The organism is Winogradskyella pacifica, assembly GCF_003386275.1.
GTDB classification, from domain to species: Bacteria; Bacteroidota; Bacteroidia; order Flavobacteriales; family Flavobacteriaceae; genus Winogradskyella; species Winogradskyella pacifica.
In genome coordinates, this window is the sequence record NZ_QREI01000006.1 from 189,358 (window position 1) to 274,207 (window position 84,850).

An 84,850-nucleotide genomic window follows, 5' to 3' on the forward strand; every position below is an offset into this window, starting at 1 on the left:
GATCTTTTAAGCCTTGCTGAATGGCATCATACTTTTCAGTTCCCCATAATTTTTTATTACCTGGATTGGTAACCTGAACTAAGGCATCAAAGAAAACGCCATCAATATTTTCATTATCCAAATTGTCTTTGGCAATATCAGACCACCAATCTCTAAGTTCTGGATTAGATAAATCATAGCGCTTTAATTTACCATCTTTTAAATCTAATTCGCCTGTTTTTGTTTTTAGCCACCATTCTGATTTTGTTTGATAGTCTTCATGCGCTTTATACATCCTGTAATCTAAAAAAGCATTCCAATAGAATACCACTTTCATATCTGGATTTAAATCTTTTAGCACTTTTGCATCAGCAGCAATAGACTCTTCTGAATGTTTATATTTCGGAAAACCATGCGCCTTTTCTAATACCGTAAAGTTAGAATGCTCCGCTATAAATTTAGCTTCAGACTTAGTTAACAAATCCCCTTTTTTTCCAAAATGAAACGCAACAGGAACCTTATCCCAGCTAAATTCTGGATAGTGCTTATCGTTTTGTGAAAAGGCCACTTGAGACATTACCAAACCAATTAAAAACAGACTTTTATGTAAAAACGCTAACTTCATTATGCTTACAATTTTATTTTATTGGTAAAATCTTAATCGATTTCAAACTCGATGTTTGAACATCACCTTCAACTAATGACGTCTTAATAATATGATTACCTGCCGTTTTAAACTCTAAAATTCCCATTCTGCGATACGCATATTTATCAGTTGCTGCTTGTTGATTTTGAACTTTAATACCTTCATCTGTTGTGGTTTTCCAAACTAAGCGCCCTTCACCTTTATATTCTAAATCTAAATAATAATAACCCGGTTCTTGAACGTTTACTTCCCAGCAAACCGTACCATCTTCTTCCCAATTGCTCACTTGGTTGGCATGTTTCCATTCACCAAATTTCTCCATCCAGCGTACGTTTTTTTGTTCTGCACCTTCAACCTCACCAAATTCAGTTAATAATCTTGTAGGTACATTTGGATAGATACCTAAGTGTGATTCTACTACAGCTTCTGCATCTTCAAGTTCTACTTCAATTACAGAAATCAATTCTTCAGGTGCTTTATATGGCACATCGATTACTAACCAATCGTTGTCTTTAGAGTATTTAAGTGAACTCTTTTTGTCACCATCTAAAACTGATATTTGTTTCACTTTAGATTTTAATCCAGGTAAGTATAATTTACCATTAGTTGGCCATTCACTTACAGATAAATAAAGCGATTTACCATTAGTAGTAACATCTCCCCAAGGCAATGCATAACCCCAAGGTGAACTACCTGCAGCGTAAACAACTTGTGGGTATTTTTGAATCCAACGACCAGACTCTTGTAAAAATTCTATACCAATACTAGGAATAGCTCCGTTACTATCTGGACCTACATTAAATAAATACGTACCGCCTCTAGCTACAGTTTCAATAACACGACCTAAAATCTTTTTAGGACTTTTAAAGTTATTGTCGTACCAAGCATATGACCAAGAATCGTTGTTAGTATCGCAAGTTTCCCAAAGACCTTCTACATTTCTTGTTGGCACTTCCATATCTCCAATACTAGCATAGTCACCCATACCATATCCTACGCGACTACACATCATAGCATTTGGTTGTAATTCTCTTACCATATCGGCTAATTCTACTACATATTCCTCTGGCATATCACCAGGAGTATCAAACCAAACAAAATCGATGTCACCATAGTTGGTACAGATTTCTCTAACTTGTGGCTTACATTTATTATAGAAATAATCTTTAAAATCCATTTTCTTTCCGTTCTCATCAACTTCAGGACCTCTAGTTCCGCCTGGAGCCGTCCAATCTTGATTATGAGAATAATAAAATCCAAATCCAAGTCCTAATTCTTTACACGCAGCAGATAACTCGTGCATTGGATCTCTACCAAATGGAGTGGCATCTACAATATTGAAATCACTAGCTTCAGAATCGAACATCGCAAAACCTTCGTGATGTTTACTGGTAATGATAATATATTTCATACCAGCATCTTTTGCTAATTGCGCAATTTGCTTAGCATCGAATTCTGTTGGATTAAAGGTTTTTGCCGTTTCCATATAATCTTCAGGCGAAATGTTTGCCACACGTTTGCTCATTAGCCATTCTCCAATACCGTAGTAGGTCTTATCTTCCCATACTCCACCTAGATTTGAAAACAATCCCCAATGAATAAACATACCGTAGTTGCCTTCATCAAATAACTTCGCTTTTCCACTTTTTAAAGCATCACCAGAAACTGTAGTTTCTCCCCACATTTCTTCCATTCCTTTTTTGTCTTTCTCTTGAGAATGGCTATTCATAACGCTAATAAGCATTACTAAAACGGAAAACATTATACATCTATTCTTAAACATATGCGTACTATTATTAATTTATTATTTTTTTGATTTGCAGATAGAAATCTACCTACTTTACTGTATATAACATTCTTGAGCCACCACTAGTTTTCATCAATTAGCGACGCTCCCAAAAACATATTTATTTTAGATTATAATCTGTATCTCAATCCTACTTTCCATGTTGGAGTTCTACCGAAATAAGATGTGAAATTTTGAGTATCATCTCCAATATAACGACGTGTATCTTCTCCTGTAAGATTACTTACACCTGCACTTGCTTGTATCTTTCTTGTAATCTTATATTTTAAGTTGATTCCTAAAAGTGTCGTTCCTTCTGTATAATGTGCTTCATCTGCACGTGTAGAGCCAATACCACCTAAATTACTTAAGTAATTACTTCTGTAGGCTGCAGTAAATCTAAAAGAGAATCCGTACTTTTCATAGTACATCACTGTATTGAAGTTGTGTTTTGAAGTCCCTGGAAAACCATTAGTAGCATCGCCAACAGCACCATCAAAATTACTTTCAACAAAAGAATAGTTAGCTCGTAAACCAAACCCACTCGCAAAACCAGGTAAAAACGTAAAGTGATGATTAAAGCCTATTTCAAATCCATAAAGTTGTGCATTTGTAATGTTTATAGGAGTAGAAATATCGAACAATAAATCTTCTTGACCTGCAGGTATTGCTATACCCAGCGCTTCTATACCTGGATATGCTTGATCATTTAATGTTTGACGTCCGATATAATTTCTAATGTCTTTATAAAAGATACTACCGATAATTGCACCACCATTTCTGCTATACAACTCAAATGTTGTATCATACATCCATGCACTGTAAGGCTCTAACTTTGGATTACCAGATTTAATAGTCCCTCTATATAAACTTGTACCTAAGTTTGGCTCATAGTCTGGTGAACTCGGGTTGAATATTTCTGAAGTAGGATCTAAATACTCCACCTCATTACTCGGCATCATATCTCTATATTTTGGTCTAGATGCTCCTTTTGCAGCGCTAAATCTCAAGTTGAAATTTCTTTTTATTTTAAAATTGGCATTAAAACTAGGTAACACATCCCATCTAGAATTTTCTACCTCATGATATATAGCATCACTTACTACACCACTAGTCTCTGCTATAGGATCAACTATTTCTACTCCGGTAAACCCCCTTGATTCATTTATGGTATTAATGGCTCTTACCCCAAAGTTTAAAACCACTGGTATATTAAATACTGTTGTTCTTGCATCAACTTGTGCATAGGTAGAAAAAGTTTTTTCTATAGCCCCATAAGATTTTGCAGGATTAAATTGTAAATCACCTTCCTGAGAAACCAATTGATCTATAGGTTTATCAAAATCAAAAATACTTCCACCATTTAAACTATTAAATCCTGGTGTTAAATCTAACACGGCATTTCCGGGAATATTAATCCATTGATCTAAACCTGTTCCACCGCCTAAAAAATCACCTGGAATATAATAGTTATCATAAGAAATAAGATCTACAAATTGCTGTAATTGCTCATCTGTATAATCACCATAGATATCGTCAGCATTTGCTTGCGCTTCTCTAGCTTCGAAATCTGTAATTGCTGATCTTGCACCCAATGAGAATTTCACCTTTTTATTAAGCTCATACTCTACATCTAATCTTGAAGCATAATTGTAGCCATTGGTTCTAATATGTCTTTTTGCTGCAGATCTAAGACCAAACGCTGTAGGATCTAAAATTTCATCTGGAAGTCCAAACTGAGGAAGTTCACCTCTCAAATCTAAACTAATAGCACTATTGTCATAATCTCTTCCATCCAATCTTGCAGTTATTTGCGTTAAATCTTGGAAAAAATCTAAATCCGAATACGATAAATCAAAACTAAAAGTCAATTTATCTGACTCCTTGTATAAGGTATTCAATCCTAATATGTTATTTGTGGTATTATTTGTATAGAACTGATTTTTATTTTGAATATTCACTCGAGACACATCTGCACCAGCTGCATCGATGTAGGCTAAATTATTCCCATTAAAAACCAGGCTTTCTGGCGTAAAGAAATTATTAACACCCAGCAAACCATTATCACCACCTGTAGACAATGATGTTTGAAATTGTTGTCTGTCTGAAAAAGCTTCTAATTTAGTTAAGGTATAATCTAACAAAAACTCTAGTTTAGCTGTTGGCTTGTATTGAATTGCCGCTGATAAAGCCAATTGTTTTCTGTTGTCTTTTCGTACGGCATTATTAATAGTTGCTGGGATTAAGATACCTTCATAAACATTCTCTCCATCTTCAAAAACACCATTACTATTAGTATCTTCATAAAAATCTACATTTCTGTAACCTCGCATTCCCGATTCATCGCGGTATCTATTATCATCAGTGTGAACTATTGAAACAGCGGCTCCTAATTTATCATTTATTTTACCTCCAAACACACCAGATATTCTGGTATCAAAATCGATATCTTCGAACTCTGAATCGCTATCTCCTCTTAAATTAACACTAGCAAAATAATTCTTCCCTCTTTTATACCTTGCATCTAAAGGTCTTAAGGTTTGAAAATCTACTGTTCCACCAATATCTGTAGCAATTTCTTTAGCCTGTGTTGTTTTATGGATTCTAGCTCCATTAATAATTTCTGTAGGAATAACATTTAAGTTAAATTTTCTAAAATCCGATTTCCCCTCATTTCCTGCAGAAATAGGTGTTCGACCATTCATCGTAATTTTCACAAACTGAGGCCCTATACCTCTAATAGATACTCTATCGCCAGAAACACCATCATCATTCCGCTCAATTTGCACACCTGCAACTCTTTGTAAAGCATCAGTTACGTTACCATCAGAAAAACTTCCAATATCCTCTGGCGTAATTGCTTCAATAACGGTAGTGGCTTCTCGCTTCTCTCTAACAGCATTTAATTGAGAACTTCTAATCCCTACAGTAAGAACAACCTCATCTAAAGCTTCAGAATCCGCTTTCATCTGAACGTTCAATACAGTCTTTCCTGCTGTAGAATACTCTACAGTCTTAAAACCTATATAATGAAATACGAGGATTGCATCAGGATTCTTTAATTTTATAGTATAGTCACCATCCATTGTAGACATTGCACCATTCTTTGTGCCTTTTTCTATAATACTTGCACCCGGCAATGGCAAATTATCGACATCCGTAATTTTACCTGTTATGACTTGCGCCTGTGCTAAACTAAAAAAGCATTGCAGCAGCATTAAGAACAGTAAACTTTTAGAATTAATTTTTTTCATGACATGATGAGTTAGTTCGTATGACTACAAATATGTATCAAATAAGACAAATCAACTTGCTCTGTTCGTTTTTAAATTTTCTCAAATCAACCAAACCCCTTAAGTGTTAGGTAGTCTAAGTGTATTTGAATTTTTACAGCAACAAAATGACGGAATAGAGAAGCGTTACTAAATTAGTAAATAGTTACTTTGTAAGTGCACCATAAATAGATACAGATGTCTATAAAAACAATTACAATCATCCCTTTTTTAATGCTTAATGCCTGTATTATGTTTGGTCAAACGAAACAGGTAACAAAAACAATTGCTCCTAATTGGGAATCCATGGCTGAGAACTATAAAGTACCAGAATGGTTTCAAGATGGTAAAATTGGCGTTTGGATGCATTGGGGTATTCCGTCTTCAATAGACGAAAACAGAGCAGACGATGGTTCTCACTACGGAAGACGCATGTACGGTGATGAAGATTATGATGCACGAAATGAACCTGACAGAATGCGAACGGTAAGGTTAACGAAATGGCACACCGAACGCTATGGACCACCTTCAGAATTTGGTTACGAAAAATTTATAGCAGATTTTAAAGCGGAAAACTTTAATGCTGATGCCATTGTAGCGTTTGTTAAAGACAATGGAGCGCGTTTTATTATGCCTGTAGCCACACATCATGATAATTTTGATATGTACGACTCCTTCTTTCCTTGGAATTCAGTTAAAATGGGACCAAAGAAAGATATCCTGAGAGAATGGAAGGATGCAGCCTACAAACACGATTTAAAATTCGGTGTATCCACACATTTATATTGGTCTCCACGCTTTTTTAGAACGGCTCGGAAATTTCAAAAAGAAGGCACACCAGAATGGGAGTTCTTTAATATGGATTATGATACCTTTAAATTTGCCAGTCAAGACAGTTGGAATGAGCATTGGTACAAACGCTCTTGGGACTTAATAGAAAAATACGACCCTGACATGTTTAATAACGATTCACCTTATCCGTCTATAAAAACAGGAAAAGGATTGGGTGTTAAGCTATTTTCCGATTATTTAAATAGAGATTTAAAAGAGAACAACGGCAAGCAAACCACTGTATTATCTTTTAAAAACACCAAAGAAAATAAAGCGGCATTTACCTACAATTTAGAACGTGGAATGTTTGGTGAGCAACAAGAGCATCCATGGATATGGGCCACCGATTTATCGGGTAGCTGGTTTTACCGAAAAAATTCGTTCACCAAAATGTCTATAGACGTTTTAATAGGAAATGCTATAGATGCAATTAGCAAAAATGGTGTGGTGATGATTAATATTGCGTTAAAAGGCGATGGTACAATTCCTGAAAATCAAAAGCAAATGCTGACTAATTTTGGAGACTTTGTAAAGATTAACCAAGAAGGTATTTACAACACCAGACCATGGAAAACCTTTGGTGAAGGACCTTTAGAAATCGTTACCAAACGCGCTGGTGAGAACTTGAAGAAGTTCTCGGAAAAAGACATTCGTTTTACAACAAAGGATGGAAATATTTATGCTTTTGTTTTAGCGTCACCAAAAGAAGATATTTTAATTGAAGTTCTAAAGACAAAAGGACTTTTACAAAAAAACATAAAAGACATACAGTTGTTAGGCAGCGATGAAACCATTCACTGGAACCGAAATAAAGATGGATTAGCTATCACATATGATTTTAAAAACATCCCAAATCAATCGGCTATTTGTTTTAAAATAATCACAGAATAACAACTTAAATAAATTAACTAAAGGTCAGAATGCATTTTAAAACGACATTTTTATTGGTTTTATTCGCCATTTCTTTAAGTGCGTGTTCCGCGCAAAAACAAGAGGTGCCCGTGGTAAAACAAAAACTACCTGAGTTTTCTTGGGATAAAATGCCTTTATATATGCACATGCGTAAATCCACGGCTTTTACAAAAAAAGAGATTACCTATCTTTCAAAATTTCCTTTAATAACGTTTGAAAAAACAACCGGAAGTAAATCATCAGGATCCACAGAAAAAGGTACTATTAAAGCGGCTAAAGCGGTAAAAAAAATAAATCCTGATGCCAAAATACTTTACTATAAAAATGTGGTCATCAATTGGAAAGGTTATTCTGAAGATGAAGATTTTTTATACCAACACCCGGAAGCCTTATTAGTCAACGCCAAAGGAGAAAAAGCCTTAATGCCTAATGGAAAAACTGGATTCTTCGATATTTCAAAAGACTATGTTCGTGAGTATTGGTTAAACCATGTAAAAAAGGTTACCGAAAGTCCGTTTATTGATGGTGTGTTCTTAGATGCTAACATTAAAGTTTTAGTGCCTTTCTTTTTTAATAGTCGTGTTGGAGAAGAAAAACGAGAAGCCATAAAAGCAGGCTATTTGTCTATGATGGCAGATTTAGATACTCAAATAGGAAAAGATAATTTACTTATTGCCAATATCATTCGCGTGCGTTCTGAATTTGAAGATGCAGGTAGAGCATACTTAAAATTCTTTGATGGATCGTACTTAGAAGGTTTTGAACGTGGAAATTCTGGCATGACTTATGAAGATTACCTTGTAAAAGGCATTGATGCTGTTCAAAAATCGGCAAGAGAAGGCAATGTGATTGCTATGTCTCTCGGGATTGGTAAAGGATTAAAAAATGCAGTAGCTGGTATTGATGATGCCAGACAAAAAGTATCTATAAATGAAAATTTCACCAAACGTTTAGACTATCTATTGGCTATTTTTCTGGTTTGTGCCGAAAAATACAGCTACGTCTATCCTCATGATGGTTATGGTGTTGGGAGTTCTGCTGTTTGGCTTAAAACCTTTCCGCAGTATGAGAAAAAACTAGGCGCACCAAAAGGCTATGCGAAACGTGAAGGCTACATTTACACAAGATCTTTTGAACATTTAGACGTTACTTTAGATATACAAAACAAAACAGCCCAATTAGATTGGAAATAAACGAACCCTTAATATTTATACATAAAAAAATGAAATCACTTTTAACATCACTTACAATTTTATTGTGCTTTTCTAACTATGCCATTAGTCAAGAAAAGAAAGATTTAGTAAAACCTAATATTGTTATCTTTTATGTTGATGATTTAGGTTGGCAAGACACAGAACTCAATGATTTAGATGAGCCAACACCATGGGAAACACCAAATATAGTTGCACTTGCAAAAGAAGGTATCAATTTCACCAATGGCTACTCGCCTGCTCCAACTTGCGCACCATCGAGAGCTGCACTGCTTTCTGGTTTGCATCCAACTAAAACAGGTGTAACACATGTAAGTGGAGGTACTGAACCTAAAACCACTAAACGTTCTAATTATGTGACGCCGTATTACCCTATAGGATTAATGCCTGAAAACTTCACCATTGCAGAAGCATTAAAAATGAATGGCTATACAACCGGACATGTTGGAAAATGGCATGTAGGAGCTCTTGACATTCAAAAATCAACGAATCAAGGTTTCGATTTTGCTTACGAATCTAGAGGTGCACACCAAGGACCTAAACGAGAAAAAAACCGTATCAACAATTTTGCAACCCATGATAAAGGAGATGCTTACCGTTTAAGTGATGAAAAATATCCTCCGTTTACAAAATCATCTCCAAACGGTATTTCATATCCAAAGGATATGGTAACAGAAAAGGCACTTGAGTTTATTAAATCTAGTAAAGACGAGCCGTTCTTTTTATACTTAGCACATTGGTTGGTACATGCACCTATTCATACTAAGAACAAGGAGTTATTACAATACTACAGTGATAAATTAGGGGTAGAAATGCCAACCAAGGATATTCCGATTAAAACAGGTGGACAAACCAACCCGTTTTACGGAGCTATGGTAACGACTTTAGATTGGAGTTTAGGACGTGTGGTAGATTTATTAAAGACAACAGACGATCCAAGAAATCCAGGTAAAAAACTAATTGAAACCACTTATATTATTTTTTCTTCGGACAACGGAGGTGTAGAAAAAGCCAATGGAGATATCGTAACAGATAACTACCCTTTAGATCAAGGTAAAAAATATGCACAAGAAGGTGGTATTAGAGTGCCTATGGTGATTAGTGGCCCTCATATTCCTAAAGACAAAACACAGGATGTATTGATCAATCAATTAGACTTTTTTCCAACGATATTAAACCTTACAAACAGTACTGTACCTAAAAAGTATAGTTCAGATTTTGATGGCTTAGATATTTCTGGGGTGTTATTGAATAATGATAAGACCGTTAAAGATGCGTCAGGACATGAAAGAGAAGATTTATGGTGGCATTTTCCTCACAATACAGATTCTCAGATGCAATCTGCACTTAGACATGGCGATTACAAATTATACAAAAATTTAATTCCTGATACTTATGAATTATACCGTTTGTATAAAAATGGAAAACGTGAAGATTTAGAAGAAAAGCATAATATTGCAGCGCAAAATCCAGAAATCGTTAAGGACTTATCTGCAAGATTAGAAACATATTTAGAAGATTATAATGCACAAATGCCTTATAAAGATCCTTCAAAATTCAAAGAAGACGCTGTAACATCTATTCCTGTTATTACGAATGACGCGTTTGATGCAAAATCTCAAAGCGTAACTATTTCTTTAGAAAAAGGAAAATCTAAGGTCATAGAAGCTTATGCGCTTGTAAGAATTGTAAACGCAAATTTAAAAAAGAAGAAAGGCAAAAAAGGAAAGCTAGGAAAACACGATTCAACCTTAATAAAAATACCAGTAGAGTCTAGCAAAAATAATTTAGAGTACACGTTTACTATTCCTGAAGACATCATAGAATACGGTATTATCTTAATCGATGAAAATCGTTTTATGGTAAAAAGTGACTTTCATAAAATCAACTAAAAATAGAAGCATTGAATGTGATACTGTTTGGATTAAAATTACAGTATCACATGTGCTTTAAACCTATATCATGAAACATAACAGAACATTCTTAGCCATAGTATTATTGGCCTTTTCTTTCTCTAACTATGGTAATAGTCAGAAAAAATCTGATGTAATAAAACCTAATGTCATTATATTTTACGCTGATGATTTAGGCTGGCAAGACGTAGAATTAAACGATTTAGACGAACCTTGTGCTTGGGATACCCCAAATATTAAAGCATTAGCAAAAGATGCCATTAACTTTACAAATGGCTATTCTCCTGCTCCTACTTGTGCACCTTCAAGAGCTGCGCTTTTAAGTGGATTACATCCTGCTAAAACAGGAATAACCAATGTTAGTGGCGGAGGAATCCCTAAGGCTCAGAGATCTGAAAAATATATGAGTCCTTATTTTCCAGAAGGATTAATGCCTGATCACTTCACGATTGCTGAAGCTTTAAAAATGAATGGTTACAGAACTGGACATGTTGGAAAATGGCATGCTGGACATCTTCAGATTCAAAAATCAACCAATCAAGGTTTTGATTTTGCACACGAATCTAGAGGAGCACATCAAGGACCTAAAGGAGCTAAAAATCGCTTAAATGCTTTTGCTACACATGATAAAAATGATGCGTATCGTTTAAGTGAAGAAAAATACTTTCCTTTCACAAAGGAATCGCCTGAAGGAATCTCTTATCCAACAGACGCAGTTACTGAAAACGCTCTGAAATTTATAGAAAACAACAAAGAGGAACCGTTCTTTTTATATTTAGCACATTGGATGGTGCACTATCCTATTCACTCTAAAAACCGTGAATTATTAGACTATTATTGTGATAAATTAGGAGTAGAGCTTCCAGAGGTAGATACTGAATGGACTAAAGAAGGTCAGAATAATCCTTATTTTGGTGCTATGGTAACGACCTTAGATTGGAGTTTAGGTCGCGTAGTCGATTTGTTAAAGAAAACAGATGATCCAAGAAATCCAGGTAAAAAATTATACGAAACAACTTACATCATCTTTTCATCTGATAATGGTGGAGCGGAAACTCGTAGAGCAGAAGTAATGTCTGATAATGCCCCTTTAGATAAAGGTAAAAAATATTCGGAAGAAGGCGGAATTAGAGTCCCAATGCTTATATCGGGACCAAATATTCCAAAAGGAGAAACAAAAGATGTTTTAATCAATCAGTTAGATTATTATCCTACTGTTCTTAGCCTTACCAATAGTAAAATACCTGCTAAATATAGTTCTGATTTAGATGGATTAGATATTTCAGGTGTCTTGTTGAATAACCAAAACAACGTTAAAGATAACAACGGAAAACCAAGAGAAGATTTATGGTGGCATTATCCTTATGGTGGCGAGACTAAAAACCAGTCTGCTATAAGATCTGGGGACTATAAATTGTACAAAAATTTTATAACAGGTAATTATGTATTGCACCGTCTATATAAAGATGGAAAACGACATGATTTAGAAGAAAAGTTCGATATCGCTAAAGAAGAACCAGAAATTACGAAAGCCTTATCTAAAAAATTAGAAAAATATCTTAAAGATTACGATGCTAAATTACCTTATAAAGAGCCTTCAAAATTTAAAAATGATACGGATGTAGCTGCGATTCCTGTTATTGTCAACGATACTTTTGATGCTGCATCACGTAAAGTTGCTATTCAATTAGAAAAAGGAAACTCTAATATAGTTGAAAGTTATGCACTTGTAAAAATATCAGATAAGGCTAAGGCAAGAAAAAAAGGCAAGAAAAGTAAAATAAAATCTACATACATCAGAATACCTGTAGACGCTGGTAAAAATAATTTAGAATACACGTTTACGGTTCCTAAAGAAGCCATAGAATATGGTATCATCCTAATTGATGAAAATCGATTTATGGTAAAAAGTGAGTTTCATAAAGTAAAATAATTAAACGTTAAATAATAGAAATAGGAATCATGAAAACTATAGTTATTAACTGTTGCTTGTGCTTCCTATTTTTGTTTCAAATTGGTTATGCTCAAAAGCATTCTAAACCATTAAAACACAGCAGACCTAACATCATCTTTGTCATGACAGATGATCAAGGGATGGGTGATTTTTCCTGTATGGGAAATAAAGTCGTTAAAACCCCAAATATTGATGCCTTCTATGAAAAATCAACCCGTTTTACAGAATATCATGTAAGTCCTACTTGCGCACCAACACGCGCTGTGATTATGAGTGGTCGTCATGAATTTAGAGTTGGTGTTACTCATACCATTCTAGAGCGCGAACGCATGGCTTTAGATGTACACACGCTTCCACAAGTCTTGCAATCTGCAGGTTACCAAACCGGATTATTTGGCAAATGGCATTTGGGCGATGCAGATGAATACCTTCCACAAAACAGAGGTTTTAATGAAGTGTTGATGCATGGTGCTGGTGGAATTGGGCAAGTAAATCTAGGAGATTTCCCACCGAATAAAGACAATGTGTATTTTGACAATGTTTTACTTCACAATAAAACCATTGTAAAAACCAAAGGCTTTTGTACTGATGTGTTTTTTGATGCTGCTTTGGCCTGGACCAAAGAACAGATTATTACAGAAACACCTTTCTTTACGTATCTCTCATTGAATGCGCCACATGCTCCTTTGGTAGCTCCTGAAGATTATAAAAAACGTTTTTTAGAATTAGGTTATGATGAAGGCACTGCGAGTAGATATGGCATGATTGAAAACATCGATGACAACTTCGGAAAATTGATGAGCAAGCTTGAAGAATGGAATGCTCTAGAAAACACCCTAGTTATTTTTACCACAGATAATGGAGCTACACATTTAAGAGGTACTTTAAATGGAGAAAAGGTAAAACATTTTAATGCTAATCTTAAAGGTGGAAAAAACTCACCAAACGAAGGTGGCGATCACGTGCCGCTTTTCTTGTATTGGAAAGGTGTTTTAACCGAAGGAAAAGACATTAACCAACTTACCGCACATATCGATTTATACCCAACCTTTTCAGAATTAGCAGGCGTTAAATTACCAGAAAACATACAACCTTTAGAAGGTTTATCATTACTACCTTTATTAGAAGATACAGCGACAAACTGGGAAGACCGTTTACTATTTACACATTGTGGACGTTGGAAAACAGGAATGCTTAACCAAGCCAAATACACTAAAATGGCTGTAAGAAGTCAACAATGGCGCTTTGTAAATAATGCAGAATTATATGATATTATTAATGATCCTGGCGAACTTTATAATGTAGCGGCAGAACATCCCGATGTGATTGCAAAATTTCAAGAACCTTATAATGAATGGTGGTCTACCTCTATTCCACTTATGGTAAACGAAAACAGAAAGCGCACCAAAGACCAACCCTTACATATTAAGTATTATAAACAACTAGAAGCCGAAGGTATTCCCTATTGGAGTCCAAACGATATGATTACAGAAAAAAACTAAAAAGCAACGTGCAATGATTTCGAATACATCTAAAGCAGTTCAAAATATTTAAATAAGACATATTTTAGATTGAATTAGATATGACATTATCATAAAAGAAACTGCAAATTAGTAACCTTGAAAACTTTTATTTCGTAACAAAACGATTTAGATTTATAAATCATTTATCAATTACACGACCATCCCTTAACTATGACTGATAACACAAAAAAAGAAGACCGTTTTTCAAAAGACCTCAACTTTCTAAAAAAACATACAGATATTATTGTTTTGCAAGAAGGACAGAGCGCTTTAGCCATTGCTCCTCAATTTCAAGGACGTGTTATGACGAGTACTACAAATGTAACTGAAGGCGAAGGTTTTGGGTGGATTAACAAAAAAGTCATTGAAGCTGGTTTTCTTTCAGAAGAAGAACGTAAAGGGAGCTTAGAAAATCAGATTTATGTGTTTGGAGGCGAAGAACGTTTTTGGTTAGGTCCTGAAGGTGGACAGTTTTCACTCTTTTTTAAGCAGGAAGACAATTTTGAATTCTCAAATTGGAAAACACCTCCTGTTATAGATACAGAGGCTTTTACGTTGGTTTCTCATACAGATCATTCGGCGACGTTTGAACACCATTGCGAACTTATAAATAAAAGTGGAACCATTTTTAAAATGGGTATTGGACGTTCCATTTCTATTTTAAATAAAGCATCCATTGAAAATAGCCTTAGAATACAGTTTTCCGAAAACATTGAATTTGTAGGCTATCAAACCAATAATCAAATTACAAATATTGGTGATCAACCATGGAGACCTGAGACAGGTTTACCTTCTATATGGATTTTAGGAATGTATAAGCCATCACCAGAAACCACTATGGTTATTCCTTTTAAAGCTGGTGAAGAAACCGCTTTAGGACAAAAAGTGAATGACACCTATTTTGGCAAAGTACCTAAAGATTATTTAGAAGTTAAAAAGGATATTTTATTCTTTAAAGGTGATGGCACAAAACGTAGTAAAATTGGAGTCAACTCAAAACGAGCAAAAGGTATTGCAGGAAGTTATGATGCCGTAGGAAAAGTTTTGACTTTGGTGACTTATAATGCACAAGAAGCACCACATGGTTATGTAAATTCAGCGTGGGAATACCAAGAAGAACCTTATGCAGGGGATCTTATAAATGCCTATAATGACGGATCACCAGAACCAGGCGTTCCTCCAATGGGACCATTTTATGAGTTAGAAACCTCATCACCAGCAGCAGCCTTAAAACCGAATGAAACCATGGTACATATTCAAACTACTATGCATTTAAAAGGAGATGAACACGAATTAAATACCATTGCAAAAGCCACTTTAGGTGTAAGCTTAAACGATATTATAGAATCGTTATAATCATGAAGCGATTAAAAATCCATACCGCAATGATTTATTCACTATTTACAGCCTTAATAGTGCTATATAGCTGTACAACAAAAGAAAAAGCTAATGCATCCCAAAATGAGAGTTTCAATCAAACTGATAATTGGGTGGTTTTAGACAAAACAGATGCAGACCAATCTGGAACTACGTTTTCTTGGAATTTTAATATGAAACAGCCGTCCGATTATGTCCTTCAAATGGTTTCAACTGAAGCATCCTTTAAAAATAATGAATCTGTAAAAATAAAAATAGGTGAACAAGAATTTGAAGCATCCTTGTTGAAAAACTATAATATCAATTTGAATGACATAGTTTCAGAATTCAAACATAAAATTCCATTAAAAAATACAGGCAAACAAAAACTTTCTATAACGACTGAGGCCGATTTTAAAAGTCTAAGAGTCATTCCGCATTATAAAAAACCTATTGGTTCGGGTAAGTATCATCAAGAATGGTTAACCATGCATCAATCCAAGGAAAAACAAGATGCGCTACAACGGTTTAAAGAAGCCAAACTCGGCATGTTTATTCATTGGGGATTATATTCACAAGCTGGAGGTCTATGGAAAGGCACTAAAATTAATAACGCACCACATCCAGGACCAAAAGTTGCGGAATGGTTAATGTATGCGTTTCAAATTCCTAGAGAAGACTACAGAGAACTAGCTAAAACCTTTAATCCAGATAAATCCTTTGCGCAAAATGTGGTAAAATTAGCTAAGGATGTTGGTATGAAATACATCGTTATCACTTCAAAACATCATGATGGTTTTGCGTTATTCGATTCAAAACATTCTGAATTTGATATGGTTGACGCCACGCCTTACAAAGCAGACATCATAAAAGAACTGTATAACGCTTGCTTAGAAGAAGGTATAGATTTTGGAGTGTATTATTCTCATGGTAATGATTGGATGGATGGCACCGATGGGAATTACAAGAACATCAAAAAAGTAAACGATTCTTTAGGAATTTATACACACCCAACAGGTAAGAATTTATGGGATCCAAGTAAAAATACACATGAAGAATATCTTCAACACAAAGCCTATCCACAAATAAAAGAACTATTAACCATGTTACCTGAACTGCGATTAATCTGGTTTGATGGCACAGGTTTTACTACGGAAGCACAAGCCTTTCAGTTTTATAAACTCGTTTATGATAGCAATCCAAACGTATTAGTCAACCGAAGAGTGGGTTATGCATTTGGAGATTATTTAGATACAGGAGATAATAAGATCCCTTCGGCATCCGAAAAGCTAGAAAAATATTGGGAAACCTGTGGGACAACTAACAATTCTTGGGGTTATAAATCTTATGATGACGATTGGAAAAGCCCTAAAGAACTACTCTACTACTTTGTAGACATCCTATCTAAAGGTGGAAACTATTTATTGAATATTGGTCCTGATGGAAAAGGTCATGTACCCGAAACTAGTGCAGAAAACCTACGTGAGATGGGAAAATGGATTCATAAAAATGCAGATGCCGTCTATGGAACATCGCGTTGGAAAACACCAAACGAAGGCCAAGAAGAAACCTTATTAGACGGCACAGGCCATAGAGCGGCTAAAGGTTTTCAACGAAATTTCACATCTAAAGACTTTTGGTTCACGACTAAAGGAAACAAGGTTTACGCTATTTCACTCACAAATACAGAAGGAGAAATTCTAATAAAATCGCTAAAAAAAGGAGAAGGAGAAATTGAAGAGGTAAAACTATTAGGAAGCGAAAAAAATCTTAGTTGGAATCAAAATGGAAATGGCTTACAAACTACAGTAACAGATATACCTAAAGATGCCTTAGGTTATGTTATTGAAGTGACTTTAAAAAACAATTATGAAAACTAAAACCATTCAAATTCTTGTAATCAGTGGCCTATTATTGGCATCATTATTTGTACTCACAAGTTTTGACCATAATAAGCCAACAGAACAACCTATAAACAAAAAGCCAAACATTATATACATTTTGGCGGATGATTTAGGCATTGGAGATTTAAGCATCTATAATGAAAACAGTAAAATACAAACACCGCATTTAGATCTAATGGCTAAAGAAGGCATGCGATTTACAGATGCGCATACCTCGTCTGCAGTATGTACACCAACACGGTACGGCATCTTAACCGGACGTTACAATTGGCGCACACCATTAAAAGAATTTGTGACTTGGGGGAACTCGCCGAGTTTAATTCAGAAAGACAGATTAACCGTTGCACAAATGCTAAAAGATAAGGGTTATAAAACAGCAAATATTGGAAAATGGCATTTGGGTTTAAACTGGACCATGAAAAACAACAGCCCAGAGTTTGATCATTTTTCAGACAAATCAGATCGTTTAAATTTCAAGGAAATTGATTATAGTCAGCCTTTAAAATTTGGACCAAATGACATGGGATTTGATTATTCCTTTATGATTTCAGCATCCTTAAACATGCCACCTTTTGTCTATATTGAAAATGACAAAGCCACCATGGTACCAACTGGCATTTCCTCTCAAACAAAAAAACAATCGCCATATGCCACTTGGATAAGAGGAGATATTGCAGACGATTTTAAACATGAAGACGTCCTACCAAACATCGTAAATAAATCGATTTCTTTTATAAAGGAGAATGCCAATAAAGACCAACCGTTTTTTATGTACATTCCCTTACCTTCTCCTCACAATCCAGTATTACCAATTGCGCCATGGAAAGGTCAAAGTGAAATTAAAAGCCCTTATGCCGATTTCGTAATCATGATTGATGATTTAATGGGTACTATTTTTGAAACGCTAAAAGCACAAGGCATCGACGAAAATACTATGGTGATTTTTGCGAGTGATAATGGTTTTGCTACTACCAACGATTTAAAAACCTTAAGACAAAAAAAACACAGTCCAAGTTATGTCTATAGCGGCTACAAAGGAAGCTATTTAGAAGGTGGTCATCGCGTCCCATTTTTAGTAAAATGGCCAGAGAAAATTAAACCAAATTCAGTTTCTGATGCCACAATATGTACTACGGATTTTATGGCAACATGTGCAGATATTATAGGTTATGATTTTAAGGATAACGAAGCTGAAGATAGTTTCAGCATGATGCCTTTATTAACCAATGAAGGCACCTATTTAAGAGATGCTACTATTCATCATGACAAATACGGTGTTTTCGCTATTAGAAAAGGAGACTGGAAATTAATTGTATCGCCAAACTCAGGTATTATGGCGTCTGGAGAAACAAAAAAACACAAAGGTGTTTCAGCTGAAGAAATCCTATACAATTTAAAAAAGGACGTCAAAGAGAAGAATAATGTTGCAGAGCAATTCCCAGAAAAGGTTAAAGAATTAAAGGATATATTAATTCAACAAATAAAGAACGGCAGAAGTACTCCTGGAAAAGTTCAAGAAAACGATGCTATTTCTGGTGAATGGCCTCAAGCAAATTTTGCGTTTAAAGACTAATTTAAAAATGAAAAATAGCCTAACATTTTTTGTGTTACTCTTTGGTCTAAATATCTATGCTCAGACTGAAAAGCCGAATATTTTATTCATTTTTTCAGACGATCAATCTTTTGAAACTATTGGCGCAAATGGACAAACCATTGTAGAAACGCCTAACTTAGATAAGTTAACCAAAACCGGGACAACGTTTACACATGCCTACAATCAAGGATCTTGGGCAGGAGCTGTATGTATTGCGAGTAGATCTATGATCATTAGTGGTGCTAGTGTTTGGAATGCGCAAAACACCATTAAAGATATTAAAGCTAAAAAGAAACAATCTTGGCCAGAATTGATGCAAGAAGCCGGTTATACCACCTATATGAGCGGAAAATGGCATGTGCCGATTCCCGTAAATTCGGTGTTTAATGTTGTTAAAAATGTTAGAGCTGGAATGCCTAAAAGTGTTAAAACAGCGTATAACAGACCCATTGAGGGGGAAGATTTAGACACAGCTTGGTTACCATGGGATACAAAAAATGGTGGTTTTTGGCAAGGTGGAACACATTGGAGTGACGTTTTAGCCGATGATGGTGTTGCATTTCTCGAAAATGCCAAACAAGACGACAAGCCTTTTTTTATGTACTTGGCTTTTAATGCGCCACACGATCCAAGACAAGCACCAAAAGAATATATTGATAAATACCCTTTAGACAACATCCAACTTCCAGAAAATTATCAGGATTTATATCCGGATATGGGAGAAAATGGAGTACCAAAAATTAGAGACGAAAGATTGGCACCATTCCCAAGAACACCGTATGCTATAAAAGTGCACCGACAAGAATATTATGCGAGTATCACGCACATGGATGCACAAATCGGTCGTATTTTAGAGGCGCTTGAAGCATCAGGAAAAGCTGATAATACCATTATTATTTTTACTTCAGATCATGGTTTGGCTGTTGGACATCATGGCTTAGTTGGTAAACAAAATATGTATGAGCATTCTGTTCGTGCGCCGTTTATTATTTCTGGTCCAGGTATAAAAGCAGCTTATAAAATAGAAACACCTATTTATCTTCAAGATGCGATGGCAACGTCTTTAGAGCTAGCGGAAATTTCAAAACCCGAGTATGTCACCTTTCAAAGTGTACTTCCATTACTGCAAAATGAAAAGAACAACCCTTATGAAATTATTTATAGTGCTTATTTGGGAACACAACGCATGCTCATTAAAGACCATTGGAAATTAATTGTTTACCCAAAAATTAAAAAGAAAAAACTGTTCAACCTTTTAGAGGATGAATTTGAAATGAATGATTTGGCAAACAACCCAGAATACAGCAACAAAGTAATTGAAATGACGCATTTATTAGAGGTTGAAATGGATAAAAACAATGATCCTATGACCTCTTTAGAAGCTGCAGATTATTCGGTTTCTAAAAAAACAAAACATTAATAAGATATACAGCACACGAATGAACATTTTAAAATGTCTTTTCCTATTAATTTTAGTAACTTCTTGTAAGTCTAGTACCACTATCAAAAAACAAGATGCGACTGTTAAAAACACAGCCCCTAATATTGTTTATATTTTAGCGGATGATATGGGATATGGCGATCTTTCCTCCTTAAATCCAGAATCAGGAATTCAAACGCCATACATGGATAACATATTAAAAGCAGGAGTTCATTTTACAGATACACATTCCAATTCTTCCGTATGTACACCTACACGATATGGAATAATCACAGGACGCTATGCTTGGAGAAGTCCATTGAAAAAAGGCGTGCTACATGGCTACAAACCCGCTTTAATTGAGGACGACAGACCAACGATTGCTTCATATCTTAAAAGGAATGGCTATACAACGGCTTGTATTGGAAAATGGCACATTGGTTTAGGGATGCAACCTAAAGATGGAGAAACTACTGTAATAGCAAAAGATGGCGTTAGTAATGTTGATTTTAGCAAACCAATAAAAGACCCAAGCGATTTAGGTTTTGATTATTCATACACCACGCCTGCATCATTAGACATACCACCTTATGTGTATATCGAAAACGGAAAAACAGTAGAATTACCAACAGAATACACAAAAGGAAAAAATGCAGGTCGCGGTGTAATGTGGAGACCAGGAGAAAAAGCACCCAACTTTGTATTTGAAGAGGTATTAGATCATTTTACAAAAAAATCTGTTGCTTTTATCAGTGAGCAACAAAATGTTGATAAACCTTTCTTTTTGTATTTCCCCTTAACTGCTCCTCACAAACCATGGTTGCCAGTAGGTGAAGCAATAGGTAGATCTGAAGCAGGACTTTATGGCGATTACGTAACGATGGTAGATGATGCTGTTGGTGCTGTTGTTGACGCTTTAGAAAAATCAGGTCAATTAAAAAACACCTTAATTATAGTAACTTCTGATAACGGTTCTAATTGGACAGAAAGAGATCAAGAAAAATATCCGCACCGTGCCAATTATATTTACAAAGGTCGAAAAGCAGATATTTATGATGGCGGTCATCGCGTGCCTTACATTGCACAATGGCCAGGCGTCATTCCTGCAGGATTGAAATCGAATCAATTAATGTGTACAACAGATTTGTTTGCGACATTATCAGGCATATTGAATCAACCTAATGTACAAGAAGGTGCTGAAGACAGTTACAATCTTTGGCCAGCTTACACTTCAGATGTAAAATCACCAATTAGAGAAGCCGTTGTACATCATTCAATTTACGGTATGTTTTCCATTAGAAAAGGTAAGTGGAAATACACTCCACAATTAGGTTCTGGCGGATTTACAAAGCCGAAAACCATAGAACCAAAGCCCAACGAGGCACCAGGAACTTTATATGATATGATTAATGATCCAGAGGAAAAAAACAATTTGTATAACGAACATCCAGAAGTTGTTGAAGAATTAAACAACCTTTTAGAGACTTATAAAAGTCAAGGATATAGTAATAAATAGGAATACAGCAGAATTATGATACGATCTAGAAAACTCAAATTACATATTTCATTGCTTGTCCTTTGTGTCACCTGTTCTTTTTTTAAAGGATTAGCGCAAACAGATGACCAATCAAACGGAGCATATCGTGAGATGTACATCAAAAAAAATTGGGTTAAATTAGATACAAACAAGGATGGTCAATTTTCAGAACATGAAAACAAACGTAGATGGAAACCATTAAAACGATTGGATAAGAATGCCGATAATCAGGTGAGTTATGAAGAATTCTCAGCACTTCAAATCCCTTATTTAAATACTGGAGGTGAAAGAAAATTGAACGTTTTATACAAAGAAACCGAAGAAGAAAATTTATATCTTGATATTTACTATCCAAAAAACAGAAAAGTAGATCAAAAGTTACCTGTGGTCATTTACACACATGGTGGCGGTTGGGCAGCAGGCAGCAGACATGGCGCGGCAAATGCGTCTTTTAACACAGTGCATACAGCGCTTTTAGAAAAAGGCTTTTGTGTGGTATCTGTGAGTTACAGACTTTGGGAAAACGGAGGAGAAACTAGCATGAGAGATTGCGTAATAGACAGTAAAGATGCCATGCGTTATCTATCTAAACATAATGAGACATTAGGAATAGATCCCAATCGGTTTTTCTCTTTTGGAGACTCTGCTGGTGGTCAAATTTCCCAAATGCTATTATTAAGTGCGCCAGAAACTTTAAAAGGTGATCCTGATTTAGCTTCCTATACTTATAAAATGGTTGCAGGAGTATCGTGGTATGGTCCTTGCGATTTCGAAGATATAAGTTTATTTAATCATGATGACAGTCCTGTTTCTAAAGATAGATTTGGGCCAAGAATCACAAAACCGAATACTAAACCTAAAGATAAATTATTGCTTTATAAGGAAATGAGTCCTATTAATTATTTACATAAAAACAGCGCTCCGCTATTAATGATTCAAGGAGACAAAGACACCACAATACCTGTAAAGCATGCCTATTACATGAAAGAAAAAGCTACTCAAATTGGCGCACCTGTAACAACAGTCATCGTTAAAAATGCAGGTCATAATTGGCGAAAAGTAGGTGCAGATATTAACCCAACACGAGAAGACATAATTAATACAACTGTAGATTATTTCATCTCTCATTTAAAATAAACGGAATATTATTTTAGATCATAATTCAATTAAAAACGACACTAATACATTAATAAAATGAACAAATTAAAAATAAACACGACCTGCCTAGTCTTAATATGTCTTGGCCTGTTTACATGGTCATCTAGCGCTCAAAAAAAATCTAAAAAACCTAATATAGTTTTTATTGTATGTGATGATTTAGGCTATGGCGATGTGCAAAGTTTAGCACCAGAAACGAGTAAAATAAAAACACCTCACATCGATCAACTGACTAAAGAAGGCATGACATTTACAGATGCCCATTCTGGCTCTGCAGTATGTACACCAACGCGTTATGGTATTATGACAGGACGTTATAGTTGGCGTTCAAAATTACAAAGTGGAGTTGTTCAAGGCTTTGCCCCTAACCTAATTGCAGAAGACCGTCCAACAATTGCGAATTTCCTTAAAGACCAAGGCTATCATACGGCTATTATAGGAAAATGGCATCTTAACTTTCAGTATGTAGATTCGATTTCAAATACACCTATCGCTAAAAAATCAAAAAAACACTTACCTCCTATTGGATCTACCATACCTGATGGTCCTATACATCGTGGTTTTGATTATTATCATGGATTTCACCATGCTAAAGACATGAAAGCGGTGATTGTAAATGATAAAGTTGTGCTTTATGATGATGAAATTAACATGCTACCGCGATTAACAAATCAATCTGTAAAATACATAACTGATCAGGCAAATAATAAAAATGAAAAACCATTTTTCTTATATGTGCCTTTAGGGTCTCCACATACACCAATAGTACCTTCAAAAGAATGGCAAGGTAAAAGTGGAATGGGAGATTATGCCGATTTTGTAATGCAAACAGACGCTACTGTGGGTGCTATAACTGAAGCGCTAAAAGCGAATGGCTTATCAGAAAACACATTGGTTATATTCACCAGTGATAACGGTACGTCTAAAGCGGCAAATATAGAAGGACTTGCTGAAAAAGGTCATATCGTAAGCGCAGGCTATCGTGGTTCAAAGTCCGATTTATGGGACGGAGGTCATCGTGTGCCTTTTATTGTAAAATGGCCGAATGAGGTTAAACCAAACTCTACAAGTGATGAGTTAATTTGTTTGACGGATATTTATGCTACATTTTCAGAAATTACTAATGTGGCTGTTCCTAGTAAAAGTGGAGAAGACAGTGTCAGTATCTTACCTGCTTTACATGGCGAAGACATCAATAGCACGCGAGCTGGAGTCATACACCATTCCATTAGTGGTCATTTTGCTTATCGCTTAGGAAAATGGAAATTGTTACTCGCTAAAGGATCTGGAGGTTGGTCGTCGCCAAGAGAAAGAGAAGCTTCAGACATGCCTATTGCACAACTCTATGATATGGAAAATGATCCTGCGGAAACTGAAAATTTATATGAAAAACGTCCTGAAATTGCAGAACAACTTTTAAAGCAATTAGAATTAGATATCAAAACAGGAAGAAGTACCAAGGGCGAATTTGCTGAAAATGATGTGGATAAAATTGTGCTTTGGAAAACAAAACCGAAACGTAAAAAATCTAAGAATTAACCATCCTATTTTCATGAAATTTAGTCTTTCTATTATTAGTGTATTCTCTACTATTCTATTGTTTTGTTCTTGTAAACCCCCTCAAATCCCTTATAAAATAAGTGACGGTAATACTTTTGAAACAAAATCATTTTATCCTAAATTTAGTTGGGAAACTACACCAATGTATTATATGTTTGGGGATCCAAAACGCGTTTTACATCCAGAAGAAGTCGAATTTATTGCAGAACGAACAGACTTTATTTGTATTGAAAAATCACATGGTCATGGGGATTTAGGAGCTGCAGAATTAGGAGCAAAACATGAAGTTGCAGCCTTTAAAAAGGTAAAGCCAGATATGAAAGTGCTTTTTTATTTTAATTCGGCTTATGCCTGGCCTTTCACTTCTTACAACAAAAATTTCACGGAAGAAAATATTAATAATTATCCTGAACTAAAGGCCTTTTTAATAGAAAACCCTGAAACCAAAGCCTTAGAAGAGCGAAAAAACGTTTTTTATTTTGATGTTTTAAATCCGGATTTTCGGGAATGGTGGGTAAATACTGTAGCTGAAGGGGTTCAATTTTCTGGTGCCGATGGTGCGTTTATAGATCAAATGCATGGTTTTTCATGGTTACGTCACGATAAATCTCAAGACGTTCAAAAAGCTATGGGAGCTATGATGAAAGCTCTAAAAGAAAAACTAGGCCCTACTAAAATAGTACTCGGTAACAATGCAAATGCTAAATTGGCACAATACGTTTTCCCGTCTATAGATGCTAATATGTTTGAACATTATGGTGATAAGATGTTAACCAAAGAAAAACTGCTTACGGATTGGGAGGACATGCTTAAAATTTCTAAAGCTGGAAAAATGTCAATATTTAGAATTGGTGTTGAATACGATAGTGTAGCTATCGCCAATCCTTCATATTATAAAGGAAAAAAGAGAAATGATCGCTTTACAAAACTATCTAAAGAAAAATTAGAGTATTATCACGCTTGTTATTTAATAGGTGCGCAACCCTATTCTTATTTTCAATATGGCTGGGGTTGGCAATTGTCTCATGGCTCTTTAATCGATTATCCAGAATTGCAAAAACCACTAGGTGCTCCCAAAGGTGCATACCATAGAACCTCAACCACAGGTTGGGAGTTTACGCGCGAATTTGAACAGGCTTCCGTTTGGGTGAATACGGAAACCAGACAAGCTAAAATAACTTGGCATTAAAAATGCCCTTGAATGCAACTTTCAAGCCTTAACTTTTATGACGTCTATTAAAATATTTCTTACGACATTCTTAATCGCTTTTTCATTTATAGTAAAAGGACAAGTTAATTTTGAACCAGATTCAATTTTCAATTATAAAATAACAAAGGAAGGCGACTTAAAAATGAAAGCTTTTAAGCCTTCCGGTCATAACATTTCAGATAAAAGTCCTGTTATTATATTCTTTTTTGGAGGAGGCTGGACTAGTGGCAACACCAAACAGTTCTATCAACAAGCACGTTTTTTTGCAGATAGTGGCTATGTGGCTATTTCAGCTGAATATAGAGTTCATGGCAAACACAAAACTTCGCCTTTTGAATGTGTTACAGATGGTAAATCCGCTATACGCTTTTTAAGAGCTCATGCTGATAAATTAGGAATTGATCCTAATAAAATTATAGCTTCTGGCGCCTCTGCAGGTGGACATGTCGCAGCATGTACAGGTGTTATTAAAGGTTTTGATGAAACAGATGAAAACTTAAATATCAGTTCTGTTCCTAATGCGATGATTCTTTTTAATCCAGTCATTGATACGACAGAAAAAGGTTATGGTATAAAAAAAGTAGGAAAAGATAGAAAAACAGAAATTTCACCCAGCCACCATGTTGTAGAAGGCATTCCACCAACATTAATATTCCATGGAACGGCAGACCAAACCGTTCCTTTTGAAAACGTAGAACACTTTACCAAATTAATGACTGAAATGGGAAATACATGCGAATTAATTCCTTTTGACGGTAAAGGTCATGGCTTTTTTAATGGCTCTTATTTTCGCAAAAGAAAAACGGATGACATTTTTAATAACACTATGAATTTATCTCTAGAGTTTCTTCAAAAGCATAATTTTAACATAGAAAACTAGTCAATGCTAGTTTACAACAATTGGTTACAAAATCTCTCTTCTACGAACATTAATTCGCATCGTACCTTCTATAGGTTTATCTGACACTAATATTAAATAACCTCCTCCTCCGGCACCCGCTAATTTCCATGCTAGTGCTCTATCTTTATATTTTTCAATCTCAGCATTTATTTTCGGATTCACCATTCTAGGAAACATTTTAGTTTGAGCATTGAATGATTTTAGAAATCCTTCTGCAAATTTTTCCAAATCTTGATTTTTAATGGCTTCCCACACCATATCAGCCGATGCTGCCAGAGATTTTACATGGTCTTCATTTATATCTGTATCTTTTAATAGGTCTACTCCTTGCTCTCTCGGCCATAGTAACACCATATAGAGATGATCTTCTAACCATGAAAGCGAAGATTCAGAATGAATGGATTCAATCTTTGTTGGCCAATAAGCCTTATCATAATGATGTCTAACTACGCCAGGCATACATATTCCTATGGCATCTTGTGCACCTGAAATTAATGTTGAGCCTGGTGTGTTTTCAAATTTAAAAAGTATTTCTGCTAATTTTTCGGGTTTATCAAATGGTAAATAATGCGGCCATATTTTTTTTGCTGCATTTCTTGTTGAGGTAGACATACCACAGCGTTCATTATACTCTATAATTGGTTCTAAAGACAACGTTATTGCCCATCCAGGATGGTATTTTGACACATATGGTTGGTCTATCCATGTACCCGCTAGGTCTATTCTATATGGTAATGAACAATTCCCTGAATTTCTAATGGCAGTAGTTGAACGTGGTGGAAGATCTGCATCTGGCACTCGACTTAAAATTTTTAATTCAATACCTAACTCATTACAAAATTCTTCTTTCATAGAAGAAAACCCATCTTCGTTTACCACAAAGATATCTGGACTTAAGTTTTTAAGTTCTTCCTTAAAATCTAAAATTCCTGAACCACTGTTCACAAAAACCTCTTTTACATATTTTATAGAATCAATCATGTAGAGTCTTTCTTGCTCCGAAGTAATCGTTTTACGACCCTTTAAATTTTCTATTGTTGCATCTGAACCTATACCTACATATAAATCTCCATAAGTTGCAGCTTCCTTAAAAAAAGCGACATGTCCGCTATGAAGCATATCAAAACAACCTGAAACAAATACTTTTTTATTCATTCTTTTAATCAATATTATTAATGTGGGAATCTAGAAAAGAATAGGTTTAAAACACCTAACTATTTAACATTTCAAATTTCATACATTTTTCGCTAAAAAAAGATTAATACATAAAAAATCTAATTATTCCATTTTACAATATCATTTTAAAATGCATTTTTCTATAGTGTAAATATGATATTTGGCACGACTTATGAAAACTGTTTTTACGTTAATTAATATTGAATGGAAATCGAAATACCTTTTGTAAACATAGATTTTCCACCATATTGCGGTGGAATGCTGAATTACAGATAAGAATTGCAAGATTAGAGAACGACATTCTTTAGTTAAAAAAATATATTTGTTATTCAATTTATAGCACTCACAATCCAATACTAAATAATCAATGTATCAATCAAAACTAGAAATACGTTTCCTTTATCTTTTTATTATTGTTTCAAGCGCTTTATTTTCTCAGAATAATCAAGTGGATTTTAAAGTCGATTACAAATCCTTTTTATCCAAACATGATATGCTTTGGGATATTGTTCCAGATAAATGGCAAACCGCACCTTATTCAGGAAATGGAAATGTTGGTTTTTTATTGTATCAAAGCCCAGAGGAAGCAGACAATGTGATCTCGCTTCATATAGGTAGACATGATTATTACGACCACAGAGAAGCAGAAACTAAAGCTGAAGAAATGCTTTGGATAAAACGCAGTCGATTACCACTAGGTCATTTTAAGTTAAAATCTAAAGGAAAGATTACCGATGTTGACATGCGTTTAGATTTATGGAATGCCGAATTAACAGGTACTATAAAAACGACCAAAGGAAGTTATAAAATAAAAGGTCTTACCCACAGCACCAATGATATCATCTATTTTGAAACCGATACAAAAGATGAAACTATAGAAATTACTTGGCATGCCGAAGATCCTATTCCACCAGTTTATGAAGTGTTGCAAAAAGGAGGCGGTCCAAAAGGTGGCACTTGGGATAAAATGAGAGCGGTGACTTTAGAAATGGCACCAAAACCAACATTTAGTGAGAAAAATGGATACAATTTCTGTTACCAAGCTTTGTATGATAATAGAGGAGAAACCACAACAGGTTGGAAAATAACAGGCGATGCTTCTGGAAAACAACAATTAATAACTAGCGTACATCATAGTTTCCCTGAGCACAATTCATTAGAAATTGTGACTAACAATTTAGAAGCAGCTGAAGTGCTTTTTAAAGACAACAACTTTATATCTACCCATCAAAAATGGTGGCACGAATATTACCCTTTAAGTTTTGTAACCATCAATGATGCTGAAAAAGAATCATTCTATTGGATACAAATGTATAAACTAGGTTCTGCGTCTAGAGGCAACGGACCCATTTTAGATTTAATGGGACCTTGGTACAATAGAACCTTTTGGCCAATGGTTTGGGGAGATTTAAATGTGCAACTCATTTATTGGACGCATTTAACCGCAAATAGAATGTCTATTGGAGAATCCTTACCAAATAACATTGATAAATATGCAAAAAACCTTGAAGACAATGTGCCTAAGCATTGGGAAAACAGTGCTGCCGTTGCTGCTTTAATGCCGCAAGACCTTATTGCTTACAACGGTGCAAAAGTACCAGACATGTTAGCATGGATTTTAAATGATTATTGGTTGCATCTTCAATTTTCAGGTGATGATAGTCGTATGCGAGATAAACTATTTCCGATTTTAAAAAAGACGGTGAATAGTTACCTGAATTATATCAAAGAAAATCCAGTAGATGCCGAAGACGGCAAAATTCATATCAAATACAGTTGGTCGCCAGAATATAAACCTGGTCGTGGTCAAGATATAAATTTCACGCTAGCTCTAATTCGCTGGAGTTTCCAAACACTTATTGATATTGACAATCAGCATCACATAAACGATCCGCTTAAAAAAGAATGGCAACATGTATTAGATAATTTAGTGGATTTTCAAATTGATGAAAATGGTCTTATGGTCGGAAAAGATAGACCTTTTGCAAATCCGCATAGACATTATTCACATCTACTTGCTTTTTATCCTTTAATGGTGATTACACCTGAAAAAGAAGAAGACAAAAAACTACTACGCACGTCTTTAGACCATTGGTTAGATGTTACGTTTAATAGTGGCAAAAAAATTAAAGCTATGCCAGTAACAGGTTATACGGCAACTGGAGCGTCTTCCATGTATGCTCATTTAGGCGATGCCGAAAAAGCCTATTATTATCTCGATTTCTTAATTAAGCATAAAAACATTTCATCAACGACGATGTATTCCGAAGGTAAAATTAATCCTGTGATTGAAAGTCCCCTATCTTTTGCCACAAGTTTACACGATATGATGTTGCAAAGTTGGGGAGGAAAAATACGTGTATTTCCTGCAAGTCCAAAAAAATGGAAAGACGTTGCGTTTCACGATTTTAGAACACAAGGTGCTTTTTTAGTGAGTGCTAAAAAGATAGATGGAAACACAGAATTTGTATCTGTAACAAGTTTAAAAGGAAACGAATGTATTGTTCAAGTTGATTTTGAAAATCCACAATTTTATATCGACGGAAAATCTATTTCTGTAAATAAATCAGCAGATGGTTCTTATAACATCAATTTAAAGAAAGATGAATCGGTTATTATTACGTCTAAATCTTTAAAGACAACAGATTTAAGTATAAAAGAATTACCAAAATCGGAAGCAGAGCAAAATTTATTCGGTTATGGAGAGAAAACAAAACGACTACCAGGTCACGACTATTACAGTTCTTATTAAAAAACACATGAAAACACTATTATACTGTCTATTTACACTTGCTTCTTTTGCATCATGCACTGCACAAAAGCAACAAAAGAAACCGAATATCATTTTCGTGTTTTCGGATGACCAAAGGTTCAATTCGTTGAGTATGACAGGCCATCCTATTGCAGAAACACCAAACATCGATCAGTTGGCAAAAGAAGGTGTCTTTTTTAACAACGCGTATATTACTAGTCCTATTTGCGGACCAAGTAGAGCGAACATCTTTACAGCACAGTGGGAACGTAGAAATAAAATTGGCTTCACTAATGTTTCTAAACATGTAATTTCCGAAGAAACCTTCCAAAACAGTTGGCAAGCTCAATTAAGAAAAGCGGGATATTCTACGGCTTTTATTGGAAAACATCACACCAAAATTGGAGATAAAAAGAATACACCTTTAGTCGAAAATACCGATTTTAGTTATTATGGTAATGGGCATTTAGGCTTTTATCCCGCCAAAAAACACCCACAGTTTGACAATCTAAAAAACAAAACTCAGATTGAAGGTTTATTAGAAGCAACAAAAGCCTATTTATCGCAAGGTGATGATTACGATTACTTCTATGAGAATGCGGATCCTTCCATTAAGAATCAACTTAAGAAAAGAGATCCTAACAAGCCTTTTTCGGCATGGATTAATTTAAATCTTCCACATGCCTCTAGTATTGGAGGTATGGGTTCAAAGCCAGAAGATCCGGACTATTACAAAACAAAATATGACGATGTAAAACACAAAATAGAACTACCAGACAACTATCCACAAGCTATTAGTCTGCCTGAAGAGGTATACGCAACATCAGATTTAATGAAATATTATGTCACCTCTAATAAAGGAAAATTATTAAGTGAAAAGTTAAGAATGGATCGTGCTAATTATGCCATTGATTTAATGGTTGGGAATTTACGTGCCTATTTAAAAGAAATAGGCGAAGCAGACAATACCATTATCGTCTTTTGTTCTGACAACGGTTTGTTTTTAGGCGAACACGGCTTAGGAGGTAAAACTATTTTATACGATGAATCTGTACATGTACCAATGATTGTGTATTCGCCATTTTTCAACGATAAAACCAAAGGTAAAGTTGTTGATGAATTGGTGGTTGGACAAGATATTCCTGCTACAATTTTAGAAATGTGCGGAGTAAAAGTACCAGAATCGTATCAAGGAAAAAGTATGCTGCCATTAATTGATGGTAAAAATGAAAACTGGAGAGAAGACATCTTTTTAGAAAACTTATTTACAGATCAAGGCTACCCAAGACAAGAAGGAGTACGAAGTAAACAGTTTAAATACATTCGTTCGTTTAGTAAAGAGAATGATCGAAATAAATACATTCCAGAACAAACCATTGAAACAAATGAACAACCCATTTACGAAGAGTTATTTGATATTATAAACGACCCAAAAGAACAGAACAACTTAGTTGGGAATAAAGATTACCTCGACATTTTAAATGTATATAGAGAACGGTGTAAAACTTTGGTATCGGAACTCAACTAATTTAATATTCAATAAAAAAACACCCCATGAAAAAGCTATTACTATCGTTTCCTATCATGATGGGAATCTTGTTTTTTGGAATTCTACGTTCAGATAGCAATGTGAGTTCCAAGCATCATTCTTCTAGCAATACTGAAGTTTTTCAAAAGAAATATTCTACCAAATCGAAGCTTAGAATTTACTATATAAGACATGCTGAAGGAGGACACAATGTTAAAAAAGAATGGGAAATATATCCTGAAAGTGAATGGCCTTCTTATGTTGGTAATCATAGTGCTTTTACGCCCAAAGGAATTATGCAACAATCTAGAGTCTCTAGAAAGTTAAATCGGTTTAATTTTGATTTTGTAGCCGTAAGTCCTGCGTGGCGTTGTAAAAACACAGTACTACCCTATTTAAAAGATTCAAAAATAAAGGCAGAGATTTGGCCAGAACTTGCAGAAATCTATGCCACCAACCTCATTGTTTCGCCAGATTTACCACAACATACAGCAACCGATAAAATATTAGGAGCTGGAGACGCTATCACTTTACTTCCAGAAGAAGAACCTTACTTCACGTTACGCAATGATGGCACACATGAATTTAAGAAACTACGTTTTCCTAGAGACCATTCTGAAAGTGCAAAAGAAAATGCAATGGCAAAGGTAATTATAGATCGCGTTTTAGAATTAATTGAGGATCGCAGTGCATCACATAATACCATACTTCTTTCAGGTCATGGAAGCAGTGGAAAAGCCGTTCTAAGAATGCTTACCAATGATCCATTAAATGGTTTTCCTCAAATAACAAATACAGGAGTTTGGATGGTAGAACAACAAGAGGATGGCACCTTTAGATTAAAGATGTTCAATGATGTTCCTTTTTCTGAATAATAGGGTTTGAAGTTGAATTTAAAATTAAGGATTCTTCAGAAAATGAATCAAAACCTATTATTGATAAAATAGTTGTTAAGTTAGCAGACTAAGTTTAAGTATTTGGGTTGTGTTAAAAACCCGAGAAGTCCAAATTCAAACCTTTTAAATATTGTATCAACTAAAGACCGTAAACTATGATTTAACGTGCTAATTAACGACTAAATCTTACTAATGCATAAAAAGAGCAAGCATTTGATAGAATAAAGAATCGTTTTTTCGCATAAGTATGAGATATTTGATGACATATTAATACTAATTCAATCTTTATGAAAACTATCAAGTATATTTCAGCTATTCTATTATTGTTTAGCATATCCTGTTCATCTGATCCAGACTATGACCCAGTAGTGATACCAGAACAAGGTTCATTTGGTATGAACGAATATGGTACAGTAGATTTCAAAACCGTAGAAGGTATAGAAATAGGAGTAGATACTTCAGTAGAATTAGAAGCATTACATGGAGAACCAGAAGAGATAACTTCAGCAGCCGATGGTATAATAAGATGGCAATATTTATCTGAAGGCATAGGGTTTGGCGTAAACACAACAACAGACATTATAGATAAAATATATTTATATTCTGACGCATACGAAAATTATACAACGAGTTATCCACGTGCCCTTGAGGAAAATTTACAATTTGCATTTGGAGTATTAAAAGCGAAACACCCTACCCTTAGAATTGATGATGCAGAGGGAAATGACTGGCCTTACACAGCGGAGACGCTTATAGAAGCAACTAATGGTGAAGAAAACGGTGTGTATTCTTTTAATTTTGAAAACATCGGAAGGTTTATTTTTATTTCTGATAGTATAGATAACATGGAAGGATTTGTAGTACAAATCATCTTAGAATCTGATGGTGATTATGGTGATGGTGGTGGTAATGATGACGGTGGCGGTAATGATGATGGTAACCCAGCACTATTATTTGATGACGCGGGAGATAATAGTCAAACATTTAATGTAGGAAATGAAGATGAAGATGATCTTAACCAGGATATTATTACCGTGGGAGGTACAGGCGTACTTGTAGAAAACAATAACTTTATAGGTGTTGGTACTGAAGATGCTAGTGATGATGGTGCCACTGCAGTTTTTACTTTTGACTTAACTACAAATTCAGCTACTGCAATTAATGCAACATTAAACTTAGAGTTAGCAAAAAGAGCAAAAGGTAGCGTTAGCGGAACAGTTTCTGTGACAGGTTATCCAGAGACACCTTTTTCTTATGCGGCTACTTCTACCGAGAATGGTGGTAGTGCTCCAGCTATCGATTTTGAATTCCCATCAACGATTTCATTGGTTTCAGGTACACCGCTTACGGTTACTATTACACTAGATGAGATGTTAACTGAAGGTAATACAACAAACCCAATTTTTAGGTTAGCAAAAGTAACTTTAGAGCGCGATTTTAGTAATCCAATCAACCCCAATAATATATCATTTGATATTGCGGGAGATAATAGTCAAACATTTAATGTAGGAAAGGAAGATGAAGACGATCTTAATCAGAGTATTATTACTTTAGGAGGTACAGGTGTACTCGTAGAAAACAATAACTTTATAGGTGTTACTAGTTCAAATTTTGATGATGATGATGCTACTGCAGTTTTTACTTTTGACATAACTACAGATTCAGCTACTGCATTTGATGTTACTTTAAATTTAGAGTTAGCAAAAAGAGCAAAAGGTAGTGTTACAGGAACAGTTTCGGTAACAGGTTATGCAGATACACCTTTTTCTTATGCGGCTACTTCAACAGAGAATGGTGGTAGTGCTCCAGCTATCGATTTTGAATTCGCATCAACGATTTCACTTGTTTCAGGCACACCGCTTACTGTGACTATTACTCTGGATGAGATGTTAACTGAAGGTAATACAACCAACCCTATTTTTAGATTAGCAAAAGTGATTGTAGATAAAAATTAATCGTAGTTATTTTAGAACTGATCTTTATTGTGCTATTATGGAATCTTTAATTGGTTCTAAAACCATAAAAATCAGAAACAAATAAGTTAAGACTAAAAAGTCCTTTGTTAAATTTCTAACGAAGGACTTTTTTGTTTAAAACAAATATTCTCACAGGTTACAATTAAAACTTTGTATTGTTATTTATAAAGGACACACTTAAGAAGTAAATGATTCAGGCAACACTATTAAGTATCCGTAAAAAAATGAAATAAACATTTACTTCTTTTTAGAAGAAAAGTGAGTTTTATTTTTAATTACTACAAATGATGTTTTAGAGCAAGCATTTGACTTTTTTAAGAAACGAGATATCCCTATTCACGATATATCTTTGGTATTATAATTAAACGTTAACTTATTAATAATGAATAAATCTCTACCAGTTTTCTTTTCTTTACTTTTTTTCGTTCAATTATCTAATGCACAATTTTTATGGTACGAAAATGAATCAAAAACCTATAAAATTGAACAAGAAAGTACAAGCTCAGGCACATTTCTTAGAGATGTTCCTAACCCAAATACTACCGGAATAAATACAAATACAACCGTTTCTAAATTTAATAGAGAGGAAGGCACAAATGCTTTTTTACAATTCGATTTATACAACGCTGTCACCGATTTCTCAGGATATGCTGTAACATTCAAAGCTTATATCGATATACCAACAGCAGCATTAACAGCCAATAATTCAAAAATAAGTGTGCATTTATCTCATGCTACGGTAAGTTCAGAAAGTGCAATAGAACTCAACTTTACCGTTGGGCAACAATGGGAAACATTTACCTTTAATTTTAATGGGACTTCAATACCTAACGCCATTATCAATGCTAATGGTTATCAACATATTGCATTAAGTTTTGCCAATGGCACAGCATCCGTTCCTGCAACTACGTATTATATCGATTCTATAAGTGGTACAACAGATCAAGCAGTGGACGTCGCTTCTCACCCAGCTTCATGGTTGTCAGGCTCATGGGGAATTACGTTTCCTGTTTTTGGAGGAGAGCGTTTAAATACGGTAGTGGCAAATGGTTATGATCATCCTGCTGGTGCACAAGAAGTAGTAGATGAATTGCCTGCTGTAGGCCATGTGATTACAAACTTGTCTTATTTTGCCCATTCGCATTATTTCGCACTTAGACAGAATAGTAATGTGGATGTCGCTACTGAAATCCATGAAGCATTAGTGCCTAGTGTAGCCAATCAAAACATTATTTTTGAGGTCATGCAAAAGTTTAAAGATGATGGTAAAAAGGTAATTTTGTACATCTCTACCAATTACTTAGATAGAGCCATTAATGATGGTGCAGACCTTGAAGCCGCTTGGATCAATTACTACACTAACAATTTTTCTGGCGACGAATATGCAGCATACAAGGATTTAATTGAAGGCTTTATACTCGAAGTTAAAGATTATGCCGATGGCTATTGGCTAGATACCACTGCAGCACTTAACGCTGATGACAATTTAGAAGATTTTGTAGCCATGATTAGAGCAACTGATCCAGGAGCTGCTATTTCTGCCTCTCCAAACGGTGCCTATTTCCAAGAAGACGGTCAGAATATTTTAGTAGATTCTGATGGTCTTAATGATGACGATGATAGAGATTACAGAATAGTAAGTTTTGAAGGAGTTAACACTTATCAAGATTATACAAGCGGACATATTACACCATTAGGACAAGGAGCACCACCAAATTCATGGGGTTATGAAGAATTTACCATACCTGCCATGCTTGAAAATCCATGGACAATGTTTGAAGGGAATACCGTTTTAAAACACGCTTGGTTTCCAGTTAGAGCAAGGTGGCATGTATCTTCACAGCCCTTAATATTTGGTACAGAAGATGCTTACAGGTTTGCCAAGCAAATTGTAGATGCCGAAGCTGGCGTTACTTTTGCAACCACCATAGATAATGTTGTTAGCAAAGGTTATGTTATGGCAGATGAAATGGTAATTATGAAAGCCATTAACGACAGATTGCTATCTAGTCCTGTACCCGATTTTGAACCTTATGTAAGACCAGAAGGCGCTTTCTTAGTCGGAGAAACATTAAGTACCAGTTCTTATAATTTCTCTAATAAATCTGATTTTAAATTTTATCCTAATCCTACGTCAGACCAATTAACAATAACTAGAATAGCTACAGATGTAAACGATATAACCGTTGTAAATGCTTTAGGAACAAAAGTAATAACAAAGAAATGGGATGATGGAACTACAAGTATACAATTAAATGTATCCACCTTAGATTCGGGTATTTATTTTGTAAAACTATCCAATAGCAATCATTATAGCATCACTCGAAAAATAATAGTATCCCAATAACAAAAGAATCAATCTACTCATATAAAACAATCGTAAAAGTTTATGAAAAAAATTTTTCTATCATTAATCATCTGCACAATTACAGCAAGTAGTTTTGCACAAGACAAACCAAACATTATCTTCCTTTTGTCAGATGACCAAACCAATATTGCAACAGGTTGTTATGGTAACGACCAAGTAGTCACACCAAATATGGATGCCTTAGCAGAAGAAGGCGTTTTATTTGAAAATCATTACAACACCACTGCGATTTGCATGGCGAGTAGAGCCATTATTTTAACAGGTATGTACGAATATAAAGCGGGCTGTAATTTTGATCACGGCCCTTTAAGAAAGGATAAGTTTGCTAAATCTTACCCAGTTCTTTTAAGAGAACAAGGCTACTATACAGGGTTTGCTGGTAAATTTGGATTAGCTGTTTCTGATGAAGGCAACAGTACAAGACACAATAGTTGGGATGCACTTCCGGTAGATGATTTTGATAATTGGGCAGGTGGTTTAGGCCAAACAAGTTACAAAACGGCCAACAACAAGTATATGGCTAAATATGCTGAAAAATATCCACATAGCACAAGAGCTTATGCTGCTTGGGCTGAGGATTTTATTATTGAAGCAAAAGAATCAGGCAAACCTTTTTCAATGTCTATCAGTTTTAAAGCACCACATATGCCATTTTCACCAGACCAATATTTTGATTATGTCTACGAAGGAAAAACCTATAAAAAACCAGATAACTATGGTGCCGAAAATGCAACTCATTTAGCGCCACAAGCCAAGACAGGAAGACAATATAACGACTATACGTTTTGGCGCGATTCTGAAGAAAGTTACCAAAAAACCATTAAAAATTACAATCAGTTAATCCACGGTGTCGATTACGCATTGGGAATGATTAGAAAAACGTTAGAAGAGCAAGGTATTGCCGACAATACCATTATCATATTTACGAGTGATAATGGGTATAGCTGTGGAGCACATAATATGGGCGGAAAAGTATTACCTTATGAAGAAGCTTCAAAATCGCCTTTAATTATTTACGATCCTAGAACGCCTATCAATGAAAGAGGTGTGAGACGTGAAGAAATTACAGCAAACATCGATATGGCTCCAACAATTTTAAGATATGCAGGCATTGAACCTCCTGCTAATATGGATGGTGAAGATTTACGTTTATTGATAGAAAAGCCAAAGAAATTTAAACGTGAAACTGTTGCACTTACTAATATGTGGGGCAATGACGAAATACAAGCCATGGGAGTAGTTTCTAAAGATTGGAAATACATTTTTTGGAATTATGAAGATGATGAGATGAGTACAACCGAAGAGCTTTACCATATAGGGAAAGATCGACTAGAAATGACCAACAAAGCTACCGATCCTTCTTCCCAAAAACAGCTTGAAAAAATGCGTAAGATTTACGATGAGCACCTTGCCAAATTAAAGAAAGAAGCGGTAGAGGATAACTTATATCAGAAATATGCCGTGTTATTTGATAGAAATGCAACAGCTGAAGAAAAAAAACCTTTTTTAATTGGAAAGCCTGCTAAATCAGCAAAAAAACAAAAATCGAACAAAAAAAATAAAAAGAAAAAGAACAAGAAAAACTAACTTCGTTCATCAATATAAGTCTTAAACCACTTATATGTTCAACATAAAACTATATCTAATAATTATTTACATAAATACAATGTCTAAACTAATTCTATTTTCACTTCTATTTTCACTTAATTTATCCGCTACATGTAGCAACAATGGACCAGTTGAGTTAGATAAAGAACGTCCAAAAAAACCAAATATCGTATTAATCTTAACAGACGATTTGGGATGGCAAGACGTAAAATGTTACGATATTGACGAGCCTTCGCCTTTTGAAACGCCAAACATTGACAGATTAGCCAAAGAAGGTGTTTTATTTTGGCAAGCCTATTCGCCTGCAACTACGTGTTCTCCATCTAGAGGTGCTATACTATCAGGACAACATCCTGTTCGTTTAGAAAGAACTAGCGTAAGAGGAGGTCATCCACCATTACCTTTTAACCATGGCTCTACCTTAATTAGCCCTTGGATGCGAGGTGCATTAGATGCTTCAAAAGTAACCATTGCAGAATCGCTTAAATCTAATGGCTACAAAACAGGACACTCAGGAAAATGGCATGTTGGTATCGCAAGAACAGACGAACCTTTACCAGAAGAACAAGGTTTTGATTTTACCAAACATGGGTTTGGTGCTCACAAAAGAATGGCCGATAGAACAAAAGGATTTGCTACAACGGATGCTTCAGATCCATTTACCTTAGACGAAGATGGTTTCCCTTTTGATGACATTACCCAAGATGGTATTGATTTTATGGATGCGAACAAAAAAGACCCGTTTTTTCTGTTTTATGCCTCTCGTTTAGTACACACTCCTATTCAAACACGTAGTGAAGCGTTATTACGTAAATACTATGAAAAATTAGGATTAGAGTATCCTAAAAAGAATGACATGTGGGACGAAAACGGTCAGAAAAATGCCTATTACGCCGCTATGGTAGAAATGATAGATCATTATACAGGTCAACTTATTACATACCTTGAAGAAACAGAAGATCCAAGATGGCCAGGACATATGTTAATTGAAAACACTTATGTCATTTTCACCTCTGATAATGGTGGTATGGAAAGACATACGGGAGAAATTATCACAGACAACTATCCTTTAGATAAAGGAAAGATAAATGCTAAAGAAGGTGGTGTAAGAGTACCATTAATTATAACAGGCCCAACTATTAAACCAAACGCAGAATCTAATGTAATGGTAAATGGTGTAGACTTCTACCCTACTATATTAAGCTGGACAGACACTCCAAAAGATGCGAATCAAATATTTGACGGTGCTGATTTATCTACATTATTAGATAAAGACCCAACAGATGCTCAACTCGTTTTAGATCCTGAAACCGGAGAACCAAGAAATACGATGATGTGGCACTTTCCAAACAGCGCTATGCAATCGACTTTACGAATTGGCGGCTTTAAACTGGTACGTGAATATACGGTAACTGAGGAAAAGACAGATTTAGCTTTATATCAATTGTATGAAAAGGATTCAAAACGTGTGGATATTGAAGAATCTCAAAATCTAGCAGAAAAAATGCCGGAGAAAACAAAAGAGATGAACCGTCTTTTAACAGAGCGCTTAGAAAAGTTAAATGCGAGATATCCTTATTTAAACCCTACCAGTAAAGCATCTTTACCTAACAAATCTAAAGTACCTACAGTTGTTGAACATGGCATAGATGGAAATAATGTTTGGTTAAAATATAAAAACAATGGAGCTAAGGTGGTAAAGGCAGAATTAATATACACGACTAATGGTGGTATTCCTGGTGAAATCTGGTTTCCTATTACTATGAATCTTAGACATGATAATGTTTCTGTAACCTTACCTAAAGGTACAACGCACTACGTATTCAACTTAATTGACGAAAACAACTACTTAATCGGTTATCCGGATGGTGGTTACCAAAAAACTACTAAAGTATTTGCAACTAAAGCAATTGCTGTTAAATAATTAAACGATTTCAAATTAAAAAAAGCACCATAGCGTTAAACTATGGTGCTTTTTTTGTTAGATAAATAAACCAATGAAATGATAATTCACAACACAGACAATTTATAAACAACACAAAAAGAAGTCGTTAAACACACAAATGGTCTATATGAGAAACCTTTTGGGTAATTATAGCAGAAATGAACGCGCTATGAAATTTATCTTTATCAAAAACAATTTAATGATGAAAAACACAACACTACTTTATTTATTTAGTCTCTTTTTAATACCACAATTATATGCTCAAATTATTGATAGACCAAATGTCATAATTTTCTACGCAGATGATCTAGGTTGGCAAGACACTCAACTAAATGACGAAGGCGCTGTTGTACCATGGGAAACTCCAAACATGTTAAGTTTAGCAGCAGAAGGTGCTAATTTTTCTCAAGCCTACGCTCCTGCTCCTACTTGTGCTCCATCACGAAGCGCAATGATGAGTGGTCGTCACACCACACAAACGCGAATGACTCATGTGTCTGGAGGACAGATTCCAGAAGTCAACGTTAACAATAATAGCAATAAGATGATTCACCCTTATTATAGAGGGAGGTTACACCTAGAAGAAACAACTATTGCAGAAGCTTTAAAACCTCAAGGTTATGTCTCTGGCCAAGTTGGTAAATGGCACATGGCAGTGAAACACAATAGATTTCCTGAAGCAATAGATCAGGGATTTGATTCTCATTTTACAGGAAGAGGTATTGCTAATGGTATGGATGATAGAACTGTTAATTACGCAACAGCAGCTGTAGATGATCCGTTTATGATTGATGAAGATGGCAGACCTTATGATGACGTTACAGAAGAGGCATTGGCATTCTTAGAGCTTAATAATTCTGAACCATTTTTCTTATATATGGCGACGTGGTTAGTACACGCACCTATACAAACCAGAGATTTAGCCTTATTAACTTACTATTGCGAAAAATTAGGCATTCCGGTACCTACTTCTGAAGCAAATATTACGACACCTGGACAAACCAATCCTTATTATGGAGCTATGGTTGCGTCTTTAGATTGGAGTTTAGGTAAAATTGTAGATTATTTAAAAGTAACAGATGATCCAAGACATCCAGGTAAAAAATTATATGAAACCACGTATATCATTTTCGCATCTGATAATGGTGGAGTGGAAAATGTTGGTCCAGAAATGGTTACTGATAATTTTCCGTTAGATAAAGGTAAAAAATATATTCAAGAAGGAGGTATTCGTACTCCACTGGTTATAACAGGTCCTGAGGTAGCTGTTGGAAATTACAACAATGTGGTATCGCATTTAGATTTTTTCCCTACCATTTTATCATTAACTAATACAACAGCAGATGTAAGTATTACCGATAAATTAGATGGTCTTGATTTATCTCCATTGTTAAAAAATGAATCTACTGTCGTAGAAGATGCTAGTGGAAGCGAACGAACTGATCTGTATTGGCATTTTCCACACAATCAAGATGACCAAATGCAATCGGCTATTCGAAGTAATGAATATAAACTATACAAAAATCATTTAGATGGATCTTACGAGCTTTATCAATTGTATAATACAGATGGAAGTAATCACGATTTAGAAGAAACAACAAATGTCATTAACACCATTGATGCCGCTACTGTGAATGGATTGATTACTAAATTAGAAACATTTTTACTAGCTAACAACGCGCGATATCCACAACGGAATGCAGATTACACTGGTTCTGATGCTCCATTAGAAAATCAAAATAATGTACCATCAATAGTTTCAACAACTTTTGATCAAGCTTCGCGTGTTGGAACAACGATTGTTACAACAGAACCAAGTCAGGCTGCCATTAGCACAGCCTATGTACTTTACAAAGAGAATGATGAAGAATGGTTTGAACTAGACGCTACCGTAAATGGAAATGTGATTACTGCTGATGTTCCAGATTCAGCGATTGGAATTGTATTCACGCTAATAGATGACAATAATTTTTTAATTATATCAGAAGAATTAGCAACCATTCCTTTAAAGCAGATTACGCTTAATAGTTCTGATGTACTTCAACTTTTTAATCCTGGAACAGATCATTCTGAACTCATAGGAGCTACGACTATAAATGGTAATGCTAGTTATCTTCAAACGCGAACAGAAGGAGGAGGAGATGGCGCAAAATTTCTTGTAAAAGCTATAACTGGTACTTCAGTGATATGCAGTAGAATTACATTTGGCATAAGATCTCAAATAAATGATGAGGTAAGTTTTGATGTTACTATTGCAGGTGAAACGCAAAGTTTTAATTACACCAGCTTATCAAATACTGATGATGTTGAATTTGACTTTGATATTCCGGTGACCTTTACAAATACACCTCAAGAACTAGAAATTGCAACTACAGCACTTACAAATTCCGATGGCTTAACACCCCGATTTAGAGTTTATGATCTTACATTTCATATCGACGAATTCTTAGGAGTTGATGAGGTAGAAGCGAATAGCCAAAATCTAAAGGTATTCCCTAACCCTGTAACAGGCACTTTCAGTCTTTCAAAGGAAGTTGAATCTGGTGTGTTATATAATTTATATGGAGCAAAAGCATACGAATTTAATAATCAGTATCAAGATATAGACATTTCAAATCTAAAAACAGGTTTATACTTTTTACAAGTGATTCATAACGATGGTCGCAAATCAACGCTAAAACTATTAAAAGAATAAATCTTTTTTTAACAACTTACAAGCTGCTCTATAACATCATAGATATGATTTCTTTGATGTTAAAGGGCAGCTTCTTTGCTATAACCACATCCCCTAAAACCAATGGACTCATACGAGAAGTTAGATGACATAGGACGATAACAGCAACTTGGTCTATAAAAAGAAATGGTCGATTTAAGTAAATTTTTGGTGAATTATAGCAGAAGTGATTTCTTCATAAATTTTACCTTTACCTAAAATAAATTTATTATGAAAAACACTACATTGCTTTTTTTGTTCAGCTTACTTTTATTCCCACAAGTACATGGTCAAGTTATAGACAAGCCTAATATTGTTATTTTTTACGTAGATGATTTAGGTTGGCAAGATACTAATCTTAATAACCTAGGCGACCCTGTTCCTTGGGAAACTCCTAAGATGGAAGCTTTAGCTGCTGCTGGGGCTAAGTTTTCGCAAGCCTATTCTCCTGCACCTACTTGTGCTCCATCTAGAGCAGCAATGTTAAGTGGCAGACACCCTATTAAAACTAAAGTAACTCAAGTATCTGGTGGTGGTTTACCTATATTAAGGAATTCACAAGCTGATCGTAAAATGATAGGCCCTTATTTTCCAAAAAGATTAGATGTTAATGAATACACTATAGCAGAAGCTTTAAGTACAAATGGATACCATACAGGCCATGTTGGTAAATGGCATGTTGATGGAGCCAATGGTTTTCCTGTAGCTGTAGACCAAGGCTTTGATACTGAATTTACAAGTAGAGGTGTAAACCAAAATATGGGTGATAGATATGATATTTCAAATTTTGGTGGGAATGATCCAAATTACCCTTTAGATGCTGATGGAATACCATATGATTCTGTTACAGATGAAGCTGTAGCGTATATGGAGAATAGAGTAGCTGCTAATGGAGGATCTGGTGAACCATTTTTCTTATATATGGCTACTTGGTTAGTGCATACTCCTATTCAAACTAGAGATCTACCAATGTTACAGGCTATAACGCAAACATTAGTTAATTCTGGTCAAATAGATCCTGCTGATGTTGGTCCAAATGGTATACCAACGGAAACGACACCTTTAACTGCTGCTGGAGAATATAATCCATTTTATGGCGCTATGGTGCAAACAGTAGATTGGAGTTTAGGTAAGCTAGTTGATTATTTACAAGCAACTAACGATCCTAGACATCCAGGTAAAACGTTATTCGAAACAACATATATTATATTTTCTTCAGATAATGGAGCTTCAGAACAAAATAATGCGGCTAATGGATTTGAAGTTGTAGCAGATAATTTCCCTTTAGATTTAGGAAAAACAAGTTCTAGAGAAGGTGGTATTCGTGTGCCTATGATAGTAACTGGGCCAGAGATTCCAGTAGCTGAATATAGCAATGTTGTTAATGGTTTAGATTTTTTTCCAACAATTTTATCTTTAACGGGAACAACTATAGCTAGCAATCTTTCTGATGATTTTGATGGTGCAGATTTAAGTGATTTACTAAAAGGAACTAATACCATTGTAGAACAAACAAGAGGTGGTGTAACAACCGAAAGAACAGATCTTTTTTGGCACTATCCTAATGCTTCTGATGAACGATCAAAATCATCTATTCGAAGAGGTAATTACAAATTATATAAAAATTATATTGACAATACTTACGAAGCATATCAACTGTATAATGGAGGAGATAATCTTGTAGATGTAGAGGAAACTATAAATGTTATAACTACGATGGATCAGACATTAAAACAAGATATGATCAATACATTAGAAGCCTATTTAATAGATAATGATGCAAGATTTCCAGCATGGAACCCTGATTATGCAGAACCTGATGGCCCTTTAGAAAATCAACTGCTAGTACCTGCAATTAACTTAGTAACTTATGATGAAAATTCAGGTGTAGCAACTGCAATCATAGCCAATAGTTCAGGTGAAGCAGTAATTAGTTATGGACATTTATTGTATAGAAAAAACGAACAAAATGAAGAATGGTTTGAAGCTGAAGCTGTCACTATAAACGATAATATAATAACGGCAAACGTACCTGATGATGCTTCTGGAATTGTGTTTAATTTAAGAGATGAAAATAATTTCTTAGTATTATCTGAAGAACTTGAGATTGTTAATATCACTAAAATCACACTTAATACTTTAGACGAAGTACAGTTGTTTGAACCTGAAGAATCAGATGTCTATGGTGAATTAATTGGTGGTGCCACAGCAAATTCGTCATTTATTCAAATGAGAACTGTAGGTGGTGGTGATGGATTTCATATTAACGTAAAAGCTGAACAATCGGTAGTTTGCGAAAAAATTGTATTTCATATAAGATCGCGCGAAGGAGATACCGCAAATTTTGATGTTACTATTGGCGATGAAACCCAAAGTTTTGAATATACAAGTACTAGAGATGCCGATGACTTGTATTACGAATTTAACGTTCCTACTACATTTACTGAATCTGCTCAGACGATGGAAGTTTTAGTTACAGATCTCATCAATGCAGATAATGCACTTCCTCCAAGATTTAGAGTTTATGATATTACTTTTCATTTAGATTTAGAGAGTTTAGGGGTAGATGATGTGGAAGATAACCTTCAGGACCTATTAGTGTTTCCTAATCCAGCGAAAGGTGTTTTTAGTCTAAATAAACCTGTAGAATCTGGTGTATTGTATAATATACATGGTGCAAAGACTTTAGAGTTCAAGGATCAGTATCAGAATATTGATATCTCTAGAATTAATTCAGGTTTATACTTTTTACAAGTAACCAATAAGGATGGTGATAGTAGCACTTTAAAGTTAATAAAGCAGTAACATTTATACGCTACACTATTTAAGGCCCTTAACCTTTCTGTTGCTTTCGGCTACCGAGTCTATGGGTATAACTTAAAATAATGTAGCGTCCTAAACTTTCTGAAGTGGTTTCTTCAAAATAATTAGTGGTGCTTCGTCTTTCGAAATCCACATTTTCATCGAGTAAGTCTATTAAGACCAATTTAAGACTATTATGGCTATTTCCAAATGTGTAGGAAATAGCCATATTCCATATAGGAAGTTCCAGATTTGTCGCAAATTGATTATCAGCATAAGAGAAATAATCAAATTGTGTATTAAAATTTAGATTCTCTATAAAATCATAATCTACAGCCGCAAAATAATGCTGCTTTTTATAAATACGATTAAGATCTTGTTCTATAGAAAATGACGTATTATTAACGCTGTAATTAGTCCCAATCTTTAAGTCCACAACATTCTTATTAGCGTTCTCTAAAGACAATCCTACTGAGATATCTTTAGATTCCACATCGTTAAGTTGAAGGTTAATTAATGAGGTTGAAACATTATAAAAATTACTATTCTTTATAGCATAGCGAATTCCTAATCCTTTTATTTTTTTACTAAAATTAAAAAATGAGGTAAATCGTTTTCGCTCTCCACTATTGATATAGCTTCTTGTTTTTACAAAGTCGTCATCAATTGTAATATTTGGTATAATAGCGTCTGTAGAAAACTGATATCTAATTCTACTTGTAAAATTTAATGATGATTTGTAATTATATATATTGGCTATGATATTGAGATCATCAGTCTTTTCTGGTTTAAGATTCGGATTTCCCTTCCTTATATAAAACGGATTCAAATCATTAATAACTGTAGAGCTTTCCGCTGTACGAGGGCTACGTATTTTTTTGTTATAGACTAATCGGTATTTTACACCGTTCCGAGGCTTGTATTGCACCGTTGAAAATGGGTTGACGTAAAACTGACGACTATTAAAACCGTCTTCAGTAACCACACCAAACGATCTATCGAGCTCTTGAAGCTCAATACCTGTATAAACATTTAGCTTTTTAACACTGTAATTGTACCCCAATCGGTTTTGGTAACTGCTTTCCCTATTATTGTACTTAAATGTTATCAGCTCCTCCGCATTATCGTTAGTTACAGTTGTTTTAAGTTGATAAATGTCTTCATCTTGATTTAAGATCCTTACAGAAGAATGAAGTTTAAAATAATGATTATTACCTAAAGGTTCTGTGTATTTAATATTGAAATTGTACAATCCATTATTAAATGTTTCGTCTCGTAAAGCAAAAATCTCTCTAACTGAAGGGGTATCCGTATTTATATTGTTAGTGACAAAAGTAGTCTGTTTATTATCCTTGGTTTGTCCGTTGATATTAGTATTAAATCCTACACTAAAACTACGACCAACCTTAGCTAATTTCTGATAGAAATTGATGTTAACGTTAAATGTCTTTTTAATGTTATTATTACTATAACTCTGACGATTGGACGTCACTAAGTCTCCATCTTCAGTAAAGTATAAACCGTCTCTGGTTGAATTTTGAACAACCGCATCCGATATTAAACGTCCTTTAATGGTGAGGCTGTTTGTACTTCTAGATTTGTTTTTATAATTGAAGTTAAAGTTGTGGTTTTTTGAAATTTTATCGAAACCATTATCGGCTTCAAAATCAAAATTATTTGTATTTGAAAAAGAAATCCGTTTAGAAAATGATGTTCCGCTATTATCCGATAGATTGTAAAAATAGTCGGCATTAAAAGATTCTTTATCTTTAAACTCATGACTAACATTGACCCCACCAACACCTGTTTCTAAATAACCGCTTAAACTTTTTGTTTTAGAAGCATTAGAAGTGTCGTCATCAGAATCATCTGCAATACCATCTGCGTTTTCTAAAAATCCTTGAATGTTAGATCCCGTAATGTTGATATTATTGAATTTGCCAATAACAGCCAATTGCGTTTTGGGTGAAAATTTATTGTAATTGAGGTTACCAAAATAACGACTGTCTAATCCTATACCTGCAGACGCTTTTCCGAAACCCTGATTCTTTCTCGATTTTTTCAAGGTGAAATTGATTACAATCTGTTTGTTACCATCATCTACTCCGGTTAATTCTGCCTCATCACTTTTTTTATCTATTATTTCAACTTTTGCAATGGCATCTGCCGATAAATTTTTTAATACAATGGCCGGGTCTCCACCAAAAAATTCTTTACCATCTACAAATATCTTTGTAACTTGGTTGCCCTGAGCGACAACTTTTCCATTAGATTCAATTTCTAAACCAGGTAACTTTTTTAAAAGTGTTTCGAGATTATCACTAGGATTCACTTTAAAAGAATTAGCATTAAAAGCAATCGTATCTTCTTTTATTTGAATGGGTATTACAGCAGATAACGTCACGGCATCTAACTCAAAAGCCTCTTCTTTGAGAATGATTTCACCCAAATCTATAGGTTTGTTGGTATAGTGAATAGGCTTAAAATGGGTAACATAACCCAAATACGAAAACTGTAATAAAAGCGAATCTTTTGGCGTATCTAGTATTACAAATTCGCCCTTAACATCAGTAAGGGTATAGTTAATAAATGTAGAATCTTTCTGTTTTAAGAGTGCTACGGAAACAAATTCTATCGGTGCTTTGTTTTCATCTATCACTATTCCTTTTATTGGTGGTACAGATTGACTAAATAGAATATTAGACAGAACCAAAAAGGCTGATATTAAAATTTTAGATAAATCCATATACTAGTTAAATCACTTAATTTTCATTTAATAAATCAAAAAAAAGGTAGCAATGTGAATTACTACCTTTCAATTTTAATATCATTAAGCAGGTTAAGATTTTGGACTTAGAATAAAGCTATACAACTTTAATCTTTCACAATTCTTAACGTTTTAGAACCTAATTGTGTTTTGATATTTGCAATATAAACTCCTGTTGCTAAATCACTAATATCATAATTAGCTTCTTGCTTAAACGTTTTTAATAATTGCCCCGTAATGCTATATAACTGTACACTATCGATACTGTTATTAGAATCTATTTGGAAGCTATTCTTTGCTGGGTTAGGATAAATTTTAACCGCAGTTTCCATAGTTTCAAAATCAGTTGTAGATAAAGTTCCATTTACTGTAACATCGTAAATTCTTAATCGCACATTATTAACTCCATTCTCAGCTAATTCATCAACTGTAATTGTAACGTTTGTAGTCGATGCAGATAGAGAAAGCACATTAGGATATTCTATAGTCTTTTCTACTAATGCATTAGCTGTCCCATCTTCTGCAGAAGTATCAGGTAATGTATAAGTGACATCACTTTGTCCTGGTACAGAAATTGTTACTACACCTGTCATTGCTGCTCTTTTTCTATAGTTAAAAGATAAAGTACCTTCTGGATTAGCACCAGAAGTGTTTATTCCAAATGTTTCGCTCACAGGACTTCCGCTTTCAACTACTGCGTTGTAACTAATAAAGCTAGCACCCTGACTGAAATCAGATCCAGAAAGCGCGTACACTCCCGCAGTTGAACCAAACGGGAAAGTTTCACTATCAGAAGATGTCCCCGTAAACGTAAATGTATTTGACTGCGCTGAGGCAGCGAAGAATGTTGCTACTAAAGCAAATGTAAAAAGTAATTGTTTTTTCATAATATATTGGTTTAAAAATTAGTTAGTCAAAGTTAATTATATCAAACAACTCTCCCTTGCTGAATTCACCCAAAAGCATTCTCATTTCTTGTAAAAACAAACAACTCCCGCTGATAAACAGCTATTTAGCTCTTGCACTAATCATTTACTATCGCTTAAAACTTTTATTGACCTAGCGAAGAGTAATTACCTTAATGTAGTAATTAGTCATTCAGTAATCCTTAAAAACGCACTTTATCACATTACAGAAAAGCAAAAAAAATCCCTTAGTAAACTTTACTAAGGGACTCTTTTATTAAAATCAATTTAACGTAAATAGAATAGCTTACTCTTTTACAACTTTGATCGTTTTAGATCCTAATTGCGTCTTGATGTTTGCAATGTAAATTCCAGTTGTTAAATCACTGATATCATAATTAGCTTCTTCACCAAATGTTTTTACTAAACGACCTGTGATATTATATAATTTTACACTTTCAATACTCTTATTAGAATTTATTTGAAAGCTGTTTGCTGTAGGATTTGGAGAAACACTAGCAACAATGCTATTAGCTGAAATTTCTTCAACACTTAAAGAACCATTTCTTTCTAATATAACATTTTCTAATCTAAAAATAGATGTAGCCGTATTATCTACATTTAACATTTCGTCTAATGTTATAGTAACGGTTAAGGGAGATCCACTAACAAGTGAAATAATTGATCCAAATTCAATAGGTGCGTCTATTACTGCAGAAACATCAGTTCCATCAGACCCAAAAGAATAAGACGTGTTTGTGTATCCTGATACAGCAACTGTTCCACTTACACTACATCCTGGTCTTTTTGCCATATCTAAATTAAGTGTTGCGTTTATTGCAGTAGTCGATGTCGTAGCTATGGTAAAACTCCATACACCAGTTGCTCCATTATCTGTAGGAGTATCAGACCTAACACCCATAAAATTATTATTAGATACTAGTACACCTGTACCACCTACCGTAATAATACCTTCATCAAGATCATCTGAACCTTGTTGTCCAACAGTAAAAGTCTGAAGATCATCTCCTGCTGCATCAAATGCTATTTCTGTTTGTGCTGACGCAAACGTTATAGCTCCTAGAAAAGCTAAAGTAAAAAGTAATTGTTTTTTCATAATATATATAGTTTAAAATTTTAGTTAGTCAAATTTAGCCACTTTAATTGATATTCAGTTGCTTAAATCAATCAAAAACAGACTCATTCCCTGTAAAATAAAGTCTTTTATTCAGAAAAACAGACAGTTACACTCATTATATATTTTTAATTCTTTAATCTCGTGCAAATAATTAATTGTTCTTTAAAGCATAGTTAGAGTAGTTCTTTTTGTCCTTTTTAAGTGATTTTACAGTCGGCATTTCAGGGTAACTAACTAAGAAATTATGCGTATCAATAACATTAATAATGTAATGTGTTGTTCCATTTGGTAAATTAGCTGTGATGGTTCCGTCAGCGTTTATTTTAGCATCAGCTTTAAACCATTCTTCATAACGATGTCCGCCATTGGTTGTATAAATTAAATTAGCGGTTACCACCTTAGCTCCATTTTCTTTAAATTTAAAAGTCACTTGGTTATTATCTTTTGATGCAAATATCACAGTCGGAACCGTTTCTTTATGCTCCATCTCACTTTTATAATACGGATTATACGATGGATAACTGGCCTTCATTTCGGTTAAAATAGAAGTCAACTGCGCGTTCATTTCCTTAATTTTTTCAGGATTTGATGTTGCTAAATTATTAGCCTCTTCAATATCTACACGTTCTGCGACTCCATTATTGGTGGCATATAATTTGTATAACTCAAATTTTGGTGTTTTAGAATTATTTTTATAATCATAATTTCTAATAAATTTATAATCACCTACACGCAACGTACTTTGGTATGACGCATGTGGAAAATGCCACATCATCGTCGTTCTTTCGTTACCATTTTTATCTAAAACTAATTTAGAATTGGTAGGATCTTCTAGCAACAATGTCGCTAAATCTGCACCATCTAAATGCTTATCCTTAGGTTTTTCTATATCTAATAAAGATAAAATGGTTGGGTAAAAATCGAGTCCATTAACCACAACATCAGACTCCACTCCTTTCTTTATCCCAGGTCCTGATATTAATAAAGGTACTCTCGTTCCTCCTTCTTTAGCATTTATCTTTCCTTTATCTAAAGGATAATTATCGGTTACCACATCACCATGCGCGTTTTCCATACCTCCGTTATCCGAAGTAAAAATAATATAGGTGTTTTCACTTAATTTATGTCCAGGCCAACGGGGATCATCAGTGGTTTCTAAATAATTAAAAACTTGTCCGACGTAATAATCTAACATTTCTACCATGGCAGCATAGTAAGGGTTATTTTGTCCTTTTACATCCCAATGGTTAGGATCTGTTGGAAAAGGCACGCCCAATTTTTCACAATATTTTTCTAAAAGCGCTTTACTTCTTGTGTGAATTGGTGCGTGTACTAAAAACGTTGCATAGTACAAGAAAAACGGATCTTGTTTATTCTCCTTTAAAAAAGTTAAAGCATCCTGACTATTTTGATGAAAAGGAAACCCATTCTCATCTAATCGGAACGGATCATCTGCTTTAGTCGTTGCAAAATCGGTTAAACGATGCGGTTTTTGTGGACTTGTTGCGCCACGATCTGCAGTAGACACATCAAACCCTTGGTCTGTTGGTTGTGGAAAAGCAAAGTGATTAATAGCCATATGCCATTTTCCGGTATGTCCTGTAGTGTAACCTTTTTGCTGTAATACTCTCGCTAGAGTCATTTCGTTTTCGGGCATACGACCGCTATACCAAGGATCTATAATGCGTTGCGAATTTTTATTACCATAAACCGTAGGAGGCGCACCACCTACCACGTGTGTCTTTTGGGCTCTGGCCGGATGCGTTCCGCTCATAATTGCACACCGACTGGGCGCACACGTCGGAGCCGGAGAGTACGCTTGCCAAAACTGAACTCCTTTTTTTGCTAAAGTGTCTAGGTTTGGGGTTTCATATGGAGATGGTTCGTCAATATCATAAACCTTTACATCTTGCCATCCTAAATCATCTGTAAGTAATAAAATAACATTAGGTTCTGGTCTATCGGTAGCCTGTATTTTTTGATTGACTACTTTTGAATTTTGTGCCGTACAGTTAAAACATAAAATACCAGCAACCACATAGGTGATAAAATCTTTATACTTCATTTCAATTTTATTAAATTCTGGCTTTACTCTTAAAAGCCTTCTGACTTATACATTTCTAAATTATTACGCTTTTAAGAATCACTTTAAAACGTTTTAATGCTTCCGCTAAATAACAAAATTATAGAACTATACTATATCTGATATTGCCTTAAATGTTGCTTTAATCCATCAATTCATCATTTTACCAAAATTTGAAGCACCGAACACAAACAATACCTTTTTGAATTAACTAAAAATGAAATAATGGTGCTTTTACAATCTTATCGGTCTCAATATTAGGATATAATAGTTTAGATGGATTACAGTAAGAAGCTGATGGATTAGAGAAACTATAATAATAGACTACTAATTACCTTTATAAAAAATAAAAACGCATGATTAATAAAATTAATTTAATAGTTCTATTTTCATTTCTCTGCTTGAGCTCTATTACGGCGCAACAAACTTGGTATGAGAATTCAAGTAGTATCCAAAACATTAATTTTAATACTGCTACAGGCGGTACATTTATAACAAATGAAGCAAACCTGGAAATAAACGGCTTAAACTTAAACACTGCAGTTTCTAAATTTATAAGAAATGGGGAGGCCAACCCTACCATCAGTTTTGATTTAACGAATCCTATTACAGATTTATCTTCCTATACTATTTCTTTAAAAGCATATACAACTTTAGCAACCTCAGCTTTTAACTCCACAAATAATAGCATTCGATTGTCTTTAAGAAACTCTAGCCTTGGAGCTTCGGCTGTTACTTTTGATCAATCATTATTTACAGAAGGAGACACATGGGAATCTTTTACTTTCAATTTTGACGGTATAACCATTCCGACTGCGATTATTTTAGCAGGAGGTTATGACCAAATAGTTATAGAATTAGCTTCTGAAGATGAAACAGCATTAACTTCAACCTATTACATTGATACTATTTCAGGATATTCTGAACAAACCGTACCACTAGCCGCAATTCTATCCGGATCTTGGGGTGTAAGATTTAATTTACATGGTGGTATTAGATTAGATAATGACAGTGATTATGACTGGATTGGTGGTGCGCAGGAGATTGTAGATAATTTACCAGCTGTAGGGCATATTATTACCAATTTTACACATCCAGCACATGGTTACTTTTATACTTTAAGAGATAATCCTTATGTAGATATTGCTAATGAAATTCACCCTGGCATGGTGCCTTCATTAGAAAATGAGCAAATTATACTCGATGTTATTGATGTTTTTAAGAATGCAGGAAAAAAAGTAATTCTCTATGTAAATGGAGCAGGACCATCAAGAATTCAAGGTAATGTTGATGCCACCGAAGCAGGAATTGTTGTTGGATGGGAAAATTATTACACTACTAATTTTGCTGGAGATGAAGGTCTAGCATGGCAAACTTTAGCTAGAGGCTTTTTTGAACGATTTAACGGATTGGTTGATGGGTATTGGATAGATAATGTTTCTAATTTACCAGGCGATTTAAATGCTTTTATCGCTATGATTAGAGAAGTTGATCCAGATGCAGCTATTGCAACCAACATTACCAAATCTTATGTAAAGAATGAAGATGGAGAGAATATATTAGTAGATTCTGATGGCATAAATGATGAAAACCCTACAGATTATAAAGTTTTCTTTTTAGAAGCAAATGATCCTTATATGGATTTTACAGCCGGACACCCGACACCATTAGGACAAGGAGCACCACCAAACTCTTGGGCATACGAAGAATTTTCTTTTCCTTTAATTACAGAAAACCCGTGGTCTTCTTACGATGGCAGCAAACTAGCATTAAAACATTACTTTGCACCTATTAGGCAGCAATGGAGCGTTGCTAGTGCCAATTTAATTTTTGAAACGGAACAAGCTTACCGTTTTGTAAGAACTTTTACAGATGCAGGGGCAGCTATAACGTTGAGTACAACCATTACCGATGGTTTAATTACGGCAGATGAAATGGTTATAATGCAAGACATAAATGATAGAATGGTACAATTACCAAAACCAGATTACGAACCCTATGTGAGACCAGAAGGAGCTTTCTTAGTAGGAGAAACATTAAGTATTGACTCTAATGAAGATTTTAATAAGCTTACTTTATTTCCAAATCCTGTAAAGCAAAATTTTAGATTATCAAAAGAAATCGCTTCTGCAATTATTTATAACACTACAGGACAGAAAGTTTTAGAATTTAAAAGCCATCAAGCGTCTTTTGATGTTTCACTACTAAATAAAGGAGTTTATTTTCTAAAAGCGTATTCAGAACATAGTGAAGTTCAAGTTTTCAAATTTATAAAACAATAAAGATGTAGTCCATATTAATAAAAATAACATTAAATTTTAACATACATAAACCTCCCTCATAATATGAAAAACAAATTAGTTAAAGTAAGAGAAGTGCGTCATAGAAATATTGTTTTTTATGCGTTGTTAATTATGGTCTCTTTTTCTTACGCACAAGTTGGTGTTGGCAATACAGATCCAAAAGCCTCTCTAGATATTACCGCATCTAACCAAGCGACACCTTCTAATACAGATGGTATATTAATACCAAGAATTGACGCTTTCCCCGGAACAAGTCCTACCGCTGCACAAGATGGAATGCTTGTTTACCTTACCACAACGGTTGGTTTAAATTCTAAAGGATTTTATCATTGGGATCAAGCAACAACAAGTTGGATTAGATTTTCAAGTATTGAAAAACTGAACGACCTTTCTGATGCAAAATCAGATGTCGATGGTTCTGAAGATGGTTCTTCTATTTTTATTGGTATAGATGCTGGTGTAAATGATGATGCCACTGACAATAATAATGTTGGCGTAGGTTATAAATCATTAGAATTGAATGTCGATGGAAATCATAATTCTGCTTTCGGTTATGCCACTTTATCAAAAAGTACTGTGAGTAATAACTCGGCTTTTGGATTTTCAGCATTAGAAAATAATACCTTAGGAGTAGGAAATTCCGCTTTCGGAAAAAGAGCTTTAGAAGCAAACACTATTGCAAATCAAAACACAGCAATGGGTGCGGATGCCTTAAGAAAAAACACAGGTAGTACTAATACAGCAATTGGAAACGGTGCAATGTTTGAAAATACGTTAGGTTCAGACAACGTAGCAGTAGGTAATTTGGCTTTGACCTCTAATAAAACTGGAAACGGCAATACAGCAGTTGGTACGGCAGCTTTAAATAGTAATACAGCGGATCAAACTACTGCGGTAGGTTATCATGCTTTGTATAAAAACCTAGACGGAACGAATAATACAGGTGTAGGTTACGAAGCACTAAATGAAAATGTTAATGGTAGCAATAATTCTGCATTTGGTTATGGGGCGCTTAAATCTAACACAAGCGGTAATAATTCCGCATTTGGATCCAATGCTTTAGGTCTTGTTACATCTGGAGTTAATAATGTCGCTGTGGGTACCTTCTCAGGAAGTCAACTTATTACTGGTGGCTCCAATGTATTTGTTGGTCATAATTCTGGTCGAAGTGCTACTGGCGACGAGAATGTGTTTATCGGTAAAAATACAGGTCGAAATACTACAGGTAGCTCTAACGTTTTTATTGGTAATAATGCGGGCTTAGATAGTAGTTTTGGCTCAGCTGAGAATACGTTAGTCATTCAAAATTCAAGCAGTGATACACCACTAATTTACGGGGAGTTTAATAACAATATATTTAGAGTAAACGGAGAGGTACAAGTAGCAGACCCTAGTGATACTGGTTATGCATTTCCAAAAGTAGATGGTACTGCAAATCAAATTTTAGTTACTGATGGTACTGGTCAATTAACTTTTGAGGATCAACAAACCATACCTGTTGTGGCAGATGTTTCTACGTTTTCTTTAATTACGACAACATTCGACCCGGCTGGTGCAGCTCAAACGATAGCAGGAGGAACACCATGGGTAAAAATCAATTTTAATAATGTCACTCTAAACGCAACAGGTTCTACCGAGCTTAGTTCTGGCAGTCAATTTATTGCCAGTACTGCTGGATTCTATAGAATAAACGCGAGCTATCATACTGATAATTCACAAGCTAATACAGAATACTTTGGAATTGCAGTTGTTAAAAATGGTACTAATTTTGTTCAAGAGTTTTCTGCAAATCACTATAACAATGCAACAAATCCAAGCCAAGTTGCTAGACAAATATCGTCAGTAGTAGAATTAACGATTGGAGACACTATAGAAATCCAGGCTCAGAGTTCTGCTACCGGCGCAGTAATTGACAAGTTTACTGGCAAAACATATTTTACAATTGAACGTATTAGATAAAACGTAATAAAAATGCTTTCTAAAATAGCTTCTTGGTCTTCAAGAAGCTATTTTTTTTTATAGATCTGTACAGAGAATTACTTTTCTAATTACATACTGAATTTATTGACTATTATAGAATGCAAATCCATATTTACAACGACCAACATTGAGTTTTATGTAGTTTAACTGTACCGTAGAACGCAATAAAAGTATAAGGCCACAGTACATTCATTTTAATTGCTACATAACAGGAAATGGCTTAAAATAACTCATAGAAGATATGATTCATTATAGTCACTTTTTTAATCTTTACCGTGCAAAAAACAAATGCCCTTTAAAAGTACTGAATACTTTTAAAGGGCATTAGAATTTAATTTAGGCTTATTTTAGATAGAGTACATTTAATCTATATAAAAACGATCTATGGTATAGTCCCTAAATACGAAAGAATTTAATTCCTCTTTTTCTTCTTTTTAGCTTTATTCTTTTTAGAAGCAGCTTTTATTTCTTTAGCACGCTCTTTACCAAAGGCACTATTAAGACCTTTAGAAAACTCCTTATTGTTTTCTTTTCTTTTAGCCTTTAACTCTTCTGAACCTTTTTCATATTTTCCATTAATTTCAGATACAGCATTAGCATGAGCTGTCTTTAACGTAATTAAAGTTGCCTTTTCTTCGTCTGTAAGTGTTATTTTACTTTCAACAGTCTCTATGTATGCATTTACTTTTTTGTCTGTGTTCTTTTGTGCAAATAATGAACTTGTTAATGCGATTGTAAATACCAATAGTAATATTGTTCTTTTCATAATTTTAAAATGATTTAATAATTAATTAATTGTTTGAGTAACAAACTTAATTTATATCTATTATAATGGCATTCTTTTTTATATCATTTAGTTGCTGAAAACAATCATTTTATCGTTTAGAGTACTCGGAAGGCGATACTCCATGGAGTTTTTTAAATGAGGTAGAAAAATAAGAGTTAGACTCTATACCTATTTGGTACATTACCTCAGCAACATTAAAACCACTATTACTATCTAATAACTCTGCTGCCCTTTGCAATCTAAAATTACGTAAATAAGCATTTGGAACCTGCCCCGTCAATTGCTTTAATTTTCTATAGAAATGAGAAGAACTTAAACCTGCTTCTGTAGACAATTCTTCTACTCCAAAATTTGAATTCGATAAGTTTTTCTCTATTATTTCTGTGATATTTTCTAAAAACTCTAAATCCCTTTTAGAAAACCCCAACTCCTTTTTGTCTTTAGGAGGCAAACTATTTTTAGAGAAATAATCTTTTATCTTCTCGTTATTTTCAATGAGTTTTTTCAGTCGAAGCTCTAAGTGTTTTAAAGAAAATGGCTTACTTATATATTCATCAGCTCCAAATTCTAAACCTTTAATTAAATCCACGTTATCTCCCAAAGCCGTTAATAACAATACGGGTAGCTGACAAGTTTCCGGATTAGCTTTGATGCGTTTACACAATTCAAAGCCATCCATTTCTGGCATCATTACATCACTTATAATAGTACTGAATTCTGTTTTCTTAATTTCTTCTAATGCTTCTACTCCATTATTTGCGATGGTGATATTGTATTTATCAGATAATGCATTATTAAGAAAATCCTGGATATCTAATTCGTTTTCTACAACTAAAACATTATGTTGTTTCTCGCTCTTTTTGCTATTATTGGTCTCTTCTATAGCGTTGCCCTGCAGGGGCACCCAATTTTTTATAAATGATTTCTTTGCATCATTACCTTCAATGTTAACTTCTTCAATCGTTGAAGAAGGGATCACAACTGTAAAACGGGTTTCTTTATTTGGCTTACTTTTTACAGAAATACGACCATTAAATAATTCTACTAACGATTTACAAAAGGATAATCCAATACCTCCTCCACTAACATTACCATCTTGATTCCCTAATTGATAAAATCGTTCAAAAATATTATTTAAACTTTCTTTCGGAATCCCTTTACCGGTATCGATAACATCAATTTTTATGTTTTTTACATCGTCTTCAAAAACAATAGACGCATCAATGCTAATAGTACCTTGCACTGGTGTGTTTTTAAACGCGTTAGAAAGTAAGTTAAAAAGTATTCGTTCTAATTTTTCTACATCAATAACAATCTCTTCATTTGGAGAATTTATTTTATAATAAAAATTAATGTTCTTTTCTAAGGCATAATTTTCAAAAGCCTCTGTTGTTGGATATAAGAAATCCCCCAAAGTAGATTTTGCAAAGTTTAAATTTAAATACCCTTGTTCTGCTTGTCTAAAGGTGATTAACTGATCTATTAAACTCAAAAGACGATGCGTATTTCTTTTAATGATAGCCAAGAATTTTTCACTTTCTGGGTTGGTATTATTATCAATAACTCTATCTAACGGACCAGAAATTAAGGTTAAAGGTGTTCTAAACTCATGAGACAAATTGGTAAAATATTTAAATTTACCTTGGTTAATGACTTCCATCCTGTCTTTGTCTAATTGCTCATAAATTAATTTTTGTTTTAATTTTTCGTGCTGAACAAAATAGAAAACAATCCCAACACCAATGCCTAAAAATATAATAACTAGTAAGGTGTAACTCCACCACGTTTGGTACCAAAGTGGCAAAACAATTAAGGTCAACGTTTTGTTTGAAGTACTCCAAACACCATCACCATTGGCTGATTTTACTTTTAAGGTGTAAGTCCCTGCGGATAAATTAGTGTATGTAATTCCCGATTTACCTTCATCTGTTTCTACCCAATCCTTGTTAAAACCATCTAATTTATACGCTATTTTATTTTTTGCTGGCGCAGACGTGTGTTCCGCAACTAAGTTAAAGGAAATAATACGTTGACTTTTAGAAACGGTTATCGTATCTGTTTCTGAAATCGCTTTTTTAAGAATTGTGATGTCATTTAATTTTTCACCTATATTCACAGGTTTATTATTAATTAAAAGCGATGTAATTAAAACTCTTGGAGGTTGTCTATTTAAAGATATTTTCTGTGGATCGAAAACGGTTAAACCATTTAAACCTCCAAAATACATATAACCTGACGCTCCTAAAGCATAAGCTGATTGTCTAAAATTATTTTGAATTAAGCCGTCGCTTACATCAAAAACATTGACTTTGCTCGTTTCTTTATTAAATCGCACCAATCCCATATCTGTGCTAATCCATAAATTAGCACTGTTCTTTTGGGGTAAAATTCCATAGATTACATCATCGGGTAAAATATCATTTTTACGGAAATACTCAATATTTAAAGGATTGCTATCACTGTCTAATGTTAACTTATTTAAACCACCACCAAACGTACCAATCCACATAATCTTATTATCATCTTCATGAAGCGAAAAAATACTATTGTAACTTAGTTTACTACCACCTGTTTTAGTATCGTTATACTCTCTTACAATTTCAATTTTACCATCTCTATATCGGCATTGTAGTAAACCATCATCGGTGCCAAACCACAATTGATTGTTACTATCTTGCAAGAAGGACTGCACTCTATTGGCAGCGATTTTTAAGCTGAATTTAATAGTCAGTTTAGGTTGCCTAGTATTATCGATGTCATTCCAAGGATTTTCTAAAACCACAATTCTATTCCCTGCTAAAACAATATCTGTATCATTAATTTGCGCGATTTTTCGGGTTAAGAATAAGGACGCTTTCCCATTTCTAGATAAAAGTTGAATTTCCTTAAAACCCTTTCTTACCGGACTGTAAACAATGACCTTCTTATCCGTACCAAACCAAATATAATTTTTCTCATCTTGATAAATACATCGTATAACATCCGTGTTTTCAATAGGTAATTTACTTTGTAAATCTTCGTATTGAATCTTATCTATATTGTCTTCTGTGACGGCATCTGTACTTCTAAATAGTTTTTTATTGTAGCCAGAAATCCAAATCTTACCTGTATTGTCTTCTAAAATTGAAGTGATTAAATTATCTCCGATTGAAAACGCATCGTAAGGATTGTTAGTGTATGCATAAAAGGGTTTTTGAAAAAGGTCTAATTTATTAATACCACCTTGTGCCGTACCAACCCAAAGCACATCAAAAGTATCTTGATAGACGGCATTAATTTGATGACTACTAATGGTGTTTTTATTCTTTGAATCATAATTAAAATGTTTAAAAGAATTTAGAATTGGATTAAATTTATAGAGTCCATCGCCTGTTGTTCCAATCCAAATAGCATTATCATTATCATTGAAAAGACTATTCACATAAAACGCAGAGTCTTCATTTGGAACCTTTATTTTCTTAACTAAATAATTGGCATTAGCGTCTAAATTAGAACTATATAAACCCTTTGTTGTACCAATCCAAAAAATGTTATCCACTTTTATGATTTCAGTGATTTCTTTATCCTTAAAAAAATCAAAATCATCTACAGCTGGAAGTTCAGATTTTAATATTGGGTTTTCAGATTGGTATTTTACTATTTTTAAGCCATCTGTTGTTCCTAAAATAATTGAAGATTTAAGGCCAAATGTAAACGTGTTAATTTCTAGAGTTTCATCCTTAAAATCCAAAACATTTTCAGACACTTCAAAAACACCATTATTAACGTCTGTTAACTTGCATCGTATTAATTGCTTTGAAGACGTTATCCATACATAACCGTCATTTTTAGTATCAATCTTATTAACATCTATATTGTAGTTTATCGGAACTGTAAAAAAACGTTCTAACCAAGGCACATAGATATTAACACCAACGTTAGTGCCTATCCAAAGAATACCATCCTTATCGTTGAATAAATAGGTAATATTATTACTAGAAATGGCTTGTTCACCCTTAGATTGGGTGCTAAATGTTTTAAATTCATAGCCATCATAACGAATTAAGCCATTTGGAGTGGCATACCATAAAAATCCATATTTATCTTGTTCTATGGCATTAACAGTATTTTGATTGAATCCCTCTTTATTCGAAATTCTTTCAAAGTTTTGAGAATAAGCTTGTTCAGTAGAGAGTGTAATTACAACACAAAGAAAGCATATAATTCTAAGCATGTTATATATTTAGTTTGACACAAGAATATACGGATTTTAATCTATTGCCTAATAAATTCAAGTAATTTTTTTATCATAGAAGGACTTCCACAATAAAATGGTGCCCGCTCATGAATATGAGTGGGCACTATATCTAATGTACTTTGCTCTCCATCGGTAGCTATACCGCTCGCTTGCTCTGTTAAAAATGCCATGGGATTACATTCGTAAAGTAATCTGAGTTTTCCATCGGTATTAACAGTACTATTTGGGTATAAATAGATTCCTCCTTTTATCATGTTTCTATGAAAATCAGAAACTAAAGAACCAATATAGCGTTGTGAATACGGTCTATCTCCGTCGACTTCCTGACAGTATTTTATGTATTTCTTTACTGTTTCTGGAAAATGACTATAATTTCCCTGATTGACGGAATATATAGCACCATTTTCTGGAAATTTCATATCTGGATGCGAAAGGTAAAAAGAACCAATGGCCGGATTAAGCGTAAAGCCATTAACACCATCTCCTGTGGTATATACCAACATGGTAGACGTACCATACACAATATAGCCTGCGGCAACTTGGTTTCTGCCTGGTTGTAAAAAGTCTTTTTCTTCTACAGGAGTACCTGTCGGAGTTAATCTCCTATAAATTGAAAAAATAGTCCCTACAGACACATTCACATCAATATTAGAAGAACCATCCAAAGGATCCATCAATACGACATACTTCCCATTTGATTCTTTATCGCGACCTTCAATGGTTATAAATTCATCGTTCTCTTCTGAAACTATACCACAAACAATATTTCTATTCTTTAAAGATTGTATAAATGTTTTGTTCGCAAATACATCTAATTTTTGTTGATGTTCTCCTTGGACATTAACATCACCAGAATCGCCAAAAAGATCTACTAAACCCGCTTTATTCACCTCATGATTCACCACTTTTGCAGCCAAACGCAGTGCGTTTAAAAGACTAGATAGTTCTCCACTAGAAAAGGGAAACGAAGCTTGATTTTTTATAATAAATTCTCCTAAAGTAGTTTTTTGATGACTCATAATAGTTGCTTTATTTTTTTAGATATATGATTTCATCATCAATGCAGCACCTAAAGCACTTTCATTTTTACAATCAGAAATTTTTATTTCAATATCATTTTTTAACAGCTTTAAGAAAGCAATAAATATTAAGTTTCTATTAAACCCACCAGATATATAAATGTCTTTAATTGCAGAATTTTCATCAGAAATTAAATTAATACCTTGAATTACTTTTTTACTAATTTCAAAAACCAATTGGTAATAAGCTGCTTCGTAGTTGTTATAATTGGTTAATAAATACGGATGTGCTTCAAAATCACTATCAATCCCCTCCGCTAAAAATACGCGTGCATTCGCATTAATGAGTTCATTACACAATGCTTCATTTAACTCTAATTGTAAATGTGTATCGATGTCTACTTTAAAATACGTACTTAAAGCAGCAATATAGACTTCATGGATTTTTCCAAGAAACTGCATAGACGATTTTATCTGCTGTTTCTGTGGAGTCATAAAGCACAAGCAGTTATTTTTTAACTGGTGTTGTGTTAAGGTTTCCTTGCTAAAAGGATTCATGGCTATAATCCAAGTTCCTGTAGATAGTAAAATAAATTCGTTGTCTTTTTCTGTTTCTAATAACGGAATAATAGACGCCGAACTATCATGTAATCCTGTTCCGATAGCAATTTCTTCACCATTAAAAGTGCTTACTATGGCCTCTTTACCATTTTGTGGTCTCGGTAAATTTAATTTATAATCAGAAACCCATTTATGATACTGCATCGTATCAAAATCCCAGGTCGCTGTATGTGCACCTACAGACGTAAAATCTGCAGTTACTTTTTTGGTAAAAAGATAACTTAGGTATTGAGGGTAATGCAGAATAGCATCTACCTTACTCCAAAATTCTGGTTTTTCTTTTTGTAGTTTTAAAATTTGAAGTCCTGTGTTTAACATGCCATAAGCAGGAGATGCTGTTTTTCTAGAAAACTCTTCCTGCCCTCCATTAGCATCATAAAACTCATGATACGTGTCTAAACTTAACGGCTTTAAATAATTATATAAAGGTGTAATTCTATTGCCGTGATCATCTAAATAAATAAGACTAGCACCATGCGTAGAAAAATTAATAGCCTTTATAGCATAGTCACCTTCAGCTTGTATTCTTTTTATCTCATTTTGAATCCAGTTTTCTATAGATTCGATATCATCACAAGGATAACCGTCTTCATCAGCAACTTCATCAAAGCGTGTTGCATTTCTGTATACGACGTCAAACTCTTCATTAAACAAGAGTATTTTTTTATTTGTTTTCCCTATATCAATTACAGCAATTACATTCACCATCACAGTTCAAAATTAAAAAAAGGGTGTTTGATTTTTAAAGCCAAACACCCTTTTGAGTTATTCTAAATTAATCTTTAAATCCGTATAACGGACCATAATTTTCACAAGCTCTATAATCAGCTCCTTCTAAGCCTTCTCCAAAAGCAGACCATGCGCTTGGTCTAAATACGTCGTCTTCACTAACATTATGCATGTTAACAGGAATACGTAACATAGAAGCTAAAGAAATTAAATCGGCACCAATATGTCCATGAGAAATCGCACCGTGGTTGGCTCCCCATTTTGCCATTACAGTATAGACATCTTTAAAGAAACCTGTTCCTGTTGTTCTTGGTACAAACCATGTTGTTGGCCAAGTTGGGTTTGTTCTTTCATTTAAAGTTTCGTGAACATCCTCTGGCAATTCAACACTCCAGCCTTCTACAATTTGTAAAACCGGTCCAATCCCTTTTACAAGATTAATTCTACACATTGTTAATGGAATGGTCCCTTTTGTTTTAAACTGAGAAGAGAATCCTCCGCCTCTAAAATATTCAGCAATTGCTGCTGGCCATTTTGTGTTATCTAAACATTTTTGTACTTCTTCTTCTGTAATATCCCAGAATGGTTTCATTGTAGGATTTCCATCAGCATCGGTTTGTTGTGCTGTAGCATCTAAAGTTGTAGAACCAGAATTGATTAAGTGAATAATTCCATTCTCTGCAATACCAGTTAATTTTTTACCAGTCACACGCTCTACAGACTCAGGACTCCAGTACGTACGGACATCAGAGAACAATTGTGCTTTGTTCGTTAACAAGTGGCCAAACAACATAGAAATAGCGTTTAAACAATCATTTTCTGTTGCAAATGTGTAGGCTTGACGAACACCATTCCAGTCAAAAGATGAATTTAAAATAGATTCCGTATAATCCGCGTTTGGTTGGTAATCTGTCCACTGACGTTGTCCTTGAAAACCTCCCATAATAGCATTTCTACCTTTAGATTCTTCACCGAATCCCATGTCTTTCAACTTAGGGTTTCCGTTCATTAAATCTTTACAGATTAAAGTCATTTTCACAACTTTTTCCCATTCAGCATCTTTTTCTTCTGCTGATTTCTGTGTTTCAGGTGTATTATAATCTTTTCCTTCTTTACAGTTTTCTTTCGTCCAAGCTAATGCTTTTTCGAATTCGTCATGGTCATAAATACCTTCATCAATACGTCTTAAAAGCTCTACAGACTCTACAAACTCAGCTCTTACACCTAAGTAATCTTGTAAAAAGTTGACATCTACCATAGAACCTGCAATACCCATTGAACTGTATCCTATAGATAAATAAGATTTACCTTTCATTTGAGCCACTGCTAAAGCCCCTTTTGTAAAACGTAATATTTTTTCAGATACATCTTGAGGAATCGTTTGGTCACCACCATCTTGCACTTCTTTACCATAAATTCCAAACGCTGGTAATCCCTTTTGAGAATAACCTGCCAATGCTGCTGCTAAATACACAGCACCTGGTCTTTCAGTTCCGTTGAAACCCCAAACTGCTTTAGGGGTTAAAGGGTCAGTGTCCATAACTTCTGTTCCATAACACCAACAAGGCGTTACTGTTAATGACACTTCAACTCCTTCTCTTTTAAACTTATCGGCACAAGCTGCTGCATCTGCAACACCACCAATAGTAGTATCTGCAATAACAACCTCTACTTTTTCTCCACTAGGAAAACGTAACGTATCTTCTATTAATTTAGCTGCTGCTCTAGCCATGTCCATAGTTTGAACTTCTAAAGACTCTCTTACACCTAATTCACGTCCATCAATCACCGGACGAATTCCTACTTTTGGTAGTCTACCTATTAATCTACTCATGATTATATTTTTTTATTATGTGAATTGCTCTAATTCTGTTAATTGATCGTTTGAAAGTCCTGCGGGTTGAAAACCTGCTGCCCAACACATCATTAACATTTTAGCTCCTTTATTGGCAACATCTAAAAAGTCCCAAGCTTTCATTACATCTGGCGCTGTTGCTGTTGCTCCATGCTTTTCCCATAAGGATACGTTTCTTGTTTTAAACGCTTCCATAGTTACTTCTGCTAAAGCTGCGGTGCTAGATAAAGCATAAGGTGTACAGTGAATTCCTTTAGGAACAAATACTTTTACCTCAGGACACATCATCCAGATTTGTCTGTTTAATTCTTCTTCATTGTCAAATAACTCATGATGACTCATACAGATTAATTCTAGTGGGTGTGTATGTACAACCGCTAAATTTTCTGGGTGATGGATTGAGTTAAATAAATGGATACTTGCATGAGAAATTAACTCACAAGTTGGTCCAAAGTTTTCACGCTTACCTCCCCAAATAACTGAATACGCTGTGGCATCTTCATTGATATATAAGATACAAGACGCTTCTTCAAGCTTATCTACTAAATCTCTCAAATAACAACCTGTACCCGTAATGTAGATTACAAATCCTGCAGCTCCTTTTGGAAATTCAAATGGAATTTCTGTTCCAATACCTTGCACTTCTTCTTTTGAAAAGTAAGATGTTAAGTTCATTGAAATATTTCCTGCGTTTCGCTCTGCCCATTCACGTTGCCATAAATAACCCGCGACTTCGGATACTTTTTTTAATTCTGCTTCTACCTGTACTGGGAGTTTTATCGTTTTCATTTGTTTATGTTTATTATTTTTATTTGTCAAGTGGTGCATCCATATTAATCACAACATTAAGTATTGCGTTTTTAGTTATGGATGGTTCATCTTTTTTTAAATAAAATTATTGTAACAAAAATAGAGACAGAATACACCTTATTAAATATTCAAAATCTGTATTTTTGTATCTAATTCAAACATTAGTGCTTCATGAAGTTTGTAAAAGAAATAGAATTAGGCGATCCTTCCGCAAATCATCAAAATTTTATTGACCTAAAATTAAAGATGTTATGTTGCCGATATTGGTTATTAGATCTATGGGACTGTCATGAAATGGTATTTCCGTTTTGGAGACTATATTGGAATAAAAACACAGGTGGTCAATTAATTCATCAGGATACTGTTTTTGAAATGGATCCTGATCATATCTATATTATTCCTCCGTTTACTTCATTTTCATCACTATATACAAAAAACCACATTTATACGGAAGGCATTCATGTCTCAGGAAAGCAGTTGAATAGCAATCACGATGAGGCGGAATTAGAAAACATGTTCTTAATCCATTTTTTCGTTCACTTTAATTTAGGAGTGCCTTTTGATAGTGTTTATCCTGGTATTTTAAAAATTGAATTAACCGATTACTTAAAGGACCGATTAAACTATTTAACCAATCGTTTAAAAGTTGAAAACAAAAATTTTAAACTCACTTTTAATTTAAAGCTACAAGCCTTCATTAAAGAAGCACTTACTAATATTGGTCCCGAATTATGGAAAACCATTAATATAGACGAACGTGTTTTAAAAGTCATCCGCTATATTGAAGTCAATATTGACAAAAAATTAAGCAACACTGAAATGTCATCCCTAGTTAATATGGCACCAAATTCATTTGCGCGATTATTTAAGGATGAAATGAACGTTACATTACATCAATTTGTTCAAAATAGAAAAATCGCAAAATCTTGCGAGTTATTTGAACACACTAACAAATCTATTGAAGATGTCTCTTTTAATTTAGGGTTTTCTGATCGCTATCATTTTTCACGCGTATTTAAATCGGTTACAGGATTAACTCCGGCATCCTACAAATCTGGAAAATATACCTAGACTACACTTTCTAAATACTTAATACTTCAGGCTAATAATGTGTGTTTTTAGGCTTATGAGGATTTTGAGCAAGCAATTGACGGATTTGAGAAACCGACTTTATCTAATTCTATCATTCTTTGTAGAGGCCAATACCATTCGGTTATAGGTCAGCAAATTTCAATGACAATTTATGGGTTTTTGAAACCAAATACGGTTGAAAATTCAAATACAAAAACCCTTCAATGTTTAAATTATACATATTATTGATTAATATGGATAAATACTAAAAACACATTGTTATATAAGTTTGTTAACCACATTGGCAATTAAGAATTCGAGCTTTTGTTTATTTATAAGAAAAACTTCGAATTTATTAAACATATCACAACATAAACTAAACGTAAACACTCATGAAAGAATTTAATCAATTTATAAACGGAAAGTTTGTAAAATCTACTTCTTCAGAAGTAACAAAAGTACTTAACCCTTGTACAGAAGAAGTATTGTCAGAGATACCACATGGTTCTGTTGAAGATGCGAATAAAGCATTAGATGCAGCAAAAGCATCACAATACGCTTGGAAATCTCTAACAGCAATTGAACGTGCTGGCTATTTAAATAAAATGGCTAATGTCATTCGTGAAAATCGTGTGTTTTTAGCTAAAACTTTAGCTGCAGAACAAGCTAAAGTAATTGGATTAGCGCAAGTAGAAATTGATGTTACAGCCGATTATTTTGATTATTATGCAGGATTTGCAAGACGAATAGAAGGTGAAATTATACAAAGTGATCGTAAAAAAGAACATATCTTCTTACATAAAGCACCTATTGGTGTTGCTGTAGGGATTTTACCTTGGAACTTCCCATTCTTTGTTATGGCAAGAAAAGTTGCAGGATCATTAATTACAGGAAATACCTGTGTAATTAAACCTAGTTGTATTGCTCCAAATACTATTATGGAGTGGGTAGATTTAATACAAAAAATCGAATTACCAGCTGGTGTATTAAACTTTGTGTGTGGTTCTGGCCCAGTAGTTGGAAACGCTTTATCTAAAAGCCCAATTACAGGAATTATCAGTTTAACTGGTAGTGTATTTGCAGGTCAGAAAGTTATGGAAGCGGCTTCTGAAAACATTACAAAAGTATCTTTAGAATTAGGTGGTAAAGCCCCTGCAATTGTTTGTGCTGATGCAAATTTAGAATTAGCGGTTAATGCCGTTGTTGGTTCTAGAATTATTTATAGCGGACAAGTATGTAATTGTGCAGAACGTGTTTATGTTGAAGAATCTATTCACGATCAATTTTTAGACATGGTTACTGCTAAAATGAACGCTTTAAAAGTAGAAGATGCTTTTTCTGATAACAATCCTGATATGAGTGCATTGGTTTCTAAAGCGCAATTAGATAAAGTAGCCGAAATGGTTGAATTTGCTAAGAAAGAAGGTGCAGAAGTTTTAGTTGGAGGACAAAAATCTAGCCAGTTTGATAAAGGCTATTTCTACCAACCTACATTGTTAACTAATGTAAGACAAGATATGCAGATTATCCAAGAAGAAGTTTTTGGACCTGTATTACCAGTAATGAAATTTAGCACTTTGGATGAGGCAATTGCAATGGCAAATGATTCTGAATATGGTTTAACATCATCAATTTTCTCAGAAAACTTTAATAAAGTAATGCACGCTGCAGAAGAATTAGAATACGGAGAAACGTACATCAACAGAGAGCATTTTGAAGCGATTCAAGGGTTCCATGCAGGATGGAAAAAATCTGGAATCGGTGGAGCTGATGGAAAGCATGGTATGGAAGAATACCTTCAAACGAAGGTGATCTATGCACAATATAGATAGAAATTAAGATTAGATTATCAAAGCACTATTCATTTTTAGATATTAATTTGAATGGTGCTTTTTTTTCATTGTAACTAAAATACTAAGACTAAATGACGAATTCAACAAAAATACCAGTAGTATCTAAAGAGGTCATAGTACCATTTGTACTCATCACATCTTTGTTTGCGCTTTGGGGATTTGCTAATGATATTACAAATCCTATGGTAGCAGCATTTGCAACCGTAATGGAGATTTCAACCGCAAAAGCAGCTTTAGTACAATTAGCTTTTTATGGTGGTTACGCTACAATGGCTATTCCTGCTGCTCTTTTTGTTAGAAAATACAGTTATAAAAAAGGTATCCTATTAGGTTTAACACTTTATGCTATTGGAGCGCTTTTATTTTATCCTGCTGCGAAATTTGAAGTCTTCGGATTCTTTCTAGGATCTTTATACATTTTAACTTTTGGATTGGCTTTTTTAGAAACTACAGCCAACCCTTTTATTCTATCAATGGGCGACGAGCGTACAGCAACCCAACGTTTAAACTTAGCACAAGCTTTTAATCCTATTGGATCGTTATTTGGCATGTTTGTAGCCTCAAAATTTATCCTTGTGGCCTTAGATTCTGACAAACGAAATGCCGCTGGTGAGCTCATTTTTAGTACACTTGATGAAGCGCAAAATGCAATTATTAGAACGCACGATTTAGAAATCATTAGAAATCCTTATGTCATTCTTGGCTTTGTAGTTATCGCCATGTTAGTAGTTATATCATTAACCAAAATGCCTAAAAGAACGGTTAGCGATAATCCGACTAGTGCAGCATCGTCATTTAAAAGATTATTCAAAAACGGAAAATATAAAGAAGGTGTTTTAGCTCAATTATTCTATGTTGCCGCTCAAATTATGTGTTGGACATTCATTATCCAATACGCAGGAAACCTAGGCATACCAAAAGCAGAAGCTCAAAACTACAATATTGTAGCCATGGCCATATTTTTATGTAGTAGATTTATAAGTACATTTTTAATGAAGTATGTTAACTCAAGAAAACTACTTATGATTTTTGCCCTTTGTGCTATGGCAACTACATCTGGTGTTATACTCATTGAAGGTATTGCAGGACTTTATTTACTAGTGGCTACTTCAGCATTTATGTCTTTAATGTTCCCAACCATTTACGGTATTGCATTAGACGGTTTAAGAGCAGACGATACTGCTATTGGTGCAGCTGGTTTAGTAATGGCGATTGTTGGAGGTGCTTTAATGCCAATTTTACAAGGATTAATGATAGATACTGAAAAGATAGGACCTTTTTCTGGTGTGAATTTCTCATTTATTTTGCCTTTTATATGTTTTTGCTTTATCGCAATTTATGGTTATCGAACTTTAAAGATTTATAAATAAGAAAGCGTAATTAAAACTTTAGAAATTTTAATATGGAAATAAAAATAAATCCCAAATATCCTTCAGTAACAGATTTAAGAAAAAGAGCAATGGTTAAAATGCCAAAATTCGCTTTTGAATACTTAGATGGTGGATGTAATGAAGATATAAATTTAGATAAAAATCGTACTGATCTTCAGAAAATTGAATTGATGCCACAATATTTATCAAAATTTGACAAATCTAATTTAAAAACAGAATTGTTTGGTCATACTTACGATGCTCCTTTTGGAATTGCGCCAGTTGGTTTACAGGGGTTAATGTGGCCAAATTCACCAGAGATTTTGGCGAAATCAGCTTTTAATCATAACATCCCTTTTATACTAAGTACAGTAACCACTTCTAGTATTGAACGTGTTGCAGAATTAACAGAAGGAAAATCTTGGTTTCAACTTTATCATCCTGCAGAAGAAAAAGTAAAAAGAGATTTATTAGATAGAGCTGCACATGCAGGAACTGATGTTTTAGTCATTCTAGCAGATGTACCAACATTTGGTTACAGACCTAGAGATGTTAGAAATGGCTTAGCAATGCCACCATCTATGAGTCTAAAAAATATTATTGAAGTTTTTAGAAAACCAGATTGGGCTATTCAAACTTTAATACACGGACAACCTGCTTTTAAAACCATGGAAAAATATATGCCTAAAGGACTAAATTTGAAAAAATTAGGTGAATTTATGGATGTTACTTTTTCTGGTCGTTTAAATGAAGACAGAATAGCTTCTATAAGAGATCAATGGAAAGGGAAATTAGTTATAAAAGGTGTTGTAAATGAAATAGATGCTCAAAAAGCGATTAATCTAGGTGTTGATGGATTAATTGTATCTAATCATGGTGGGAGACAGTTAGATGCTGGTCAATCTTCAATTGTACCCATGACGCATTTGGCAAAAAAGTATAAGAATGAGATCAAAATCATGGTCGATTCTGGTTTACGTGGTGGTCCAGATATTGCAAGAGCAATGGCAAATGGAGCAGAATTTACATTCATGGGACGTAGTTTTATGTATGGTGTTGGAGCATTAGGAAAAGAAGGAGGAAACCATACCATTTCTTTAATGAAACGCGAATTTCAACAAGTCATGGAACAGCTATGTTGTGAAAATGTAGCGGATCTACCAAAACATTTAATTGTAAAGTAATAACCTAGCATTAATCGCAATAAATAAGGGCAATATAGAGCTCTTTACGATATTAATTATAACAAACAAAGCCTTTCAATTTCTTGAAAGGCTTTTATTATTTAAGTGGGTCATACTGGATTCGAACCAGTGACTTCCACGTTGTCGACGTGACACTCTGAACCAACTGAGTTAATGACCCATATTTTTGTTTTCAAAACCATTTCGAGCCTTTTGTAAATTAAAATAGGATTATATATCCCTTTACGAAACCACTCCTTCAAATATAATCCCGAATCGCTTGAGCGATTCTAGGAATTTTAACTCTAAAAAAGCAACTCAAACCGTTGCCTTAGTACTTTTTTGGAGCTAAAATCCCGATTTACAAAAGTAAATCGGGATTCTTTTTGATGTGGGCGACAAGGGATTCGAACCCCTGACCCCTTGGGTGTAAACCAAGTGCTCTGAACCAACTGAGCTAGTCGCCCTAATAAATGAAGTAACGTATAAAAAAAGTTCACATTTCTGTGAACTTTGTGGGCGACAAGGGATTCGAACCCCTGACCCCTTGGGTGTAAACCAAGTGCTCTGAACCAACTGAGCTAGTCGCCCTATTTATTAGGACTGCAAATATAGTCTAGTTTTTAATATCTCAAAACATTTTTTTAAAAAAATTTAAATAATTTCTGCCACCACAAAAGTACTGCCTCCTACATAAATCAAATCTGTTACTTTAGCGTTTGATTTTGCGACACTTAAAGCAAATTCAACACTCTTACAAACCTTCCCTTTTAAACCATTATCCCCGAAAGTTTTTTTCAAAACTTTAGCATCTAGCCCTCTTTGCACATTTGGTTTGCAAAAATAATAGGTAGCCTGCTTAGGTAATAGAGGAATTATAGACTCTAAATCTTTATCATTAACCACCCCAAAGACAATATGAAGATGATCAAATGACTCTTCATGTAATTGTTTCATCACAGAAGTTAAGCCTTCTTTATTATGGGCTGTATCACAAATAATCTTTGGTTCAGTTCCTAAAATTTGCCAACGCCCTTGCAGACCCGTATTTGCAGTGACGTTTAAAAGTCCTTTTTTCAAGTCCTTTTCAGAAATATTAAATCCTAAATTCTTTAAAACCTTTACCGACTGTAAAACCGTTTTTATATTATGAATTTGATACGCTCCTTTTAAATCACTTTCTAAAATTGTATCAATCAATTGATCCGCAAAATAAATATCCGATTGCTTTTCTTCTGCTTTCGTTTTAAAAACAGTTTCTGTCTCAGAATGTGTTTCTCCGATAACCACCGGGATGTTGTGTTTAATAATACCTGCTTTCTCACTAGCAATTTCTTTAAGAGTATGCCCTAACATTTGGGTATGATCGTAACCGATATTTGTAATTACAGATAATTCTGGTGTAATAATATTTGTAGAATCTAAGCGTCCACCTAATCCAACTTCTATAATTGCAATATCCACTTCCTGGTCTGCAAAATACTCGAATGCCATACCAACAGTCATTTCAAAGAAAGACAGTTGATTTGCCTCTAGAAATGCTTTATTTCGTTTAATAAAACCGATAACAGATTGCTCGGTAATAACCTTACCATTAATGCGGATACGTTCTCTAAAGTCCTTTAAGTGCGGCGAGGTATATAAACCCACTTTATAACCTGCTTCTTGCAAAATTGAAGCTAGCATATGGCTCGTAGAACCTTTACCATTTGTACCACCAACATGAATAGACCTAAAACGATCTTCAGGATGGTTTAAATGCTTCGCTAAATTAATGGTGTTCGTTAAATCCTTTTTAAAAGCTGAGTTGCCTTTATTTTGATACATTGGAAGTTGTTGAAACATCCAATTCACAGTATCTTGATAATTCATTCTATTGACCTACATCAAAGTTAATACTTACAAAACCAACTTGAGTTGTTGGTGCATCAGCATCTGCTGGCCATTTATGAGACATGGCTATTTTTTTAGCTGGCTCTAATAAACAAGGATGTGTATTAGTTGTACCTCTAATACCAGGTTCAGCTTTAATCACTTTTCCTTGTTGGTTAACTTCAATTCTAACCACCACTAGACCATACTCATTACAATCTTGTTTAAAAATCTGTTTTGATGGTCTTCCTCTACCACCTAAGCCATAGCCAATTCCACCTTTTCCTGGTCCTGAACCACCAAAATAGCTTGCCGCATAAGGATCTCCATCTAGTTGTCCTTTATTACCACCTTGCTTATCTGGTCCTTCACCTCCATCTGTATTACCTGAAGCGTTTTTAACTCCACCAATAAGATTGTCTAGCTGTTTCTTTTTCTCTGCTTCTTCTGCACGTTTCTTTTCTTCAGCTTCACGCTTCTCGCGTTCTACTTTTTCTGCAGCAGCTTTGGCCTCCGCTTTCGCTTTCGCTTCTGCAGCCTTTACCTTTGCTTCAGCTTCTTTTTGCTTTTTAATAGCAAGTGCTTCGGCATTATCTTGGGTCATTACCTCTTCAGCTTTTGTAGCAGCTTCTGCAGGTGCAACTTGTGCTTCTTCTGGCAGAACTTCCTCAACAACCTCTTCTTCTATAACTTTATCTTCAACAGCCTTCTTAGGTTCACTTAATGGTTTATTTCCACTACCAAAATCAGTCGTTCCAAAATTTACGGCTACACCATATTCTTCTGGTGGATCCATATATTGAGGCCCTACAACAAACAATAGCAAAAGTAGTATCAAAGCAATAAGTGCTGTGATTCTTGCAGAATTACGTTCGTGTTTGGTCTCTAAATATTTCATTTGTTTTATATAAACCTGTCAGATCTTTGAAATCTTACAGAAAAGAATAAGTTGTTTTCAAAAATGATGTCGCTTAATTCGGTTGAACAGCTAATATCACTTTAAATTTGTTTCGGTTTGCGATATCCATAACCTTCACTACATTTTCTACCGGAACAGATTTTTCTGCTCTTAAGACAATTGTTGGCGCGTCTTGTGATCCTAATATGGATATTAATTGTGTTTCTAAGACACTTTCGCCTACACGTTTCTGATCAATATAATAGGTCAAATCTTTTTTGATACTTACTGCTGTTGATTTTTTATTCTCAGTCTTACCACTTGCTTTAGGTAACACAATATCAATAGCATTAGTACTTACCAATGTTGACGCTATCATAAAAAAGATTAATAACAGAAATACAATATCGGTCATAGACGCAAAATTGAATTCTGGTGTAACTTTATTTCGTCCTCTAATATTCATAATTAGATTGGTTCGTTTAAGTGATCTAAAAATTCTATCGAATTCGCCTCCATTTGGTAAACGACTTTATTGGTTCGCCCCACAACATGATTAAATGCCACATAAGCAACAATACCTACTATAAGTCCACCAACGGTTGTCGTCATAGCGGTATACAATCCACTTGCTAAAACATCCATTTGAATGGTTCCTCCTGCATTAGCCAATTCAAAAATTGAAATAATCATACCAATTACGGTTCCTAAGAAACCAATCATTGGTCCAACACCAGAAATGGTTGCTAAAACGCTAACGTTCTTTTCTAAATTGTATATTTCTAATCGACCTGCATTTTCAATAGCCGTATTAATATCTTCTAAAGGTTTCCCAATTCTTGTCAACCCTTTTGCGATTAGGCGAGATACTGGTGAATTCTGCTGTGCACATAACATTTGAGCGGAATCAATTTTACCATTACTCACATGATCTTTAATTTGATTCATAAAGTTTGAATCGACTTTAGATGCTGCTTTTATGGCGAAAATGCGTTCAAAGTAAATATATACGGATACAATTAAAAGTAGGAATAAAATGAAGATAATCACCATTCCTGATGTTCCACCACTTGTAATTAATTCTATTATGGATAAAGTCTTTTCTACTGATTCTCCATCAGTTAAAACGGCTACTTCATCTTGAATAGTACTGAATGCTATCATATTCTAAAAATTGAAATTATTTTTAACTATTTGTATAACGTCTGTTTTGAAACAAAAGTATGTGTATTAAAAGATAGTTCTTGTAAACATAAACACAACTGCTCCTGCCAAAAACCCTAATAATGCTAACCATGATATTTTTTTAATATACCAAAAGAAATCTATTTTTTCCATTCCCATAGCAACTACTCCAGCTGCAGAACCGATAATTAACATACTTCCTCCTGTTCCTGCTGAATACGCTATAAAATGCCATAGCTCATTATCTATTGGCTCTGTAAACATTCCTAAACTTGCCGCAACAAGTGGCACATTATCAATGACTGCTGATCCTACTCCTAATAAAAGAACAACTAAGTCCGAAACACCACCATGATGTAATTCAGTTCCTAGCATCGGCATTGTGTCTTGAAGTGTACCTGCAAAACCAAATAAAATACCTAAAGACTCTAAAGCTGCCACTGCCATTAAGATTCCTAAGAAAAATAATATACTTGGCAATTCAATTTTAGATAATGAGTAGTGTACAGGACTGTGGTGTGCGTGTGCATCACTTTCTACTGAGTCATGGTTAGACATACTAAATTTAGTATTACTATATATTTCCGCAAAAATAGCGACAACACCTAATGCCAACATCATACCAACATAAGGAGGTAAATGTGTCACTGTCTTAAAAATTGGAACAGATACAATACCACCAAGCCCCAAATACAACATTATAGCGCTGTATTTACTTTTCGGTTTATCACTATCCTCTTCTTTTGATTCAATTTTACCTTTAAAGGCCGGTAATAAAGAAGCTATAAATGTAGGAACCAACATACAAACTAATGATGGTAAGAATAGATACACAAATAAATGACCCGTAGTTACTTTTTTACCAATCCAAAGCATTGTCGTTGTAACGTCTCCAATAGGTGACCAAGCTCCACCAGCATTGGCAGCAATGATAATTAAACCTGCATACCAAATACGAACATCCCTATCATGTATTAATTTTTGTAAAATTGAGATTAATACAATAGTTGCAGTAAGGTTATCTATGATAGCCGAAAGAAAGAATGCTAAGAACCCAAAAATCCAAAGAATTTTCCGTTTGCTCTTTGTCTTTATAAAACCTTTAATTGTTGAAAAGCCATCAAAATAATCGATGATTTCAACTATGGTCATAGCACCTAATAAGAAGACAAGTATTTCAGAAGTTTTACCTAAATGATGGAGTAAGGTTTCTTCCATCATATGCATTTTCTCTTCGTGCGGAAGCAAACCAAAATTATCCATTAAGTTATGCGTAGCCGAATCAAACCATTGCGTAAAATTGTCAATACCTAGGGATATTAACGCCCAACTTATAGCCATCATTACTAAAGCGGGAATTAATTTATCTATTTTTATATTGTGTTCTAGGGTTATGGCTAAATAGCCAAGAACGAATACAAGTATTATTACGGTTTCCATAGTGTTAATTATAAAAGTAATTAATTATATTAATTGTTTGAGAGCAATCTCAAAAGCAGTTTCGCTAATACCTGTTTTTGTCGGATTATTTTTATGTACTTCTTTTAATGCTTTCCTTATAACGTTAGAGGTGTCTTTAAAAATATCCTCATCGGTCATTTGTACTTTACGCTCCATAAAATAAGCAAAAACTCTAGCCATACCACAGTTTGAAATAAAGTCTGGTATTAAACTAATTTTTTGATCTGTATATTCCATTATTGAGCCAAAGAAAATTTCTTTATCAGCAAAAGGAACGTTTGCACCACAGGTAATAACTTCCAAACCTGTATTTATCATTTGATCTATTTGATCTTGAGTCACTAAACGTGAAGCTGCGCAAGGCGCGAAAACTTCTGCTTGTAACGACCAAATTTGTTCATTGATATCAGCAAACGGAATTAGATTATCCGCGATAAGTGTATTGCTGTTTTTAGCTAAGTATAAATCGGTTATGTCGTTAAATGAAAATCCGTCTTTATTAATTAACCCACCATCTCTATCTATAATACCTACGATTTTTGCTCCCATTTGAGCAAAATAAAACGCTGCTGCAGCTCCTACATTACCAAAACCTTGTACAATGACACGTTTTCCTTTAATAGAATCTCCGTTAATATCATAAAAATGCTCTGCTGCTGTAGCTACTCCATAGCCAGTAATCATATCTGCTACAGTATATTTCCTATTAACACTAGGAGAATAGCTCGGGTTTTCAATCACTTTAATTACTCCATGTCTTAACTGACCAATTCTATTAATCTTATCAGCTATTGTTGGTTTAAAATGACCTTCAAAAACACCTTCTTGAGGATGCCAAACACCACTTTGTTCGGTAATTGGAATTACTTCGTGAATTTCATCCACATTTAAATCACCACCTGTACCGTAATAACTTTTAAGTAATGGTGAAACGGCTGCATACCAACGCTGTAAAACTCCTTTTTTTCTTGGATCTTGAGGATCGAAGTTAATTCCAGATTTTGCTCCACCAATTGCTGGACCAGAGACAGTGAATTTCACCTCCATGGTTTTTGCCAAGGAAAGCACTTCATTTTTATCCAATCCTTTGCGCATTCGTGTTCCACCACCAGCTGCACCACCTCTTAACGAGTTAATTACAGTCCAACCTTCGGCTTCTGTTTCTGCGTCATTCCAATGGAACACAATTTCAGGTTCCTTATTTTCGTATGTGTGAAGTAAATCTTTTATCAATTTTGATACATTTATTATTCAATAACAAATATAAAAAACAATCCAAGTGAAAGCTTAATTAAATTCTGTTTTTCGGAATTAATATTTTTCCTGAAGAATGATTTCGTTTTGCCCCTGTTACGCTTTTTAAGCAATTAATTTCATTCCTTTTTTTGAGCACACCTAATAATCCAAAAATTAACGCTTCTTTAAATTCGATGATCTCATTCTGTGGAATTACAATTTCAACTATTGATAACTGCCGTAACCTATCAATTAAAAAATTATTATAGACACCGCCGCCGGTAACCAAGACTTTTGTGTTTTTTTCAACTAAAACTTTTGAAATTTGAAGGGCAACATGTTCAACAAAAGTTCTTAGTATATCTTTCATTTCAAGCTGAAAGGATTCAATTAATGGGAATATATTTAAATCTACCCACTCTAAACCTAAAGATTTTGGTGGCTCCTCTTTATAATAATGCAGCGCATTAAGTTGTAATAATAAACTTTTATTCACTTTTCCTGCGGAAGCTAATTGACCTTTATCATCAAACTCTAGGTTTAATTTAGAGACATAATGATTCAACACAATATTTACTGGACAAATATCATAAGCAATTCTTTCATTTTTAGATTCAAATGAAATATTAGCAAATCCACCTAAGTTAAGGCAATATTCAAAATCATTAAATAACAAACGATCACCAATGGGAACTAATGGTGCGCCTTGCCCTCCTAGTTCTACATCTTCAACCCTAAAATCACAAATTACATTTCTATTTAACATATCAGCTAAAATTTGCTGATTACCAATTTGATATGTTAATCCTTGCTCTGGTTGGTGTAACGCGGTGTGTCCATGCGAAGAAATAAAATCTATAGCTTCAATGGAGTGCTTCTTAATAAAACTAGAAATCACCGTCGCTAAATACTCAGAATATTTCGCGTCAATAGCCTGTAAATGATCCATTGACTGATTTACCAATCCTCCCAATACGGTTTTCCACTGTGGTGAATACTTAATAGTTTCAGCATAATGAACTTTAAAACTCCATTTGTTATCTACATTATAAGTCGCATAAATAAGATCTATGCCATCTAATGATGTTCCGGACATTACTGCAATAATGTTGTAATTATATTTTGCCATATGAGTAAAAATAATATTCCTTATTGAAAATACCGCAATAATAAATTATCTTTGCATCAAATTTTTAAGAAATCAATAATATTATAGTTTATGGACTTTAGCTTAACAGAAGAACATTTAATGATTCGTGATGCAGCACGAGATTTTGCACAAACAGAATTACTTCCTGGTGTTATAGAACGCGATAATGCACAAACTTTTCCTGAAAGCTTAGTACGCAAGATGGGCGAATTAGGGTTTTTAGGCATTATGGTCGATCCTAAATATGGAGGAAGTGGCATGGATGCAATTTCTTATGTCCTTATTATGGAGGAATTATCTAAAGTTGATGCATCGGCTTCTGTAATGGTTTCTGTAAACAATTCTTTGGTTTGTTATGGATTAGAATCTTATGGAAATGAAGCTCAAAAAGAAAAATATCTAACAAAATTAGCCACTGGCGAATGCATTGGAGCGTTTTGTTTAAGTGAACCTGAAGCTGGTAGTGATGCTACATCTCAGAAAACAACAGCTATTGACAAGGGCGACCATTACTTATTAAATGGTACGAAAAACTGGATCACAAATGGTGGACGCGCAGAAGTGTATATCGTAATTGCCCAAACAGATAAGCACAAAGGGTCTCATGGTATTAATGCTTTTATTTTAGAAAAAGGCATGCCTGGTTTTGATATCGGACCGAAAGAAGATAAATTAGGAATTAGAGGAAGTGATACACATACGTTACAGTTTAATGACGTAAAAGTACCTTTAGAAAACAGAATTGGTGATGATGGATTCGGATTTAGATTTGCTATGAAAACATTATCTGGTGGACGAATAGGTATTGCAGCACAGGCTTTAGGAATTGCAGCTGGAGCTTATGAATTAGCTTTAAAATATTCTAAAGAACGTAAAGCTTTTGGTACAGAAATTTGTAACCATCAGGCTATCGCGTTTAAATTAGCCGATATGCATACCGAAATTGAAGCTGCTAGAATGTTAGTAATGCGTGCTGCTTGGGATAAAGATCAAGGTAATAATTATGATATGTCTAGCGCAATGGCCAAGCTTTATGCAAGTAAAGTTGCCATGGAGCATACGGTTGAAGCTGTTCAAATTCACGGTGGAAATGGATTTGTAAAAGAATACCATGTAGAACGTTTGATGCGTGATGCTAAGATTACACAGATTTATGAAGGTACTTCTGAAATTCAGAAGATTGTAATTTCGAGAGGAATTATAAAAGATTAAACAAATAGTAAAAACCAGAAAGGCTTCAAAATATAATTTTGAAGCCTTTTTTTTTGAGCTTTAGGTTAATTCATCCAATACCAAACGAATTTCACCATAAGAATATTTATCATCAATTTGATGCTTTAAATCTGAAAGGTTATCGAAGGTTTTTGTCGGGATAATTTTCTTTAATTCGTTATAATGTTTTAACGACATTAAGTCGGTAACTTTAACGTCACCTGAAGCAATAAAATTTGCTAAATGGCCGAAAATAGTATTCGTATTTAACTCTCTTTCTAATGCTATTTGTTCAATTGATTTTCCTGATTTATATAAATCTAAAGATATTTTTTTAGTATCCCCTTTCTTTTTTTTTGGTTTTACTTCCTTAAATATCGAATTATCAGTAGAAGTTTCAATATCGTTTTCATCACAATATTCTAAGATTACTTTTAATATATCCGCACCATATTTCTCAACTCTAGTTTTACCCATACCATGTATCTGCGCTAACTCTGTTTTACTTGTTGGTAAAATCTCGCACATAGCATAAAGTGACTTTTGTGTAAATATTTGATAATGGATTAAATCTTCTCTATTCGCTATAGTATTTCTAAGCTCTCGCAATAATTCAAAGAGTTCCACATTGGTTGTGCCATCTATGACAGATTCACGCGTTTTTTTAGGTTTATCCTTAGTTAAGAATACCGATTTTGCTCGTAAAGATAAAAAGTCTTTTGCCTTAAACCCTTCCTTTAATCCTTCATAATAAGAAAGTTTAGTCACCAATAGTTCTTCTAAAGCATCTAATTGTTTTTCAATATCCTTTTGAATAGCCTTATTATCTGTAGTAAATTTTAATTCTTTTAACGGAATTTGAATCGTAGATTTAGTTTGCTCACTAAAATATGCTAGTGCTTTTATAAAACGCTGTTGAGTAGCTGAACTCAACTCAGGTGTTTCCTTAGGACCTCCTATGCTTCTTAGTTGTGATTTAAATCCATTACTTATTTTAAGCAAATTTGTAACACTATTCTTAATCTTAATTAAAGGAGTTTCTATGGTACCTTCTATACTCCCTCTATTTTTATAATAAATATCTAATATGCGATTAGCAGGATAGATAAATTTATAGAAATCAAAAACCTCTGAAATTAATTCTAATTGAAAATTACGTTTTGATTCTAATAAAATAACATCATTTGGCTGATTGGATTCTGCATTCTTATTAAATTCTATAACATTATAATCACTAATTATTTGATTAGATTCTATCTTACTTTTTAGAACTAATCCTTCTAACGATTTACAACGACTTAATGCCACATAAGTTTGACCGTGTGCAAAAGCACCTTGTGCGTCAATAATTGCTTTTTCAAAAGTTAAACCTTGACTTTTATGAATGGTAATAGACCAAGCCAGACGTAAAGGGATTTGTGTATAGCTACCTATCTTATCTTCAGATATTGCTTTGGTATCAGCATCAACAGTATATTTTATATTTTCCCAAGTCTCTAACTTAGTATTGATATTAAAATCATCATCTGGACAACTAACAACAACTTCATCTTTTTCTAATAAAATAACCTTACCAATTTTTCCATTAAAATAGCGTTTCTCAGGAGAACTGTCGTTTTTAATGAACATAACCTGAGCTCCAACTTTTAAATCTAAGATTTCTTTATTAGGAAATGAATGCTCTGGAAAATTGCCTTCCACAGTTGCCTTATAAGAAGTTACCTTCCCTTTTAACTTATCTAGTTCTAATAAATTAGTTTGTCTAGCCTTATTATTATGAGTCGTTAGTGAAATATATCCCTCATCTTCTTTAGGTTCAAAATTTGGTAAGAATCGCTTATTCAATTCATTTGCTAAATGAGCACTTAAATTGTTATTTCTAATTTCATTCAAAATATTTATAAACAAAGGGTTCTCTTGTCTATAAATATGTTTTAACTCTATAGTAATCGGGTTGCAATTCTGATAAGATATGCTACTAAAGAAGAAAGCATTTTTGTAAAATGGCTGTAATAATCTCCATTCATGGTCCTTAATTACGGGTGATAATTGTTGTAAATCACCGATCATTAATAATTGGACGCCTCCGAACACCTCATTTCTATTCTTGTAACGTCTTAATGTCTTATCAATACCATCGAGCAAATCAGCTCTAACCATACTAATCTCGTCAATGACTAATAAATCTAGAGACTTAATAATATTAATTTTAGTCTTACTAAATTTTCCTTTGAAACCAGATGTGGTTAAATCATCATTGGGTAAAATAGGCCCAAATGGCATTTGAAAGAAGGAATGTATCGTTACTCCTTTCGCATTAATAGCTGCAACTCCAGTAGGGGCTACAATTACCATTCGTTTGTTTGCTTGTAATTTAAGTTTATGCAAGAACGTTGTTTTACCAGTACCTGCTTTACCTGTTAAGAATATATTTCTATTGGTATTAATTACAAAGTTCCAAGCTAAATCTAATTCTATATTTTCTTTAATCATGTCCGTATAAAATGAGGATTGAAGTTACTAAAAAACGATTAAAGTAAAGTTCTCAAAGTATTATAAAAGCAAAAAACCCTTACTAGTTATCTAGTAAGGGTTTTAAAAAAAGGCGGTGACCTACTCTTCCACAGTAAAGCAGTACCATCGGCGCAAACGGGCTTAACTACTCTGTTCGGAATGGTTAGAGGTGAGCCCCG

Annotated in this window: 52 protein-coding genes, 3 tRNA genes and 1 rRNA gene (1 of these 56 cut by a window edge); 30 read left to right on the top strand and 26 right to left on the bottom strand. The window is 34.3% G+C overall.

Annotated features, from left to right (window positions below; translation table 11 throughout):
- The 3 genes from DFQ09_RS13495 to DFQ09_RS13505 form a co-directional block, all read right to left on the bottom strand.
- On the bottom strand, positions 1-604 hold the 5' portion of the coding sequence (locus DFQ09_RS13495; protein ID WP_115811198.1) for a putative glycoside hydrolase. The gene continues 551 nt to the left of window position 1, outside the view; the window shows 604 of its 1,155 coding nt (coding positions 1-604); its start codon is at positions 602-604; its stop codon lies off the left edge, out of view.
- Positions 605-617: 13 nt separating this feature from the next.
- On the bottom strand, positions 618-2,387 hold the full coding sequence (locus DFQ09_RS13500) for an alpha-L-fucosidase (protein WP_220347459.1): 1,770 nt from the start codon (positions 2,385-2,387) through the stop codon (positions 618-620).
- Positions 2,388-2,542: 155 nt separating this feature from the next.
- Positions 2,543-5,665: a TonB-dependent receptor gene (locus tag DFQ09_RS13505; protein ID WP_115811200.1), complete on the bottom strand. Its 3,123-nt coding sequence runs from the start codon at positions 5,663-5,665 to the stop codon at positions 2,543-2,545.
- A gap of 216 nt (positions 5,666-5,881) precedes the next feature.
- Between DFQ09_RS13505 and DFQ09_RS13510 the strand changes: the two genes are divergently transcribed.
- The 14 genes from DFQ09_RS13510 to DFQ09_RS13575 all read left to right on the top strand — a co-directional run bounded on the left by DFQ09_RS13510 (position 5,882) and on the right by DFQ09_RS13575 (position 26,646).
- Positions 5,882-7,405 (top strand): alpha-L-fucosidase, encoded by a 1,524-nt coding sequence (locus DFQ09_RS13510; protein ID WP_220347460.1) that lies wholly within the window; start codon positions 5,882-5,884, stop codon positions 7,403-7,405.
- Between the two features lie 29 nt (positions 7,406-7,434).
- Complete coding sequence (locus tag DFQ09_RS13515; protein ID WP_115811202.1) at positions 7,435-8,619, top strand: putative glycoside hydrolase; 1,185 nt, start codon at positions 7,435-7,437, stop codon at positions 8,617-8,619.
- Positions 8,620-8,648: 29 nt separating this feature from the next.
- Positions 8,649-10,529, top strand: coding sequence for a sulfatase (locus tag DFQ09_RS13520; RefSeq protein WP_115811204.1), 1,881 nt, complete (start codon positions 8,649-8,651; stop codon positions 10,527-10,529).
- A gap of 70 nt (positions 10,530-10,599) precedes the next feature.
- The gene (locus tag DFQ09_RS13525) at positions 10,600-12,483 is read left to right on the top strand and encodes a sulfatase (protein ID WP_115811206.1); all 1,884 of its coding nucleotides are present in this window, start codon (positions 10,600-10,602) and stop codon (positions 12,481-12,483) included.
- Between the two features lie 29 nt (positions 12,484-12,512).
- Positions 12,513-14,006, top strand: a complete 1,494-nt coding sequence (locus tag DFQ09_RS13530) for an arylsulfatase (protein ID WP_115811208.1) — start codon at positions 12,513-12,515, stop codon at positions 14,004-14,006.
- 192 nt (positions 14,007-14,198) lie between these two features.
- On the top strand, positions 14,199-15,383 hold the full coding sequence (locus tag DFQ09_RS13535) for a DUF6786 family protein (RefSeq protein WP_115811210.1): 1,185 nt from the start codon (positions 14,199-14,201) through the stop codon (positions 15,381-15,383).
- 2 nt (positions 15,384-15,385) lie between these two features.
- Entirely contained in the window at positions 15,386-17,263 is a 1,878-nt protein-coding gene (locus DFQ09_RS13540) for an alpha-L-fucosidase (protein WP_115811212.1), read from the top strand.
- Positions 17,253-18,860 carry a sulfatase family protein gene (locus DFQ09_RS13545; RefSeq protein WP_115811216.1) on the top strand — a complete coding sequence of 536 codons (1,608 nt, stop codon included), beginning with the start codon at positions 17,253-17,255 and terminating at the stop codon, positions 18,858-18,860. Before DFQ09_RS13540 ends, DFQ09_RS13545 begins: the two co-directional genes overlap by 11 nt.
- Before the next feature lie 7 nt (positions 18,861-18,867).
- The gene (locus DFQ09_RS13550; RefSeq protein ID WP_115811219.1) at positions 18,868-20,301 is read left to right on the top strand and encodes a sulfatase-like hydrolase/transferase; all 1,434 of its coding nucleotides are present in this window, start codon (positions 18,868-18,870) and stop codon (positions 20,299-20,301) included.
- Positions 20,302-20,320: 19 nt separating this feature from the next.
- Complete coding sequence (locus tag DFQ09_RS13555) at positions 20,321-21,817, top strand: sulfatase family protein (RefSeq protein ID WP_115811221.1); 1,497 nt, start codon at positions 20,321-20,323, stop codon at positions 21,815-21,817.
- A gap of 15 nt (positions 21,818-21,832) precedes the next feature.
- Positions 21,833-22,975, top strand: a complete 1,143-nt coding sequence (locus tag DFQ09_RS13560; RefSeq protein ID WP_220347461.1) for an alpha/beta hydrolase — start codon at positions 21,833-21,835, stop codon at positions 22,973-22,975.
- A gap of 57 nt (positions 22,976-23,032) precedes the next feature.
- Entirely contained in the window at positions 23,033-24,535 is a 1,503-nt protein-coding gene (locus tag DFQ09_RS13565) for a sulfatase family protein (protein WP_115811223.1), read from the top strand.
- A 13-nt stretch (positions 24,536-24,548) separates the two neighbouring features.
- Positions 24,549-25,745: a putative glycoside hydrolase gene (locus tag DFQ09_RS13570; protein WP_115811306.1), complete on the top strand. Its 1,197-nt coding sequence runs from the start codon at positions 24,549-24,551 to the stop codon at positions 25,743-25,745.
- Positions 25,746-25,782: 37 nt separating this feature from the next.
- The gene (locus DFQ09_RS13575) at positions 25,783-26,646 is read left to right on the top strand and encodes an alpha/beta hydrolase (protein WP_115811225.1); all 864 of its coding nucleotides are present in this window, start codon (positions 25,783-25,785) and stop codon (positions 26,644-26,646) included.
- Between the two features lie 24 nt (positions 26,647-26,670).
- Here the strand turns inward: DFQ09_RS13575 and DFQ09_RS13580 are convergent, their stop codons facing one another.
- A complete protein-coding gene (locus DFQ09_RS13580) occupies positions 26,671-27,822 on the bottom strand; it encodes an adenylyltransferase/cytidyltransferase family protein (protein ID WP_115811227.1) in 1,152 nt (383 codons plus the stop codon).
- A 388-nt stretch (positions 27,823-28,210) separates the two neighbouring features.
- Between DFQ09_RS13580 and DFQ09_RS13585 the strand changes: the two genes are divergently transcribed.
- From DFQ09_RS13585 to DFQ09_RS13625, 9 genes are all read left to right on the top strand, one after another.
- Entirely contained in the window at positions 28,211-30,595 is a 2,385-nt protein-coding gene (locus tag DFQ09_RS13585) for a glycosyl hydrolase family 95 catalytic domain-containing protein (protein ID WP_115811229.1), read from the top strand.
- Positions 30,596-30,602: 7 nt separating this feature from the next.
- Entirely contained in the window at positions 30,603-32,123 is a 1,521-nt protein-coding gene (locus DFQ09_RS13590) for a sulfatase-like hydrolase/transferase (protein ID WP_115811308.1), read from the top strand.
- 26 nt (positions 32,124-32,149) lie between these two features.
- Positions 32,150-32,998, top strand: coding sequence for a histidine phosphatase family protein (locus tag DFQ09_RS13595; RefSeq protein ID WP_115811231.1), 849 nt, complete (start codon positions 32,150-32,152; stop codon positions 32,996-32,998).
- 308 nt (positions 32,999-33,306) lie between these two features.
- On the top strand, positions 33,307-34,974 hold the full coding sequence (locus tag DFQ09_RS13600) for a hypothetical protein (protein WP_115811233.1): 1,668 nt from the start codon (positions 33,307-33,309) through the stop codon (positions 34,972-34,974).
- 403 nt (positions 34,975-35,377) lie between these two features.
- Positions 35,378-37,342 carry a T9SS type A sorting domain-containing protein gene (locus DFQ09_RS13605; protein ID WP_115811235.1) on the top strand — a complete coding sequence of 655 codons (1,965 nt, stop codon included), beginning with the start codon at positions 35,378-35,380 and terminating at the stop codon, positions 37,340-37,342.
- A gap of 42 nt (positions 37,343-37,384) precedes the next feature.
- On the top strand, positions 37,385-38,950 hold the full coding sequence (locus tag DFQ09_RS13610) for a sulfatase family protein (protein WP_115811237.1): 1,566 nt from the start codon (positions 37,385-37,387) through the stop codon (positions 38,948-38,950).
- A 79-nt stretch (positions 38,951-39,029) separates the two neighbouring features.
- On the top strand, positions 39,030-40,895 hold the full coding sequence (locus DFQ09_RS13615; RefSeq protein WP_115811240.1) for a sulfatase: 1,866 nt from the start codon (positions 39,030-39,032) through the stop codon (positions 40,893-40,895).
- Between the two features lie 220 nt (positions 40,896-41,115).
- Positions 41,116-43,611 (top strand): sulfatase-like hydrolase/transferase, encoded by a 2,496-nt coding sequence (locus DFQ09_RS13620; protein ID WP_181897184.1) that lies wholly within the window; start codon positions 41,116-41,118, stop codon positions 43,609-43,611.
- Positions 43,612-43,860: 249 nt separating this feature from the next.
- Positions 43,861-46,434, top strand: a complete 2,574-nt coding sequence (locus tag DFQ09_RS13625; protein ID WP_115811244.1) for a sulfatase-like hydrolase/transferase — start codon at positions 43,861-43,863, stop codon at positions 46,432-46,434.
- A 28-nt stretch (positions 46,435-46,462) separates the two neighbouring features.
- Here DFQ09_RS13625 and DFQ09_RS13630 read toward each other — a convergent pair whose 3' ends face one another.
- The 4 genes from DFQ09_RS13630 to DFQ09_RS13645 all read right to left on the bottom strand — a co-directional run bounded on the left by DFQ09_RS13630 (position 46,463) and on the right by DFQ09_RS13645 (position 53,306).
- The gene (locus DFQ09_RS13630; protein ID WP_115811246.1) at positions 46,463-49,177 is read right to left on the bottom strand and encodes an outer membrane beta-barrel protein; all 2,715 of its coding nucleotides are present in this window, start codon (positions 49,175-49,177) and stop codon (positions 46,463-46,465) included.
- 128 nt (positions 49,178-49,305) lie between these two features.
- On the bottom strand, positions 49,306-50,085 hold the full coding sequence (locus DFQ09_RS13635; protein WP_115811248.1) for a T9SS type A sorting domain-containing protein: 780 nt from the start codon (positions 50,083-50,085) through the stop codon (positions 49,306-49,308).
- A gap of 325 nt (positions 50,086-50,410) precedes the next feature.
- Positions 50,411-51,220 carry a T9SS type A sorting domain-containing protein gene (locus DFQ09_RS13640; protein WP_115811250.1) on the bottom strand — a complete coding sequence of 270 codons (810 nt, stop codon included), beginning with the start codon at positions 51,218-51,220 and terminating at the stop codon, positions 50,411-50,413.
- 172 nt (positions 51,221-51,392) lie between these two features.
- On the bottom strand, positions 51,393-53,306 hold the full coding sequence (locus DFQ09_RS13645) for a sulfatase (protein ID WP_115811252.1): 1,914 nt from the start codon (positions 53,304-53,306) through the stop codon (positions 51,393-51,395).
- A gap of 374 nt (positions 53,307-53,680) precedes the next feature.
- On the opposite strand from DFQ09_RS13645, the gene DFQ09_RS13650 reads away from it, so the two are divergent.
- On the top strand, positions 53,681-55,606 hold the full coding sequence (locus tag DFQ09_RS13650; protein WP_115811254.1) for a T9SS type A sorting domain-containing protein: 1,926 nt from the start codon (positions 53,681-53,683) through the stop codon (positions 55,604-55,606).
- 63 nt (positions 55,607-55,669) lie between these two features.
- Entirely contained in the window at positions 55,670-57,586 is a 1,917-nt protein-coding gene (locus DFQ09_RS13655) for a hypothetical protein (RefSeq protein WP_115811256.1), read from the top strand.
- Positions 57,587-58,019: 433 nt separating this feature from the next.
- Here DFQ09_RS13655 and DFQ09_RS13660 read toward each other — a convergent pair whose 3' ends face one another.
- The 6 genes from DFQ09_RS13660 to rhaD form a co-directional block, all read right to left on the bottom strand.
- On the bottom strand, positions 58,020-58,373 hold the full coding sequence (locus tag DFQ09_RS13660; protein ID WP_115811258.1) for a hypothetical protein: 354 nt from the start codon (positions 58,371-58,373) through the stop codon (positions 58,020-58,022).
- A 109-nt stretch (positions 58,374-58,482) separates the two neighbouring features.
- On the bottom strand, positions 58,483-62,607 hold the full coding sequence (locus DFQ09_RS13665) for a hybrid sensor histidine kinase/response regulator transcription factor (protein ID WP_115811260.1): 4,125 nt from the start codon (positions 62,605-62,607) through the stop codon (positions 58,483-58,485).
- 41 nt (positions 62,608-62,648) lie between these two features.
- Positions 62,649-63,650 (bottom strand): class 1 fructose-bisphosphatase, encoded by a 1,002-nt coding sequence (gene fbp / locus DFQ09_RS13670; RefSeq protein WP_115811262.1) that lies wholly within the window; start codon positions 63,648-63,650, stop codon positions 62,649-62,651.
- Between the two features lie 18 nt (positions 63,651-63,668).
- Positions 63,669-64,979, bottom strand: coding sequence for an FGGY family carbohydrate kinase (locus DFQ09_RS13675; RefSeq protein ID WP_115811264.1), 1,311 nt, complete (start codon positions 64,977-64,979; stop codon positions 63,669-63,671).
- A gap of 67 nt (positions 64,980-65,046) precedes the next feature.
- Complete coding sequence (locus tag DFQ09_RS13680; RefSeq protein ID WP_181897185.1) at positions 65,047-66,834, bottom strand: L-fucose isomerase; 1,788 nt, start codon at positions 66,832-66,834, stop codon at positions 65,047-65,049.
- A 15-nt stretch (positions 66,835-66,849) separates the two neighbouring features.
- A complete protein-coding gene (gene rhaD / locus DFQ09_RS13685) occupies positions 66,850-67,644 on the bottom strand; it encodes a rhamnulose-1-phosphate aldolase (protein WP_179348325.1) in 795 nt (264 codons plus the stop codon).
- Positions 67,645-67,836: 192 nt separating this feature from the next.
- Here rhaD and DFQ09_RS13690 point away from each other — a divergent pair, with 192 nt between their 5' ends.
- From DFQ09_RS13690 to DFQ09_RS13705, 4 genes are all read left to right on the top strand, one after another.
- The gene (locus tag DFQ09_RS13690) at positions 67,837-68,736 is read left to right on the top strand and encodes an AraC family transcriptional regulator (RefSeq protein ID WP_115811268.1); all 900 of its coding nucleotides are present in this window, start codon (positions 67,837-67,839) and stop codon (positions 68,734-68,736) included.
- Positions 68,737-69,128: 392 nt separating this feature from the next.
- Positions 69,129-70,568 (top strand): aldehyde dehydrogenase, encoded by a 1,440-nt coding sequence (aldA, locus tag DFQ09_RS13695; RefSeq protein WP_115811270.1) that lies wholly within the window; start codon positions 69,129-69,131, stop codon positions 70,566-70,568.
- A gap of 92 nt (positions 70,569-70,660) precedes the next feature.
- The gene (gene fucP, locus DFQ09_RS13700) at positions 70,661-71,959 is read left to right on the top strand and encodes an L-fucose:H+ symporter permease (RefSeq protein ID WP_115811272.1); all 1,299 of its coding nucleotides are present in this window, start codon (positions 70,661-70,663) and stop codon (positions 71,957-71,959) included.
- Positions 71,960-71,991: 32 nt separating this feature from the next.
- Entirely contained in the window at positions 71,992-73,143 is a 1,152-nt protein-coding gene (locus tag DFQ09_RS13705; protein WP_115811274.1) for an alpha-hydroxy acid oxidase, read from the top strand.
- A 106-nt stretch (positions 73,144-73,249) separates the two neighbouring features.
- Here DFQ09_RS13705 and DFQ09_RS13710 read toward each other — a convergent pair.
- The 10 genes from DFQ09_RS13710 to DFQ09_RS13755 all read right to left on the bottom strand — a co-directional run bounded on the left by DFQ09_RS13710 (position 73,250) and on the right by DFQ09_RS13755 (position 80,924).
- Positions 73,250-73,324, bottom strand: a tRNA-Val gene (locus DFQ09_RS13710).
- A 211-nt stretch (positions 73,325-73,535) separates the two neighbouring features.
- Positions 73,536-73,610 (bottom strand) — tRNA-Val (locus DFQ09_RS13715).
- A 49-nt stretch (positions 73,611-73,659) separates the two neighbouring features.
- Positions 73,660-73,734: transfer RNA gene (locus DFQ09_RS13720), tRNA-Val, on the bottom strand.
- 63 nt (positions 73,735-73,797) lie between these two features.
- Positions 73,798-75,015 carry a bifunctional folylpolyglutamate synthase/dihydrofolate synthase gene (locus DFQ09_RS13725; protein ID WP_115811276.1) on the bottom strand — a complete coding sequence of 406 codons (1,218 nt, stop codon included), beginning with the start codon at positions 75,013-75,015 and terminating at the stop codon, positions 73,798-73,800.
- Position 75,016: 1 nt separating this feature from the next.
- Positions 75,017-75,913 (bottom strand): energy transducer TonB, encoded by an 897-nt coding sequence (locus DFQ09_RS13730; protein WP_115811278.1) that lies wholly within the window; start codon positions 75,911-75,913, stop codon positions 75,017-75,019.
- Between the two features lie 73 nt (positions 75,914-75,986).
- Complete coding sequence (locus tag DFQ09_RS13735) at positions 75,987-76,379, bottom strand: ExbD/TolR family protein (protein ID WP_115811280.1); 393 nt, start codon at positions 76,377-76,379, stop codon at positions 75,987-75,989.
- 2 nt (positions 76,380-76,381) lie between these two features.
- Complete coding sequence (locus DFQ09_RS13740; RefSeq protein WP_020895290.1) at positions 76,382-77,077, bottom strand: MotA/TolQ/ExbB proton channel family protein; 696 nt, start codon at positions 77,075-77,077, stop codon at positions 76,382-76,384.
- Between the two features lie 66 nt (positions 77,078-77,143).
- Positions 77,144-78,538, bottom strand: coding sequence for a sodium:proton antiporter NhaD (nhaD, locus tag DFQ09_RS13745; RefSeq protein ID WP_115811282.1), 1,395 nt, complete (start codon positions 78,536-78,538; stop codon positions 77,144-77,146).
- A gap of 24 nt (positions 78,539-78,562) precedes the next feature.
- Entirely contained in the window at positions 78,563-79,789 is a 1,227-nt protein-coding gene (locus DFQ09_RS13750; protein WP_115811313.1) for a Glu/Leu/Phe/Val dehydrogenase dimerization domain-containing protein, read from the bottom strand.
- Positions 79,790-79,850: 61 nt separating this feature from the next.
- On the bottom strand, positions 79,851-80,924 hold the full coding sequence (locus tag DFQ09_RS13755) for an anhydro-N-acetylmuramic acid kinase (protein ID WP_115811284.1): 1,074 nt from the start codon (positions 80,922-80,924) through the stop codon (positions 79,851-79,853).
- A 90-nt stretch (positions 80,925-81,014) separates the two neighbouring features.
- On the opposite strand from DFQ09_RS13755, the gene DFQ09_RS13760 reads away from it, so the two are divergent.
- On the top strand, positions 81,015-82,157 hold the full coding sequence (locus DFQ09_RS13760; RefSeq protein WP_115811286.1) for an acyl-CoA dehydrogenase: 1,143 nt from the start codon (positions 81,015-81,017) through the stop codon (positions 82,155-82,157).
- A 60-nt stretch (positions 82,158-82,217) separates the two neighbouring features.
- Here the strand turns inward: DFQ09_RS13760 and DFQ09_RS13765 are convergent, their stop codons facing one another.
- Both DFQ09_RS13765 and rrf read right to left on the bottom strand, forming a co-directional pair.
- On the bottom strand, positions 82,218-84,650 hold the full coding sequence (locus tag DFQ09_RS13765; protein WP_115811288.1) for a helix-turn-helix domain-containing protein: 2,433 nt from the start codon (positions 84,648-84,650) through the stop codon (positions 82,218-82,220).
- Between the two features lie 107 nt (positions 84,651-84,757).
- Positions 84,758-84,850: ribosomal RNA gene (rrf, locus tag DFQ09_RS19215) — 5S ribosomal RNA — on the bottom strand; the annotation flags it as partial.

Coding starts and splice junctions, on each gene's coding strand:
- DFQ09_RS13615 (WP_115811240.1), top strand. CDS start 39,030: ATGTCTAAACTAATTCTATTTTCACTTCTATTTTCACTTAATTTATCC.
- DFQ09_RS13735 (WP_115811280.1), bottom strand. CDS start 76,379: ATGAATATTAGAGGACGAAATAAAGTTACACCAGAATTCAATTTTGCG.
- DFQ09_RS13675 (WP_115811264.1), bottom strand. CDS start 64,979: ATGGTGAATGTAATTGCTGTAATTGATATAGGGAAAACAAATAAAAAA.
- DFQ09_RS13510 (WP_220347460.1), top strand. CDS start 5,882: ATGTCTATAAAAACAATTACAATCATCCCTTTTTTAATGCTTAATGCC.
- DFQ09_RS13565 (WP_115811223.1), top strand. CDS start 23,033: ATGAACAAATTAAAAATAAACACGACCTGCCTAGTCTTAATATGTCTT.
- DFQ09_RS13625 (WP_115811244.1), top strand. CDS start 43,861: ATGAAAAACACTACATTGCTTTTTTTGTTCAGCTTACTTTTATTCCCA.
- aldA (WP_115811270.1), top strand. CDS start 69,129: ATGAAAGAATTTAATCAATTTATAAACGGAAAGTTTGTAAAATCTACT.
- DFQ09_RS13645 (WP_115811252.1), bottom strand. CDS start 53,306: ATGAAGTATAAAGATTTTATCACCTATGTGGTTGCTGGTATTTTATGT.
- DFQ09_RS13515 (WP_115811202.1), top strand. CDS start 7,435: ATGCATTTTAAAACGACATTTTTATTGGTTTTATTCGCCATTTCTTTA.
- DFQ09_RS13545 (WP_115811216.1), top strand. CDS start 17,253: ATGAAAACTAAAACCATTCAAATTCTTGTAATCAGTGGCCTATTATTG.
- DFQ09_RS13630 (WP_115811246.1), bottom strand. CDS start 49,177: ATGGATTTATCTAAAATTTTAATATCAGCCTTTTTGGTTCTGTCTAAT.
- DFQ09_RS13520 (WP_115811204.1), top strand. CDS start 8,649: ATGAAATCACTTTTAACATCACTTACAATTTTATTGTGCTTTTCTAAC.
- DFQ09_RS13560 (WP_220347461.1), top strand. CDS start 21,833: ATGATACGATCTAGAAAACTCAAATTACATATTTCATTGCTTGTCCTT.
- DFQ09_RS13620 (WP_181897184.1), top strand. CDS start 41,116: ATGATGAAAAACACAACACTACTTTATTTATTTAGTCTCTTTTTAATA.
- DFQ09_RS13530 (WP_115811208.1), top strand. CDS start 12,513: ATGAAAACTATAGTTATTAACTGTTGCTTGTGCTTCCTATTTTTGTTT.
- DFQ09_RS13500 (WP_220347459.1), bottom strand. CDS start 2,387: ATGTTTTCCGTTTTAGTAATGCTTATTAGCGTTATGAATAGCCATTCT.
- DFQ09_RS13755 (WP_115811284.1), bottom strand. CDS start 80,924: ATGGCAAAATATAATTACAACATTATTGCAGTAATGTCCGGAACATCA.
- DFQ09_RS13525 (WP_115811206.1), top strand. CDS start 10,600: ATGAAACATAACAGAACATTCTTAGCCATAGTATTATTGGCCTTTTCT.
- DFQ09_RS13600 (WP_115811233.1), top strand. CDS start 33,307: ATGAAAACTATCAAGTATATTTCAGCTATTCTATTATTGTTTAGCATA.
- DFQ09_RS13650 (WP_115811254.1), top strand. CDS start 53,681: ATGATTAATAAAATTAATTTAATAGTTCTATTTTCATTTCTCTGCTTG.
- DFQ09_RS13730 (WP_115811278.1), bottom strand. CDS start 75,913: ATGAAATATTTAGAGACCAAACACGAACGTAATTCTGCAAGAATCACA.
- DFQ09_RS13690 (WP_115811268.1), top strand. CDS start 67,837: ATGAAGTTTGTAAAAGAAATAGAATTAGGCGATCCTTCCGCAAATCAT.
- DFQ09_RS13660 (WP_115811258.1), bottom strand. CDS start 58,373: ATGAAAAGAACAATATTACTATTGGTATTTACAATCGCATTAACAAGT.
- DFQ09_RS13705 (WP_115811274.1), top strand. CDS start 71,992: ATGGAAATAAAAATAAATCCCAAATATCCTTCAGTAACAGATTTAAGA.
- DFQ09_RS13655 (WP_115811256.1), top strand. CDS start 55,670: ATGAAAAACAAATTAGTTAAAGTAAGAGAAGTGCGTCATAGAAATATT.
- DFQ09_RS13635 (WP_115811248.1), bottom strand. CDS start 50,085: ATGAAAAAACAATTACTTTTTACATTTGCTTTAGTAGCAACATTCTTC.
- rhaD (WP_179348325.1), bottom strand. CDS start 67,644: ATGAAAACGATAAAACTCCCAGTACAGGTAGAAGCAGAATTAAAAAAA.
- nhaD (WP_115811282.1), bottom strand. CDS start 78,538: ATGGAAACCGTAATAATACTTGTATTCGTTCTTGGCTATTTAGCCATA.
- DFQ09_RS13535 (WP_115811210.1), top strand. CDS start 14,199: ATGACTGATAACACAAAAAAAGAAGACCGTTTTTCAAAAGACCTCAAC.
- DFQ09_RS13575 (WP_115811225.1), top strand. CDS start 25,783: ATGACGTCTATTAAAATATTTCTTACGACATTCTTAATCGCTTTTTCA.
- DFQ09_RS13570 (WP_115811306.1), top strand. CDS start 24,549: ATGAAATTTAGTCTTTCTATTATTAGTGTATTCTCTACTATTCTATTG.
- fucP (WP_115811272.1), top strand. CDS start 70,661: ATGACGAATTCAACAAAAATACCAGTAGTATCTAAAGAGGTCATAGTA.
- DFQ09_RS13725 (WP_115811276.1), bottom strand. CDS start 75,015: ATGAATTATCAAGATACTGTGAATTGGATGTTTCAACAACTTCCAATG.
- DFQ09_RS13505 (WP_115811200.1), bottom strand. CDS start 5,665: ATGAAAAAAATTAATTCTAAAAGTTTACTGTTCTTAATGCTGCTGCAA.
- DFQ09_RS13555 (WP_115811221.1), top strand. CDS start 20,321: ATGAACATTTTAAAATGTCTTTTCCTATTAATTTTAGTAACTTCTTGT.
- DFQ09_RS13760 (WP_115811286.1), top strand. CDS start 81,015: ATGGACTTTAGCTTAACAGAAGAACATTTAATGATTCGTGATGCAGCA.
- DFQ09_RS13665 (WP_115811260.1), bottom strand. CDS start 62,607: ATGCTTAGAATTATATGCTTTCTTTGTGTTGTAATTACACTCTCTACT.
- DFQ09_RS13680 (WP_181897185.1), bottom strand. CDS start 66,834: ATGAGTAGATTAATAGGTAGACTACCAAAAGTAGGAATTCGTCCGGTG.
- DFQ09_RS13590 (WP_115811308.1), top strand. CDS start 30,603: ATGAAAACACTATTATACTGTCTATTTACACTTGCTTCTTTTGCATCA.
- DFQ09_RS13585 (WP_115811229.1), top strand. CDS start 28,211: ATGTATCAATCAAAACTAGAAATACGTTTCCTTTATCTTTTTATTATT.
- fbp (WP_115811262.1), bottom strand. CDS start 63,650: ATGAGTCATCAAAAAACTACTTTAGGAGAATTTATTATAAAAAATCAA.
- DFQ09_RS13595 (WP_115811231.1), top strand. CDS start 32,150: ATGAAAAAGCTATTACTATCGTTTCCTATCATGATGGGAATCTTGTTT.
- DFQ09_RS13740 (WP_020895290.1), bottom strand. CDS start 77,077: ATGATAGCATTCAGTACTATTCAAGATGAAGTAGCCGTTTTAACTGAT.
- DFQ09_RS13765 (WP_115811288.1), bottom strand. CDS start 84,650: ATGATTAAAGAAAATATAGAATTAGATTTAGCTTGGAACTTTGTAATT.
- DFQ09_RS13605 (WP_115811235.1), top strand. CDS start 35,378: ATGAATAAATCTCTACCAGTTTTCTTTTCTTTACTTTTTTTCGTTCAA.
- DFQ09_RS13550 (WP_115811219.1), top strand. CDS start 18,868: ATGAAAAATAGCCTAACATTTTTTGTGTTACTCTTTGGTCTAAATATC.
- DFQ09_RS13540 (WP_115811212.1), top strand. CDS start 15,386: ATGAAGCGATTAAAAATCCATACCGCAATGATTTATTCACTATTTACA.
- DFQ09_RS13640 (WP_115811250.1), bottom strand. CDS start 51,220: ATGAAAAAACAATTACTTTTTACTTTAGCTTTTCTAGGAGCTATAACG.
- DFQ09_RS13580 (WP_115811227.1), bottom strand. CDS start 27,822: ATGAATAAAAAAGTATTTGTTTCAGGTTGTTTTGATATGCTTCATAGC.
- DFQ09_RS13610 (WP_115811237.1), top strand. CDS start 37,385: ATGAAAAAAATTTTTCTATCATTAATCATCTGCACAATTACAGCAAGT.